Annotated in this window: 101 protein-coding genes, 10 tRNA genes and 1 pseudogene (2 of these 112 cut by a window edge); 81 read left to right on the top strand and 31 right to left on the bottom strand. The window is 57.5% G+C overall.

Annotated features, from left to right (window positions below):
* The 15 genes from F451_RS0111140 to F451_RS0111070 form a co-directional block, all read left to right on the top strand.
* Window positions 1–1502, top strand: partial view of an alpha-amylase family glycosyl hydrolase gene (locus F451_RS0111140; RefSeq protein WP_020681447.1) — the 3' portion only. 112 nt of this gene lie to the left of the window's left edge; 1502 of the gene's 1614 nt are visible here — the last part of the coding sequence; its start codon lies off the left edge, out of view; it ends in the stop codon at window positions 1500–1502.
* 119 nt (window positions 1503–1621) lie between these two features.
* Window positions 1622–2749, top strand: coding sequence for an ABC transporter ATP-binding protein (locus F451_RS0111135; protein ID WP_040879686.1), 1128 nt, complete (start codon window positions 1622–1624; stop codon window positions 2747–2749).
* Window positions 2742–3824, top strand: a complete 1083-nt coding sequence (locus F451_RS0111130) for a LacI family DNA-binding transcriptional regulator (protein ID WP_020681445.1) — start codon at window positions 2742–2744, stop codon at window positions 3822–3824. Before F451_RS0111135 ends, F451_RS0111130 begins: the two co-directional genes overlap by 8 nt.
* Before the next feature lie 659 nt (window positions 3825–4483).
* Window positions 4484–5419: a sugar ABC transporter substrate-binding protein gene (locus tag F451_RS0111125; RefSeq protein WP_020681444.1), complete on the top strand. Its 936-nt coding sequence runs from the start codon at window positions 4484–4486 to the stop codon at window positions 5417–5419.
* A gap of 39 nt (window positions 5420–5458) precedes the next feature.
* Window positions 5459–6292, top strand: a complete 834-nt coding sequence (locus tag F451_RS0111120; RefSeq protein ID WP_240476466.1) for an SDR family oxidoreductase — start codon at window positions 5459–5461, stop codon at window positions 6290–6292.
* A gap of 110 nt (window positions 6293–6402) precedes the next feature.
* Window positions 6403–7413, top strand: a complete 1011-nt coding sequence (locus tag F451_RS0111115) for an ABC transporter permease (RefSeq protein ID WP_026291689.1) — start codon at window positions 6403–6405, stop codon at window positions 7411–7413.
* Window positions 7414–7428: 15 nt separating this feature from the next.
* A complete protein-coding gene (locus F451_RS0111110) occupies window positions 7429–8391 on the top strand; it encodes an ABC transporter permease (RefSeq protein ID WP_020681441.1) in 963 nt (320 codons plus the stop codon).
* The gene (locus F451_RS0111105; RefSeq protein WP_020681440.1) at window positions 8388–9962 is read left to right on the top strand and encodes a sugar ABC transporter ATP-binding protein; all 1575 of its coding nucleotides are present in this window, start codon (window positions 8388–8390) and stop codon (window positions 9960–9962) included. Before F451_RS0111110 ends, F451_RS0111105 begins: the two co-directional genes overlap by 4 nt.
* A gap of 159 nt (window positions 9963–10121) precedes the next feature.
* Window positions 10122–11186, top strand: coding sequence for a maleylacetate reductase (locus F451_RS0111100; protein WP_020681439.1), 1065 nt, complete (start codon window positions 10122–10124; stop codon window positions 11184–11186).
* Window positions 11187–11196: 10 nt separating this feature from the next.
* Window positions 11197–12561, top strand: a complete 1365-nt coding sequence (locus tag F451_RS0111095) for an amidohydrolase family protein (RefSeq protein ID WP_026291687.1) — start codon at window positions 11197–11199, stop codon at window positions 12559–12561.
* Window positions 12558–13478: an NAD(P)-dependent oxidoreductase gene (locus tag F451_RS0111090; protein ID WP_020681437.1), complete on the top strand. Its 921-nt coding sequence runs from the start codon at window positions 12558–12560 to the stop codon at window positions 13476–13478. Before F451_RS0111095 ends, F451_RS0111090 begins: the two co-directional genes overlap by 4 nt.
* A gap of 1 nt (window position 13479) precedes the next feature.
* On the top strand, window positions 13480–14343 hold the full coding sequence (locus tag F451_RS0111085; protein ID WP_020681436.1) for an intradiol ring-cleavage dioxygenase: 864 nt from the start codon (window positions 13480–13482) through the stop codon (window positions 14341–14343).
* A gap of 48 nt (window positions 14344–14391) precedes the next feature.
* Entirely contained in the window at window positions 14392–14982 is a 591-nt protein-coding gene (locus F451_RS0111080) for a malonic semialdehyde reductase (protein WP_020681435.1), read from the top strand.
* A gap of 177 nt (window positions 14983–15159) precedes the next feature.
* Complete coding sequence (locus F451_RS0111075; protein ID WP_020681434.1) at window positions 15160–15906, top strand: sulfite exporter TauE/SafE family protein; 747 nt, start codon at window positions 15160–15162, stop codon at window positions 15904–15906.
* A 310-nt stretch (window positions 15907–16216) separates the two neighbouring features.
* On the top strand, window positions 16217–17020 hold the full coding sequence (locus F451_RS0111070) for an SDR family NAD(P)-dependent oxidoreductase (RefSeq protein WP_026291686.1): 804 nt from the start codon (window positions 16217–16219) through the stop codon (window positions 17018–17020).
* Window positions 17021–17200: 180 nt separating this feature from the next.
* Here F451_RS0111070 and F451_RS0111065 read toward each other — a convergent pair whose 3' ends face one another.
* On the bottom strand, window positions 17201–18976 hold the full coding sequence (locus F451_RS0111065) for an ABC transporter substrate-binding protein (protein WP_040879739.1): 1776 nt from the start codon (window positions 18974–18976) through the stop codon (window positions 17201–17203).
* Between the two features lie 525 nt (window positions 18977–19501).
* On the opposite strand from F451_RS0111065, the gene F451_RS0111060 reads away from it, so the two are divergent.
* Window positions 19502–22933, top strand: coding sequence for an adenylate/guanylate cyclase domain-containing protein (locus F451_RS0111060; protein WP_040879684.1), 3432 nt, complete (start codon window positions 19502–19504; stop codon window positions 22931–22933).
* Window positions 22934–23027: 94 nt separating this feature from the next.
* On the opposite strand, the gene F451_RS26735 is transcribed toward F451_RS0111060, so the two are convergent.
* The 5 genes from F451_RS26735 to zwf form a co-directional block, all read right to left on the bottom strand.
* Entirely contained in the window at window positions 23028–25853 is a 2826-nt protein-coding gene (locus F451_RS26735) for an EAL domain-containing protein (protein ID WP_020681430.1), read from the bottom strand.
* Between the two features lie 23 nt (window positions 25854–25876).
* Window positions 25877–26878, bottom strand: a complete 1002-nt coding sequence (locus F451_RS25395) for an ABC transporter substrate-binding protein (RefSeq protein ID WP_020681429.1) — start codon at window positions 26876–26878, stop codon at window positions 25877–25879.
* Between the two features lie 427 nt (window positions 26879–27305).
* A complete protein-coding gene (locus F451_RS0111040; protein WP_026291685.1) occupies window positions 27306–27965 on the bottom strand; it encodes a bifunctional 4-hydroxy-2-oxoglutarate aldolase/2-dehydro-3-deoxy-phosphogluconate aldolase in 660 nt (219 codons plus the stop codon).
* Window positions 27966–27993: 28 nt separating this feature from the next.
* Entirely contained in the window at window positions 27994–28710 is a 717-nt protein-coding gene (gene pgl, locus F451_RS0111035; protein WP_020681426.1) for a 6-phosphogluconolactonase, read from the bottom strand.
* Window positions 28697–30166 carry a glucose-6-phosphate dehydrogenase gene (gene zwf, locus F451_RS0111030; protein ID WP_020681425.1) on the bottom strand — a complete coding sequence of 490 codons (1470 nt, stop codon included), beginning with the start codon at window positions 30164–30166 and terminating at the stop codon, window positions 28697–28699. Before zwf ends, pgl begins: the two co-directional genes overlap by 14 nt.
* 224 nt (window positions 30167–30390) lie before the next feature.
* Between zwf and F451_RS0111025 the strand changes: the two genes are divergently transcribed.
* The 10 genes from F451_RS0111025 (at window position 30391) to mgrA (ending at window position 41829) form a co-directional block, all read left to right on the top strand.
* Window positions 30391–31251, top strand: coding sequence for a MurR/RpiR family transcriptional regulator (locus tag F451_RS0111025; RefSeq protein ID WP_020681424.1), 861 nt, complete (start codon window positions 30391–30393; stop codon window positions 31249–31251).
* 25 nt (window positions 31252–31276) lie between these two features.
* Window positions 31277–32020, top strand: coding sequence for a response regulator (locus tag F451_RS0111020; RefSeq protein ID WP_020681423.1), 744 nt, complete (start codon window positions 31277–31279; stop codon window positions 32018–32020).
* Window positions 32021–32208: 188 nt separating this feature from the next.
* Complete coding sequence (locus F451_RS0111015) at window positions 32209–33657, top strand: ATP-binding protein (protein WP_020681422.1); 1449 nt, start codon at window positions 32209–32211, stop codon at window positions 33655–33657.
* Between the two features lie 442 nt (window positions 33658–34099).
* The gene (locus tag F451_RS0111005; protein WP_156826448.1) at window positions 34100–35242 is read left to right on the top strand and encodes a mechanosensitive ion channel family protein; all 1143 of its coding nucleotides are present in this window, start codon (window positions 34100–34102) and stop codon (window positions 35240–35242) included.
* Between the two features lie 353 nt (window positions 35243–35595).
* Window positions 35596–36087, top strand: coding sequence for a type VI secretion system tube protein Hcp (locus F451_RS0111000; protein ID WP_169434495.1), 492 nt, complete (start codon window positions 35596–35598; stop codon window positions 36085–36087).
* Between the two features lie 248 nt (window positions 36088–36335).
* Window positions 36336–37583, top strand: a complete 1248-nt coding sequence (locus F451_RS0110995) for an ABC transporter substrate-binding protein (RefSeq protein WP_020681418.1) — start codon at window positions 36336–36338, stop codon at window positions 37581–37583.
* 74 nt (window positions 37584–37657) lie between these two features.
* Window positions 37658–38593 carry a carbohydrate ABC transporter permease gene (locus F451_RS0110990; protein WP_156826447.1) on the top strand — a complete coding sequence of 312 codons (936 nt, stop codon included), beginning with the start codon at window positions 37658–37660 and terminating at the stop codon, window positions 38591–38593.
* Window positions 38586–39458, top strand: a complete 873-nt coding sequence (locus tag F451_RS0110985; RefSeq protein ID WP_020681416.1) for a carbohydrate ABC transporter permease — start codon at window positions 38586–38588, stop codon at window positions 39456–39458. The genes F451_RS0110990 and F451_RS0110985 overlap by 8 nt, the downstream gene beginning before the upstream one ends.
* A 24-nt stretch (window positions 39459–39482) precedes the next feature.
* Window positions 39483–40601 (top strand): ABC transporter ATP-binding protein, encoded by a 1119-nt coding sequence (locus F451_RS0110980; protein ID WP_020681415.1) that lies wholly within the window; start codon window positions 39483–39485, stop codon window positions 40599–40601.
* Window positions 40602–40800: 199 nt separating this feature from the next.
* Window positions 40801–41829: an L-glyceraldehyde 3-phosphate reductase gene (gene mgrA / locus F451_RS0110975; RefSeq protein ID WP_026291682.1), complete on the top strand. Its 1029-nt coding sequence runs from the start codon at window positions 40801–40803 to the stop codon at window positions 41827–41829.
* A 143-nt stretch (window positions 41830–41972) separates the two neighbouring features.
* Here the strand turns inward: mgrA and F451_RS0110970 are convergent, their stop codons facing one another.
* Both F451_RS0110970 and fucP read right to left on the bottom strand, forming a co-directional pair.
* Window positions 41973–42737: a hypothetical protein gene (locus F451_RS0110970; RefSeq protein ID WP_020681413.1), complete on the bottom strand. Its 765-nt coding sequence runs from the start codon at window positions 42735–42737 to the stop codon at window positions 41973–41975.
* A 258-nt stretch (window positions 42738–42995) separates the two neighbouring features.
* Window positions 42996–44300: an L-fucose:H+ symporter permease gene (gene fucP / locus F451_RS0110965; protein ID WP_020681412.1), complete on the bottom strand. Its 1305-nt coding sequence runs from the start codon at window positions 44298–44300 to the stop codon at window positions 42996–42998.
* A gap of 143 nt (window positions 44301–44443) precedes the next feature.
* On the opposite strand from fucP, the gene F451_RS25390 reads away from it, so the two are divergent.
* Genes F451_RS25390 through F451_RS0110945 form a run of 4 tightly spaced genes read left to right on the top strand, consistent with a single transcriptional unit; the run spans window position 44444 to window position 47336 of the window.
* Window positions 44444–44791 carry a DUF4144 family protein gene (locus F451_RS25390; RefSeq protein ID WP_020681411.1) on the top strand — a complete coding sequence of 116 codons (348 nt, stop codon included), beginning with the start codon at window positions 44444–44446 and terminating at the stop codon, window positions 44789–44791.
* A gap of 57 nt (window positions 44792–44848) precedes the next feature.
* Complete coding sequence (locus F451_RS0110955) at window positions 44849–45562, top strand: metal-dependent hydrolase (protein WP_020681410.1); 714 nt, start codon at window positions 44849–44851, stop codon at window positions 45560–45562.
* 59 nt (window positions 45563–45621) lie between these two features.
* Window positions 45622–46164: an SMU1112c/YaeR family gloxylase I-like metalloprotein gene (gloA2, locus tag F451_RS25385; RefSeq protein WP_020681409.1), complete on the top strand. Its 543-nt coding sequence runs from the start codon at window positions 45622–45624 to the stop codon at window positions 46162–46164.
* The gene (locus F451_RS0110945) at window positions 46161–47336 is read left to right on the top strand and encodes an aldose 1-epimerase family protein (RefSeq protein WP_020681408.1); all 1176 of its coding nucleotides are present in this window, start codon (window positions 46161–46163) and stop codon (window positions 47334–47336) included. The genes gloA2 and F451_RS0110945 overlap by 4 nt, the downstream gene beginning before the upstream one ends.
* Before the next feature lie 55 nt (window positions 47337–47391).
* Here the strand turns inward: F451_RS0110945 and F451_RS0110940 are convergent, their stop codons facing one another.
* Window positions 47392–48351 carry a Gfo/Idh/MocA family protein gene (locus tag F451_RS0110940; RefSeq protein ID WP_026291681.1) on the bottom strand — a complete coding sequence of 320 codons (960 nt, stop codon included), beginning with the start codon at window positions 48349–48351 and terminating at the stop codon, window positions 47392–47394.
* Between the two features lie 191 nt (window positions 48352–48542).
* On the opposite strand from F451_RS0110940, the gene F451_RS0110935 reads away from it, so the two are divergent.
* The 5 genes from F451_RS0110935 (at window position 48543) to F451_RS0110915 (ending at window position 54147) form a co-directional block, all read left to right on the top strand.
* Window positions 48543–49604 carry a hypothetical protein gene (locus tag F451_RS0110935; protein WP_040879729.1) on the top strand — a complete coding sequence of 354 codons (1062 nt, stop codon included), beginning with the start codon at window positions 48543–48545 and terminating at the stop codon, window positions 49602–49604.
* Between the two features lie 238 nt (window positions 49605–49842).
* Window positions 49843–50484 (top strand): DUF502 domain-containing protein, encoded by a 642-nt coding sequence (locus tag F451_RS25380; protein WP_020681405.1) that lies wholly within the window; start codon window positions 49843–49845, stop codon window positions 50482–50484.
* A gap of 113 nt (window positions 50485–50597) precedes the next feature.
* A complete protein-coding gene (locus F451_RS0110925) occupies window positions 50598–50873 on the top strand; it encodes a DUF211 domain-containing protein (RefSeq protein ID WP_020681404.1) in 276 nt (91 codons plus the stop codon).
* 6 nt (window positions 50874–50879) lie between these two features.
* The gene (locus tag F451_RS0110920; RefSeq protein WP_020681403.1) at window positions 50880–51461 is read left to right on the top strand and encodes a VIT1/CCC1 transporter family protein; all 582 of its coding nucleotides are present in this window, start codon (window positions 50880–50882) and stop codon (window positions 51459–51461) included.
* Between the two features lies 1 nt (window position 51462).
* A complete protein-coding gene (locus F451_RS0110915; protein WP_020681402.1) occupies window positions 51463–54147 on the top strand; it encodes a cation-translocating P-type ATPase in 2685 nt (894 codons plus the stop codon).
* Between the two features lie 161 nt (window positions 54148–54308).
* Here the strand turns inward: F451_RS0110915 and F451_RS0110910 are convergent, their stop codons facing one another.
* Entirely contained in the window at window positions 54309–54815 is a 507-nt protein-coding gene (locus tag F451_RS0110910; RefSeq protein WP_020681401.1) for a CHRD domain-containing protein, read from the bottom strand.
* A 258-nt stretch (window positions 54816–55073) separates the two neighbouring features.
* On the opposite strand from F451_RS0110910, the gene arfB reads away from it, so the two are divergent.
* Complete coding sequence (gene arfB / locus F451_RS0110905; RefSeq protein ID WP_020681400.1) at window positions 55074–55490, top strand: alternative ribosome rescue aminoacyl-tRNA hydrolase ArfB; 417 nt, start codon at window positions 55074–55076, stop codon at window positions 55488–55490.
* Between the two features lie 92 nt (window positions 55491–55582).
* Here arfB and F451_RS0110900 read toward each other — a convergent pair whose 3' ends face one another.
* The 4 genes from F451_RS0110900 to thiB all read right to left on the bottom strand — a co-directional run bounded on the left by F451_RS0110900 (window position 55583) and on the right by thiB (window position 61340).
* Window positions 55583–58003 carry a fibronectin type III domain-containing protein gene (locus F451_RS0110900; protein ID WP_020681399.1) on the bottom strand — a complete coding sequence of 807 codons (2421 nt, stop codon included), beginning with the start codon at window positions 58001–58003 and terminating at the stop codon, window positions 55583–55585.
* Between the two features lie 184 nt (window positions 58004–58187).
* Window positions 58188–58799, bottom strand: a complete 612-nt coding sequence (locus F451_RS0110895) for an ATP-binding cassette domain-containing protein (protein ID WP_020681398.1) — start codon at window positions 58797–58799, stop codon at window positions 58188–58190.
* Window positions 58792–60381 carry an ABC transporter permease subunit gene (locus tag F451_RS0110890; RefSeq protein ID WP_020681397.1) on the bottom strand — a complete coding sequence of 530 codons (1590 nt, stop codon included), beginning with the start codon at window positions 60379–60381 and terminating at the stop codon, window positions 58792–58794. Before F451_RS0110890 ends, F451_RS0110895 begins: the two co-directional genes overlap by 8 nt.
* The gene (gene thiB / locus F451_RS0110885; protein ID WP_020681396.1) at window positions 60357–61340 is read right to left on the bottom strand and encodes a thiamine ABC transporter substrate binding subunit; all 984 of its coding nucleotides are present in this window, start codon (window positions 61338–61340) and stop codon (window positions 60357–60359) included. The genes F451_RS0110890 and thiB overlap by 25 nt, the downstream gene beginning before the upstream one ends.
* Before the next feature lie 262 nt (window positions 61341–61602).
* Here thiB and F451_RS0110880 point away from each other — a divergent pair, with 262 nt between their 5' ends.
* On the top strand, window positions 61603–62526 hold the full coding sequence (locus F451_RS0110880) for a phosphotransferase family protein (RefSeq protein WP_020681395.1): 924 nt from the start codon (window positions 61603–61605) through the stop codon (window positions 62524–62526).
* Window positions 62527–62596: 70 nt separating this feature from the next.
* On the opposite strand, the gene F451_RS25375 is transcribed toward F451_RS0110880, so the two are convergent.
* Together F451_RS25375 and F451_RS25370 are read right to left on the bottom strand one after the other, a co-directional pair.
* Window positions 62597–63334: a hypothetical protein gene (locus tag F451_RS25375; RefSeq protein ID WP_020681394.1), complete on the bottom strand. Its 738-nt coding sequence runs from the start codon at window positions 63332–63334 to the stop codon at window positions 62597–62599.
* 176 nt (window positions 63335–63510) lie between these two features.
* Complete coding sequence (locus tag F451_RS25370) at window positions 63511–64188, bottom strand: SOS response-associated peptidase (RefSeq protein WP_020681393.1); 678 nt, start codon at window positions 64186–64188, stop codon at window positions 63511–63513.
* Window positions 64189–64317: 129 nt separating this feature from the next.
* Here F451_RS25370 and F451_RS28825 point away from each other — a divergent pair, with 129 nt between their 5' ends.
* The 6 genes from F451_RS28825 to F451_RS0110840 all read left to right on the top strand — a co-directional run bounded on the left by F451_RS28825 (window position 64318) and on the right by F451_RS0110840 (window position 67467).
* On the top strand, window positions 64318–64431 hold the full coding sequence (locus F451_RS28825) for a Mor transcription activator family protein (RefSeq protein WP_083928413.1): 114 nt from the start codon (window positions 64318–64320) through the stop codon (window positions 64429–64431).
* Between the two features lie 57 nt (window positions 64432–64488).
* Complete coding sequence (locus F451_RS0110860) at window positions 64489–65040, top strand: hypothetical protein (protein ID WP_020681391.1); 552 nt, start codon at window positions 64489–64491, stop codon at window positions 65038–65040.
* 177 nt (window positions 65041–65217) lie between these two features.
* On the top strand, window positions 65218–65613 hold the full coding sequence (locus tag F451_RS27210; protein WP_083928407.1) for a DUF4124 domain-containing protein: 396 nt from the start codon (window positions 65218–65220) through the stop codon (window positions 65611–65613).
* Window positions 65614–65830: 217 nt separating this feature from the next.
* On the top strand, window positions 65831–66496 hold the full coding sequence (locus F451_RS0110850) for a hypothetical protein (protein WP_020681389.1): 666 nt from the start codon (window positions 65831–65833) through the stop codon (window positions 66494–66496).
* Window positions 66497–66583: 87 nt separating this feature from the next.
* The gene (locus tag F451_RS0110845) at window positions 66584–66808 is read left to right on the top strand and encodes a lysozyme family protein (protein ID WP_020681388.1); all 225 of its coding nucleotides are present in this window, start codon (window positions 66584–66586) and stop codon (window positions 66806–66808) included.
* Window positions 66809–66837: 29 nt separating this feature from the next.
* Window positions 66838–67467, top strand: coding sequence for a MiaE family protein (locus F451_RS0110840; protein WP_083928412.1), 630 nt, complete (start codon window positions 66838–66840; stop codon window positions 67465–67467).
* Between the two features lie 89 nt (window positions 67468–67556).
* Here the strand turns inward: F451_RS0110840 and F451_RS0110835 are convergent, their stop codons facing one another.
* Window positions 67557–68309, bottom strand: coding sequence for a UDP-2,3-diacylglucosamine diphosphatase (locus F451_RS0110835; protein WP_020681386.1), 753 nt, complete (start codon window positions 68307–68309; stop codon window positions 67557–67559).
* Between the two features lie 9 nt (window positions 68310–68318).
* The gene (locus F451_RS0110830) at window positions 68319–68813 is read right to left on the bottom strand and encodes a peptidylprolyl isomerase (protein WP_020681385.1); all 495 of its coding nucleotides are present in this window, start codon (window positions 68811–68813) and stop codon (window positions 68319–68321) included.
* 211 nt (window positions 68814–69024) lie between these two features.
* On the opposite strand from F451_RS0110830, the gene F451_RS0110825 reads away from it, so the two are divergent.
* Window positions 69025–70707: a glutamine--tRNA ligase/YqeY domain fusion protein gene (locus F451_RS0110825; RefSeq protein ID WP_020681384.1), complete on the top strand. Its 1683-nt coding sequence runs from the start codon at window positions 69025–69027 to the stop codon at window positions 70705–70707.
* A 370-nt stretch (window positions 70708–71077) separates the two neighbouring features.
* On the opposite strand, the gene F451_RS0110820 is transcribed toward F451_RS0110825, so the two are convergent.
* The gene (locus tag F451_RS0110820) at window positions 71078–71899 is read right to left on the bottom strand and encodes an alpha/beta fold hydrolase (protein ID WP_020681383.1); all 822 of its coding nucleotides are present in this window, start codon (window positions 71897–71899) and stop codon (window positions 71078–71080) included.
* On the bottom strand, window positions 71900–73033 hold the full coding sequence (locus F451_RS0110815; protein ID WP_020681382.1) for a M14 family zinc carboxypeptidase: 1134 nt from the start codon (window positions 73031–73033) through the stop codon (window positions 71900–71902).
* 215 nt (window positions 73034–73248) lie between these two features.
* On the opposite strand from F451_RS0110815, the gene F451_RS25360 reads away from it, so the two are divergent.
* The 7 genes from F451_RS25360 (at window position 73249) to F451_RS0110780 (ending at window position 79118) form a co-directional block, all read left to right on the top strand.
* Window positions 73249–74334, top strand: coding sequence for a hypothetical protein (locus F451_RS25360; protein WP_020681381.1), 1086 nt, complete (start codon window positions 73249–73251; stop codon window positions 74332–74334).
* Window positions 74335–74456: 122 nt separating this feature from the next.
* On the top strand, window positions 74457–75842 hold the full coding sequence (gene cysS / locus F451_RS0110805; protein WP_020681380.1) for a cysteine--tRNA ligase: 1386 nt from the start codon (window positions 74457–74459) through the stop codon (window positions 75840–75842).
* Between the two features lie 162 nt (window positions 75843–76004).
* A complete protein-coding gene (locus F451_RS0110800; protein ID WP_020681379.1) occupies window positions 76005–76652 on the top strand; it encodes a TIGR04282 family arsenosugar biosynthesis glycosyltransferase in 648 nt (215 codons plus the stop codon).
* Entirely contained in the window at window positions 76652–77563 is a 912-nt protein-coding gene (locus F451_RS25355; protein WP_020681378.1) for a radical SAM protein, read from the top strand. Before F451_RS0110800 ends, F451_RS25355 begins: the two co-directional genes overlap by 1 nt.
* A 24-nt stretch (window positions 77564–77587) precedes the next feature.
* The gene (locus F451_RS25350) at window positions 77588–78313 is read left to right on the top strand and encodes a hypothetical protein (RefSeq protein WP_205624005.1); all 726 of its coding nucleotides are present in this window, start codon (window positions 77588–77590) and stop codon (window positions 78311–78313) included.
* A 43-nt stretch (window positions 78314–78356) separates the two neighbouring features.
* On the top strand, window positions 78357–78644 hold the full coding sequence (locus F451_RS0110785) for an Rdx family protein (protein WP_020681376.1): 288 nt from the start codon (window positions 78357–78359) through the stop codon (window positions 78642–78644).
* 48 nt (window positions 78645–78692) lie between these two features.
* On the top strand, window positions 78693–79118 hold the full coding sequence (locus tag F451_RS0110780) for a potassium channel family protein (protein WP_020681375.1): 426 nt from the start codon (window positions 78693–78695) through the stop codon (window positions 79116–79118).
* Window positions 79119–79303: 185 nt separating this feature from the next.
* On the opposite strand, the gene folD is transcribed toward F451_RS0110780, so the two are convergent.
* On the bottom strand, window positions 79304–80164 hold the full coding sequence (gene folD / locus F451_RS0110775) for a bifunctional methylenetetrahydrofolate dehydrogenase/methenyltetrahydrofolate cyclohydrolase FolD (protein ID WP_020681374.1): 861 nt from the start codon (window positions 80162–80164) through the stop codon (window positions 79304–79306).
* Between the two features lie 337 nt (window positions 80165–80501).
* Here folD and F451_RS0110770 point away from each other — a divergent pair.
* The 9 genes from F451_RS0110770 to clpX all read left to right on the top strand — a co-directional run bounded on the left by F451_RS0110770 (window position 80502) and on the right by clpX (window position 85044).
* A tRNA-Arg gene (locus F451_RS0110770) sits at window positions 80502–80578 on the top strand.
* A 51-nt stretch (window positions 80579–80629) separates the two neighbouring features.
* Window positions 80630–80705, top strand: a tRNA-His gene (locus F451_RS0110765).
* 15 nt (window positions 80706–80720) lie between these two features.
* Window positions 80721–80805: transfer RNA gene (locus F451_RS0110760), tRNA-Leu, on the top strand.
* A gap of 20 nt (window positions 80806–80825) precedes the next feature.
* A tRNA-His gene (locus F451_RS0110755) sits at window positions 80826–80901 on the top strand.
* A gap of 119 nt (window positions 80902–81020) precedes the next feature.
* Window positions 81021–81096: transfer RNA gene (locus F451_RS0110750), tRNA-His, on the top strand.
* A gap of 129 nt (window positions 81097–81225) precedes the next feature.
* Window positions 81226–81301, top strand: a tRNA-His gene (locus F451_RS0110745).
* Between the two features lie 277 nt (window positions 81302–81578).
* Window positions 81579–82925, top strand: coding sequence for a trigger factor (gene tig / locus F451_RS0110740; protein ID WP_020681373.1), 1347 nt, complete (start codon window positions 81579–81581; stop codon window positions 82923–82925).
* A gap of 100 nt (window positions 82926–83025) precedes the next feature.
* Window positions 83026–83661, top strand: a complete 636-nt coding sequence (clpP, locus tag F451_RS0110735; protein ID WP_020681372.1) for an ATP-dependent Clp endopeptidase proteolytic subunit ClpP — start codon at window positions 83026–83028, stop codon at window positions 83659–83661.
* Window positions 83662–83760: 99 nt separating this feature from the next.
* Window positions 83761–85044: an ATP-dependent Clp protease ATP-binding subunit ClpX gene (clpX, locus tag F451_RS0110730; protein WP_020681371.1), complete on the top strand. Its 1284-nt coding sequence runs from the start codon at window positions 83761–83763 to the stop codon at window positions 85042–85044.
* A 152-nt stretch (window positions 85045–85196) separates the two neighbouring features.
* Here the strand turns inward: clpX and F451_RS25345 are convergent, their stop codons facing one another.
* Window positions 85197–86150, bottom strand: a complete 954-nt coding sequence (locus F451_RS25345; protein ID WP_276202597.1) for a DUF1853 family protein — start codon at window positions 86148–86150, stop codon at window positions 85197–85199.
* 54 nt (window positions 86151–86204) lie between these two features.
* Between F451_RS25345 and F451_RS0110720 the strand changes: the two genes are divergently transcribed.
* The 8 genes from F451_RS0110720 to F451_RS0110685 all read left to right on the top strand — a co-directional run bounded on the left by F451_RS0110720 (window position 86205) and on the right by F451_RS0110685 (window position 92477).
* Window positions 86205–86522 carry a hypothetical protein gene (locus F451_RS0110720; RefSeq protein WP_020681369.1) on the top strand — a complete coding sequence of 106 codons (318 nt, stop codon included), beginning with the start codon at window positions 86205–86207 and terminating at the stop codon, window positions 86520–86522.
* Window positions 86503–88428, top strand: coding sequence for an excinuclease ABC subunit UvrC (gene uvrC / locus F451_RS0110715; RefSeq protein ID WP_020681368.1), 1926 nt, complete (start codon window positions 86503–86505; stop codon window positions 88426–88428). Before F451_RS0110720 ends, uvrC begins: the two co-directional genes overlap by 20 nt.
* 36 nt (window positions 88429–88464) lie before the next feature.
* Window positions 88465–89013, top strand: a complete 549-nt coding sequence (gene pgsA / locus F451_RS0110710; protein WP_026291677.1) for a CDP-diacylglycerol--glycerol-3-phosphate 3-phosphatidyltransferase — start codon at window positions 88465–88467, stop codon at window positions 89011–89013.
* An 86-nt stretch (window positions 89014–89099) separates the two neighbouring features.
* Window positions 89100–89175: transfer RNA gene (locus F451_RS0110705), tRNA-Gly, on the top strand.
* Window positions 89176–89229: 54 nt separating this feature from the next.
* Window positions 89230–89303, top strand: a tRNA-Cys gene (locus F451_RS0110700).
* A gap of 6 nt (window positions 89304–89309) precedes the next feature.
* Window positions 89310–89396, top strand: a tRNA-Leu gene (locus F451_RS0110695).
* A 45-nt stretch (window positions 89397–89441) separates the two neighbouring features.
* Window positions 89442–90368 carry a LysR substrate-binding domain-containing protein gene (locus F451_RS0110690; protein WP_276202598.1) on the top strand — a complete coding sequence of 309 codons (927 nt, stop codon included), beginning with the start codon at window positions 89442–89444 and terminating at the stop codon, window positions 90366–90368.
* Window positions 90369–90653: 285 nt separating this feature from the next.
* Window positions 90654–92477 carry a protein adenylyltransferase SelO gene (locus F451_RS0110685; protein WP_240476465.1) on the top strand — a complete coding sequence of 608 codons (1824 nt, stop codon included), beginning with the start codon at window positions 90654–90656 and terminating at the stop codon, window positions 92475–92477.
* 338 nt (window positions 92478–92815) lie between these two features.
* Here F451_RS0110685 and F451_RS0110680 read toward each other — a convergent pair whose 3' ends face one another.
* Window positions 92816–93496 carry a type 1 glutamine amidotransferase domain-containing protein gene (locus F451_RS0110680; RefSeq protein WP_020681364.1) on the bottom strand — a complete coding sequence of 227 codons (681 nt, stop codon included), beginning with the start codon at window positions 93494–93496 and terminating at the stop codon, window positions 92816–92818.
* A gap of 88 nt (window positions 93497–93584) precedes the next feature.
* Window positions 93585–94592: an NADP-dependent oxidoreductase gene (locus F451_RS0110675; RefSeq protein WP_020681363.1), complete on the bottom strand. Its 1008-nt coding sequence runs from the start codon at window positions 94590–94592 to the stop codon at window positions 93585–93587.
* Between the two features lie 142 nt (window positions 94593–94734).
* Here F451_RS0110675 and F451_RS28605 point away from each other — a divergent pair.
* Window positions 94735–94917, top strand: a pseudogene (locus tag F451_RS28605) (LysR family transcriptional regulator); the annotation flags it as partial.
* A gap of 48 nt (window positions 94918–94965) precedes the next feature.
* Here the strand turns inward: F451_RS28605 and F451_RS0110670 are convergent.
* Together F451_RS0110670 and ada are read right to left on the bottom strand one after the other, a co-directional pair.
* A complete protein-coding gene (locus tag F451_RS0110670; protein WP_020681362.1) occupies window positions 94966–95808 on the bottom strand; it encodes a DNA-3-methyladenine glycosylase family protein in 843 nt (280 codons plus the stop codon).
* Window positions 95809–95909: 101 nt separating this feature from the next.
* Complete coding sequence (ada, locus tag F451_RS0110665) at window positions 95910–97025, bottom strand: bifunctional DNA-binding transcriptional regulator/O6-methylguanine-DNA methyltransferase Ada (RefSeq protein ID WP_020681361.1); 1116 nt, start codon at window positions 97023–97025, stop codon at window positions 95910–95912.
* 213 nt (window positions 97026–97238) lie between these two features.
* On the opposite strand from ada, the gene F451_RS0110660 reads away from it, so the two are divergent.
* The 8 genes from F451_RS0110660 (at window position 97239) to F451_RS0110625 (ending at window position 104267) form a co-directional block, all read left to right on the top strand.
* Window positions 97239–97312: transfer RNA gene (locus tag F451_RS0110660), tRNA-Cys, on the top strand.
* Between the two features lie 154 nt (window positions 97313–97466).
* Window positions 97467–98219, top strand: a complete 753-nt coding sequence (locus F451_RS0110655; RefSeq protein WP_020681360.1) for a DNA-binding protein — start codon at window positions 97467–97469, stop codon at window positions 98217–98219.
* An 83-nt stretch (window positions 98220–98302) separates the two neighbouring features.
* The gene (locus tag F451_RS0110650) at window positions 98303–98776 is read left to right on the top strand and encodes a hypothetical protein (protein WP_020681359.1); all 474 of its coding nucleotides are present in this window, start codon (window positions 98303–98305) and stop codon (window positions 98774–98776) included.
* Window positions 98777–98812: 36 nt separating this feature from the next.
* A complete protein-coding gene (locus tag F451_RS0110645) occupies window positions 98813–99475 on the top strand; it encodes a response regulator (RefSeq protein WP_020681358.1) in 663 nt (220 codons plus the stop codon).
* A gap of 117 nt (window positions 99476–99592) precedes the next feature.
* Window positions 99593–99874 carry a hypothetical protein gene (locus F451_RS0110640; RefSeq protein ID WP_156826446.1) on the top strand — a complete coding sequence of 94 codons (282 nt, stop codon included), beginning with the start codon at window positions 99593–99595 and terminating at the stop codon, window positions 99872–99874.
* A 152-nt stretch (window positions 99875–100026) separates the two neighbouring features.
* The gene (locus F451_RS0110635; RefSeq protein WP_020681356.1) at window positions 100027–100440 is read left to right on the top strand and encodes a ketosteroid isomerase-related protein; all 414 of its coding nucleotides are present in this window, start codon (window positions 100027–100029) and stop codon (window positions 100438–100440) included.
* Window positions 100441–100553: 113 nt separating this feature from the next.
* Window positions 100554–103136 (top strand): UvrD-helicase domain-containing protein, encoded by a 2583-nt coding sequence (locus F451_RS25340; protein ID WP_020681355.1) that lies wholly within the window; start codon window positions 100554–100556, stop codon window positions 103134–103136.
* A gap of 204 nt (window positions 103137–103340) precedes the next feature.
* Window positions 103341–104267 carry a hypothetical protein gene (locus F451_RS0110625; protein ID WP_020681354.1) on the top strand — a complete coding sequence of 309 codons (927 nt, stop codon included), beginning with the start codon at window positions 103341–103343 and terminating at the stop codon, window positions 104265–104267.
* A 25-nt stretch (window positions 104268–104292) separates the two neighbouring features.
* Here F451_RS0110625 and F451_RS0110620 read toward each other — a convergent pair whose 3' ends face one another.
* The 3 genes from F451_RS0110620 to F451_RS0110610 all read right to left on the bottom strand — a co-directional run bounded on the left by F451_RS0110620 (window position 104293) and on the right by F451_RS0110610 (window position 108553).
* Window positions 104293–105576 carry an NAD(P)/FAD-dependent oxidoreductase gene (locus F451_RS0110620; RefSeq protein WP_020681353.1) on the bottom strand — a complete coding sequence of 428 codons (1284 nt, stop codon included), beginning with the start codon at window positions 105574–105576 and terminating at the stop codon, window positions 104293–104295.
* A gap of 101 nt (window positions 105577–105677) precedes the next feature.
* Window positions 105678–107099, bottom strand: a complete 1422-nt coding sequence (locus tag F451_RS0110615; protein WP_020681352.1) for an aldehyde dehydrogenase family protein — start codon at window positions 107097–107099, stop codon at window positions 105678–105680.
* A gap of 95 nt (window positions 107100–107194) precedes the next feature.
* Window positions 107195–108553: a glutamine synthetase family protein gene (locus F451_RS0110610; protein WP_020681351.1), complete on the bottom strand. Its 1359-nt coding sequence runs from the start codon at window positions 108551–108553 to the stop codon at window positions 107195–107197.
* A gap of 287 nt (window positions 108554–108840) precedes the next feature.
* Here F451_RS0110610 and F451_RS0110605 point away from each other — a divergent pair, with 287 nt between their 5' ends.
* Together F451_RS0110605 and F451_RS0110600 are read left to right on the top strand one after the other, a co-directional pair.
* On the top strand, window positions 108841–109620 hold the full coding sequence (locus F451_RS0110605; protein ID WP_020681350.1) for a gamma-glutamyl-gamma-aminobutyrate hydrolase family protein: 780 nt from the start codon (window positions 108841–108843) through the stop codon (window positions 109618–109620).
* Window positions 109621–109684: 64 nt separating this feature from the next.
* Complete coding sequence (locus tag F451_RS0110600; RefSeq protein WP_020681349.1) at window positions 109685–110227, top strand: cupin domain-containing protein; 543 nt, start codon at window positions 109685–109687, stop codon at window positions 110225–110227.
* 13 nt (window positions 110228–110240) lie between these two features.
* Here the strand turns inward: F451_RS0110600 and F451_RS0110595 are convergent, their stop codons facing one another.
* Window positions 110241–111590, bottom strand: a complete 1350-nt coding sequence (locus F451_RS0110595) for an ABC transporter substrate-binding protein (protein ID WP_020681348.1) — start codon at window positions 111588–111590, stop codon at window positions 110241–110243.
* Between the two features lie 283 nt (window positions 111591–111873).
* On the opposite strand from F451_RS0110595, the gene F451_RS0110590 reads away from it, so the two are divergent.
* Window positions 111874–113640, top strand: coding sequence for an adenylate/guanylate cyclase domain-containing protein (locus tag F451_RS0110590; RefSeq protein WP_156826445.1), 1767 nt, complete (start codon window positions 111874–111876; stop codon window positions 113638–113640).
* Window positions 113641–113704: 64 nt separating this feature from the next.
* Window positions 113705–114631, top strand: a complete 927-nt coding sequence (locus F451_RS0110585; protein ID WP_020681346.1) for a histone deacetylase family protein — start codon at window positions 113705–113707, stop codon at window positions 114629–114631.
* A 26-nt stretch (window positions 114632–114657) separates the two neighbouring features.
* Here F451_RS0110585 and F451_RS0110580 read toward each other — a convergent pair whose 3' ends face one another.
* Window positions 114658–115343, bottom strand: the 3' portion of a protein-coding gene (locus F451_RS0110580) for a dehydrogenase E1 component subunit alpha/beta (RefSeq protein WP_026291675.1). The gene runs 1528 nt beyond the window's last position; only the last 686 of its 2214 coding nucleotides appear in the window; its start codon lies off the right edge, out of view — the gene reads right to left on this strand; the stop codon is at window positions 114658–114660.

The raw sequence follows: 115343 nt of genomic DNA, 5'->3' as shown, positions 1-115343 counted from the left end.
GGCTGGCGTATGTAGCATCGCTCGGGGTGGACGGCATCTGGCTGTCGCCGTTCTTCACGTCGCCGATGAAGGACTTTGGCTATGACATTTCGAACTACCGGGATGTGGATCCGCTGTTTGGCAACCTGGACGACTTCCGGGCGCTGGTGGCTGAAGCGCGGCGCCTGGGTTTGAAAGTGATGATCGACCAGGTCATCAGCCATACCTCGGATCAGCACCCCTGGTTCAAGGAAAGCCGCCGGGATTCAACCAATGCGAAGGCTGACTGGTACGTGTGGGCTGACCCCAAGCCGGACGGTACGCCGCCGAACAACTGGCTGTCGATTTTTGGCGGCAGCGCGTGGCAGTTCGACAGCGGACGGCGGCAGTACTACCTGCATAACTTCCTGACCAGCCAGCCGGACCTGAATTTTCACAATCCGGATGTTCGCCAGGCCAATCTGGATAACATGCGCTTCTGGCTGGATCTGGGCGTCGACGGCTTTCGCCTCGATACGGTGAATTTCTATTACCATGATGCGCAGTTGCGGGATAACCCGCCGGTGCCGCAAGGCGCCGCCATCACCCTGGGGGCTCCTGCGGCCAACCCTTATACCTGGCAGCGTCACGTGTACGACCTCAGTCAGCCGGAAAACCTCGGCTTCCTGCAGGAGCTGCGGGCGCTGATGGACGAGTATCCGGGGTCGACCACCGTTGGCGAGATTGGCGACGATAACCCGTTGCAGCTGATGGCGCAGTACACGGCCGGCGGTGACAAGTTGCACATGGCCTACACTTTCGACCTGCTGAACACGCCCCACAGTGCGGATTATATCCGCGAAGTTGTGGCGCGTTTTCGGGATAACGCCGGCGATGCCTGGCCGTGCTGGGCACTGTCCAATCATGACGTGGTGCGCAGCGCCACCCGCTGGGGCGCCGATGAAGATGCCGCGGCCTATCCGCGAATCGCCCTGGCCATGCTCATGAGCCTGCGTGGCAGTGTATGCCTGTATCAGGGGGAAGAACTGGGCCTGCCGGAAGCGGAGGTTCCTTTTGAACGCATTCAGGACCCCTACGGCATTCCGTTCTGGCCCGAATTCAAGGGACGGGACGGTTGTCGTACACCGATGGTCTGGGATCACTCCGAACAGGGCGGGTTCTCCACGGTCGAGCCCTGGCTGCCGGTCGATGAGCGTCATCTTGCATTGTCGGTTGATGAACAGGAACGGCAGTCCGATTCGATGCTGCATGCCATGCGAGTGTTTATCAAATGGCGCCAACAGCAGCCAGCGCTGGTGAAGGGGGAGCTTGAACTGGTGGAGGGGACCGGCGATATCCTGTGCTGGATACGTCGTGACCCCGCACAGACGCTGCTGGTGGCATTGAACCTGACCGGCCAGACGCAGCGCATGCCCTGGAGCGGGCCGGCATTGTCTGTGCAAACGGGGCATGGGTTCAACGGCGAAGTTGACGGCGACGAGATCGTGCTGCCGGCTTACCAGGCGCTTTTCGCGCACGTTTAATGACGGGTTGTACAACAAAAACAACAGCAGGGGAGTCTGTCCGGTTTAAATGATCCTGAGACGGGATTTTATCGGGCACGCTTCCAGGCACCCCAGGGTGCCAGCCGGGAGAGACACGCATGGCAAGTGTAACGTTAAAGAAAATAAACAAGGTGTTCGGTCATACCCATATTTTGCATGATATCGACCTGAGCATTCATGATGGTGAGTTCGTGGTCTTTGTCGGCCCATCCGGCTGCGGCAAGTCGACACTGTTGCGGCTGATCGCCGGCCTCGAGGAGATCAGTTCCGGCGACCTGGACATCGGCGGTCAGCTGGTCAATGAGCTGACACCCAAGGAGCGCGGCGTCGGCATGGTGTTCCAGTCCTACGCGCTTTATCCGCATCTGAGCGTCTACGATAACATCGCCTTTGGGCTCAAGCTGGCGAAGGAGTCCGGTGAAACGGTCACCGCGCGGGTCGAGAATACCGCGCGCATACTGCATCTGGAGCCGCTGCTGCATCGCAAGCCCAAGGAGCTTTCCGGCGGTCAGCGCCAGCGCGTTGCCATTGGCCGGGCGATGGCGCGAGAGCCCAGGATTCTGTTGTTTGACGAGCCGCTGTCCAACCTCGATGCCTCGCTGCGGGTCAAGATGCGTACCGAAATCGCCAAGCTGCATCAGCGCGTCAAGTCGACCATGGTGTACGTCACCCATGACCAGGTTGAAGCCATGACACTGGCCGACAAGATTGTCGTGCTCAATGCCGGTCGCATCGAACAGGTAGGGTCGCCGTTCGAACTCTATGAATCGCCCGCCAGCCTGTTCGTGGCATCGTTCATCGGTTCACCCAAGATGAACCTGCTGCCGGCCTCCCTGGCTGCACCCGACCCGTACACCAGCCAGGTTGCCGTGCCGGGTGTCGGGCAGGTCGACGTGGCGGTCGACAGCCAGCACCTGGACGCTGGCTGTACCCTGACGCTGGGTATTCGGCCCGAGCATCTGGAACTGGAACCGGCATCCGGGGGCGAAAACTGCCTTGAGGTCGTCAACGTGGAGTATCTGGGGAACGAGTCTTACGTGTACATACAGCACCCCGACGAAGACGAGCTGCTGGTTGCCCGTGTTCCGGTGCCGGTGCGGGTTCGGCCGGGACAATTGGTGCGGCTGCTGATCAAGCCGGAGCTTGCCTATGTCTTTGACGCCGATGGCCGAGCCGTAAAACGCACGGTACCCGCGCCCGAGGTGTCGACTGTCTCCCATGCCTGAGACGGACGGTAAAGATCTGGCCGCGCCGGGCCCAAAGCTGACGATCAAGGATGTGGCTCGCCAGCTTGGTGTCTCGACGGCGACCGTGTCCAATGCCTTCAACCGGCCTGACCAACTGTCCGAACGCCTGCGGCAACGGATCCTGGGCGAGTGTCAGCGTATTGGTTATGCGGGACCCAGTGCGGCGGCGCGCAATCTGCGCACCGGGCGCAGCGGCATCGTGGGCGTGGTACTCGCCGAGAGCTTGCGCTACAGCTTTATTGATCCGGTCGCCAGCCAGTTTCTGGCCGGGGTATCGGAGGTGCTGGATCAGCGCCACTGCAACATGCTGCTGTTCTCGGCGCTGGAAATGGATGCCAGCAGCAAGCACCGGCTGCAGGAGTCGATGGTGGACGGCTATATCGTCTACGGCTTCAGCGGCAAGGGGCGCACCTATCAGCGGCTGCTACAACAACCCAAGCGGGTGGTGGTGGTCGATTTGAAAATGGGCGACTACACCTCGGTGAACGTCGATAACTACAGTGGTGCCAGGCGCAGTGCTGAACACGCCCTGGCCCATAATCCGGAGCATGTCTCCATTTTGGGCCTGAAGCTGTTGGCGACCGATCGCGTCTGTCGAGTACGCGACAACGAGCTTTACGATGAAGCAAGCTCCGTCGCCGTGAGCCGTCTGCGGGGCTATCTTGATGCGGTCCAGGCAAGTGGTCGAATGTTGTCGGCCGAGCGGATCTGGAACGTGCCCGAGAACAGCCACACACTGGCGTATCAGGCGGCGCGGGAAGCCCTGCTCAGTGCGCCTCGTCCAACCCTGCTGCTTTGTGCCAGCGATACAATTGCCATCGCGGCATTGCGTGCTGCACTGCAGCTGGGAATCCAGGTGCCGCAGATGCTACACATCGTCGGGTTTGACGGCATACCAGAAGCCAGCATACTGCATCCGACGCTGACAACGGTGTCGCAGCAAAGCGAAGAAAAGGGCCGCCTCGCGGCGCGAATTCTGCTGGGGGAAATCGAAGACAAGGACATCCTGCTGCCCACCGAGCTGGTGATCGGCGAGAGTTGTCCCACCCTCTAAAAACCGCCGTCCGGCGGACTGGCTAGCAGCCTGTCGGGTTTGGCCGATCAGCTCCCGGCGGTCATCCATCCATATCGCATCCGGTGCCTGTTTTCCTGCAGTGCTGCTGATTCTTCGGCTGGCCTTACGCGTCGGGTGAACTGCCTCTCTTTTTTCTTTGGCTTCTTCGTCCTCATTCCCAGTCTCTACTTTCATCTCGTCTTGTTGCCTTATCTATCCTGCACCGGTTTGGCTTGCGGTTACGCAGGCTCCCGGGTGTCTGCGATAGCCAGTCCCCGCTCCGGGTGGCTGGCATTGGGCTGCGGTCGCCTGTTACGGATAGCGGGAAACCGCCCGTGGGCGTGGCCTCCATACTTTCATTAAGTGAAATGTCCAATCTGGATCATAATTTATTGGCCCGTCGCCATGAACAGGCGGCGGGCGAGGGCATATAACGCGTATCGGCCCTTTTCGCGTACTTTTATCAAGGGGTCTTGATTTAAAATTCTTTTATTAACAATTGCTTAGGGTGGATGGTTTTCTTCAATGCGAAAAATATCCAAACTGGTTTTTTCGATGTCTGTGCTCCGTTGCGCGTTGTCCGAGATTGCTACTATGATTGATCCATGGGTTCCAAGCTCATAAGCAAATTTCTTGCTACAACAATAAAGGTGAAGTCTATGTTCTCTAAAATCGCACTGAGTGTGGGTATCGCGTCCGTAATGGCGTTCAATGTTGCTGCGGCTGAAACCGTCAGAATCGGTATCACTCAGAATAATGTGGGTGTGGACAGCTACCAGACAACCTATGAAAAGGCCTTCATTGAAGCGGCAAACGCCGATGAGAATGTCGAAGTTGTTGTATTGGATGCCGGCGGTGATGTGGCTCGTCAGATTGGTCAAATGCAGGATCTGATACAGCAACGTGTTGATGCCATCATTATCTGGCCGACGAATGGTCAGGCAGTCATTCCCGCAGTCCGGCAGGCTAAGAGTGCAGGCATTCCAGTCATTGTCACCAACTCCAAGATTGCAGATGCCGGCATGGACTTTATTGCAGCATTCTCCGGGCCGGACAATATTCGCCAGGGTGCCTATTCCGCAGAGATGATGTGTGATGCGCTGGATAATAAGGGACAGATTGTTCAGATTGCCGGTCAGCCCGGTTATACCACCGCCATTGAACGTGCCAAAGGGTTTGAAGATCGTCTGGCTGAAGCCTGCCCCGAGGTGAAAATCCTGGAAACCCAGCCGGGTGACTGGAACCGTGAAAAAGCCCAGCGAACCATGGAAAACTTCCTCACCAAATATGACCACATTGATGGTGTTTACGCGGGCGATGACAACATGGGTGTCGGTGCGCTTAATGCGGCCAAAGCAGCGAATCGTGACGGTATTATCTTCATCGGCGCCACCAATTTCGCGGTTGGGTATGAAGCGATGGAACGTGGGGAATACTACGGCTCCGTGTACCAGTCGCCGGTTGACGATGCCCGTGCAGCGCTGCAGACCGCTCTAGACGTTCTGGCCGGGAAAGATGTTCCGAAACTGAACTACTTTGATACACCGAAAATCACCCGTGACACTCTGAGCCAGTTTGACAAGCCTGTCTTCTAATCGTTGAGTCTCCCGTTGGCGGCGTAGGCGTGTATGTTTATGCGGCCAACCTTAATATTACGCATTAATTTATTAAAAGAGGCTGTAATGTCTTCACTCGACGGTAAAAACTGTATCGTAACCGGATCAGCCAAGGGTATCGGTCGCACGATTGGTGAAGCTCTTATGCAAGAAGGCGCCAATGTGCTGTTTGCTGACCTTGACCCGGCTGTGCAGGTAACGGCCGAAGAATCCAATGCCAAATTTGGCGGTCGTGCCATCGGCTTTAAAATGGATGTGACCAACCGGGCTCAGGTTAAGGAGATGATTGAGAAGGCCGTTGCAGAATTCGGCAGTCTGGATGTGATGTTCAATAATGCGGGCGTTAACAAGCCCATGAATTTTCTCGATGTTACCGAGGAAAACTGGGACTTTATAATGAAAATTAACGGCCTGGGTGTTCTTATCGGCACTCAGGAAGCTGCCAGGCAGATGATTGCTCAGGGCAGTGGCGGGAAAATAATAAACACGGCCTCCATTGCCAGCCGACAGGGCTATGACAATATTGCGCCCTACTGTGCGTCGAAATTTGCCGTATTGTCTTTAACCCAGTCTGCCGCGCGTGATCTGGCCAAGCACAAGATTACCGTTAATGGCTTCGCACCCGGTGTTGTCGCGACCGAGATGTGGAGTCAGCTGGACAAGGATTTGATAGAAATCGGTGCCAGCAAGCAACCGGGGCAGGCGATAGAAGAATTTTCGTCCGGTATTTTGTTGGGGCGTCCTGCTGCACCTGAAGATCTGGTGGGTACGACAAACTTTCTGGCCTCATCGGCATCCGATTATATGACCGGTCAGACGCTCATGATTGATGGTGGAATGATTCTGGTGTGATCGATGTATAACTCAGGATCAAAGGAGTGATCCTGAGTCATCTGTAACATATGAAGTGAAACGGATAGATCTATAATAATACATCCATGCTAGATGGACGAGGTGAGGTAATGACCCCTATAGAACAAGCAGAATCTATCAGTTCAAAGTTAAAACTTAACCGGGTCAGTTTGAAAAACTTTCTGACCACTCAGGGCATTCTTATAGTATTTATTATTTGCCTTGCTGGTTTTTCAATGTTCTCCGATCGCTTCCTGTCGGAAGAAAATATTATGACCGTGATCCGGCAAGCGTCGATGATTGGTATCATAGCGATCGGAGTTACTGTTGTTATCATCGGTGGTAATCTGGACCTTTCCGTCGGTTCCATGCTGTCATTCGCTACTGTTCTCGTGGTTGACCTTCACGATAAAATTGGTCCGACGAATGCCATTATTGTCATGTTTGCGATGACCCTGCTGATCGGTGCCATTAACGGCTTGCTGATTGGTTACATGAAGCTGAATTCCCTGATCGTGACGCTGGCCATGCTCTCTGCAATACAGGGCATTACGCTGATTTATACCGGTGGCCAGAATGTCGATATTGCCAATCAGGACGCTACCTGGTTCGCTGTATTTGGTCGCGGTTTTGTCGGCGGGATTGCTGTTCCCATTCTGATGTTTGCGGTGCTGGCACTCTGTGTTCACTTTGTCATGCGCTATACCAGTTATGGTCGCCGTATCTTTGCCATCGGTGGTAACCCGACAGCAGCGGTTTATTCCGGTATTCGAAAAAGCCGGTGCGTATTCACTACCTATATGATTTCAGCCTTTTCCGTTGGCTGTGCAGCGCTGGTGTTGGGGTCACGTGTCATGGGCTCGCAAAACAATGTCGGCCAGGGGTATGAGTTGCTTGTCCTCGCCGGAATCATTCTTGGCGGTACCAGTCTGATGGGCGGTGCGGGAAGTGTCTGGAAAACCGTGATCGGTGTGCTGATTCTTGGGTTTATCCAAAATGGTCTGCTTTTGTTGGGGTATCCGTATTACACCCAATGGCTTGTAACCTGGGTGATTATAATCGTGGCAGTTTGGCTCGATCTGGCTAATCAGCGCAAACGACTGTTTACCTCCCACTCATAAAAAAAGCAGGTGAATATGATGGTAAATGTTAAGAATATATCAAAGGTATTCGGCGGTATTCAGCCAATCTGGCTCTTTGTTATCGCGATAACGGTTTTTTTCAGTTTCATGTCTGAGTACTTCCTCACGACTGGGAACTTCATGAACATTCTGGTGCAAACGTCAACGATTGGTTTGATTGCACTGGGCATGACCTACGTCATGATTAACGGTAATATCGATCTTTCAGTCGGGGCCATCCTGGCACTGTCCGCTGCGCTGGCCGTTGATCTGCAAAGCTATGGTCTGCCCGTCGCACTGTTTGCCGCCATCAGCGCGGGTATTCTTCTGGGTGCCCTGAATGGCCTGATCGTATGGAAGACCGGGGTTAACTCTTTCATCGTGACGCTGGGCGCCATGATTGGTATTCGCGGACTGGTATTTATATATACAAAGGAACAGTCATTTTACGCCAGTGACTTTGCGTTCTCTGATTTCGGTATCAGCACTATCGCATCAATTCCTACTCTGGGTGTTATTTTTCTCGTCTGCTGTCTGATCATGCATCTGGTATTGACCAAAACAGGTCATGGCCGCAATACCTTTGCCGTGGGCGGTAACCGCGAGGCGGCAGCCGATGCGGGGATTCGTGTCGGGCGCCACATGTTAATCAACTTTATGATTGTCGGTTTCTTTGCCGCCCTGGCCGGAATCACACTGGCGACCCAGATGGGCGCGGCCACCCCCAATCTGGGGCGCGATTACGAATTATGGACAATTACCGCTGTCGTGCTGGGCGGTACCAAGCTCGCCGGTGGGTTCGGCAGCATTACCGGTACCCTCGGGGGGGTCCTGGCCATCGGCATCCTGCGCAACGGCATGAATCTCATGCAGGTCCCCGCGTTTTATGTGCTGGTTATTCTGGGAGCGATCCTGATTGCAGTGCTGATTATTGATCAGAAAGTCAACCGTAAATCGGGTCAGGAGGTGAATGTATGACTGCGCCGGCAACTAATAATAATCAGCGTTCGGTTGATGCATCGATAAAGCCTGTACTGCGTCTTGAGGGTATTACCAAGCGCTTTCCGGGTGTCGTGGCGCTGAATAATGTCAGTTTTGATGTGCGTGCGGGTGAAGTGCATGCCTTGCTGGGCGAGAACGGCGCCGGAAAATCAACCCTGATGAAGTGCCTTGCCGGGAAGCACCAGGCGGAAGAGGGCAGCATTGTCCTGGAAGGTCAGAAAGTGTCGTTCAGTGATCCCATGGAAGCCAAGCAACATGGCATCGTGCTGATTCACCAAGAGCTATCGTTGGTATCGGACCTGACGGTTGCAGAGAATATTTTTCTGGGAAGCCTGCCGCTGAAATGGCCGAATCGTGTCGACTGGAAAAAACTGCGCAGCGATACCGATAAAATCCTGAGCCGGCTGCAATGTACCTTCAGAGCGGATGATCTGGTCGGCGATCTGTCGATTGCCAAGAAACAGATGGTCGAAATCGCCCGTGCTCTGGTGTTTACCCCCAAAATTGTTGTGTTCGACGAGCCGACGGCATCCCTGACCGATCACGAAAAGCCAGTGCTATTCAATGTGATCAATTCCCTGCGTGAACATGGGGTCGGCATCGTCTACATCTCCCACCGCATGGACGAGATATTTGCCCTGTCTCAGCGTATTACCGTGCTGAGGGATGGTGAATATAACGGCACGGTTGATACCGCGCAAACGAATGAGGACGAGGTGACCAAACTGATGATTGGCCGCAGCCTTGAACTCGATCACAGCAGCAAGCCGACGGAGTTCAAGGAAAACGTACTCGAAGTCCGCAATCTCAGCGTAGAGGGCGTGTTCAAGGACATCAGTTTTAATGTTCGAAATGGCGAAATCGTCGGCATGTATGGCCTGGTCGGCGCAGGCCGCTCGGAGATTGCCGAGACCATTTTTGGTCTCAGACGTCCGAGTGCAGGAGAGATCCTGCTGGAAGGTGAAAGCGTCACCGTTAAATCCCCGCATGATGCAGTGGCCAGGGGCATTGCCCTGGTGCCTGAAAGCCGCAAGGAACAGGGGCTCGTGCTGGGCTTGAACTGCCGGGACAACATCACGCTGTCTACCCTGGGCTCAGTTTCGTCCCTGGGCGTTATGAGTCCGAAAAAAGAGCTGGAAATTTACGAGAAATACCAGCGCGAACTGAAAATAAAGACGCCGGGCTGGGCGCAGAAAGTCGGCAATCTCAGTGGGGGTAATCAGCAGAAGATCGTCATCGGCAAGTGGCTTACGACCCACCCCAAACTGCTGATCCTGGATGAGCCGACCCGCGGTATCGATGTCGGTTCCAAGGCGGAAATTCATGCGCTGATCAAGGATCTCGCCAAGTCCGGTTATGCGGTGCTTGTCATCTCATCCGAAATGCCCGAGGTGCTGGGTGTCAGCAACCGTGTGATCGCGATGTATTCGGGCCAGATTACAGCCGAATTCAACGCCGATACCGTGACCGAGGACGAACTGGTTCAGGCCATTACCGGCCAGCACAAGCCGGCGTCAGGCACACCTCTGCACGCCGCGGGGGTGTGACAGGAAAGCCGCGCTATTCGCGGGTGGCCGGGAAGGTCACTCATTGCCAGAGAATGGCGGCAGTCACTGTGGCTGTCTGGCAGTAGCCATTGAATTCGAAGCTAGAACCCTGTGGACGCGCTATCGGCGTGCCGCAGCGATCCAGGGAGAAATTGCAGCATGAACCCATTTGTCTATAACGGTTTGCCAGCACGAGTGGTATTCGGGAACGGAACACTGGAGCAACTGGTGGACGAACTAAGACTGCTCAACTGCAGCCGGGCGCTGGTGCTGGCTACGCCGCACCAGCGCGACCAGGCGCAGTCGATTCTTGATCGCCTGGGTGACCTGGGCGTCGGCATGTTCTGCGAAGCGGCCATGCATACACCGGTTGAGGTGACGGAGCAGGCGATGAAGGTCGTCGCAGAGCTGGATGTCGATTGCACGGTTGCCCTGGGCGGCGGATCAACCATCGGCCTTGGCAAGGCGATCGCGCTGCGTACCGACCTGCCGCAGATTGCCATACCTACCACCTATGCCGGATCCGAAATGACGCCGATTATCGGCGAAACGGAGAACGGTCTGAAGACAACCCAGCGCACCCTCAAGGTGCTGCCGGAAGTGGTGATTTACGATGTTGATCTGACCCTGACGCTGCCCGCGGCGATGTCGGGTACCAGCGGTCTTAATGCGATTGCCCATGCGGTCGAAGCACTCTATGCCAGGGATCAGAATCCGGTGGTGTCGCTGATGGCTGAAGCGGGAATTGAGGCCCTGGCCCGTAGCCTGCCGGTTATCGCGCGCAATCCCGCTGATGCGCAGGCCCGTTCAGATGCGCTTTATGGCGCCTGGTTGTGCGGTGCCTGCCTCGGGTCGGTCGGCATGTCGTTGCATCACAAGCTCTGCCACACGCTGGGGGGCTCCTTTGATCTGCCCCATGCCGAAACGCACACCATCGTACTGCCCCATGCGGTCGCCTATAACGAACTGGCCGCACCCGAGGCCATGGCGCGTATCGCACGCGCACTGGGGACCGAGAGTGCATCGCAGGGGTTGTTCGACCTGGCCCGTGCAGTTGGTGCGCCGCAAGGCCTGCGTGATCTGGGGATGAAAGAGGCGGATGTAAACCGGGCTGTCGAGATCGCGCTCGCTAACCCGTACTGGAATCCGCGCACGATTGAAGGCCCGGCGATTCGTGACCTGATCACGCGTGCCTGGAAAGGCGAACGGCCCAGGCTTGGGTGAGGACAATAAAATGAAAACACTCTTTATCAATGCCACTGTGCTGACCATGGATCCGCTTATTGGTGATCTGGCGTCGGGGCAGGTACTGGTCGAAGACAGCCGTATCCTTGCAGTTGGCACGGATCTGCCGGCAAAAGATGCCCATGTCATCGATTGCCAGGGCGGCATTCTGATACCCGGACTGGTCAATGCGCATATGCATACCTGGCAGACTGCGCTGCGTGGCGTCGCGGCCAACTGGACCTTGCTGGAATACTTTCGCCATGTGCATCGTGGCCTGGCCACGCTGTTCACCCCACAGGACATTCATATTGCGTCGCTGATGGGCGCGCTGAACCAGATCAACTGCGGTACCACGACTCTTGGCGACTGGTGCCACAACAATCCGACACCGGCACACACTGATGCGGCGATACGGGGGTTGCAGGAATCCGGTATCCGGGCGCTATTCTTCCACGGTTCACCCAAGCCGGATCCGAAGCCCGGCCAGCCGCATTTTAGCGAGATTCCCCATCCGCGGGCTGAGGTCGAGCGGCTGTTGCAGGGATCGCTGAAGGATGCGAATGGCAAGGTCACCCTGGGGATGGCGATACTGGGTCCGCATTACTCGACACTCGAGGTGTCGTTGCACGATTTTGAACTGGCGAGGGAGTTTGGGCTTGTCGCCTCGATGCACCAGGGGGGTGGCCCCGCGGTCAGCCCGGGTGCCTGGGATGTGCTGGAGGAAAAGGGGCTGGTGGGTCCTGGTATCAACATCGTGCACGGTCATGGCCTCAACGAGGAACAGGTCGGGCGTTTCTGTAACAAGGGTGTCAGCTTCTCGATTGCGCCCGAAAATGAAATGACCCAGGGGCACGGATTTCCGGTGACCGGACTGGTGCGCCGCCACGGCGGCATTGTCTCGCTGGGCGTGGATCTTGAATCGGTTATTTCCGGCGATATGTTCGCGGTGGCCCGCATGGCGCTGGGTATGCAGCGGGCGCTGGATAACGATGCTTCACGACGACAGACCGGTGCCATCCCGGATACCTCGAGCATTCGCACACGCGAGGCGTTGAGCTGGATTACGCTGGACGGCGCACGCGCACTGGGACTGGATGACCGGATCGGCAGCCTCACGCCAGGCAAGCAAGCCGATATCGTGCTGCTGAACACCCGTCTGCTGAACATGCAGCCGGTACATGATGCTGTATCCACTGTGGTGATGCAGACCAGTCTGGCAAATGTCGACAGCGTCATGATTGGCGGCGAGTTCCTTAAACGGGAAGGGCATCTGCTCGCTGACACCACCGCAGGAACAGAATTGCTGCGCGATTCCGGGCAACGGATCTATAGCGAACTTCTTTCACGGGAACAAAAGGATACGGTCAAATGAATACAGTTAACGAAGTGGCCTGGGTCGGTCTTGGAAAACTTGGTCTTCCCATGGCTAAGCGTGTTGTCGAAGGTGGCTTTCAGGTGCGGGGTTTTGACCTCAGTGCCGAGCGCCTGAGCCTGGCTGAAACGGTGAATATTGTTGCCTTTCGGGATCTGGCCAAGGCGGTCGAATCGTGCCCAATCGTGTTCGTATCCATACCGGATGACAAGGCATTGCTGGGCCTGACGCTGGGGGCCGGTGAGCTGATCCGTCACATGGCGCCGGCTAGCGTACTGGTGGAAACCAGCACGGTGAGTATCGAAGCCTCATCCAAAGTGGCCGAAGCGGCTGCGACGCGCGGGATTCACTATTTGCGCTGCCCCGTGTCTGGCAATCCGGTGGCAGCTCAGAACGGCACCCTGTCGGCCATGGTGTCCGGTCCGGCGCAGGCGTTCGAGTCGGTGCGACCTGTTCTGGAAACATTCACCGGTATGCAGTCCTGGCTGGGTGAGGCTGAGCAGGCGCGTTATGCCAAGCTGGCGATCAACCTGATGATTGCCGTCAGCGCCGGCATGCTGGCCGAAGCACTGGCCATGTCGCGCAAAGGCGGAATTGCCTGGGAAGATATGCTGCACCTGATTTCCAACAGCGCAGTGGGTTCACCCATGGTCAAGTACAAGACCCAGCCTTTGGCGCAGCGCAATTTCGACTCAACCTTTGACTGTACCCAGATGGCCAAGGACCTGGATCTGATTCTGGGCTGCACACGGACCGCCGGCGTATCGGCGCCGCTGGCTGCCCAGATGCGCGAGACCTACTCATCACTGATCGCCATGGGGCACGGTGGCGATGACTACATCGCTACGGTGCATCACACCGAGACGCTTTCCGGGCTGCCAGCCATTGAAGCCGCTCACGATCGCGGAGATAAATAATATGCGCAATCTCAACGAAGAGAACATTACAGCCGAAGTCATTCAGCGCTTTGCAGGTTGCTCCGACGCGCGGCTAAAGACCCTTATCAACAGCCTGGTGACGCATCTGCACGGGTTCATCCGCGAGGTGGAGCCAACCGAAAAGGAGTGGGGTCAGGCTATCGACTTTCTCACCCGCACCGGACAGATGTGTGACGACAAGCGACAGGAGTTCATTTTGCTGTCGGATACATTGGGCGTCACCATGCTGGTGGATGCGATCAACCACCGGGTCAGCAGCCAAGCGGTGACGGAAAGCACCGTACTGGGACCCTTTTATGTGGCTGACCCGCCGGAGGCCGAAATCGGCGCCGGTATCGACGAGGGCGTGGACGGAGAGCCGCTGTTTGTCGAGGGCCAGGTCCGTGACGCAGCGGGCCAGCCGTTGGCCAATGTGGTCATCGACGTGTGGCAGTCCGATGGCGAAGGTGTCTACGATGTGCAGAAACCGGAGCTTGATGGCGCCTCTCTGCGGGCCCGCTTTAGAACCGACGCCCAGGGACACTATGCCTTCTGGACGGTGACGCCGTCTCCCTATCCGATTCCAACCGATGGCCCGGTGGGGCAGATGCTGGAAGTAACAGGTCGTCATCCGTTCCGCCCGGCTCATGTGCATTTCATGCTGATGGCTCCAGGGTATGAAACCCTGGTGACACAGGTTTTCGCGAACGGTGACCCCTACCTGGACTCGGATGCCGTGTTTGGTGTCAAGGACTCACTCGTAAAGGACTTTGCGCTAAAGCCGGCAGGTGAGGCTCCGGATGGCCGTCGGCTGGATAAACCGTACCGTTATTTTCGATATGACTTTGGTCTGAAGGCCGCCTGAGCAGAGAGTCTCTGCGTCATATATCCCATTAGAAAAAAGGACAAAAAGATGACTAGCATCGATCAGAACGCACTCGCACAAGTATTTATCAACGCACGTACCCACAATGCTTGGACAGACAAGAATGTGAGTGATGAAAAACTGCGTGAACTCTACGAGTTGATGCACTACGCGCCAACGTCCATGAACTGCCAGCCGCTGCGCATCCTTTTTCTGCGCTCCAGCGAGGCGAAGGAACGTCTGCGTGCGGCGCTGATGCCGGGCAACCAGGAGAAAACCATGAATTCACCCGTTGTCGCTGTGCTGGGCTATGACACCAAGTTTTACGAGCACCTGCCGCGCATGTTTGCCCACAACAAGGACGCCAAGTCACTGTTCGAAGGCAAACCGGAACATATTCAGACGACCGCTTTTCGTAACAGCGCCATTCAGGGCGGCTACTTCATTCTGGCTGCCCGCGCACTTGGCCTGGATGTAGGCCCGATGTCCGGCTTTAATAATGCGGTTGTGGATGCGGAATTCTGGCCAGAAGGCAATATTAAAAGCAACTTCCTCTGTAACCTCGGTTACGGTGATGCTTCTGTGCTGTTTCCGCGCAGTGAGCGTTTCAAGTTCGATGAAGTATGTGAAATATTATAATACGCCGTCACGGGAACAACCAAAGGACCAGGTCCTCTGGTTGTTCCCGTGAGTATCTAACCTGGCATAAATAATAATAATTTAAATTCGTGCTTTCTTGAGTGCATTGGCCGTGCCGTGCGTGGCTCTTTTTACTTCCTCAGTCATGGACTGTCCGGTTAATTTGAGGTTCATTGTATGCTGTATGATTGGCAGTTTTTAGTACTCTTGGCCGTAGGGGTTTTGATTACCGGAATTTCAAAGTCCGGTTTCGCCGGTGGCGTTGGTGTCGTGGCTGTTCCCCTGTTGTCACTGAAAACAAGTCCGGTCAATGCAGCGGCTATCATGTTGCCTCTTTTGATCGTTATGGATGCTTTTAGTTTGAAAGCCTGGTGGGGAAAAAGAATAAACAGGTTGCTGCTGATCGTATTTCCGCCGGCGATCCTGGGTGTCTTGGTCGGTTATTTGACGTTCGGTTCTCTGAATGAACAGATGATCAAACTATCACTGGGCGTTTTTTCAATATTGTTTGGCATTTGGGGGCTGTTACCTGCTTCCATAAAAAAGGTATCCATGCCGCCGCTTGTGGGCGGGATCTGCGGGGGCATCGCGGGCCTTACCAGCTTTATAGCCCACGCCGGAGGTCCACCGTTAAACTTTTATTTACTGAATCAAAAACTTTCCAAACCTGAATTTCTGTCAACCGCGGTGGTTTTTCTGGCAGGAATTAACCTGGTGAAAATCATACCTTATTTTAGTCTCGGGATGATAAGTACGCAGAACATGCTGCCGGCCCTGTTGTTTATGCCGCTGGCCTGGCTGGGGGTTCGACTTGGGCTGGCAATCCAGAAAAAAATAGATGGGAAATATTTCTTTAACGTTATATTGATCATGTTGATTATTCTCGGTATCAAGCTGGTAGTCGACGGTTCTGGTTTAGTATGAATGTTGATCTTTCATTATTTTGAAGGGGTTTTTAGTTTTCAGGAGGGCAAAGTATTGAGTCGACGGGTTAGTACATGAAGAGAGAATGCTTCATCATTGGCCGCTGGCCGATGCGAACCCGACAAAAAAAACGGCGTCCACGCACTTGCGCCTGTTTTTGTGGAGTGATGGACACCTAGGTAGGGAGCCTATTTGTCTGCCAGGTCAATAAAATAAATAGACCAAATGGCTAAAACCATAAAAACCAATTAAGTGCACAGTTAGCAATACTGAAAATATTTCACATACTTGAAAACCTGAGGTGAAAACGATGGACACTAATAGACTTAAAGGCAAAAACTGCGTTATAACCGGTGCTGCCCGGGGGATGGGCGCCGCGGTGGCAGAGCATTATGCCGCACAGGGCGCCAAGGTATGCGTGGCGGATATCAATATAGATGGCTGCAATGAAGTCGTCGCGCGCATCAAGAGCAAGGGAGGCGAGGCGATTGCCGCTAAAGTCGACGTCACTAAGCGTGAAGACATCAAGGCCGCGATAGATGCCACCGTCGAGGCCTTTGGTAGCCTCAATATCATGTTGAACAATGCCGGTATCAACAAGCCACTGATGTTTCTGGATGTAACAGAAGAGAACTGGCACCAAATCATGACGGTTAATGCTCTTGGCTGTCTTCTGGGCATGCAGGAAGCTGCCAAACAGATGATTAAACAGGGCAAACAGGACTATCCCTACAAGATCATCAATGTGGGCTCGATCCTGTCCCGGCAGGCCTTTGATGACGTCATCCCTTATAGCTGCAGCAAGCACGCCGTTCTGGCGATGATCAATGGCGGTGCGAAAGCCCTGGCCAAGGAAAATATTACGGTTAACGGCTATGGCCCGGGAGTCGTGCGCACCGAACTGTGGGAGCAGCTGGACAAGGATCTGGTCGCCATTGGCAAGTTCGACAAGGCGGGTGAGTCCATGGACCGTCTGGCCGAGGAGATGATCCTGCTCAAACGCTACTCCTATCCGGAAGACGTGGTCGGGACCGCAAGCTTCCTGGCCAGCAGCGAGTCGGATTATATGACCGGTCAGCTATTGATGATTGATGGCGGCATGGTCGTTCAGTAAAGCTGCCAAAAGGTTGTTATTCTTTAGAAGACAGAGCAGCTTGGTCATTGTTAGTCCGGTGAGCAAGCTGCACTTTCACTCACTTTCACTTTCACTGGCGCCCGATGCGGTGACTCAGGCTGCGAGCCTGCCGCTCAACCGGGGCAGCCAGAGGCTCATGGCGACTTATTCGCAGGTTCCTTAGTAGTGTCCTCTGCTTTGCATCAGCGCATCGGCCCTTTTTTGGGCGGCTGTGAGCGCCTGTTTGATCGATTTCTTCTCAATCAGGATGTCGTGAATCTCTTCGCCGGCAATCGCAATGACTTCGGTTATTTCGGGCACCGGGGGGCGAGGCCAAGTCTGCAATATATCTTCTCTTGCCATTTTGTCCACTGTGGCGATTAGCGGTGAGATCGCTGAAACTTCGGGATCATTGCTCACGCTGAATCTTGGGCTGACAAGGCTGCCGTTCAGAATATAAAGCTTGGTCAGGCTCGCTGACGTCAGATAGCGCAATGCTGTCCATGCCGCATCTATTCTGTCTTTGGCCAGGTTTGCCGGAATGGCCAGCGCATACCCACCAACCGGGGCTATTGGGTATCCGTGGGGTCCGGTAGGATGAGGCAGGTATCCGGTATTGTTCCAGGCAGCAGACTCCTTGTTCAGCTCAAACAGCGGCGCAAGAAGAGTGGCGCAGTACGCCATGGATGTCTCTCCTGAGGCGTATGAATTGGCGCGATCATACCAAGACATTTTGAGAATGTTCGGTGGTGAATATTTTAATAGCTCAAGCATATATTCTGCCGTCTGGAAAGCTGCCTCAGACAGGAACATGGGCCGAAATTCGTCTCCCGTAACATGCTGAAAGCTGAAGCCGGTCGCAAGCTTGCGCAGATTGATAATAGGCTGGCCGAAAGCGGCCATCATAAACGCAAACGAGTGACCCAGTGGTGTACCTCTGGCGGCATTCCATGCGATGCCATAGCGGCCGGTTGAGGGGTTATGCAACCGTTTCGCGGCTTCGAGTGTTGCTTCAGTTGTCGTTGGGGGAGCCAGGCCAGCCTCTGCAAAAAGGTCCTTGCGATAGCAGAGCAGCTCGGGTGTTGTTTGAACCGGTATACCAAACTGTTGACCCTCATACCGTGCACTTGCGAGAGCTTCCGGATGAAAGTCCGAGAGGTCATGCCGGTCTTGCGCCAACAGGGTATCCAGCGGTAACAGCATACCTTCTGAGGCGAGCTCGCCAAACCATGGAAGATCACAGGCGATTATATCGTAGCGGGATGTCTCCAGTTTTGCATTGCGCATGATTTCCATACGTAACCCGTCTATGGATTTTGCTTTGTTCTTAATATCAAGACCAAATATCAACTCCAGCTGACGTTTAAGGTTATGCATCGCCATAAAAGTGGGGTCGGCATGTATTAGGACTTTCAGGCCGCCTTTTAATAAAAGCCTGTCCGGTAAAACGGTCGGAGGTGGAATAATTCTGGCGGACAAATAGGCGGCACCGAAAAAATACTGGCCTGCGGAATCCGAGTTGACATCCATGCCAAATAGCAGGCCCAGAGTAGACTTGATTTTGTTGGCGTAGTTTTCCCACTCTTTAATGAGTTTTGGCGATGGGTGGAGTGAGACGCTCTTGCCGGTTTTTGTTCTCGGTCTGGTAATGATAAGGCCGCGTTCGATGATGCTGTCGATACCTCTCATGGCCGTTCCATACGACAGACCGGATGCAGCAGCGAGTGAGGTAGGCGTCGTTGTGCGGCCAACGAGATGGTTGCGCATGAGGTGTACCATCATGCGCATCTCCCGGTATCCGGGGCGCATCGACAGAGATTTTTCCGTTTCATCCTCAAATTGCTCGATGAAATCAATGAAGCGTGAAAACTCGGTATTTGATATCTTCGAAAAGGGTCTTTGACTCAGCTTGTCATACGGCCCCTCCGGGTGTTGTTCGTCTTCTTCGTTCTTCATTATTTTTCTGTCATCATGTGGATGATCTATTTTTATCATAAGTTTAAAAGTATTGAAAGATGAATTTTGGCTGTAGTTTTTAATGATCATTCAATGATGATTGGTTTTTCCTTGTAGTTATGTTCACGGATTTTTATATTTATATTGATTGGATCTCTGTGTGCTAAAATTAATTTAAATTCTATTTCAATTACTCCTGGATATTAATGTTGTCTGAGTATCTTGTTGGGTTGCAGTCGCATTATCATAACAGTGACACCGGAGGCGGGTGGATAATAGAACCTGTCGGTGAGTGAAGATCAGGAATAGTTTTCTATACTGCTATTATTAGAGTACCTGCTATACATGCAGGTTCATCACGCAGAGCGTCATCGGCTGTCAGCCGTATCTGGCAGGCGATCGAACTCCAGTGGTTAATCTCGGCCTGGATTGCGTAAGGCTGCATCCTGGCCCTGGCCCTGGCCCTGGCCCTGTGCGTGGCGTCCAAGGCTGGCAATTTTTCAACAGGTCCCCTCAAGAGGATATATGCGCTGCTCAAGCTGTGGATACGAGAATCCGGTGTCGGCCAAGTGCTGTACTGAATGCGGCACCAGGCTGGAATCGCACTGTCCTCATTGCGGCTACGAATCCAGGTTCGGCGCCAAGTATTGCAGTGAATGCGGGGCGTCCCTCGCTGGAGCACCGGCACTGCCTGTCAGGTCGCCCATTCAGTACACTCCGCCACACCTCGTCGAGCGCATTCGGGCCGAGCAAGAGGCTCTGACTGCCCGGGCTGGAGTGGCTGAGGGCGAGCGCAAGACCATAACCATGCTCTTTGCGGACCTTGCAGATTCAACCGCACTGATTCATGACATTGATGCAGAAGACGCCCGCAGTCTCATCGACTCGGTGCTTGATCTTATGATGGAGGCCGTACATCACTACGAAGGTTACGTGGCCAAGTCGCTGGGCGATGGCATACTTGCCTTGTTTGGCGCGCCCATTGCCTGTGAGGATCATGCTCAACGGGCGCTTTACGCGGCGCTGCGGATGCAGGAGGCCATGCGCGAATACGCCGAGAGTATGCGCCAGAAAAAGGGTGTACTTCTGCAGATTAGAATTGGTGTTCACACCGGTGAGGTGGTTGTGCGTTCAATTCACACGCAGGACCTGCACACCGATTATGACCCCGTAGGGGCGTCGATCCATATAGCATCCCGCATGGAGACGGTAGCGCCGGCCGGCGCCATCATTATCAGTGAACATACTCATAAATTGACTGAGGGCTATTTTGAGCTGAAAGCACTGGGCACCACCAGGGTCAAGGGTGTGCCTGAACCTTTGGCTATTTATGAAGTGCTGGGTGTGGGGTCCCTGCAGACCAAGTTTCAAATGTCTGCCAGGCGAGGCTTGGTCGGATTTGTGGGCCGTCAGCATGAACTAGAGGTCATGCAGCAGGCACTGGCGCGAGCAAGCGCCGGGCACGGGCAGATAATTGGCGTGGTGGGCGAGCCTGGTGTCGGAAAGTCGCGGCTCTTCCATGAGTTTAAACGCCAGATAAAAGGTGATTGTCGAGTGTCTGAGACGTTTTCGGTGTCGCATCACAAGGCTTTTGCCTACCTGCCGCTGATTGGGTTTATCAAGCACTACTGCCAGATTATTCCGCTGGATGATGAGAACAGGCAGCAAGAGAAAGTCAGGGCCAGGGTCGTTGCGCTGGGTCTCGAGCAGGAAAGTATCGTGCCGTATCTGTGCTATCTGCTGGGGATCGTCGCCGCGACGTCGCCCCTGCTGTATATGGACCCGCAAACGCGGCGTTTGCGGATCTTTGAAGCCCTCAAGAATGTACTGGTAAGAGAAAGCCATGAGCAACCACTGGTGCTGCTGTTCGAGGATCTGCAATGGCTGGACAGTGAAACCCAGTGCTTCCTCGATTTTCTCGGCGATTTCATCGCCGCCAATGCCATCCTGCTGCTTACAAATTACCGACCTGAATATCAGCATGACTGGGGGCGTCGAAGCTATTATTCGGAGCTTCATCTGGAGCCTCTGGCACAGCTGGAGGCCGGCGAGTTTCTTGCGACACTGCTGGGTAATGGCCCTCAACTCGAGGCCTTGGCGCGTCTCATTCTGGATCGGACCGAGGGCAATCCATTTTTCATTGAGGAAGTGGTTCAGACCCTGGTGGAGGAGCAGGTGCTGCGAGGCAGGCGGGGTCATTACCGACTGGACACGCCGCCAGCCAGCCTTGATCTGCCCATGACGGTGCAGGGCGTATTGGCGGCGCGCATGGACAGGCTGGATCCAGAACAAAAGGAACTGTTGCAAATTCTGGCCGTAATCGGCCGGGGGTTCGTGTTGAGCCTTGTGAAAATGGTAACCGATCTGCCCGGGGATGAGCTGCGGAGTCTGTTGTCCCGGCTTCAGTCTGGTGAGTTCATTGATCAGCAACTGGCGTTCCCAGAGCTTGAGTACTGCTTCAAGCACGGGCTGACACAGGAAGTGGCCTACAACTCGCTGCTAAACGAACGACGCAGGATGTTTCATGAACGCACGGCACGTGCCATTGAGGCCTTGTTCGAAGGGCGGCTGGAGGAGCGCTACGCTGAACTCGCATACCACTATGGCCGTAGCGGCAATACAGACAAAGCCATCGAGTATCTGCAGCTTGCGGGCCAGCAGGCCGTGCAAAGATATGCCAATGCCGAGGCGATTGATCATATCAACAAGGCGCTGGCGATGCTTGATCGCTTGCCCGCAAATGAAGCACGCGACCATCTGGAGATGAGTCTGTTGCTTACCCTCGGGCCGGCATTGATGGCCACCCGGGGATACGCTGCACCCGAGGTGGAAAGTACCTATAACAGAGCTCTGGCGCTGTGCCCAGAGCTGGGGAACGCGCCACAGCTGTTTCCCGCTCTGCTGGGGTTGCGAACGTTTTATCACGTTCGGGGCCGGCTGCAGACTGCCAGAGAACTCGGCGAGCAGCTGCTGACGCTGGCCCGAGAAGTGCGGGAACCTGCGCTGCTGCTGGAGGCTCATCGGGCATTGGGGACCAATTTATTCAACCTGGGAGAACTAACAGCCGCACGCGGGCATCTGGAAGATGCGCTGGCACTTTACGCTGCGCATCCTCAGCGACCTCATGTGTATTTTTATGGCGTGGATTCCGGCGTTTTTAGCACGTTCTACATGGCCTGGGTTCTTTGGTATCAGGGTTATCCGGATCAGGCCCTGAAACGATGTGACACCGGGCTCGCCCTGGCGCGCGAGCTCACCCATCCCATCGTTCTGGTGGTGGCTGAGGTTTTTGCGGCCGAGTGTCATTTTTTGCGCCGGGAGGCGTGGCTAACCCAGCAGCATGCGGAGGCTGCCATCGCGTTGTCGGCGGAGCACGGATTTCCACTCTGGAACATGTGGGGAACGTTGTTACGGGGGTGGGCGCTGGTCGAGCAAGGAGCCTGCGAGGAGGGTATTGCACAAATGCGCCTGGGCCTGATCGCTGATCAGGAGACCGGGGCGATGCTCTGGCGGCCATACTTTCTATCTTTGCTGGTGGAAGCTCTGGGCAAAGCCGGACAGGTGGAGGAAGCTCTCGATTTGTCGCTCGAGGCTTTGGATGCGATTGATGCCACCGGAGCACGGATCTATGAGGCCGAATTGCATCGATTGCGTGGGGAATTACTTCTGGCACGTTCCGGCGCGGATGCACTGAGTGAAGCCCAGGCCTGTTTTCGCCGGGCGATCAGGGTAGCCCGGGGGCAGGGCGCAAAGTCTCTGGAGCTGCGTGCCACAATCAGCCTGTGCCGGGCATGGCAATGTCAGGGGGAGCAGGAAGCCGCGATAAAGAAGCTCAGCAGGGTCCACGGCTGGTTTCACGAAGGGCTGGATACCGAGGATCTGCAAGCCTCCGGGGTATTGCTGGCAGAACTGGCAGCAGGAGCCGGCTACCGGCATGGCGGTAAAGATACAAGCTAACGGTCGACTTGACGCCAACCTCGGGACCCCAATATCGGTGGGCGGGCGTGACAGTGTGATGAGTCAGGAGCCTGTGCACTGCAGTTGCGACTGCCTAAGTCAGCAGTGCCGGTATGTAGCAGGACTTATGTTGTCTCAGCAGTTCGGTGATGCTTTCGACGGGTTGCGGCCGGCAGTACAGGTAGCCCTGCACTTCGGTGCAACCGGCCTGAAGCAGAAGGCGGGCCTGTTCCGGCGTTTCGATGCCCTGGGCGCAGACCTTCAGGTCCAGACTTTTAGCCAGCGCAATGGCCGCACTGCAAACCCCCGGACCCTGCTCGGAGCCGGGCCGTCCAGGGGTAAAGGCATGGTCGATGATGAGTCGGGTAAGCGGCATGCGTTGCAGGCTTGGCAGGGAGGAAAATGCACTGCCAAAATTGTCGATGGCCAGCTCAAAACCCAGTTTGTGCAGTTTTTCAAACAGCGCGTTCGCCTGCTCAGGGTTGGCCATCAATGCGCCTTCGCTGACCTCCAGCTCAAACCAGCTCGGATCGCAGTTATGGTTGTCGAGGGTTTGGCACAGCCAGTCGATCAGGCCCTGCTTGTGAAGCTGGCGTTCTGACAGGTTGATGGCAATGACCCCGGGGTCAATTCCCTGATCGCGCCACTGGCGCGCCTGACGTGCCACCCGCTCGATGACCCTGTCACCCACCAGCTGAATGAGATTGCCGCCCTCGGCGACCGGCAGGAATCGATCCGCGGGTATCAGGCCCTGCGTCGAGTGATTCCAGCGCGCCAATGCTTCAAGACCGATGGGGGCGAGGGTCGCCAGATCAAACCGGGCCTGGTAATGGACGCATATCTGGTCATCGACGAGTGCCTTGCGCAGGTCGGCCGCCTGAGCCAGGTGTTCCTTGGCGCGCTCGGTGAGCTGGGCAGAATAAAGTCGGAAGATATTCTTGCCATCTTCCTTGGCGTTGTACATGGCGGCATCGGCGTTCTTGATCAGGGTGTCCGCGCTGTTTCCATCCTGGGGATAGATGCTGATGCCGATACTGGTGGTCATGAAAAGCTGTTGTTCGCCGAGCAGGTAGGGTGGCGCGATACAGTCGATCAGCTTCTGTGCCAGCACTGCGGCGTCGTCGCTATCGGGCAGTGGTGACATGATAATGGTGAATTCGTCGCCACCCATGCGGGCCAGGGTGTCGCTGGCGCGGATGCCGCAGCTCAGGCGCCGGCTGACTTCGCGCAGCACGGCATCACCGACGTGGTGCCCCAGAGTGTCGTTGATTTCCTTGAAACGATCCAGATCGATAAACAGCAGGGCAAACGAAGCCCGGTTGCGTTGTGCCTGCAGGCGCGCCTGTTCCAGGCGATCAAGAAAGAGGGTGCGATTGGGCAGCCCGGTGAGCTGGTCATGGTGCGCCAGTTGATGCAGTCGGGCCTGTTCTTCGTGCAGTTGTTCCAGTAGCCGGGTATTTTCGCTGATATCGCGGTAGATTTCGATTACACCATTGAGCGTACCGTCCGGCAGGTTCAGCGCAGTGGCGTCCAGCTGGATGTGGCGGGTATTACCGTTGCTATCGGTAAACGTGAATATTTCGGTCTCGCGCGCGCTGCCGCGCAACAGTCGCCGGGCGGCGCCGTCGTGCTGTGCTGCGCAGGTGTCTGGGTACTGCAACTGGTTGCAGGGGTGTCGGGCCTCGCTGTCTCGTGCGGCGCGGTTAAGCAGTCGAATATTGAAATTGATGTCCCGTACCACCATGGCATCATGGACGCTGTCGACCACGTTCTGCAAAAATTCCCGTGCCTCGCGCAGGTGCTGTTCTTCCTGTACCCGGCCGGTGATGTCGTGGGACACCGTGATAATGCTGATGATCGTGCCATGCTGATCGATGAAGGGCACGGCATACGTTTGCAGCCAGATATCCTTGTCCCCCGTCTCCTGTTGCAGACGATATTGCAGATTTTTGCTGTGGCCGGCAAAAGCGGACTGCACCAGGTTGGCAAACGCGCTGCGATCTTCCAAGGCGACAAAGTGCTCGCAAAATGACTGTCCCTGCGCCTGCTGTACCGGGGTGTGCAGAATCCTGGCGCCGGCATTGTTGATACTCAGAATCCTGGAATCTGCATCCAGGGTGATGACACCGGCGGGCTCGGCCTCAATCAGCGTACGCAGGTATTCCTGCTGATTCTTGAGAGTGGCGGTATGGCGGTGGACTTCGTCGTTGAGCTGGTCGACCGAAAATGTGGTGGTGCGCAGGCGTTTTAGCATGCTGTCGAAGCCGCGCGCCAGCTCGCCCAGCTCATCATTACGCTGATCGTTGATCGACAGAAACAGGTTGCCGGCGACGACCTGTTGCAACTGGGTGCGGATGCGTTCAAGCCGGCTTTGAAGGTTGTGGGCGATCTGAAAGGCAATCAGAGTCAGTACGAGAGAGAGTGTAATCATCAGACCCTGGGACATCATGCGCCCTTGTTCAGTCGTGTCTGCAATGCGTTGCTGAGCCTGGGTTGCCAGTGGTATGGCGTCTTCTGTCATTTCCTGCAGGCTGGCATAGATGCGGTAGGTCAGCTGAATTTGCCCGGGGCTTTGATGATTGTGTTCACCCAGGAGTGGCGTCAGGGCCTGCAGGGTTGTGTTCTGACGGCTGATACTCTGGATATAGCGGTCGGATATCGAAGCATTCTGCGACAATGTCCGGGTGAGCCGTTCGTGGGCTTCTTTCCAGTCTTTCAGTGCATCCTGATCATGAAATGACTGGTAGAGACCGAAGCGGGTCGTGAGGCTCGTTACGGCACGTTGCACCTTGTTGGCATAGTCGAGCTGCGTCATCGCCTCGTCAAGCCTGGCTGCGCTCCAGTGGTTTACAAACCAGCCGGATAGCGCGACGGCTGCGGAAAACGTCGACAGCAGAAGTAAACGGGTCCCGACCTTCATGACTTAGTCCCTATTGGATAAGCTCACAGACCCTGCGCATCAGGGATTACCTGACGCAGGAAACGGTTATCAAGCAATGAGCGGTAGTCCGGCAGCGGCTGTGGTTCGACTGCACCGCTTGTCTGCGCCCAGCGTGCTGCGCTGTCCAGTGCGATGAGCAGTGACTGGCCAAGCCCGAGGCGAAAGTTGTAATCGTCCCATACCCATTCCACGAAATCAGCCTCCAGTGAAAGCTGGTGCCGAATAATGTCTTTGGCATTGCCGGGTTCCCGCTGAATGAAGTCAGCCGCCTGGTCCAATGCCCGCAGTGTTGCCAGTATAGCCTCGGGTTTTGCTTCAATAGTCTGATTCAGTGCCAACAGATTAAAGCTTGTCGTGTGCAGTCCTTTGGTGGGTATCAGTACGGCTTTTTCACCCAGTGCCTTCATGACTTGATAGCCGTAAGGCTCCCAGAGTGACAGGGCCTGAATGTCGGTGTTTTCCAGCAGCGCCTGGGACATCTGTTCGGGCTGGGTTTCGCGCATTTGCAGCGTGTCAGTATCGATGCCGTGCATCAATGCCACGCTATGTAAAAAATACTCACTGGATGAGCGGGCCGTAACGGCGATACGGGCATTGGTCAGGTCAAAGGCGGAGCGCAGCGTGCTGTCTGCCGAGGTGATGAGCTTTATATCGTTGTCGGATGAGACAAAGGACGCAACGACCGAAAAGTTGCTGTTATCAAAACTGTGAAACATCACCACGGATTCGGAGCTGGTGGCCAGATCTGCACCGCCCTCGGCCATCAGGTCGTAGCTGCGATTGCCACCAATGACTTCGTGCAAATCAATATCCACGCCCTGATCGCGAAAGTAACCCCGTGCGGCAGCGATATATATCGGCGCCGAAAGTGGCGTACGGGACACGGCGATGGATAACTGGGGCAATTCAACCGGACGGGACAGAAAACCCACGGCAATTACAAGGCAGAGCAGACTCAAAGCGAGCAGACTTGTGGCGACCAGGGCGTCACTGTTTATCTTCATTGCGTGGTTACATCCTGTTGCCACGGTTTGGGGAGATTCGTTCTAGTTCTGTTTCTTCGGACGATAGCGAAAGACCCCATCGCTGCATCGTGCTGCGCTCCGTGAGCATCGCAAAAGCATAGTTGATCCCGCGTGGCTTGAATAGTGCGCTTCGCCGCGACATTAACAGTGGGAGCAGTTATATGCTGCGAATGCAGAATAGAAAAAGGCGCCGGGCAGCTAAAATGCGCACGGCGCCTTATTAATGACGTGGTTGCGTGATTAATCCGATCGCAATTTACGTTGTCAGCACCGGTTTAATCCAGTGGCGCAGGACACTCCACCATTGCGCAACGGCCAATTCATACAATAGCGCCTGATTTTCAAGGGCGACGATGGAGCGGGCCAGGACGGCCTGCTTCATCGCCTGCTTAATATGTCGGTCGTTTTAGCCACGCAGGCGGGAAACGGTATCCCTGGCAATATCGCGAATGCCTTTCCAGTCGCCTTTGGCGACGAGGTCAGCCGGGGTCAGCCAGGAGCCGCCCACGCACATGACGTTAGCCAGTGAAAGGAATTCCGGCGCCGTCTCCAGGCGAATACCCCCCGTCGGGCAAAAGCGCACATCGGGGAAGGGGCCTGAGTAAGCCTTGAGTGCCGGAGTGCCGCCGGCCACGGTGGCGGGGAAAAACTTGAAGCGCTTGTAGCCGCGCTGCAGGCCTTCCATCATCTCGGACACAGTCTGAATACCGGGCAGCAGCGGGATGTTACTGCTAACACCCTTGTCGAGGATCTCGCAGGTGGAGCCTGGCGTCACTATGAAGGTGGCACCGGCATCGCAGGCCGCCTGGTATTGGGCTGGCGTTGCAATGGTGCCGGCACCGATCTTGGCCTCGGGCAGACGCTGAGCCAGGACCCGGATTGATTCCAGCGCGGCTTCTGTGCGCAGCGTAATTTCCAGTACCGGCAGGCCGCCTTCAATCAGGGCTTCGGCAATGGGCAGCGCTTCTTCAACGGAGTTGAAGGTCAGCACTGGAATAACGGGTGCCAGCGCGCAAATGGCATCAATCTGTTCGGTAATCGAGGGAGAAAGCATCGTGTGAGTCATCTTTGATCCTGTAATTCGGCGACTGGCCTCAAGGGCTCCAGTAGATGGTCAGGGGCTGGCGCAGGAATAACCGTATCGGCATGATGCGGATGTCGTCGTCCAGTAACGCGTTGTGCAAGGTTTCGAGCTTGTCGGCACCTTTGAGGTGGAGAATGCGTTCGCGGCTTGCCAGCAATCGCCTGGCGCTCAGCGTCATGCGTGCATGGGGAGCGCTGGTTGGCGTCACGGCAGCGCAGGGCATCTCGGTTTCAAGCGCGTGCTGCAGTTCGCTGGCACAGGGGAACAGTGAGGCCGTGTGGCCATCGTTGCCCATGCCAAGCACGACCATGTCCAGCAGTGCGGGCAGTGCGGCCAGGCGTTCGGCGCAGTCGGACTCCGCTTCCAGTGCCGTTTTGCCTGGCTGCCAGAGGCTTATAAAGCGCGCCTGCTGCGCTTCGTGCTGCAGCAGGTGGCGCTCTATCAGGCCTGCATTGCTGTCGGCCTGATCGGTCGGCAGCCAGCGATCATCTGCCAGCGTAATGCTGACTGAGGACCAGGGCAGGGGTGTCTCGCTCAGGCGCTGAAACAGCGGTAGCGGCGTACGTCCGCCCGACAAGGCAATGGCGGCTTCTCCACGCTCTTCGACAGCCTGGGTCAGGCTCTGGCTGATATGCTCGGCCAGGGTCTGCGTCAGTTGCTCGGGCGTATCGAAGCGCAGCAGCTTTACATGCTCTGGCAACAGCGTGGCGATATCACTTTTGTTCATGCCACTTCCTGCCGTCGTTGTTCATCAAGGCGTTGGCCGCTTCCGGCCCCCAGCTGCCCGCGGGGTAGGGCAGCGGGTTGCCACTCTCACTCCAGTTGGCCAGAATCTGGTCGCACCAGGTCCAGGCGTGTTCAATTTCATCGCGCCGCACGAACAGGTACTGGTTGCCCTGGATGACTTCCAGCAACAGGCGCTCGTAGGCATCGGGTACGCGATCCATGTCGAACGCCTTGGCGAAGCTTACCTGCAACGGTGCCTGGCGCAGCTGCATGCCCTTGCCCAGCCCCTGGTCCTTGGTGGCGATGTGCAGTGAGATGCCCTCGTCGGGCTGCAGTTTGATGGTCAGCATATTTTCGGCCAGGGCGTGTTGCTCCGGGTCGAAAATATAATGCGGCTGCTGTTTGAAATGTATGGTGATCTGCGAGAGTTTTTCCGGCAGACGCTTGCCGGTGCGCAGGTAGAACGGAACACCGGCCCAGCGCCAATTGCGTACTTCAGCCTTGATGGCTACGAAGGATTCGGTATTGCTGCTGACGTTGGCATCAGGTTCTTCAAGGTAACCGGGTACGGCTTTGCCGTCGACTTCGCCTGCGGTGTACTGACCACGGATGACATGGCTGTCCTTGATGTCGTCGGTGATGGGGCGCAGGTTGCGCAGCACCTTTACCTTTTCATCACGAATAGCGTCCGCCGTCAGGTCCGACGGAGGATCCATCGCTACGAGGCAAAGCAATTGCAGCAGGTGGTTCTGCACCATGTCGCGCAGCTGGCCGTATTTGTCAAAATATCCCCAGCGTCCCTCAATCCCGACCTTCTCGGCCACGGTGATTTCAACATGGGAAATGTGATTCTGATTCCACTGGGTGCCGAACAGGTTGTTGGCAAACCGCAATGCAATCAGGTTCTGTACCGTTTCTTTACCCAGATAATGGTCGATACGGTAGATCTGCGATTCGGCGAAAAACTCGGCGACGTCCGCGTTAACCTGGTGAGATGATTCAAGACTGTGGCCGATGGGCTTTTCCAGCACGACGCGGCATTCGCTATCAAGGCATCCGCTTTCATGCAGGTTCTTGCTGATCATGCCGTATATGGATGCGGCCGTAGAATAGTAGAACACCCGGGCGCGGCCGGATTTTTCATCAAGCAGGCTTTTCAGGCTGGTATAGCCTTCAGCGGCGCCGAAATCGAAATTGAGAAACTGCAATTTGCCGAGGAAGGCAGACAGCGTAGCAGCGTCCAGGTCCTTTTCGGACACGAAGCGGCGCAGGTTTTCCTCGCTGGTCGCTTTGCTTGCCGCAGGCTCGGAACCGCGCGCCAGGCCGATGATACGGGTATCTGCGTGCAGCAGGCCTGCGCGGTCCAGCTGATAGAGCGCAGGGAGGAGCTTGCGCTGGGTTAAATCTCCCAGCGCACCAAAGAACAGAATGTCGCAGGGAGTGTCGGGAATAGACATGTGTCTCGACCTGTTTGTAGTTATTCAACGAATATGTGGTGATCCTATCGAGGCTAAAATGGTGAGTCAATAAGTTATTTTGTAAAACTTACCAAAATTGCGCCCATTCGATAGCTTCACAACACCTCTGATACCCGTTTTGCAAGGTTGGCAGGCTACGCAGGTGACGTTATAGTGGGGGTCTGAACAAAATGTAGATAATTTACCAACTTATAGAGTCTGTCATGAACACGAACAGTGTTAATCTTCTCGAGCAGATTCGCCAGCGCCTCGACAGCCTTAACAAGTCTGAACACAAGGTGGCGACGGTGATTCTGCGCGACCCTCAAACGGCGACCCGGCTAAGCATCACCGCCCTGGCCCAGGCATCGGGCGTCAGTGAGCCGACGGTCAATCGCTTCTGCCGTGGTTTTGATAATCGTGGCTACCCGGATTTCAAGATCCAGCTCGCCCAGAGTCTGGCCGTCGGGATGCCATATGTATCTCGCAGTGTAGAGCAGGACGACTCAACCGAAGACTATACCGACAAAATTTTTTCCTCGACCATCGCCGCGCTCGACAATGCCCGGCAGGGTTTTGATTCGGCCCTGGTCACTCGGGCGGTGGACTATTTAAGCCAGGCCAAACAGGTATCTTTCTTTGGCCTTGGCGCATCGGGCCCCGTTGCGATGGATGCACAGCACAAGTTCTTCCGGCTCAATATCCCGGTGATGGCCTACGATGATGTACTGATGCAGCGTATGGTTGCGGCAGGCGCCAATACGGGCGATGTGGTAGTGGTTATCTCCTATACGGGGCGCACCCGCGAGCTGGTTGATATTGCCCGGCTCGCACGGGAAAGCGGCGCCACCGTAATCGGCATTACCAGCGAGCATTCACAGCTGGCGGCGGAGTGCACACTGTTGCTCTCAGTGCGCAGCTATGAAGACACCGACATCTATATGCCCATGACGTCGCGCATCATCCAGCTGACCTTGCTGGATGTGCTGGCTACGGGCGTGACCTTGCGCCGTGGTGTGGATTTCCAGCGCTATCTGAAAAAGATCAAGGATAGCCTGTTACCCACACGGTATCCGCAGGACTAAAAGAAACCGGTTTACCTAATAAAAAATGTCCCATAACAAACCGATATATGTTGTTGACGACGATGCCGAGATCCGTTCCCTGCTGCAAAGTTACCTGGAGCGCAACCAGTTCGAGGTAAGAACAGCAGCCGATGGCGAAAGCCTGTTGCACGAGTTGCAGGCGGGTGCATCTGCTGCGTTGGTGGTGCTGGATATCATGTTGCCAGGGGATGACGGTTTCGAAATCTGTCGCAAGCTGCGCACCTTCTCAAAGGTGCCGGTCATCATGCTGACGGCAAATTCCGATGAAATGGACCGTATCGTAGGATTGGAAATCGGCGCGGATGATTATCTGGCCAAGCCTTTCAATCCGCGGGAACTGCTGGCGCGCATCAAGGCCATACTGCGGCGCAGCAGTGTACAGGAGCCGGCGCCAGAGCCCCCGCTGGCGGCGCGCTATCTTCACTTTGCAGGGTTTGAGCTGGATTCTGCTGCGCGTGCGCTCTGTACCTCCAGTGGCGAGTCTTTGACGCTGTCGGGGGCTGAGTATGATCTGTTGCGTTTGCTGGTTGAGCATGCCGGCGAGGTGCTGAGTCGAGATCTTATCGCCGAACAGACCCGTGGCCGTGATAACCTGCCGATGGATCGGTTTATCGACGTACAGATCAGCCGGTTGCGGCAGCGGCTGCAGGATGATGCGCGCTCACCCCAACTGATCAAGACCGTGCGCGGCCAGGGTTATGTGCTGGCGGCGACTGTCGAAGCCAGTCATACATCGATATGTCGATAGCCGCTTGGAGCTGTGGCGGCGATGTTAAAGCCCTCGCAGGCCAGATTCGTGCACTGTGTATCAGTGCAAGGCACAGCATGACACCACTGCCGGTGATATGCCGTAGTCGATTGCGTTCGCTGTTATGTCGAGTCGAAGAGTATGGCTGCTTTACCTATTAATGGTCTGTCCGATCAGGGCGTCGCAGCATGATTTCGCTGGTTGGTGCTCTGCGTCGCTGGCCGCGTTCGGCGTCGAGTCGAATCCTGCTGGTGCTGGGTTTGGGGGTGCTTCTGGCGCAGGTTGTGTCCAGTGCGATCTGGTTGACTCAGTGGCGGGCTGATACCGAGCGCAATGTTCAGGAAATGTCGCGCCACATGGCCTTTCGAGTGGCGGCCACCGTGCAGTTTTTTACTGAGCTGCCGATCTCATACCGTCACGTGGTTCTCGATCAGTTGCGTGACATGGGTGGAACGCGATTTTTCGTGACCCTCAACCACGAAGAAATTGAGATTAACGACCTGCCCGAGTCACCACTCAAAGACAAGGTTGTACAGCAGTTTCGTGATGTGCTGGCCGCTCAGCTAGGCATTAACGACGGGCTTAAAGTTGCTTTTTCACGCCCCTCCGACCTGCATGTCATCAAGAATGATATTTTGCTGCTTGACCTGCCTGATCGCTGGGGCAGTCAAAGCCTGTTGCTCGGTAAAAGCGAAGCACCCATTCTGGTGATCCAGGTGCCTATTGCCCCCGAGCAGTGGTTGTACCTGGCGACACTGATGCCTGATCCCGATTTCCTGGAATCAAACACGCCGCTGTCCAGAGAGCGTTTGCTCTCACTGCTGATTTCCCTTGCCGTCATGCTGCTCTTTGGGGTCTGGATCGTGCGATCGCTTACCCGGCCGCTACGGCGTCTGGCAGAAGCTGCGGAAAGCTTTGGGCGGGGAGAGGCCCGTGCCCTGCCAGAAACGGGGAGTCGTGAACTTGAAACGACGGCCCGGGCCTTCAATGCCATGCAGCTGCGAATCCAGCGTTACCTGGATGACCGCGAAAGGCTGTTCGCGTCCATTTCCCATGACCTTAAAACACCCATTACGCGTCTGCGTCTTCGCGCCGAACTGCTGGATGACGATGCCGAACGCGATGCCTTTTGCCGCGACCTCGAGGATCTCGACATGCTCGTCAAAGGCGCCCTGCAAAGCGTGAAGGAAACCGATATCCATGAGAACCGGGTGGAAGTGGACCTGCAGCGAATGCTCTGTTACATGCGTGATGGCGCAGCGCTTGCCGGGAAAGTGGTCACTGTCACGGGCGAGCAGCGGGAACCTTTTCTCGGCAAGCCGCTGGCGCTGCGCCGCTGTCTGGGTAACCTGGTGGATAATGCGCTCTATTATGGCGGACGCGCTGAGATCAATATTCAGGATGACAGCAAGGGGCTGGAGATAACGGTCAGCGACCGCGGGCCGGGGATTCCGGCGGCTCAGCTGGAGCGGGTGTTCGCGCCATACACACGCTTGGCTGGCAGCCAGTCGGCTCACCCTGGAATGGGGCTTGGCCTGTCGATCGCGCGCAATATTGCCCGTGCCCATGGCGGTGATATCACGCTTGCCAATCGAGAGGGCGCAGGGCTCGTGGTACGTCTGACCTTGCCGCGCTAACGTCGGTCTGATCAATGCCGCTGTGCATATCGGCCGGCATTTTTTTGCTGGCCGGTCCAGCGAGCGCGTCCTGCTTCGGTCGCCTTCGTTTTGCGTTCAGTACTGCGGTAGAATCCGTTCGAGATGTTCGACAGAGCGCCGACCGGCAGGCCCGACATCGGTTTAAGACCCATTTTTAAACACAACCTAACAGGTTATTGGAAAGCGTTAGCGAGGCAGCTAGCGCAAGCGGTGCGCCGCCCGGGCAAAAATCGGCGAAATGAGGGAGTTTATGAAGTATAAATGACCGAATTATTCGCTTCGCTCACCCCTTCGGGGCCGCACTAAAGTGCGTTCAAGCAAAGCCTGTGAGCCGATTTTTAACGCCGCAATAGCAACGCAGGTAGTTTTTCAACAGCCTGCTAAAACACACAAGCACCCTCACCATTTAAGAGATCGCAGCATGGCGAATGAGGCTACGGCACAAACGCAAACGGAAGTGCCCGACATGGCGCTGAGCGACCTGCTACTGGAGCTAAACAAATTTTTGCCTGATTCAGTGCTCCCGGCCTGGCAGCTGGTATCGCAACATCCCTTTCTGGGCTCCTTGCTCATTGCCCTGGCTTTTTATGTGCTGGGGGTTTGTTTTCGCTCTCTGCTCACCAAGATCATCGGACAGGTCATTGGCTTGTCCCGGTCACCCGTTGACGACAGAGCGCTGCAATACCTGCACAGACCTGTATTTATAACGGTGTTTTTCTTTGGCTTGTCGCTCGCGGTTACGGTGCTGAATATTCGTTTGGGCAATGTTCTGGTCAACGTGCTTTTTTCGCTTATCACCACCAGCTGGATGACCGCTGCGATCAAGATTTCAACATTGCTGCTGGAGGCGCTGAGCAGAGAAAGCCGATTCAAGCTTGTCGACAGCAAAACGGTTCCGTTGTTTGATCTGACCAGCAAGCTGGTCATCATCATGATTGGCAGTTACATTCTGCTGCTGATATGGGGCATCAATCCGGTCGGATGGCTTGCGTCCGCCGGTATCGCCGGCCTTGCTGTGGGCTTTGCGGCCAAGGATACACTGGCAAATCTGTTTTCCGGCTTTTTTATTGTCGCCGATGCGCCCTACAAGATAGGTGATTACATCAATCTTGATACGGGAGAGCGGGGCAAGGTGTGCGCCATCGGCTTGCGCAGTACCCGGTTACTGACTCGCGATGATGTGGAAATCACCATACCCAATGGGGTGATCGCCAACGCAAAGATAATCAATGAGAGTGGCGGGCCACAGAATGTCAGGATTCGGATTGTGGTCGGGGTTGCTTATGGTTCCGATGTCGATCAGGTGGGTGAACTGCTGTTGAAAGCAGGTATGGAGCACCCTGAAGTCTGCGAGTCGCCTGAACCGAGGGTCCGGTTGCGCGGCTTTGGCGCATCGAGCCTGGATTTTAATCTGATGTGCTGGATAAGGCATCCACAGGACCGGGGTCGTATTTCTCACGACCTGAATGTTTCGATTTACAAGTTGTTTGCAGAGCACAATATTGAAATTCCTTACGCCAAACAAGATGTTTATATAAAACAATGGCCTGCAAGTAGTACTTGATCCTGTTTTACTGATATTTCCATTGCCGGCATGACGTAAATCGGCAGGGCACCGTGCGCTGTACACCAAGCCTTTCGCTGTGCTCGGGCGTGGCTGTCAGGGTGCGGCAATGTTCTGGCTATACTGCTATCAGCATGTAAGGATGCAGCTATTCGGGGCTGAGCATCGCGCGGTGATCTGGCGCGATGGTCTATCGCGGAGCCGAGCGACTGGCCCCTCAACCGTGGTTGCACACAATGAATCCTTATCACGACCTGGAGTGTCGGCAGTATGATCCCCGCTCGGTTGGATGTGAGCGGGCGGCCGAGTTGAGTGTGAACCTTTAATGTTCAGCATGAAGGTGAAACATGAAAATGAGCACATTCACAAGCGCAGGCCTAACCCTGGCGCTTTCGGCGGCCTTGGCCATGAGCCCCGCCACTCAGGCAATGCAACTCATGTTTATCAAGAACATTCCCGGAGACTCTCAGGTCGAAGGTTATACCGACTGGATCGTTATCGAAAGTGTGCAGGCGGTGGTCAACGAAGGCGACTGCGAAGAGGTTGCGATATCGAAACTGCAGGACTCCGCCAGTTTGCTGCTGATCGCTGCAGCGAGCTCCGGCACGCTGTTCAATGAAATCGAGATCGTTAATTTACAAGCAGGCAATCCGGATGAACCGGATGAACTGGTTGAAACCTTCAATGTTAAGCTGTCGCCTGCAAAGATTTCGTCCATATCGCTGGACGCCGCGAGCGATGACGGTCGTGTGTCTGAAAGTATTTCGCTGGATACCGGTGCACTTATTTTCAGCCCGGATACACCGGATGAGTTCGCTGTACCCTGCGGCAAACTGAAAAAATGACATTCTTGCGCGGATGAACGTGCGTAAATTGTTTTCGGGCCGCGGTGCGCCGGTCCCGATTCGCAGTGCTGCGCTTCGGGTAGGCGAGATCACGCGCGGCTCGCAATCCCCTGTATCGGCCATTGTTACACTTTGTTGCAATTCCTTGCGTAAGGTTACCCCTTTCCTGTCAGCGCTTTGTTAATTTACATACATCCGGTTCAGGGCTGCAACAGCCCCCGGGGATAACAATAATACAGGATGAAAATATGAAGACTCTGAAGACCTGTCTTACCGGTATCGCGCTGTCCGTCGCCTGTGCCACTGCCTCTGCAGGTGAGGTGGAAGTGCTGCACTATTGGACATCCGGTGGTGAAGCAGCCGCTGTCAATGTACTGAAGCAGGAAATGGAAGCTGCCGGTCATACCTGGACGGACTTTGCCGTTGCCGGCGGGGGTGGCGAGTCGGCCATGACCGTGTTGAAATCCCGTGCCATCTCCGGCAATCCGCCTTCCGCAGCCCAGATCAAGGGTCTGGATATCCAGGAGTGGGGTGAACTGGGTTTTCTGACCTCGCTGGATGATGTTGCTACCGAAGGGAAATGGGACTCATTGCTGCCCACGGTGGTCAGTGATGTCATGAAGTATGACGGTCACTATGTGGCAGTGCCGGTCAACGTGCACCGGGTCAACTGGCTCTGGGCCAATCCCGAGGCGTTCAAGAAAGCCGGTGCTGAAATCCCCACGACCTGGGAGCAGATGATCGAGGTTGGCCCCAAACTCAAGGCTGCGGGCATTATTCCGCTGGCACATGGCGGCCAGGCCTGGCAGGACGCTACTACCTTTGAAGCGATTGCCCTGGCAGAGGGTGCCGATTTCTACCGCAAGGCCTTTGTTGAGCATGACGATGCCACCCTCAAGGGTGAAACCATGGTCAAGGTGCTGACTACCTTCAAAAATTTGCGTGAACTGATCGATGCTGATTCCAGTGGCCGTGACTGGAACGTTGCGACCTCGATGGTGATTAACGGTCAGGCGGCCATGCAGATCATGGGTGACTGGGCCAAGGGTGAATTCACCGCCGCAGGCAAGACACCGGGCACCGACTATGTGTGCATGCCGGCGCCGGGAACGGCGGACATGTTCACGTTCAACATCGACAGCCTGGCGATGTTTACCCAGTCTGAAGACGACCGTCAGCAGGCACAGAAAGATCTCGCCAAAATGGTCATGGAACCCAAGTTCCAGGAAACCTTTAACCTGAACAAGGGCTCAATTCCGGCCCGTCAGGAAATGGACCGTACGCCGTTTGACAGCTGTGCCCATGACTCCATGGATGCCTTTACCGTCAGTGCCGAGAAGGGCACCCTGGTGCCGAGCATGGCCCACGGCATGTCCACCAGCTCCCGCGTGCAGGGCGCTATCTATGATGTCGTGACCAACTACTTCAACTCCAGTGATATGGGCGCTGAAGAAGCCGCTGACAAACTGGCTCGCGCGGTAAAAGCGACGCTGTGACAGGTGGCGAGCCCTGATCCATGCAACCTGTGGATCTGGGCTCGCATTCAGCCACCCTCTATTGGTACCCCCTTATGAACGAGAAAGCCCTGCCACTGCCCGAAACCGGGTTGGTGCGACCGGTTGCGCTCAGCTTCCAGGATCGTCTTGCGGCCCAGCTGCCCAAGCTGGTACTGGCACCGACCGTCATCATTACGCTGGTGGCCGTTTACGGCTACATGATCTGGACCGGGCTGCTGTCCTTCACCAGCTCCCGCATCCTGCCGTCGTGGAAATTCATTGGCACCGCACAATACAGCAAGCTGATGGAGAACGATCGCTGGGGTGTTTCAGTTGAAAACCTGATTATCTTCGGCGGTTTGTTTATTCTGGTGTGTCTGGTGCTGGGTGTGCTGATGGCCATCCTGCTGGACCAGAAGATCCGCGCCGAAGGCGCATTACGAACCATCTACCTGTACCCCATGGCGATCTCCTTTATTGTCACCGGTACCGCCTGGAAATGGCTGCTAAACCCGGGCCTGGGTCTGCAGAAAACCATTCGAGACTGGGGTTTCGAAAGCTTCACCTTTGACTGGCTCGTCAATCCCGACATGGTGGTGTATTGCCTGGTGATTGCGGCTGTCTGGCAATCTTCCGGCTTCGTTATGGCGCTCTTTCTGGCGGGCCTTCGCGGCGTGGACCAGGAGATGATCAAGGCAGCTCAACTCGATGGCGCAAGTATGCCCATGATCTACCGCCGCATCATTCTGCCGAGTCTGAAGCCGGTGTTTTTCAGTGCCTTTGTGATTCTCTCGCACATTGCCATCAAGAGTTTCGACCTGGTGGCCGCGCTTACCGGCGGCGGTCCAGGCTATTCATCCGACCTGCCGGCAATCTTCATGTACCAGCACGCCTTCACCCGCGGCCAGATGGGGCTCGGCGCTGCCAGTGCCATGCTCATGCTCGGCGGTGTACTGGCCATTCTCGTGCCTTACCTGTATTCCGAACTGAGGAGCAAGAAAAATGGTTAAGCCTCAGAAAACCCTGAATCAGCAACTGCTGCGCTATGGTCTCTATGTCCTGCTGGGTGTGGCCGCACTGGTCTACCTGTTGCCACTGTGGGTCATGTTGCTCACGTCGCTCAAGGATGTGGAAGAAATTCGCAGCGGCACCCTGCTGTCGCTGCCGGGCGGTATCAATTTCGATGCCTGGAGCAAGGCCTGGAGCGGCGCCTGTACCGGCAGCACCTGCGACGGGATAGCGCCATTTTTCGCCAACTCATTCAGAATCGTTATTCCGGCGGTGCTGATCTCAACTCTGGTGGGTGCGCTCAATGGCTATGTGCTGTCGCTGTGGAAGTTTCGCGGTAGCGAAATCCTCTTCGGTGCCATGCTGGTGGGCTGCTTTATTCCGTTCCAGGTTATCCTGCTGCCCATGGCGCGGATGCTGGCCCTGCTGGGCCTGGCGAATACCGTGACGGGCCTTGTATTGGTACACATTACTTACGGTATTGCGTTTACTACCTTGTTTTTCCGTAACTTTTATGTCGGTTTGCCGAAAGAGCTGATTGCGGCGGCGCGTCTTGATGGCGCCGGGTTCTTCTTCATCTTCCGTCGCGTGGTGCTGCCGCTGTCGACGCCGATCATTGTGGTCTGCGTCATCTGGCAGTTTACCCAGATCTGGAACGACTTCCTGTTCGGTGTGGTGTTCTCCGGCGCCCAGACCCAGCCGGTGACCGTGGCACTGAACAACCTGGTCAACACGAGTTTTGGCGGCAAGGAATACAACGTGGATATGGCCGCGGCCCTGATCGCTGCCTTGCCGACCCTGCTGGTCTATGTGCTGGCCGGAAAATATTTTGTACGCGGTCTGACCGCCGGTGCCGTCAAAGGCTGATAGAACAATAAGAGGCTTATTCTCATGGCTAGTTTAACCATCGACAACGTTACCAAGTCCTACGGTCAGACTCAGGTTCTCAAGGGCATCAACATTGCCATTGAAAAAGGTGAGTTCCTGATCCTGGTGGGGCCTTCGGGCTGCGGCAAGTCAACCCTCATGAACAGCATTGCCGGGCTCGAGGACGTGACCGGCGGACGCATCCTGATCGGCGATGCCGACATCACCCAGGCGGCACCCAAGGATCGTGATATCGCCATGGTGTTCCAGTCCTATGCGCTGTACCCCAACATGTCGGTACGCGAAAACATCGCCTTTGGTCTGGAGATCCGCAAGGTACCCAAGGCCGAACGCGAGCAGGAAGTGCAGCGTGTCTCCAGTCTGTTGCAGATCGAGCCGCTGCTGGACCGCAAACCCGGCCAGCTGTCCGGTGGGCAGCGTCAGCGTGTCGCCATGGGGCGTGCACTGGCGCGGCGTCCCAAGCTGTATCTGTTTGATGAGCCGCTGTCCAACCTTGATGCCAAGTTGCGTGTCGAGATGCGTACCGAAATCAAGAAGCTGCACCAGCGTCTGGGTACCACCATCGTCTATGTAACCCACGACCAGATCGAAGCCATGACCCTGGCGGATCGCATTGCCGTGATGCGCGGTGGTGAATTGCTGCAACTGGGAACGCCCCAGGAGATCTACGACAATCCGGTGAACAAGTTTGTAGCCGGCTTCATGGGCTCGCCCGCCATGAACTTCGTACCCTGTACGCTGGTGGCCGGCGACAACGGTATCGGCGTCGAGGTCACCGACGGCAATGGCAACCCGTCCTGGCTGCCGGTGCCCAACGCCGGTCGCCTTGGCGGCTATGTTGGCAAGCAGGTGATCCTGGGCGTGCGCCCGGAGATGATCACCGATCCGGTACCGCACAAGGCCGACGAGGTCATGGTGCGACACGTGCCTATGCAGGTACTGGTGACCGAGCCCACCGGGGCTGACACCATGCTGGTGACGGAGTTGAATGGCGTCGAAATCAACTGCCGCATCAATCCGGGCTACAGTACGCCGGTCGGTGAAGTCGTGTCGCTGATGTTTGATATGGCCAAGGTGGTCTTTTTCGATCCGCAGACCGAGGAGCGCATTGACCGCGGTTGAAGCGCCAGGTAGTCCTTGATGGCGAGCAGGTAAAAGTCTTAAACCATGGACCCTGTCTTTGATCGATCAGCGCAGCCTTCGGGGCTGCGCTCTTGTTTCAGGCAAGCAGAGCCTGTTTATTTCGTAGATACCGCTAATATTTAGTCTGACCTGTATTCCGTGAACAGCGATCCAAACAAGTCGAGGAGGTCGATACTGTATGAGATATCAGCCGTCTAGCGAGCGATATGCGCAGATGCAATACAACCGGACTGGCCGCAGCGGTCTCAAGCTGCCCGCGCTCTCCCTCGGTCTGTGGCAGAATTTCGGTGAAGATGCGCGCGCCGACACTGCCCGTGAAATCTGCCGCACAGCGTTTGATCGGGGCATTACCCATTTCGATCTGGCGAACAACTACGGTCCGCCACCCGGCTCTGCAGAGGCGTTCTTTGGGCGGATGCTCAAATCGGACTTTGCCGGTTACCGCGATGAGATGATCATTTCGAGCAAAGCGGGCTATCGCATGTGGCCGGGGCCCTATGGCGAGTTCGGTAGCCGCAAGTACCTGCTCGCGAGCCTGGACCAGAGTCTGAAACGCCTGGGTACCGACTATGTCGACATCTTCTATTCGCACCGTTTCGATCCCGAAACGCCGCTGGAAGAAACCATGGGCGCTCTGGACAGTGCTGTGCGACAGGGCAAGGCGTTGTATGTGGGGATATCCTCCTACAGTGCGGCCCGCACGCGGGAGGCCGCGGCGATTCTTCGCGAGCTGGGTACACCGTGCCTGATTCACCAGCCGAGCTATTCAATGCTGAACCGCTGGATCGAGGACGACAATCTGCTCGATACGCTGGATGAGCTGGGAGCAGGATCCATCGTGTTTTCGCCGCTGGCGCAGGGCATGCTGACCGACAAGTACCTCAAGGGAGTGCCGGCCAACAGCCGCGCCAACCAGAACGGCTCGCTTAGCACTGGATTTTTGTCCGACGACAACCTGGCCCGCATTCGCGCCCTGCATGCCATCGCCGAGCGCCGTGGCCAGACACTGGCGCAGATGGCCATTGCCTGGGTATTGCGCAATGGACGTGTCACCTCCGCGCTCATAGGTGCAAGCCGTCCCGAGCAGGTTATCGACAGTGTGTCGGCGCTGGACAAGCCGGATTTCAGTCTGGATGAGCTGGCGGAGATCGATCGCTTCGCCACCGATGCTGGCATCAACCTTTGGGCTCAGTCGTCAAACGACTGAGCGCCATCGGCTCGATGAAAATGCCCGGACGCAGCGGAGTCTAGCGACGGGCTGACGTAACGGTTAATCGATTCACAGGCGAATACCGGCGGGGCTCTTTCGAGCCCCGCCTTTTTCAGTGCAGATGGTGCATGCGGTGCATGCTACTGCTTGCTCAACTCTATCTGTTTGCCCAGGACGGGTCTGCCGGCAAGCGGTTTTACATCGCCTTGCTTGGGCAGCAGGGCAATGAGATTCTGTGCCGACGCTTCAACCACTGAAGTGAAGGTAATGGTCTTTTCCTTGCTGGTTTCCTGCGCCAGGTTCAGCTCTTCCACACCTTCCCAGACAATACTGCCATTCGTGCTGTCCCAGATCTGAATGAACAGCCGGATGTTGGCGTGGCTGGTCTGATAAACGCGAAATCCCAGCATGCTGAAACGCCCGCGCGACTCCTGGCGAAAATTGGCCAGGTTGAGCTGGATCAGGTAACGCGCCCGGGTAGCCTTGCCCACCCGGTTGAGGCTGGCGCGGTTAAATATCCCTGTTTCGCGGTAATCCTGGAACATGCGGTTATATTCCGTGGCCAGTCCTGCCTTGTTTATCGCTCCCAGAGTCTCGGGCAGGGTGGTGACTTTAATATCCGGTCGTTCCCGCGCCAGTGTATTGGCGAACACAAAGGCCAGCACCTGCTTGTCTTCTTCCTGGCCGGTAATAGTCGAGGGGCTGATAAAGGCGACGCCCTGGTTATGCAGGTCATCCGCAGAAAGATCGATGGCATTATGCTGCGCGGACGAATAGTTCTGGTTGATACCGCAGGCACTGAGCAGACCCGCAATACATAGCATGATCAGCAGCACACTCAGGCGATCTCTTGGCTGATACCGGTTGACGCAGTGGGCAGAAGCGGTCTTTCCCTGGATATTCATCAGCGACACCTCCAACGTATAGGAACGCAAGGCACCTGATTCGAAACAAACGCAGCGCCGGGCGCCGCAGCACACGTCTGTTAGATCTAGTGTAGTCGGTGTGCTGGCCAAGATGGGTAAACCCCGAGTCGGCGGGGTGTCCGCATTACCACAGCATCGTTCGCCAAAGCCGCTGCGAATGGCTCTACGGGCCCTGAAACAAAAACACCCGGCACAGGGCCGGGTGTTGGCGGTATTGCCTTAAACTGGGTCGGGCGATTAGACCGCCGCCGGCAACCGGGTACCGCTCAAGCGGCAGGTGGACTTGATATCGAACAGGCCGTAGCGACCCACGATGAGGAAGCACAGTGCCGGTACGATAAACGACACGGCGCTGCCGTAGCTATCGATGATGGCACCCTGGGCCAGCGGCAATATGGCACCGCCGAGGATGGCCATGACCAGGCCGGCGGCACCGAATTTGGTGTCTTCGCCCAGTCCCTGCAGGGCCACGCCGTAGATGGTCGGGAACATCAGTGACAGGCAGCCGGAAATGGCGACCAGCGCCCATACACCAGCGATATTGGGGCTCATGATCATAAAGACGCAAAGCGCGCAGGCCAGTACAGACAGACCCGTGAGAAGGACGCTGGCGCGTATGTAACCCATGAGCCAAGTCATGGCGAAGCGCGCCAGCAGGAACAGGATCAGGCTGTACTGCAGGAAGTCGCCGCCACGTACTTCATCGACGGACAGTGCGTCCATGACGTACTGGATGGTAAAGGTCCAGATGCAGGTCTGGGCGCCAACATTGAAAAACTGCGCGATCACGCCAAAACGGTAATGCGGGTTACGCAGCAGGCGTCCCAGTGTTGCGCGAAAATGGACTTCGCTGCTGTGTGCGACCACTTTTTCACGGGCCGGGCGGATACGCAGCATGGCGACTGCGAACCAGATCAGCACCAGTACGCAGGCCATGCCGACATAGGGCACCATCACGGCATCCAGTTCGGCGGTTTGAATGGCGTGCAGCTGGGTCGCGCCCATGGTGGCGCGCTCCTGCGCCGTGGCGGGATTGAGCTGGGTAAGGATCAGGGCGGCGCCGAGAAAAACACCGATGTTACAGCCGACCGGGTTGAATGCCTGGGCAAAGTTCAGTCGACGGGTGGCATTCTCCACCGGCCCCATGGCGATGACAAAGGGATTGGCCGAGGTTTCAAGAATCGACAGGCCGGCCGCCAGAATAAACAGGGCCGCAAGAAAATAGCCGTATGCCATTGACTGGCTGGCAGGGTAGAACATGAAGGCGCCGAGGGCTGCAAACCCAAGGCCCGTCAACACGCCGGTCTTGTAGGAAAAGCGACGGTTGATAAAGGCCGCCGGCAGCGCCAGGCAGAAGTAGGCGCCGTAGTAGGCGAACTGCACCAGGGCGGACTGCAGCGAACTCATGGTGAATATTTTGCTGAATACCTTCACCAGCGGATCGGTCATGTTGGCGGCGACGCCCCATGCAGCGAAGCAGGTGGTCAGCAGGATAAAGGGCAGAATCATGTCCCGAAAGACGAGGGGTGTTTTATTCTTCATATGCACCTTGCACTCAATCGGCCGCACAGCGGCTGTTGGATTTTCAGGCGCCATTGGGCCACGGGTATGTCAACGTAAAATGAACGGCCGGCGGATGATGTGTAACATTTGTAATTCTTTCTTTTGGGCGTGGGAGTGGTGCAATGACGACAGGTGGTACTCGGTTTCCGGCGCTGGTGCAGTATCAGCATGATGATGAGCTCGGTTTTGTGGCTTCCAAGGCAGACTGGGCCCGGATGTGTGCGGCCGATGAATTTAACGCCAGTCTTCAGCCTGGCGACCGGCTGATCGACAGTGCCGGTCAGGTCTACCGGTTGTTGCCTGGCAAGGGCGGTCCGAGGATGGATGCATGCGCGCAGGCGCTGACGCTGAATGAGGTTCTGGTCCTGGTTCGCAACCATGCCAGCGTGCAGGGCAATTGTTGCGTGGCCAAACTGGGGGCGCGCAGCATAGATGAGGCAATACATCTCGTAGCGTACTTAACTGATTGATAATAAATTATATTTGTAACACACTTCGGCTAACTCGACGCCCCAGGAAAGGACATCATGGCTGATTTTAAAACCCATACGCTTGTCGCCACCGTTATCAGCGGAGGCCTCAGTGTGGCGGCCCTGGCGACGGGACTTGCGACGCCGGCGGATGCATTCTGCTACTGGCTGGCGGGTACCCTGGGGGGGCTGCTACCGGATATCGATTCGGACGAATCCCTGGCGCTGCGCATTGTTTTCCGGCTCTTCGGTGCTCTGGTGGCGGCCTCGCTGGCCATTTACTGGGTAACGACACTGCCGGTCTGGCAGGTGATGGCGCTCGCCGGCGCAGGTTACCTGCTGGTACGGTTCGTGCTGCTGTGGCTGTTTGCCAAAATTACCGTGCACCGCGGCATGCTGCACAGCCTGCTGGCCAATGTGCTGTTTGGCGCGATCGGTGTTTTGCTCGCTTATCACCTGTTTGCGCTCGATGTGCGCCAGGCCTGGGGCATCGGCGGCTTCGTGTTCATGGGCGCGACGGTGCACCTGCTGCTGGACGAAATCTACAGCGTGGATTTGTCAGGTATGCGCATCAAGCGCTCTTTTGGTTCGGCACTCAAGATAACGGACTGGCAACAGCCGGGTCTCTCGGCTCTAATGCTGATGCTCTGTGTCGGCTGTCTGTGGCTCAGTCCCCAGGCGCCGTTTCTTGAACCGCGTCTGGGGCTTGATCTGCCGCAATGGCTCACGCTGAACACCGTGGTGGACTGGCTGCGTCAGGTGTTAGCCTGATCGCTGAATAAAAACTGCGGTTCGTGAAACGAACAGGTCAGAGGAAAGGAGCAACAACCATGAAGGAAAACAACGGACCTGGTCGTCCCCCGGTCAAGGGTGCCGATGGCCTTGCACCCTCGACAGAGAATGGGCCCAGGCCCCTGAGCGAGGAGGTAAGGCCGACTACGGCGTTGTTGCGGGGTATTCATCACGTCGCCATTATCTGTGCCGATTACCCCCGCTCGCGAGCCTTCTACGTGGATGTGCTGGGGCTGGAGGTGATTGCGGAAAACTACCGCGCGCAGCGCGCGTCCTACAAGCTCGATCTGCGCCTGCCCTCGGGCGCCCAGATCGAACTGTTTTCGTTTCCTGAACCACCTGCGCGGCCCAGTACCCCGGAGGCACAGGGACTGCGGCACTTGGCCTTTGCCGTCGACGATATGGTCAGCGCCGTGGCTTATCTCGAATCCTGTGGCGTGGCGGTGGAGCCCGTGCGGGTAGACGAGTTCACTGGCCAGCGTTTCACCTTTTTCAACGACCCGGACGGGCTGCCACTGGAACTGTACGAAGTTCGTCAAGAGCCCGATCTGGTCGACACTCAAAGGAACAACCAAGCATGACGACCTCATCCCGTGTCCTTGAATGGCCCATTCTGGATAGCGAAACCGCATTCGATGCCGGTGATTTCTGCATCACATCAGAATCGCTGGGCATCGACAGCACGGTGCCCATTCGCATCGAGCAAACCACCCTGGCGGGGGGCAAGCAGCAGGGTGTCAGGCTGCTCACCCTGTCGGTGGGTGACATGACGGTACGCGTGGTGCCGTGTCGCGGTATGGCGGTGCTGGATGTCGTGCAGGATGACACCCGTTTTGGCTGGGACTCTCCGGTCCGCGAGGTCGTGAATCCGGCGTTTATCAATCAGGAAGCCTCGGGCGGCCTGGGCTGGCTCGACGGCTTTAACGAAATGCTGGTGCGCTGCGGCTACCAGTGGGCCGGGCATCCTGGCCAGGACGGTGACGAGTTCCTGACCCTGCACGGACGCATCCAGAATACTCCGGCGTCGCACGTCTTACTGCGCATTGAACGCGAAGCCCCGTATCGCGTGACGCTGTCCGGCCGGGTTGACGAGAAACGCTTCAAGTTCACCAATTTTGAAGTCTGGATGCACCTGTCCATCGTGCCCGGCGAACCCTATCTCCAAGTGCAGGACAGCCTCACCAACAAGGGCGTCTATGCACGCGAATACCAGGTGATCTACCACAACAACTTCGGTGCGCCGGTGCTCGAAGCCGGTGGCCAGCTGCACGTGCCTGTCGCAGAGCTGTCGCCCTTCAATGACTACGCCGCAAAAGGGCTGAACGACTGGAATCAGATTCCTGCGCCGACCCGTGATTTCGATGAAATGGTGTTCAATGTGCGCCCGCTCAGTGATGAACAGGGCGAGACCCGGTCACTGCTGCACAACGCCGATGCGAGCCTGGGTATCGAAGTGGCGTACCAGGCCGATACCCTGCCGGTACTGACCCTCTGGAAAAATACCGATCTGCCGGGGCAGGGCTACGTCATGGGTATCGAACCGGGCACGAGTTTCGCGTACAACCGGCGTTACCAGCGTCCGCTGGGGCTGGTGCCCAGCATCGAACCCGGTGAAACCGTTCAGTTCGCGCTGCGCTTTGGCTTTCTGACCACCCCGCAAAGGGTGGCAACTTCGCTGCAACAGATTCAGGCCCTGCAGGGCGACACAGTGCCGGTGGTCAAACCGCAGCCGCTGGTTACGCCTGAAGGCTGACTGAAGGAGGTGGTGTGATGGGGCGCTGCCGTCAAAAGCAGGGCCCGGTTTAGCTTCATTTTGCAGCAGCGCGGATGCGGTCCAGCACTCGAATAACGGCGCTGGACTGCTCCAGGTTGTTCCAGGCCTTGCCGGATTCCACATGTGCCGCGAAGGCACTGACCATCGTTGCATACTGGTTCTGCGGCGGTAATTCGATCAGTTCCCCCGCACCGATACCGCCCTCGGGCGCCAGGCGGATGCGTACGCCTTCGCTGGGTGCATTGAAGGGGATTTCCAGTTCCGCCCAACCCTTGCTGCCCAGCATCAGCAGGCGCTGATAACGGGCCGCCTGGGTGCACACTGTCAGGCTGAGGGTACGACCCTGGCCGTAATCGAGCAGGGCACTGGTCTGGCGGTCGATGCCGAACTGCGGGTCCAGGTCGAGGGTGCTCTGCACGCTGACCGGTTCCGCCTGAAAGCACCAGCGTCCGGCCAGCACCGCATAGCAGCCGATGTCCATCAGGCCACCACCGCCCCATTCGGGTACATTGCGCACGTTCTTTTCGTCCGTCAGGCCGTAGCTGAAGATGGCATGCAGCGCCCGCAGCTCGCCGATGGCCGGCAGCAGGCGCTGGTGGATGGCCTGCCACTGGGCGTGATGGCATACCATGAAGGCTTCCATCAGGGTGCCGTTGAAGTTCGCCGCGGCCGCCAGCAGGGGTTGCAGATCGTCGGTGTTCAGCGCGATGGGCTTTTCGCACAGGACATGCTTGCCGGCTGCCATGGCCTTGATCGCCCAGGGCACGTGCAGGTGATTGGGCAGCGGAATATAGACCGCATCCACCTGCTCGTCGGCCAGCAGCGCCTCGTAGCTGTCGCAATAGCTGGGGGCACCGACACTATGCGCAAAGGCCTGAGCCTGTTCCAGTGAGCGCGATGAAACCGCCTGAATAAGGTGCCCGGCTTCCAGTATGGCTGGCGCTACCTGGGTGCGGGCGATCTTGGCACTGCCCATAATTCCGAATCGAATCACTGCTTTTCACTCCCGGTATTTTTCAGTGCTGTCATGCGCTTTCAAGCGCTTGAAACTTTCCTCCAGACATTGGGGCAAGTCAAGGCAGGCTTTCCTGCTGGTCTGCGCGGTGATTTCCACGGTGGGTAATGCTCGTTGACGTTAACGTAAAGATTGCTATGCTGGGGGCTGGTTTTTTGAGGATGTACAGCATGACCCGAGCCCTGATCATCGCGGCCGCCAAAACCCTGGATAGCGTCGGCACCCTGCACCACTGCCTTGCCCTGGAAGCGCGTATCCAGGCGCTGGAGGTCGATCTACGCGAACTGGTTATCGAGCCGCTGAGCACCGACTGGCACAGCCCCGAACCCGAGGATCACTTTCGCAGCGGCTGTGCGCCCATCGAGGCGCTGGCGCGGGCAAAAAGTCTGATAGCACAGGGCGTGCCGGCGGTCGTGATCAGCGGAGTGGATCACATCAAGACGGGGTATACGCGTGAAGAGCGACTCAGGCTGATGCAGGTCTATGGTCCCGAGTATCCGCTGACCGATGCCTACAATGATCTGGCCGGTCATTTCCTGCAGCAGTACCGGGGGGACGAGGCACAGTTCAGGCGCCTGGCGCATTGCCTGTTCGAGAACTACAAGCTCAGTTACCGCAACGCCCTGGCGGATGACTATCTGCCCGAGCAACTGCCCGGTGAGCACTGGCATCAGCCGGTCACCTCGCTGTTTCGCGGTGTCGACTGCGCCAACCCCGTGGTGGATTTCACCGGACGCCTGCTGGTCTGCAGCGAGGCGCTGGCCGGGAAGCTGGATGTGCCCGAACAGGACAGGATCGAGGTCCGGTCGGTGGGGCTCGGCAGGCTGGAGGGGGACGGACCGGACCATATAAAACAGATTGCCGGCTACGCCCATCTGCGCCGCGCCTATCAGGATTGCTGCGCGCAGGCCAGCATCGACTTTGCGGCCCGCTTCAGGGCGGGGGACGCGCTGCTGGAAACCTATACCTGTTTCCCGGTCGTGCCCATGGCGTTTCTGCTGGCCAGTGGCCTGGTTGACCTGCTCGACGAGATGCCGGCGTTTCTGGCCCGGCACAGTGTCACTATAACCGGCGGCATGAACCTGGCCCGCGGCCCCTGGAACAACCCGGCGCTCAATGCACTGATCAGCATGTACGATTGCCTGCGCGACGGCACCGAGCAGATAGGGATGGTGCACGGCAATGGCGGCCTGGGCTATCGCCAGGGCGTGGCACTCTTGGTAAAAACCTGACGGACTATGCTTAACTGGCATTCTAAGCGGAGTGTTATTCGCGCCCACCGGACCTGGCTAGCAGCCTGTCGGGCTTGGCCGGTCGTAGCGAGGGAAAGTCCGTTTTGAGGCAGTTTTTGAGCTCTTTTGAGACGAATAGTGGTTCTATTTAACAAAAAAGAGTACACAAAGTGACCAAAATCGGCTTTTCCGCAGTAGATCAGTGGTAAGTCCGACAGGCTGCTAGAGGTATTGACGAATGGTGAAGTTCATCGGCAGGAATGTGCTGACGGGTCTGGTGACAATCGTGCCAATCGCACTGACGCTGTACCTGGTGTATTGGCTGGTGGTGTCGGTCGAGGTCGCCCTGGGTACCCTGATGCGCCTGGTGATTCCGCACAGCCTTTATGTGCCGGGCATGGGGCTGCTGGTCGGGTTGCTGCTGATGTTTGCCGTCGGGTTGCTCATGCATGCCTACCTGGTACAGCGGCTGTTTTCCATGGCCGAAGATCTGCTGTTTCACATGCCGCTGGTGAAGTCGATCTACCGGGCTATTCGTGATTTTTTCAACTACTTTTCCCCGGACAATCACAAGGATTTCGAACAGGTGGTGTCGGTTTCCATCGGTGAAACCGGCATGCAGGTGATCGGCTTCGTCACCCAGGCGCAGCCCGAGCGGTTGCCGCCGGGCTTTCGCGACGACGACAGTGTTCTCGTCTACCTGCCGCTGAGTTACATGATCGGCGGCTACGCGGTGCTGATGCCGCGCACGGCGGTTCGCCCGCTCGACATGAGCATGGAGGAGGCGATGCGCTTTACGCTGACCGCCGGCGTCACGGGCGTCACGGGTGTCGCGGTGGCCGGGAAACCGGCCAGGGCTGCCCGGTCCCGCACGCGCTAGCAGCCTGTGTTCTCGGGTGTCGGCTTGCCGACGGATGCGAATGGGTCAAATGGCTCTATGCTTGAATGTAATCCCGCCCAAGCTCTGGGTATCGGACGACAGGGGGAGACGATATGGCGGTCGTAACGCGAATTTTGCTGGATGTTCTCAAACCCCACGATCCCAGCGTGCTTGATCTTGCCCGCGCACTGGGGGACCTGGGTGATTACCGTGTCTGTGTGCGTGTACTGGAAATGGATAAAAAGACAGAAACGCTGGAGATAGAAGTGGCCGGCGCGGATGTCGATTTCGAGGCCATCCATACGGTGATCCGCGATCTTGGTGCGGCCCTGCACAGTGTGGATGAGGTCGATGTCAGCGGTAGCAGTGTCGATCAGCAGACGGAGTAAGCGCGCTTGAACCTGTTACGCGACCTGGGTTTCTTGCTGCGCATCAGCCACTCCCGAGGCATTATGCGGCGCTACTTCGTCGTTAACGGCTTCGACGGCGCCCTGACCATGCTGGGTGTTATTCTGGGCTTTATTACCACGGACAGGGTACCGCTATCGGTGGTGATAGCTACCTGCCTGGGGGCGGCCATTGCACTGGGCGTCAGCGGTGTCAGCAGCGCCTATCTCAGCGAAACGGCTGAGCGCCAGCGGGCATTGTCTGACCTTGAAGAGGCCATGGCGAAGAGTTTGCAGGGCAGCGCCCACGCACAGGCCGCCCGCTGGGTACCGCTGTTGATCGCACTGGTCAATGGATCCGCTCCACTGCTGATTTCCCTCCTGATCATTACACCGCTCTGGCTGGCCAGGGCCGGTATTCCGTTACCGATGCAGGCCCTGCACGGGGCGTTGCTGGTCGCACTTCTGATTATCTTTTTCCTGGGCGTGTTTCTCGGCCGCGTCGCCGGCAATTCGATCTGGCGCAGTGGCCTGCAGACACTGCTGGTGGCGCTGGTGACCGTGGGTCTTATCCTTTTGCTGAGTGCCTGATATGCCATTTGAGACCTTCCGTGCCTGGCACAACCTGAGCTGTGATGAAACGCAGCATCGGCTGACCACCTCGGACCATGGGTTAACGCAAGACGAGGCGCAACGGCGCCTCGCGTCCCAGGGCCCCAACCGTCTGGCGCAGGGGCAGCAGCGTTCGGCACTGGCCGTGTTTGCCAGCCAGTTTGCCGATCTTATGATCCTGGTGTTACTGGCGGCCGCGGTTATTTCCGGTATCGTCGGCGAGCCCCAGGACACCATCGCCATCCTTGTGATTGTACTGCTGAACGGCCTGATCGGTGCTGTGCAGGAATTTCGCGCCGAACGGGCCCTGGCGGCGCTGCGCAAGCAGGCGGCGCCCCAGGCACAGGTCATGCGTGATGGCAGGGTTCGCACCCTTGATGCGACCGAGCTGGTACAGGGTGACCTGGTGTTGATCGAGGCCGGCAACCTGGTGCCGGCGGACCTGCGCCTGATCGACGCGCAGGCGCTGCAGGCGGACGAGTCGGCCCTGACTGGCGAGTCCCTGGGTGTGGTCAAGACCACTGAAACGCTGGCGGATCAGGGGCTTACGCTCGGGGACCGGCATAACCTGCTGTTCAAGAGCAGTACCGTCAGTCGTGGCCGGGGGCGCGGGCTGGTCATCGCCACGGGCATGGATACCGAGATAGGCCAGATTGCGCGCCTGCTGGAGACAGAGCAGCGCGTCAAAACGCCGCTGCAGCAGCGCATGAGCCGTTTCGGCCGTTACCTGGCGCTGGTGGTGCTGGCGATATGCAGCCTTATTTTTGTCACGGGCCTGTTGCGGGGTGAACCTGTTCTGCTGATGTTTCTGACGGCGGTGAGCCTGGCCGTTGCGGCCATTCCGGAGGCACTGCCGGCCGTGGTGACACTGTCACTGACCTTTGGTGCTCGCAAGCTCAGTCGGCGCCAGGCGCTGGTGCGCAAACTCCCGGCCGTGGAAACCCTGGGGGCGGTTACCTATATCTGCACCGACAAGACGGGCACCCTGACCCAGAACCGCATGACGGTGGAACATTTCATGGCGGGGGGCGAGTTGCGGGATAGCTTGCCGGTTTTCGCGCCAAGCGAAGCCGGGCAGGACGCCGCGCGCGAATCAGAAAAAGGGTGGGAGAGCGATGTCTGGTGTGCGCTGGGGCAGGCCCTCGCGCTCAACAATGATGTCACCCGCGAAGGCGAGAAGCTGCAGGGTGAGCCCACGGAGTTGGCCCTGCGAGCGGCGGCGGAGCTGTATGGTTTCGACAAGGCCCGGCTGGAAGCGGCAATGCCCCGCATCAACGAGATTCCCTTTACCAGCGAACGCCAGGAAATGACCACTGTGCACCGTGGGAAGAATGGCGTTGTGGCCTTTATCAAGGGCTCGCCCGAACGGGTGATCGGGCAATGCCAAACCGAGCTGGGGCCGGGCGAGATGCCCTTTTGCGCCAGTACCCGGCTGGCCGAAGCGCAGGGGCTGGCCGAGCAGGGCTATCGAGTGCTGGCACTGGCGATGCGTCGTTTCGATGGCGTGGCGAATGATGTGGATCTCGGCCAGCTGGAACAGGAGCTGTGTTTTCTGGGGCTGGTAGCGCTGATTGATCCGCCCAGACCCGAGGTGCCACAGGCAGTGACCGACTGCCTTCGTGCCGGCATTACGCCTGTCATGATCACCGGCGACCACCCGGCTACTGCGCGCGCCATTGCACAGCGACTGGGGATTTGCGATGCGGACAGTCCAGTGATCACCGGAGTCCAGCTGGCCGAACTCTCAGACGCTGCCCTTGCAAGGCAGGTGTCCGGATTACGGGTGTATGCGCGTGTCAGCCCGCAACAGAAGATACGCATCGTCAAGGCGCTGCAGGCGCAGGGCGAGTTTGTGGCGATGACCGGCGATGGCATCAATGATGCGCCGGCACTGAAACGGGCCGGCATTGGTATCGCCATGGGGCTCAAAGGGACCGATGTGGCGCGTGAAGCCGCCGATATGGTCTTGCTGGATGACAACTTTGCCACCATTGTCAGCGCCGTACGCGAGGGACGCCGGATTTTCGACAATATCCGCAAGTTCATTCAGTACACCATGACCTCCAATGCCGGTGAAGTGCTGACCCTGTTCCTGGCGCCCTTCATGGGCCTGCCGATTCCTTTGCTGCCCATACACATTTTATGGATCAACCTGGTCACAGACGGTCTGCCGGGGCTTGCCTATGCGGTTGAGCCGGCGGAACCCGGTGGCATGCAAAGGCCGCCGCGCCCGCCGCAGGAGAATATCTTCGCCCATGGCATGTGGCAGCACATACTCTGGGTGGGGCTGCTGATCGCGGGTCTGTCGCTTGCCAGCCAGGCGTGGGCGTACAGCCGGGGGGCCGAGCACTGGCAGACGCTGGTGTTCACCGTGCTGACACTGGCGCAGCTGTTCAACGCGCTGGCGGTGCGCAGTGAGAAGGCCTCACTATGGACGGTGGGGTTGTTCAGTAACCTGGCCATGCTGGCGGCGGTGGTACTGACCTTTGGCCTGCAGCTGCTGGTTATCTACCTGCCGCTGTGCAATGAGATTTTCCGCACCCAGCCCTTGCCGCTGCTGGATCTGCTGGTGGGGGTACTGCTGGCCGCGCTGGTCTTGCCGGCGACAGAAGCCGAAAAGTGGCTGATACGGCGGGGGTATATTTACCAGGCCCGCACCGATTGAGCGAGCCCGTTATGCCGTGCTGTTTAGAAGAGACGAACCGTGCCTGCGATTCGATGCCGCGGGCACAGTTCAAGCCTTGGTCGAGTGTCTATACAGTGCGTGGATGTAGCGTGTTGTGATAGCGGTGGCGGCAGCACTTCGCGTGCAATGGCCGCCAGTGGCTATTTACTGGCGTGCTCCAGCTGGCCACGAATGGCGCCGCCCGGGTAGTCGGGGTTGTGTACGTTGATATAGAAGTCGCCAGGGTTGGCGAGAATGCGCTCCACCATGCCGGCTTCATGGCTCGGGAACTTGCCTTTTTCGTACTCGCTGACACAGTCCGCCGCATCGCCGTCTTCGGGCCCTGCCAGGCTCGCCACGACCGGGCCATTAGTGCCTTTCTTGCCGTGATGAATATGAGCGGCCATGCCTGACTTGACGGGCACCATCTGAATGCCGGAAACCTCCAGCGTGTAGCATAGGGTCATGCTGTCGCCATCCACGCCAAACACTTTCGCATGTCCCTTGCCGCCACTTGCCCCCATGGCGCCAATTTCCTGGTCGCCCGAGAGATTTGCCGTCAGCAGGGTATTGGTGTGACCGGCGAAGCTCAGTGGTGCGCTGGAAAGCAGCAGCGCGCAAAGGGTGCTGCGAAGTCCGACAGCGATGTAATTTTTGTTCAGCTTCATGCTTAATTCCTTGTAAGTGCTGTAAAGGGTAAGGCTGGCCAACGTTCGGCGCTGGCCTCCCTGACTCTCATTACGCAGGGTCGCGTTGTTTGGACTTGTCGCGACTGCGCCAGCTGGCAAATATATTTTTTGCAGCGCGCAAGGGGCGGGTTTTACAGGCTAAGGATTATCCCGCCGCGATACGCCAAAGCTGACAGTCCGGCGACACGACGGTATGGTGGTAGGGATTATTGCCAATGCCGGATTTAAGCGACAGCCATGCTAAAACTCACCAACCATGTATCCATTCCCGATGACGAAATAGAGCTTACTGCCATACGCGCGCAGGGGGCGGGCGGGCAGAATGTGAACAAGGTCTCCAGCGCCATGCATCTGCGCTTTGATATACGGGCGTCATCCTTGCCCGAGGCTTACAAGGAACGGTTGCTTGAACTGAAGGACTCACGCATCACCAAGGAGGGCGTGGTGGTACTCAAGGCCCAGCAGCACCGAACCCAGGAGCGCAATCGCGAGGATGCGCTCAACCGGTTGCGGGACCTGATACTCGGGGCCATGGTGGTACAGAAGACGCGCCGTGCCACCAAACCGACCAAGGGCTCCAAGGTGCGCCGGCTGGACAGTAAAACCAAGCAGGGCAAAACCAAGGCGCTGCGCGGCAAGGTGGACTACAACTGACTCGAACGGCGGGTTGAAAATGGCAGTCGGTCTTTTCTGCCGCTTACCCGCACTATCCGCATTAACGCCCGTGTCCTGCGGGTTCCGGCTGCTTAATTGCGCGTCGGTACGGCGCAGGCCGAATTACTCGCAGCGCTTTCTTCCCCGTCCGACAGGTCGATGACGCCATCGCCGTCGCAATCGTTCCAGGCGGTCACGACGTAACAGACTTCCGAATTTGGCTTCAGGCCGGTATCAGTGTACTGGGGCATTAAACTGATATCGGCGAACTGGGTTTTGCCGGCCAGGTAATAGTAAACGCCGTAGCCGTCTGAGGGCGCCGGTGATACCGCATCCCAGGTCAGGTCCACCTTGCGTTTCGCGCCGGTGGCCACGAGGTTAGCGGGAGCCGTGGGCGTTTCACAGACACCGGACGGTGGTGGCGGTGGCTCACCCACAGTGACGGAGGCCTCAGCCATGGCGAAGGGGACGATACCGGCAACCTGCAGGCCGCTGCCATCGAGGCCATGATTGTGCGTCCACAGGCTCCATATAGTGTTACCCCAGGCCTTTAATCCCGAAAAAAACGGGTCGGTCTGCAGAACATAGGCGCTGGGCTCCCCGGACGGCGTCGGGCTGGTGAGGGTCGTCGCCGTACCATTGATCTCGTCCCTCAGGAAGGCCACGTATTCGCGTGAGGTCCCCTGGTAATAAAGCGATACCTCGACCAGGGCGGCACCGGGCAGGAGGGTTCGGTTGATATCATCGTATCCGCCGGCATATTCGTCCGGCGTGAACCTGTCCTCTGGAATCGCTTGCGCCAGCCTTGCCGTTGCTGCAGCACTGTTGAAGCCCCGGGGCGGGATACGGTTGTCCTTGGAGCGCCCATCCGCCAGTGCGAAGTGAAAGGTATGCTCCTCGCCGGTCAGGCTGCTGCTCGAATGCACCTCGTACACCAGGTCGTCATCATATTGCTCGGTACCCGACAGCGGCACACCGGGCAGCCCCTTGAGCGTGCCGACCGCAGCGTCGTACGGGTTGATCTCCTGCATCAGTTCACCGCCGGCATCGTAGGCGCGGATATTCGCGAACATCCGCCGGCCCTCGGGATAGCCGGTGAGCAGCTTGTGTCCGGTATTGTTCTGGATGCGGAATGAGAGCGCCCCCGTGTCCGGGTTGTAGCTCAGCTGCTTGATTGTGGCCGCGAGCAGCAACTGCTGCTTGGCCCGGTCGGAGCCTGCTTTCAGGGCGGCGCCATTGACCTTGGGTGACTGGCCGGCATCCAGGTCCAGTGTCAGTATCGCCGGGCCCTGTCCCAGCAGATCGGCATTGGTCTGATCAAACACCGGACCGTTGGGGTCCAGACTCGCCAGAATGTAGGTAATCCAGGAGTTGCCCCCGGTCATGTCGTGCAATGGCACGCCAGAATTGGGGTGCTCGATGCTGCCATCGGGGCGCAGGATCGCGCCTCTCTTGTTGGCGGCCGTGCCCCGAATGTCCCGCATGTGGCAGTCCTGGCACTTGCTGGCATGCGTGATGCCGGGCGCGCCCTGGGCCTGGAATTCGGCATTGGTTTGCGCGCCACCGGGTTGACCATAGTCAGATAGCATGAACTCCGAGAAGGTGCGTTCGACATGGTAGTAGGAGGATGCGGATTTTAATTCGGTCGGGAGGGCACCGTCTGCCGGAAGGTTAAGATTGGCCAGCGCCGGGTTGGAAACATCGTGACAGGTGCCGCAAAAAAACTTCGACTTGTGATAGCGGCTGTAGAGCATTTGGTGCCGGGCGTCGGCATCGGCAAAACTGGCCCTTTTCTGGGCATTAGGACTGATAAAATACTGGCCGGATGCATTTTCGGTGTAGTCCGGGTTGACCGGCTTTTTGTCGCCATTCCAGTTAAAGAAGTTCATGCCGTCAAACAGCGTAATCGTCTGGGAAAGCTGCCAGTCTTCGTTGTAGGTGCGATCCGCCTCCGTCTGGGACAGGGTGCCGCTACCCGGCCCTGTATTGCCGGCTTCATCCCAGTAAGTCGCCCAGTCGCTGCTCTCGCGCAGCCCGGAATGCGCCTCTTCAAAAAACGGATCCCACATGCGGTGACAGACATCGCAGTGCACCCCGTCGAAGTCGCTCTGCTGCATCAGCGACGCGTTCGGCGGGTCGGAACGCCCGGCCAGCCAGCCTTCGGGCAGGTGGCAGCGTTCACAGAGGTCCACGGCATTGGGGTTGCCCAGTGCCCAGATGGAGTCCTGCCCGGCCACCGTCATTGAGGCCCAGAATATCGGGTCTCTCGCCGCCTGGGCCATCATCGAGCCTTGCCACTGGAAGCCGGGCTCGCCCGCCGGGTTGAAGCCGGCGTGACAGTTGAGGCAGCGGTTGGGGTTTTCCAGGTTCACACCCTGGTCGGGTTGGGTACCCGGCATGCGCAACAGGGGATCCTGTGCAATCGGCAGTGCTGTCCATGCATATACAGCCTGCGTCCCTGCCATGATCAGGACCAGTGCCGCCAGCACCAGTGCCCGTGAGAGAATCATCATGGCAATTGACCCGCATGTCGTTATTCAGACGAGCTCGAGTTATAAAACTGACCAAACACCTACCGTTAGTATGGTCTATTGAATTCGCTTAATTAGAAAGATCTGATATAACGAGCTGCGTTTTTATGATGCTCGCAGGAACCCGGTGGCAGGGTTGCATGATGGGCTAGCCGTAGCGATCCGATTAAGACGCGTTCCAGGACAGGTTGAGCGCTCGATCCGCCACCCGGTGGACATCTTCGTCCTGGTGGGTGACCAGCAGCAGGGTCTTGTGGCCTGCGCGTGCGGTTTTTCGAGTCCAGAGGGCGGCTATTTCACGGGTATGCGGATCGAGCTCCGCAAAGGGCTCGTCCAGCAGCACAATCGGTTCGGGGCGCAACAGGGTACGGATCAGGGCGATACGCTGGCGCTGTCCGCCCGACAGCTGAGTGGGTTTGCGCGTCAGCAGTTCGGCCACGCCGAGGGTGTCGATGGCGGCCTGCAGGATTTCTCCCGGCAGCAGGGGGCTCAGGCCCAGCTGCAGGTTGTCGCCAACGCTCAGGTGCTCGAACAGGTTGTGATCCTGAAACAGCATGCTCACCGGGCGCCGTTCGGCGCTCAGTTTAAGCAGTGATCGGCCCTGCCAGTCGAGCCGGCCGCTGAGGGGGGATTCAAAGCCCGCAATGGTGTCGAGCAGGGTGGTTTTACCCACGCCGCTGCGCCCCTGTATCGCCAGAATCTCGCCCGCATCCACACTGAAGGCGTAATGCAGCAGGTGCTGGCCGCGCTGTACTCGCAGGTCCTGTATATCAAGCATCCCGTGCTCCTTTTTCAACGTGCTCAAACAGCCATACCACCAGGGCACAGATCAGCAGCAACAGCAGTGAGGCCACCGATGACTCGCCCATGCGGTAGGTGCTGGCGTAGCTGTAAATCAGCCAGGGCAGGGTGGTCCAGTCACTGCTGCCAAAGATGGAAAAGATCGCGACATCCCCCATGGCCAGCAGCAGAATCAGTGCAAAGCTGGTCACGCAGGCGCGGCGCATATAGGGCCACTCGATGCGCAGCCGAGCGCGCAGGCCAAGCTTGAGGGAGCGCACCAGCCGGTCGTACTGGTGGTCGAACTGCAGCAACCGGGGCCTGAGCTGCTGCACCGCATAGGGCACGATCAGCACCAGGTTGAGCAGTATGACAAACAGAATGCCCCAGTGATCCAGATCCAGCCGTGGCAGCAGCAGAATATACAGCCCGACCGAAACGACCATGGCGGGTGCGACCAGCGCGTGGGTACTGAGCCAGTCGAGCAGCAATGCGAGGGCGCTTCGGCCGCGGATATGTGCGAAGCGCAGCGGCAGCAGCATCGCGTAGGCCAACACCAGCGCCCCGCTGCCGGCCAGCGTGGCGATAATCAGGGTGATGAGGGCCGGCCGGGCGATGGCGAACCAGTCAAAGCGCGCCAGGTCCACCTGCAGTACACCCGGCAGCAGCGCCAGCAGGGGTAACAGCAGTGTCAGCGCGGCCATGCCATACACGATCCGGTGCACCTGTTGCATGACGGCGCCGGGCCGGGGTGTCCAGCGCTGCCGGGTACTGTCGACCCCAAGCCACTGGTTGCCGCCCATGCGGTTGAGCAGCACAAAGAGGCCGCCTGCAATCAGCAACTGGGTCCAGGCCAGGGTCAGGGCTTCGGGAATATTGAAGTCGTATTTCAGCGCCTGATAGATGGCGACTTCCAGCGTGGTGGCGCGCGGCCCGCCCCCCAGAGCCAGTACCACGGCAAAGCTGTTGAAGCAGAGCACGAACACAAAACCGAACAGTTGCAGCATGCCGGCGCGCAACGCCGGCCATTCGATCAGGCGCAGGCGCTGCCAGTGGCCGAGCTTGAGCTGCGCTGCGAGCTTCCAGCTGCTGTCGGGGATGTGCTGCATTTGCAGCAGCTGTACCCGTACGGCAAAAGGCAGGTTCAGATACACATGGGCAATGAGAATGCCGGGAAGGCCATACAGGTTCCAGTCGGGCCCGAGCCACGGGCTGATCATGCCCTGGCGGCCCAGTAGCGCCACGAGTCCGGTAATCAGGATCAGCGTTGGCATCACGAAGCTGAGTACGCACAGGCTCAGGAAGCCCTGGCGACCCCAGAGCCTGGGGCTGTAATAGAGTGCCCGGGCCACGGGCCAGGCCAGCAGCAGCGCCAGCCCGGCACTGAGCGCCGCCTGCTTGATCGAAAACCAGACCACGGCGTGGAAATAGCCATCGGACAACAGGCTCGTATCCAGACCTGCGCTTTCAAAGCCGATCAGGCCATAGAATGCCAGCACCGTAACGGACAGGCTCAGCGCCAGCGCGAGCAGCCCTGCAAACAGCATCGGTGCGTTTACTGCGCGGCGCTGCTGCGCCATTCACGCAGCCATTGCTGGCGCGAAGTACCGGCTTCTTCGGCGCTGAAGCCGATACGCGCGGGCTGGATCAGGTCGTCAAACACCGGCGGCAGCGCCACGCCGTCGATCACCGGCAGCATCCAGTTGGTGACCGGAATAATCGCCTGGGCCTGGGGAGATACGAGAAACTGCAGGAAGTCCCGGCCCAGTGCCTTGTTCTGGCTGGTGCGGGTGATTGCGGCCAGCTCGATCTGCGCCACATGACCTTCGCTGAACAGCGCGGCCCGGTACTGCGTCTTGTCTTCGGCCACCACATGGTAGGCCGGCGAGGTGTTATAGCTCAGCACGTAGTCGGCATCACCGGACAGGAACAGGCTATAGGCTTCCCACCAGCCTTTGGTCACGGTGACGGTATGGCTGGACAGTTGCTTCCAGGCGGCGGGCGCGTCATCGCCATAGACCGCCTTGACCCACATCATCAGGCCCTGGCCCGGCGTGCTGGTACGCGGATCCTGGTATATCACGCTGGCATCGGAGTCGATCAGCTGTCGCAGCGATGTGGCCGGCTGCTGGATCTTGCTGCTGTCGTAGATGAAGGCAAAATAGCCGAAATCGAACGGCACGAAGCTGTCGTCCTGCCAGTCGAGCTCCTGGCGCAGCGGGCCTGTTTCGAGCCCGTGGGGCTCGATCAGCCCGGTGGCGCGGGTATCGACGCTGAGGCCATCGTCGATGCCGAGAATCACGTCGGCTTTATTGTTGTCGCCTTCGATACGCAGCCGGTTGAGAATGCTGACACCGTCCTCGACCGCCACGTATTCCAGGTCACAGCCGCAGCGGGCTTCAAAGGCCTGCTCGAGCTGCGGCCCGGGGCCCCATTCGGAAACGAAAGAATCATAGGTATAGACGCGCAGATCGGCCGCCTGGCTGGCGTGGCTGATAACTAGCGCCAGTGTCGAGCACAGGGCGAGAACGGTTTTCATGGCGATCCTTCAATGCGGGTGGCAGGCACGGGCGGGTGCGACTGTGGCCTGTAACAGCTGGTTTGCAACACGCATGACACGGCTTGCAATCCAGCTATACGGGTCTGTAAAGGAGGCGGATTTTACCCCAGCCGCCGGGCTTTGCCCAACCGGATGCATTTGGCGCTGTTTGAGTGTCCACTTTCGGCGCGCCGGCAGGTACACTGCGCCCCTTCTCGGGTCTGTTCAGGGCCTGCCCGCAACATAACCGGACATTTTCGCCATGCACGCAGCGCCTTTTTCCGCCGTTCAGGCCTTTATGCAACAGCATCCCGAGCTTTCCGCCGTTTCGCCGCAGTGGCAGTCCCTGGCGGGAGGCAGCAGTAATCAGCTGTATCGAAGCGAGGCGACGGTCCGCGGGACGCCTGCCGCCGTGGTGCTGCGGGTCAACGCCGCGCCCGAGCAGGTGCCGGGTGTTGATCGCGCCCGCGAAGCAGAAGTGCTGGCACAGTTGCAGGGGCAGCACTGGGCGCCCTGGGTATTGCACTGCGCCCTGTCGGCTGATGAACAAACTGACGACAAGGAAGGCCACGGCTGGCTGCTGACCCACTGGCATGGCGACAGCCTGACCGATCCGCTGACGGCAGCGCAGCGCGCCCAGCTGCGTACGGCCGTGGCCGCCTGGCAGGCACTGGAACTGGACCCGAAAACGGTACCGGCAAACAGCCTGCGCATGGACTACACGGCACTGCTGGCCGGATATGCAGCTCAACTCGTCGGGCTGCCGATGGAGCGGGCATTGCAGCAAATGGTTGAGCGGGCTTCACGCGAGCTTGCCCGCTTGCCCGGGGTGCCTGCGGTACTTACCCACCATGACCTGCATCCCGGCAATCTGTGCGCGCACCAGGACACGCTGGTGGTGCTGGACTGGGAGTACGCCGCACTGGGCAATGCCTGGTTCGATGCTGCCGCACTGGTGCAGCGTTGCGGCATGAAGGCGGAGGATATTGCCGTGCTGCCGGCCTTTGTCGGTCTGGAGGATACCGCACTGGCAGAAGGGCTGATGCGCGCACGCTGGCTCGGCGATGCGCTGGAGTGCCTCTGGTACTGGGCCCGGGGGCTGGGCGGTACCGACCGCAAGATGGCGGACCTGATGCGTGAGACCCTGCGTCTGCTCAAGCAGCCGGAAGAAACGGCCGCTGACTGAGCCTGAGAGCCTGTCGGTTACCCCTCGCGGAGAGCCTTTCAGACGAGGGGTGAGTTTGAGGGCACACGAGTCAGTCGTACAATCCCGCTGTTGTCTTCAGGTGCGCAGCGAACTGAAAAATATCGTCGAGGCGTTTTATCGGGTGTCGGGTCTCTTTCTTGTCTGCATCAAAGAGACCCAGGTATTTCTGCGTTCTGTTGAAGTGAAGCCTGCACAGAGGTTTTCGCTTATTATCGTCGAGCAGCACGCCGAAGTAGCTCTGGGTGTCTCGTGACACGATACGATCGACATCGACTACCTCTCGCAGGATCGCTCGCACTCTGTGGTAGCCTTCCAGCTCTTCAATCGTCGTCACTACCTTGTGTTCGTCTTCATCCTCAATGTCTGCATCTCGCGTTTTCTGTGCGGCCCGTACCTGGGGAGAATCAGAGCCACTTGCCAGGACTGTTTTCAAACGGTCATTGATCTTGTCATTTAGAAACTGCCTGAGTGCCTTTACCGTCAGCTCTGCAAACTGATCCCGTACTCTTTGTGTAATAACGCCGTCGTAGACCCGCGAGGCAAAGAATCGCACAAAATCCTCTTCAGGCTGCGCCACTTGCTGGCCGATGACCTTCTTGATCTGGTTGAGATATTTGAGCTCGCCCGCTGCGCTGATGACGGAGTCAACATCGAAGTCTGCCTTGGTGAGCTTGGCTACCTCTGGAATAGCATGCTCATCGATATCGGACAGATCCAGCTCGAGGAATGGCTTCTCGTCCATCTTGTTCCGGGCTTCGAGGCCTGCCAAAGCCTTATCAATTTCCATGTTGCACTCCCTGTGCCCAAGGTATCTGAATCATCCCGATGAGGTATTGGCACTGTGATGGAAACGCAATAGCACGCAGGCCAAACCACTGCAGCTTGGTGGACCGTGCCAGTTTACGCAAGCTATGGGCGCCTTTGTGGCTGTGGTCGCTTGAACTTAATGCTTTGGCGAGGTGCTTAATTGCCATCCAGTCGAAACAGGGGCGGCCCAATCGTGGCCGCCTTTTGTTTATGCCGACTGTTATTGATGATGGTATCGACGGGTACGACTTCCAGTGCGCAGGGGAGGCTTGGCATCAGCAGCGGCATCAGGTGGTGCCCATCAATCGAGGGATCCAGCCACCGGGCCCGCATATCGTCCGCCAGCATTACCGGCTGGCGGTTGTGTATTTGTTCCATGCCGGGCGCCGCGGCTGTCGTGATAATGGTGCAGCTGTGAATGGTTTCAGCGCCATGCCCCCATTCCTCCCACAGGCCCGCGAAGGCAAATACGCCGGCAATCGGCTGTATGGCATAGGGCTGCTTGTGGCCTTCTTCTGTGCGCCATTCAAAAAAGCATGACGCCGGGATAATGCAACGCTGGTGCTTGAGCGGGCCGCTAAATGCCTTGCTGGTGGCCAGCGTTTCGGCCTTGGCATTAAACATCGAATAGCGTGTATCGGGTATCTGGGCCCAGTGCGGAATCAGCCACCAGCGCATCTCGACAAGCTCGTTGTGTCCGTCCACCTGGCGGATGACTGGCACCTCCTCGGTGGGCGCCAGGTTATAGCGCGTGTGTATCCGCTTGCTGATTCCGAGCTCTTCGAGCAGCCCCTGGGTGAAGGGATCGTCTATCACGTTGTAGCGCCCGCACATGTTTCAATACCCCGGTAAATTTTCTAACTATCACAAGATAACGAATCGAGATTGAAGTCACTAGTGTCAGGGCTACACAAGCAGGTTGTGCGTGATGTGGGATTGTTTCGCGACTGACACGATCGCGGCATCGTACCGGACGATCTGGCAGCCCGCTACAAAATCAGCACTCAGCATGTGTACCGCATCATCACGGAACAGCGCAGCCTGTACATGAGGAAGGCGCAGCCAGAGTTGCTCTAGCCTAAGCTTAATTACTTTGGGAAACATACCGACAGTTAATGCAAAGAGTGCATGAAAATGAAAGAGAGCAAAAGTTTTCAGTTAAAATTCGAAAATATACCTTTGCTAAACCTGAGAAGGGACTTTCAAGTTTTCAAAACAATAGTCGGTGAACTGTTGGAAGAGGGCGACCATGAACGGGTGCTGCACTCAACACGATACCATCGTGACGCTATTGATTTAGAGGCCGATTTTAACCATTGGATGCGGTTGTCAATAATGGGGTTGGAGAGCTACATCAAGGGAGCGGTAGCGTTGAGCCCTAGGGAACATGGGCAGTCTGAAGCAGTGCGGGCAGCACTGAAAAACCCTGTTAAAGCAAGTGCTCAAGGAAATGTGTGTAAGGCGTTTTACAATTATTTGCCTTCATTAATAAATGAGAATTATTCGCTCTTAGAGAGAAATAATTCGCTTTATGACCGAAACCTCACATTTTATAGTGAAGTAAGGCACCCACTTTTTCACGGATACGATGCTGCAAAAATACAGCCGGCAGGCCTGAAAACTTTTTGTGACCATTTGGAGGCGATGTACCAGTGGATCGACTCTTGGTACACCCTAGATTCGTAGAGTTTCAATCAGGTCTAGGCCGCGGTATCGTGCCGGACGATCTGGCCGCCAGCTACAATATCAGCACCCAGCATTTGTACAGGATCATCAAGGAATAGCTCAGCCTGCACATTGAGGAAGGTGCAGCCGGAGCTGTTTTAGGTCTAAACTGGCCGCCGCTGCCAGGGAGGATCGAGCATGTTCAAGGAAAGTATGGCTGTGGCAATTCTTGTCGCAGCGTTACCGGTGCAGGCCGGTGTCTATAAATGCGAAGCGGCGAATGGCCGGCTGAGTTTTTCCGATAAGCCCTGCCCTGAAGACAGGGCCCAGCTCGATTATCGTCTCACCACGATGACAAGGAACGCATCCGTCGTGAAGAAGAGCAGCGGCAGTGGGAAGAGAACCGGCGCCTCAATGCCGCCTTGGCAGCGGAAGATGAGAAGCAACGCCAGCGAGAGTTGCTCGATAAATCCATTCGGCTATCTGAAGAACTCAAGCGCTGGACGAAAAGCGGATACCAGTCACATTCGGTATATAACAGCGGGTGGGACAGTTCTGTTCTGGAGGTCGAACAGTACTTACAGCGAACGCTGAAAGACCCGGACTCATATGAGGCCATAGTCTGGGGGCCAGTATGGACCAAGGGCGGAGATGAGTATCGGGTGCGATGTCGGTATCGGGCGAAGAACTCCTTCGGTGGCTACGTGACTGAACATCAGGTGTTCATTCTTAATGCGGATGGGCAGGTGATGCGGGTCGCAGAGTACAACGGTAAATCGGCCATTTTTCATTAATAGCGGAGCAGTAGATAGTGGAAACGTGGCAGAACCTATTGGGTTTTAGTGGATATGTATTGGGATTGACCAGAGATGAGTTGGCCTCGGTGCAGTGGGCAGACAGTATACCGACATTGATGGGTGCGTTGGTTGGTGGACTATTAACGCTACATGCTGCGAATAAGACTTTTAAAGGGCAACAAACCATGCAGCGCCAGCAGTTGCTGGATATGGAGAAGGCTTTCCTCCAGTCCATCAATTCTGAGCTGGCGATGGTACGTCAGCACTATCAGACAGTTATTGGAAATGAAATTGACCAGTTGCCGGATGGAAAACCGTTTGAAAGCAATTACTCGGTGACAGGGGATTACTTTACCGTATACAACAAATCCGATCAGATCGGTCACGTTAGAGACGAGAAGCTGAGGCGAGATATTATATGGGCATACTCTATGATGAAGGGGTTGCTCGATAGTTACCAGACCAATAACGACATGCTCGCAAAGCGAGAGCAGGACATGAAAGACTTTCGTTATTCATCAAAAATGGTCGGTCTTTTGGATGCGAACACCCGGTCTGCAGAACTCACGCAGTATGCTGAGACGCTAAAGACATACCACTTAGAGGCGAGGGCTGCAGTTGATAGCGCCCTTGAGTCAATTGATGAGACACTAAAACACGAGAAAAACTGGAAAGTGTGACATCTCCAAACCAGGTTAAACCACGCTCACCGCAATCCCCGGCACACTGAAGTTAAACGCTACGAACTTCAGCCCGGGGATTTCTTTATGTCTGAAACCTGCTTCAACTGCGCCGTGCACTGGCTGCTGGGGGCCGACATTGAGGGCGAGCATAGCAATGATGCCGCCGATAAGGGCGGCGATAGCTGGTACGGCCTGGCACGTCGCTGGAATCAGGGCATGCCCTGGCCGCCGACCCGCGAACAGGCCATCGCACTCTACAAAACCGCGTTCGCGCTCCACCTTGGGCTTTCCCGCCACTGCGCTGTATAATGCCGGCCGTTTTTAGTGGCGGTGAAGTTATGGAAATCCTCGACGAAATCAAAACCTTTCTGGGCTGCGAGACACCCGATGCGTGGATCGAGCTGGCGTTGCAGAACCAGGCGCTGCTGCTCATCGATCATGCGCACTGTGAGAAGAAAGCGGCCTCTACGGCCATGACGCTGATGTTCCGGTACGTGGATCGCATGGAACTGCTCAACAAGATGTCGCGCCTGGCGCGTGAGGAGCTGATTCACTTCGAGCAGGTGCTGGCGATTATCGAGTCACGCGGCATTGAGTATCAGCATCTGCAGTCGGCGCGTTATGCGGGTGGCATGCGGGCGGCGGTACGCAACCATGAGCCGCAGCGGCTGATCGATGTGCTGATCGTGGGGGCCTTTATCGAGGCGCGTTCCTGCGAGCGCTTTGCCAAGCTCGGGCCCTTGCTGGATGCAGAGCTGGCGAAGTTTTACCGCTCGCTGCTCAAGTCCGAAGGGCGCCACTACCAGGATTACCTGAAGCTGGCCGAGGATGCAGCCGGCGAGCCCATCGATGAGCGCATCGCCTTTTTCCGCAAAATCGAAAACGAGCTGATCCTGTCGCCGGACGATGAATTCCGCTTTCACAGCGGCGTACCGTCCGAGAACTGCAATACCACGATCGGCATTTAACGCAGCGGGTCACCGCTACAGCCGACGGCCTGCGTTTGCTTTAAAAGAGAGTAAGAAGAGTGCTGGTGGATTGAACCGGGCTGTGCAACCTACGGTTGTTCAGCTTCAGCTTCAGCTTGGGCTATCGGGAAGTCGATCAGCTGATAGCCGTCATTATCGATCTGCAGGTACCAGCCGTTCTCATCCCAGTCCCCCAGTACGATGCGGGTACCTGATCCTGCACGGATCTGATCATCGTGAATGGCGGGGCGGTGGGTGTGGCCATGTATCAGCAGGTCGACGCCGGCGTGCTGCAGGGCGTCCGATACGGCCTGCGGATTCACATCCATGATATCGGCGGATTTTTCCGCGCCACGGGCCTTGCTGGCCGCGCGCAGCTGGCGTGCGATGGCCAGGCGTTCCTCTACCGTTTGGGACAGGAACTGCTGCTGCCAGACGGGGTTTCGCACCTGGGCCCGAAAGGCCTGGTACTCGGTATCGTCTGTGCACAGCTGATCGCCGTGCATCAGCAGCGCCTGGCCGCCGGGCACGCTGATGAGTTGCTGATCGGGCAGGGCGCGGGCACCCAGGGTGTCCAGAAACGCCTGCCCGACGAGAAAGTCGCGGTTACCGTGCTGGAAATAGAGCGCGGTGCCGCGCGCCGATAACGCTGCCAGTTCGTCGTAGATCGTCTCAAGCCCCGGCATGGGGGCATCATCACCGATCCAGGCTTCAAAGATGTCGCCCAGCAGGTAGAGTGCATCGGCGCCCGGCACATCCTGTTGCAGAAACTCGAGGAAGGCCCGGCTCAGGTCCGGGCGTTCGGGGCGCAGGTGCAGATCGGCGACAAACAGCAGCGTCATGGGCAGCTCTTACTCGGTGATGCGGGCGGATTCGATGATAACGTCTTCGGCCGGTACGTCCTGGTGGCCAGCACGGGACGTGGTTTTAACGCCCTTGATCTTGTTTACCACGTCCATGCCGTCAACAACCTTGCCGAATACCGCGTAACCCCAGCCCTGGGTGGTCTTGGCGGTGTGATCCAGGAAGCTGTTGTCCTTGACGTTGATGAAGAACTGGGCGGACGCGGAGTGCGGGTCCATGGTGCGGGCCATGGCCAGGGTGCCGGTGAGGTTCTTCAGGCCGTTGTCGGCTTCGTTCTCGATGGTGGCGCGGGTTTCTTTCTGTTTCATGCCCGGGGTGAAACCGCCGCCCTGCAGCATGAAGCCGTCGATTACGCGGTGGAAGATCACGCCGTCGTAAAAGCCTTCACGGACGTACTGCTCGAAGTTGGCGGCGGTCTTGGGCGCCTTTTCGTAATCGAGTTCGATGGAGATGTCGCCGTGGTTGGTCGAGAGAATAATCATTGAATCAATTCCTGTGCCGATTTGCCGTAATCTGGGGGTAAACCCGAGTAATCGCGCATTATACCCAAGTAGGGCGGATTCGCATCACCCGCGGGACCCTTGCTGCAATACACCGGCTGGGATCACGCTGGTTAGTGTGATCATGCGCCCGATGCGTTTATAATGCTGCGACTTTTCATGCCGTCAGGACAGACTGGACACCAAGCCGACTATGAGCAAGCAAGATAACGTCAAGCCGACGAATTTTATCCATCAGATCATCGAGAGCGACATCGCGGACGAAAAGGTTGCCGGTGGTCAAGTTGTGACCCGCTTTCCGCCAGAGCCCAATGGTTATCTGCATATCGGTCACGCCAAGTCGATCTGTCTGAATTTTGGCACGGCCGCCAAGTACCAGGGCCAGTGCAACCTGCGTTTTGACGATACCAACCCGGAAAAGGAAAGCCAGGAGTACATCGACGCCATCGCCGAGGACGTACGCTGGCTGGGCTTCAAGTGGAACGGTGATATCCGTTACACCTCCGACTACTTTGAACAGCTGTACCAGTGGGCGCTGTACCTGATCGCCAATGGCAAGGCCTATGTCGATAGCCTGAGCGCCCACGAAATGCGCGAGTTCCGTGGCAACCTCACCGAGCCCGGCAAGAACAGCCCGTACCGTGAGCGCAGCGTGGCCGAGAACCTGGAACTGTTCGAGCGCATGCGCAATGGCGAGTTCGAGGAAGGCGACTGCGCCCTGCGCGTCAAGATCGACATGGCGGCGCCGAACATGAACCTGCGTGATCCGGTGATTTACCGTATCCGCAAGGCGCACCATCACCAGACCGGCGACAAGTGGTGCATCTACCCGTCCTACGACTATGCCCACGGCCAGTCCGATGCGCTGGAAGGGGTGACCCATTCCATCTGCACGCTTGAATTTGAAGATCACCGTCCGTTGTACGACTGGTTCATCGCCAATCTGCCGGTGCCGGCCCAGCCGCGCCAGTACGAATTCGCCCGTCTGAACCTGAACTACACCATTACCAGCAAGCGCAAGCTCAAGTTGCTGGTCGATGAGAAGCACGTGGTGGGCTGGGATGACCCGCGCATGCCGACTATTTCCGGCCTGCGTCGTCGCGGCTATACGCCGGCATCCATTCGTAACTTCTGCGAAATGATCGGTGTGACCCGCTCCAACGGCGTGGTCGACATGGGCATGCTGGAATCGGCCGTACGCGATGACCTGGATGCCAATGCACCGCGCGCCATGTGTGTCACGCGCCCGCTCAAGGTCACCATCAGCAACTTCGCCGAAGGCAAGGAAGAGTGGTTCGAGCTGCCGGCGCATCCCAAGGACGAGTCCATGGGGCTGCGCAAGGTGTCTTTCGGTCGCAACCTGCTGATCGAACAGGAAGACTTTGAAGAAGAGAAACCGCGCAAGTGGAAGCGCCTGGCGCCGGGTGATGCCGTGCGTCTGCGCGGTGCCTACGTGATTACCTGTAACGAGGTGATCAAGGACGATGCCGGCAATATCGTTGAGCTGATCTGCAGCTACGATCCGGCCACCAAGGGTGAAAACCCGACGGGGTACAAGCCCAATGGTGTCATTCACTGGGTCAATGCCGATCACTCGGTGCCCTGTGAAGTGCGTCTGTACGACCGCCTGTTCACCGAAGCCAACCCTGAAGCCGACAAGGCAGTGGATTTCCAGAACTACCTCAATTCCGGTTCGCTGGAAGTGCTGACCGATAGCCGGGTTGAAATAGGCCTCAAGCACGCGGTGGCAGAAGCGCATTACCAGTTCGAGCGCCTGGGGTATTTCTCCGTCGATAAGGATTCCGACGAGAACCGCCTGGTGTTCAACCGTACCGTTACGCTACGTGACTCCTGGATGAAAATTCAGGGCAAGTAAGCGGTACGGTATTGATCATCGGTGCTGTACCGTACCGTCACACTGCGCCTCTTTACATGAGACGCTGGGTTAAAATTCAGGGCAAGTAAGCTGCCCCGATAGCCTGCTAAAACGCCCGGCCCTGGAGACAGCGCCGGGCGTTTTTGCGTTCTAAACCTGGCAGGAATTTGAGCACTCCGGGGTCGTTATTTGGCAGCTCAGATAAGGATTCCGAAGAGAGCCGCCTAATGCTCAACCGTACCGTCACACTGCGCCTCTTTAAGTGAGACGCTGGGTGAAAATTCAGGGCAAGTAAGCTGCCCTGATAGCCTGCTAAAACGCCCGGCCCTGGAGACAGCGCCGGGCGTTTTTGCGTTCAGGGTTTGTCTATTTAAGCTGAAGACTGCCAGCGGGCGATCTGCTCAAGTACCCAGCCGGGGTCGTCGTGGGGCAGGTCATGGCCAGCAGAAGGGTGCACAGCGTGCTGTGCATGCCAGTGCTCGGCGATGGCGATGCTGCAGGCCGGGTTTACCATCGCATCAATGTGGGAGCTCAAGACAAGGGCCGGAACCGTCGGCACGCGATGGCCACTGCGGTAGAGCGCCGCCGCATAAAGCTGGCGCAGAAAGTTGGCCCGGCTCACCGGGCAGTCTCTCGCATAGCTGACCCACTGCTGCAAGGTGTTATCGACTCTGTGCCGGCAGGTTAGGCGGTAAATCAGCGCTTCGCGTCGAGGCGTGTCCAGCAGCAGGCCGCCCGTTAGAGGCAGCAGCGCCGACGGGCGCAGGCGCTGCCACGGCGGGCTCAGATCACCAAGGCTGCTATTGATGAGCATGAGGCGGCCAACCTCCCGGGGATACTGCAGTGCCCATTCGGTGGCCACCATGCCGCCCATCGACAGCCCAAGCAGCTGCACGGGCGCGCTGGGTGAATGAAGGTTATTACCGTAGGCGAGCACTGTGCGGCGCAGGTACTCAACCTGGTCGGCCAGCCGAACCGGGCTTTTCTCGCGGTAGAGCTGACCATTGCCGGGCAGGTCCGGGCACAGAACCCGTGCCTGCAATGCATCGGCTAGCCGCTGTGGGAAGTCGCCCCAGTGGCGTGCTTCACGCACCAGACCACGCAACAGCACCCAGCAGGGCTGCGGCGCGCGCTTGTCCGTGGGTGTCTGGCTGGCAGAGCGCGGGGTGAATTCAGCGACAGGTGACGTCATTCAGTGACCGGATTCCTGGTACCAGCGTTGTATCGCGCGCTGCTGCTGTGCGTCGCGATCCGAACCCTGGGGATGCCAGTGTTGCCAGGAGCGGGTTGCCCGGATCAGGAAGTCGAACAGCGTATTGTGGTGGCGAAGGATGCGCCGTTGCCGGTGCGGCACCAAGGGGTTGAACAGCCCCGTGAAGCTGGTGATCTGGCGCAGGTTCTTGCGCACCCAGAGCCATGAGCCCAGCTCCAGCGTGAGTGGCAGGAATACCGCCGGCCCGTTGCTTGCGCCGCGCTGGCGCTGCAGATGCTGATGGTACAGGTAGTCCCACAGGTCGCCGTGCGTGCGGTACTGGTGGCACTGGGGTTCAAACAGGTAGCGGTGGTAAGGATTGGCGGCCTCGTACAGCTCGACCAGGGCATGGACTTCGGCGGCCTGTTCCAGCGGTTGTGTGCTGCCGGCATATGGAAACCAGACCCGGTCACGCATGCCAAAGCCGGAATGGCAGTCCAGTGAAAGGCAGAAAGGCGCGGTTGCGCACTCGGCGTTAACCAGATCGCAGAGCGCGGCGGATTCCGTTTCCATGGGTTGATCGAGTGCGCCCCGATACCAGGGCAGCCAGGTGCCGATACGGTGCCCCGACAGCAACCAGGAGGTCGGGCGGTCGGCGTTGTGTGGCGCATTGCGCATCAGATCAACGCCATTGGCGTTGGCGCGGGATCCACGCGCCATTCCTGCGGGATTCACGAGCGGACAGAACACCAGCCGAATGTGTTCAAGGTCCGCTTGAAGCCCCTGGTCCCAGGGCAGCCGTGCCAGCAACAACTCGAGCTGGGTGAGCACCAGTTGAGTGCCGATACGCTCCACGCCATGAATACCGCCCGTAAGCAGCAGTACCGGGGCGTACGGGTCCGGATTGCCCAGTCTGAGTGCATACAAAGGGTAACGATCAGCGCCATCGGTAACCTCTGCCAGCACGCGTGCATCAAGCGCACTGCCGCCCAGCGCGATCAGGCGTTGCAGGTCGTGCAGTTCCGGCAGGCGCCGCGAATTGTGGGTTGCATCAGCGTCATGGCTGTCTGGGCCGGGCGCCTTGCGAGAGTCAGGGTGAGGAACGGGGGGGAAAGATGACTGCGGTGGCTTCATTGACATCCGGTGATGAATAAAAGCGCCTTGGCCCCGTGCACAAGAGGCAAAGTGCAGATGAGCGCCTGGCGCGAGCTGTTAGCGGCACAGTGTTTATAGAACAGTAGTTTAGCTGTTATGCTCGCGGGCGTTAGCGGGTTCACAAAGGATTCACACAAGTGGCATTGAACAGTGCGTTCCCTGCGAGCAAGGCAAAAAGGATATCTTCAAACAGATTGAAACGCCGCGCCCTGGTGGCGGGCAGTGTGCTGAGTACGCTGCTGCTGTTGGCTGGGTGCAGTACCCTGAAAAGCCCCTCGGGATCAGCAGTCCCCGAGCCGGATTCCCTCGCCGGTGCCGAGACGGGTGTCGATACAGCCGCACCTGAACAGCCCCGGACTGAGCCCGCGCCCAAGCTAGATCAAAAACAGCACACGACGGCCCGCACGTCGGGTGTGGCGCAGGTTCAGCGTCTGGCGCTGATGCCCACAGAGGTGCGCGAGACCTCGGGGCTGGCGCAGATTAATGGCCATCTCTGGACCATCAACGACAGTGGCGATGATGCGGTGATCTATCAGCTGTCAGGCGATGGGCGGCGTGTGCACAAGCAGCTCTACCTGGCGGGTGCCCGCAATATCGACTGGGAATCCCTGGCGGTGGACGATGCCTATTTGTATATCGCGGATTGCGGCAATAACCGCGCGAGGCGTGCAATATTGACACTCTACAAGGTCGCACTGGATGCACTCAGTGCACCGGATGGCAGCCGGGTAGGCTATGAAACCGGTACCTTTCGCTATGGTCAGCGGCTGGAAGTAAGGGCATCGGACAGCCACAACTTTGACTGCGAGGCCGTGACAGCGGTCGAGAACGAACTCTGGCTGTTCAGCAAGAACCGAGCGGACGGGCACACGGATCTGTATCGCCTCGACAAGCAGGCCCGTGAGCAGGCGGTGTTTCCGTCGCGCAGCTATCCGGTGAACGGTCTGGTCACGGCCGCTGACTATGACCCGGTATCCGGGCGGCTGGTGCTGCTGGGATACAGCCGTCAGCGTTTGTTTGGTCATAGCTTTATCTGGATTATACCGTTATCTAAAAAGGGCGATGGCAGTAATCCCAGCCCGCAGTGGAGTGGTGCTCAGCGCTATCGGCTGAACACCTATGCCCAGTGGGAGGCGATCAGCTGGGATGGTCCAGGCCGGCTGGTATTGAGCGCCGAACGCAGTCCGTTATCGGACACGCAGCTTGCAGAGATACGCCTTGATGCAAAGGGCGAACCGGTTGCGAACGATGCGGATGCAGACGACCCGTCGCTCTGGTGATAAATCGGGTGCGCCATTGCGCAATCAATTGATTTATAATGGCGCCCATACGTGCTGCGGGCTGAGCTTTTTGGCTTTGATACCGGCGGCGGAATTCCAAAATTGACTCAAAAGCTGGTTTGATGCTGCAAATCTATAACACTCTGAGCAAGGATAAAGTGCCCTTCGAGCCGATCGAAGCGGGCAAAATTCGCATGTATGTCTGCGGCATCACGGTGTATGACTACTGTCATATCGGGCACGCCCGCGTCATGGTCGCCTTTGATGTGATTACACGTTACCTGCGCTCGCGTGGCTGGGATGTGACCTATGTGCGCAACATCACCGATGTGGACGACAAGATCATCAAGCGTGCGGCCGAAAACGGTGAAACTCCCGACTCGCTGACCAATCGCATGATCGAGGCGATGCACGAGGATGAAACCCGCTTGTCTGTGTTGCGCCCGGACATGGAACCACGTGCCACAGCCCACATGGACGATATCCTGGCCCTGGTACAGACGCTGATCGACAAGGGTTTCGCCTATGCCGCGAGCAATGGCGATGTGTATTACCGGGTCGAGAAGTTCGAAGGCTACGGCAAGCTGACGCGACAGAATATCGATGAACTGCGTTCTGGCAGCCGGGTTGATGTCGAAGAGGCCAAGGAAAGTCCGCTGGACTTCGTGCTCTGGAAAGCCGCCAAGCCTGGCGAAGTCAGCTGGGAATCGCCCTGGGGACCTGGGCGCCCGGGCTGGCATATCGAATGCTCGGCCATGTCTAAATGCTGCCTGGGAGACACCTTCGATATCCATGGCGGCGGTCCGGATCTGCCGTTCCCGCACCATGAAAATGAGATTGCCCAGTCAGAGGCAGCCAACGGCGTGCAGTACGTCAATACCTGGATGCATGCGGGCCCTGTGCGGGTAAACAGCGAGAAAATGTCCAAATCGCTGGGCAACTTCTTCACCATTCGCGATGTGCTTGAAAAGTACGACGCCGAAGTGGTGCGCTACTTTTTGGCCAGCGTGCACTATCGCAGCTACATCGATTACAGCGAAGACAGCCTGAAGGAAGCCCGCAGTGCACTGGAGCGTTTCTACCAGGCGCTGGCGTCGGTGGAATGCGCTGGCACAGAGCCCGTGAATGATTTCGAAGCCCGCTTCGTTGAAGCCATGGACGATGATTTCAACACACCCAAGGCACTGGCGGTGCTGTTTGAACTGGTCAGTGAGCTGAACCGTGCCGTGCGTGAAGGCAGCGAGGAGGCCGGCAAGCTTGCAGCTCAGCTCAAGCGCCTGGGCGGTGTTATTGGCCTGCTGCAGCAAAATCCTGATGCCTTCCTCAAGGGGGAAGATCGGGCCGGTGAACTGGGCGCCGCTGAGATCGAAGCCCTCATCGTGCAGCGCAAGGACGCCCGTGCCAACCGTGACTTTGCACTGTCCGACAAGATCCGCGATGAGCTGGCCGCTCAGGGCGTCATCCTGAAAGACGACCGCTCCGGCACCAGCTGGTACCGCGAAGGTTAAACGTTGCTGTGTACGCATAGCCCCGCATTGAGCGGTTACATACAAAGGCGGCCTTATTAGCCGCCTTTTTTGCAGCCGTCTTTCCGGTACCTTTGCATCAGGCATACGCTGCCGGCGTCGAGATTCAGTTTTAATTCACCCTGACTTTTTAATCTCGATAACATGACTCTCATACTGTTCTGTAAACGTCCTCGTATTGGGGTCGGCAAACAACGACTGGCGCGGCTGATTGGCCAGCAAAATGCGCTGCGAATTGCGCAACTGTTGCACCAGTGCGCGCTGGCACAGCTTGGCAGCTGGCCGGGCCGCACTGTTGTCGCCTGCGCCGATTCTGCGGACTGTGATGGCTATCGCACCGAGTATCCCTGGATTGATGCTGTTATGGCCCAGCAGGGCGCAAACCTGGGGCTACGCATAAATCATACGGACGCTCTGCTGCGCGCAGCAGGGCATGAGCGAACGATCATCATCGGTTCGGACATGCCGGAACAGACCCCGCAGCAGCTGCTGGATGCCGGCGAACAGCTTAATGATTACGACATTGTGTTGTCTGGCGCTGCGGATGGAGGCGTAACCCTGATGGGCGCCCGGGTGCCCTGGCCGGATCTTGGTACCTTGCCCTGGAGCACACCGCAGCTCGGTAAGGCGCTGGCTGATTGCTGCGAGATGGCAGGGCTTTCGGTGGGCTGGACTCAGCCCTGCGACGATGTCGACGGGGTCGAGGACCTGCGCAGGCTTCGTACGTCCCTTGCACGCGACTCCCGCGCGCCACAGCAAGCCTTACACAAACTGTTACAGGAGCTTGCCTGATGGAACTTATTCGCAGTCGAGACTGGTACAGCGCGCCCACTGGTGAGCCCAGAGGTTACATCAGGCCGCATGCGCTGCGTGAACTCTGGTTTCACACGGGGACAGCCTGCAACCTGAGTTGTCCATTCTGCCTGGAGGGCTCAAAGCCCGGCGATGACCGCCTTCAGATGCTGCGTCTGGCCGATGTAGAGCCCTTTATTGATGAGGCACAGGAGATGCGGGTTGAGCAGTTTTCCTTTACCGGCGGAGAGCCGTTCGTCGCCAGGGACCTGATCCGCATACTGAAACGGGCCAGCGAAGTGGCACCTTGCCTCGTACTCACCAACGGAACCGACGCGTTGCAGCGCCGCATTCATCAGCTGGATGAACTGCGCAACGCTCCACACCCGGTGAGTTTCCGCGTTAGCATCGATTCCATTGATCGTGCCGAGCATGACGCGGGCAGGGGCGAGGGCAATTTCGAGCGTGCTTTTGAAGGCCTGCGCCTGCTGCACGCCAGGGGCTTTCACGTATCCATTGCGCGGCACATGAAAGCAGATGAAGATACTCCGGTGGTTGCGGCGCAGTATGCTGCCTTGCTCAAGGAACAGGGCTTGCCGGAAGACCTCAAGCAGGTGGCGTTTCCTGATTTTCTGCCCCCCGGCAGCCACGCCGATGTACCCGCTGTGACAACTCAGTGCATGACCCGGTACCAGAGCGAAGAGAGCCGGCGTAACTTCATGTGTGCGTTCAGCAAGATGGTGCTGAAGCAAAACAACCGTATGCGGGTTTACGCCTGTACGCTTGTGGACGATGACCCCGAATATGACCTGGGCGCTACCTTGCGCCAGGCGATGGAGCAGCAGGTCAGCATGAAGCACCACCGCTGCTTTTCCTGCTTTCGGTACGGATCGTCCTGCAGTGAGATCTAGCAGGGGCAGCTCATGCAGCTAAGCGTGATTATTCCCATCGGGCCCGGAGAAGCCGGCCCGTTTGCGCTATTTGATGCACTCTCGCTGTTGCCGCCGGAGTGGGAAGTGATCTTCGCGCTTTGCGAACCCCGTGATGATCTGCCCTTACGCTGTCATAAAAGAGTTTATACCGTTATCTCACCTAAAGGCCGGTCGATTCAAATGAACACCGCGGCACAGGTCACCAGAGGGGAGGTCCTGTGGTTTTTGCACCTGGACTCCGTTCTGACTGCATCAATGATACAAGCACTTCAGCAGGGGCTGAGACGTAAGCCCCATGCTCTGCATTACTTTAAACTCGCTTTCGCCGATGACGGTGCCGGCCCTACGGCATTGAATGCGTGGGCAGCCAATCTGCGCTCACGCTGGCTGGGTATTCCGTTTGGCGATCAGGGACTTTGTCTTGGCGCCCGTGAATTTCACGCGCTGGGGGGCTATTCCCAGGATGTACCCTACGGTGAAGACCATCTGCTGGTATGGAAGGCAAGGCGATTCGGAGTGCGCCTCAATTGTCTTGATGCAACGCTCCGTACCAGCGCGCGCAAATACCGCGCGCGTGGCTGGCTGTCGCTCAGCGTGCTCTATCAGTGGCGCTGGATTCGCCAGGCACTGCCACAGAGTCTGCTTTGGCTTGGGGAACGTACCAAAGCGCGCCTTAAAGCTGATCCCAAGACACAAACGTCTGATAAAACGTGCTACAAAAACCGATAATGGTTTAGAGTTAAGCAGTGTTCGTGCGCAAACAGGTCGCCTCATGCTTTCAGAAAGAAACCCCCGCATTGAAATTGAATACTGCACCGGTTGTCGCTGGATGCTGCGTGCCAGCTGGGTGGCGCAGGAACTGCTGAGTACTTTCGAGGGGCAGCTGGGCGAGGTGGCTTTGCAGCCAAGTGCAGTTCCCGGCACGTTCCAGGTGCGCTATGGCAGCGAGCTGATATGGTGTCGCAAGCGGGATCAGGGGTTTGCCGAAATCAAGGAGATAAAGCGGCGAGTGCGCGACAAACTGGATCCGCAGATAGATCTCGGGCACCTGGATCGCTGATGTGCGCGTGACTGTTCGAATCGACTCTAACTGGCCACCGGAGGGCTCGTGTTACTCGTAACGCTTTTCAATAGTCTGGTCGTGGTGCTGGCAATCAGCATCCACTATGAGTTTCTGTTCCGCATGACGCTGCTTGTGCCGAAACTCAAGATGAAGCACCGATACAGGATAGTGCTGGGCGTATGCGGCGCACTGCTGGCACATTCGGTAGAGGTGTGGATCTTTGCAATTGCCTACTACGTCATGCACCACATACCAGGCTGGGGGGAGCTGCAAGGTGCCTTCAACGGTAACTTGCTGGATTGCGTTTATTTTTCATTTACGACGTTTACCACCCTGGGGTTTGGTGATATCCAGCCAAGCGGTCATCTGAGGTATTTAACCGGAATCGAGTCGCTTACCGGCCTGGTGTTAATTACCTGGACGGCGTCTTTTCTATTTGTTGAAATGCAGCGCTATTGGGTTTCCCGTTAAGGCATGCATCCGCGTTGCCTGGGTGCCGAACTGCAATGTAGCCAAAACGAGTAGATAGCCAAAACGAGTAGAACACGGGGGAGGGGGGCAATAGCGGCTCGGCTCTCTGTCTTGCCTCCCTGTCTCGCCGTTATTGAATCACTGCTGCCCGTGGGTGAGGACGGGCAGGCAGGTGAGACACAGAGTTACTGAACTTGATCGAGGTTGTTCGCCGCTTCCAGGGTGTTTTCCATCAGGCAGGCCACCGTCATGGGGCCCACGCCGCCAGGTACCGGAGTGATCCAGGCCGCACGCTGGGCTGCAGTATCGAATTCGATATCGCCTACCAGGCTTCCATCGTCCAGGCGGTTGATGCCAACATCAATAACAACTGCGCCAGGCTTGATCCAGTCGCCTTTGACCAGCCCAGGTTTGCCCACGCCGACAATAACGATCTCTGCACGACCCACATGCTCGGCAAGGTTCTCGGTAAAGCGATGGGTTGTCGTCACAGTGCAGCCGGCCAGCAGCAGTTCAAGGCCCATGGGGCGGCCAACAATGTTGGATGCACCGACAACCACGACTTCCTTGCCATGAAAGGCGATACCGGTAGATTCCAGCAGGTGCATGACGCCTTTGGGCGTGCAGGGGCGCAGGGCAGGCAGGCGCTGAGCCAGTCGTCCCAGGTTGAATGGGTGGAAACCATCTACATCCTTGTCCGGGCGGATGCGCTCAAGAATGGCATTGGCATCCAGTTCCCGCGGCAATGGCAGCTGCACCAAAATGCCGTCAACCTCGCTATTGGCGTTGAGGTCATCGACCAGCGCCAGCAGTTCTTCCTGCTTTGCAGTGGCAGGCATGTCATACGACAGGGACTGAATGCCAACCTCCTCGCAGGCGTTTTTCTTGTTGCGCACATACACATGAGAGGCGGGATCAACACCAACCAGAACTACGGCGAGGCAGGGCGCCCGTTTGCCCGCTGCCAGGCGCTGTTGCACGCCCACGGCCACTTCTTCACGTATTTGGGCTGCAATCCGCTTACCGTCAATTATGTTTGCAGTCATCGTTGAGCTGTATTCCTCGAGGCCGGTAGTAGTTAACTGGCGCGGATTTTCTCATGGTTACAGGTGCGCGGCCAAGCAGGTATTTCGTTAAATAGACTCAGACTGTTACCTTTATACGGTTTTGGCCGCTGGCAGGCCGCCTAAACTGCGAGACAACAACTCACCCAGCAGTGATTAACAGAAATTCGTGGCTATTATGTAACCAGTATGATTTTACTGAAAAAAATCCATATTTTTAGTTGACGTCCAAAAATCTCGGCCGTAGTATATGCCGCTCCTTTGGACAGGTCCTAAAGCAACGCAGGTTGCAGAGGGTAAGTTCAAAGGCGGGAGCAATGCGCCCGTAGCTCAATCGGATAGAGCAACGGCCTTCTAAGCCGTAGGTTGCGGGTTCGATTCCTGCCGGGCGTGCCATGTGGCAAGTTGCTTATCCGGAAAAGTTGTAGAAGTAAAAGTCAGGCAGTGGTGGGCGTAGCTCAGTTGGTAGAGCCCCGGATTGTGATTCCGGTGGTCGTGGGTTCAAGCCCCATCGTCCACCCCATTCCTGATGTGTAGTGCGGACGTGGTGAAATTGGTAGACACGCCAGATTTAGGTTCTGGTGCCGAAAGGTGTGGGAGTTCGAGTCTCCCCGTCCGCACCATGTTTGTCTTATACGCTGTGGTGGGCGTAGCTCAGTTGGTAGAGCCCCGGATTGTGATTCCGGTGGTCGTGGGTTCAAGCCCCATCGTCCACCCCATTCCTTGCACGTTGCATGGAAGTCGGCGTCAGAACGACAAACTGCTCCAAGGCGTGGAGTTCGGGTGAATGCTGTTAAGCAGAAATCCTGAAAATCAGGCTGGTTTTTGTATCGCCGTGGTGGGCGTAGCTCAGTTGGTAGAGCCCCGGATTGTGATTCCGGTGGTCGTGGGTTCAAGCCCCATCGTCCACCCCATTCCCCAGGTGTCATGCTGCCGGGAAGGTGATATTTTTTCGCGTAAGGCTATCTGTTGTTAGAAAACTGACCAGTGTAACGGGCAGGCTCCTGCTTTGCCTTCATGTTGCATTTGCGTCATGCGCTGTGGTGGGCGTAGCTCAGTTGGTAGAGCCCCGGATTGTGATTCCGGTGGTCGTGGGTTCAAGCCCCATCGTCCACCCCATTTCCTCTTTTTCGATGTATCCTCCTGTTTTTATTCGTTTTTCTTGATTGAAATCCAAATTCCTTTATGATTATTTCCCAGGGCGAACTCTGCTGCTTCCAATGGTATTCCGCTTGACTATTCGGGGTAACTGGCACAGAATTTCGCGCTTTAGAATTTAGGTTCTGTGGCGTCCGTGCTTGGTCGGGAACAAGTTTGCCCTCGAGCGGGTCTTAACGAAGACGGATTGGTCCGCAGATCGCGATTAAAAAATGCTGCAAGTTTTGTGAGGAATTCCATGCAAGTTTCTGTTGAAGCGACTTCGGGCCTCGAGCGTCAGATGACGATCACAGTTCCGGCCGAGCGTATCGATAATGATGTAGCAACCCGCGTGCAGGATACTGCCCGTCGTGTGCGTATCGATGGCTTTCGCCCGGGCAAGGTGCCGGTCAAAATAGTTCAGAAGCGCTACGGTGCTGGAATTCGCCAGGAAGTGCTGGGTGAAGTGGTCCAGCAGAGCTTCTACGAAGCGGCGCAGCAGGAAAAACTGCAGCCCGCCGGCGGACCGAACATCGAGTTCAAGAACGACAAGGCCGGTGAAGATTTCGAATTCACCGCTACCTTTGAAGTCTATCCGGAAATCACCCTGGCTGACTTCTCCGCGGCAGAAATCAAGAAGCTAAACGCCAGCGTTACCGATGCTGATCTGGAAAAAATGATCGACACCCTGCGCAAGCAGCAGGCTGAGTGGTCTGTTGTTGAGCGTGCAGCTGAAGACGGTGATCAGGTCAAGATCGACTTTGAAGGCTTTATCGATGGCGAAGCCTTCGAGGGCGGCAAAGGCGAAGGCATGGACCTGGTGCTGGGCTCCAACACCATGATCCCCGGTTTCGAAACTGGCCTGATTGGCGCAGTAGCCGGTGACGAAAAAGAGCTGAACGTGACTTTCCCGGCGGATTACCAGGCTGAAAACCTGCAGGGCAAAGAAGCGCTGTTCAAGGTCAAGGTTCAGAGCGTGTCCGCTTCTGAGCTGCCGGAACTGAACGAAGAGTTCTTCGTCAAGTTTGGCCTGGAAGGCAAGACACTGGAAGAGTTCCAGGTTGAGGTTCGCAACAACATGGAACGCGAACTCAAGCAGGCGCTGAAAATGAAGCTCAAAGAGCAGCTTTTCGGCAAACTGATTGAGCTCAATGCCATTGACGTACCGAGCCCGTTGGTTGACAGCGAAATCGACAACCTGCGCAAGCAGGCGGTGCAGCAGTTCGGCGGCGGCAACGCCAACCTTGACCCCAACATGCTGCCCAAAGAGCTGTTCGAAGAGCAGGCCAAGCGCCGCGTAGCGATCGGCCTGCTGGTGCAGGAAGTTATCAAGGCCAACGAACTGAAGGTTGACGAAGACCGCGTTCGCGCCATGGTTGAAGAACAGGCCCAGACTTACCAGGAGCCGCAGCAGGTTATCGACTGGTACTACAGCAACAAGGAAATGCTGAACCAGATCCAGAGCTTGGCAATGGAAGATCAAGTAGTTGATCAGCTGCTCGCATCTGCTACAGTCGTGGAAGTTGAAGCCAGCTACGAAGACGCGATCAAGCCAGCTCAGCCAGAAGCTGAAACTGAGGCGGCGGAAGAAGCCGCAGCCGAATAAGGCTGTTGCAGCGACCGACGCTCTAACGAGTCATGGAAAAACGACAGTTGGCTCATGCTGACTGTCGTTTTTTCGCTTATAAGGCTAAGGAGAGATTTGCATGTCAGATATCTTTACAGGGCAGGCGGGAGCGGGAATCAGCTCCAGTTTGGTACCGATGGTGGTCGAGCAGACTGCGCGCGGAGAAAGGGCCTACGATATCTACTCGCGGCTGCTGAAGGAGCGCGTGATTTTCATGGTAGGCCAGGTCGAAGACCACATGGCCAACCTGATCGTTGCGCAGTTGTTGTTCCTTGAAGCTGAAAACCCGGAAAAGGATATCCATCTTTATATCAATTCGCCGGGTGGCTCTGTCACCGCGGGTCTGGCGATCTATGACACCATGCGTTTCATCAAGCCCGATGTCAGCACCATGTGCATCGGTCAGGCGGCAAGTATGGGTGCATTCCTGCTGGCCGGTGGGGCCGAAGGCAAGCGTTTTGCGCTGCCGAACTCCCGCGTGATGATTCACCAGCCGCTGGGCGGTTACCAGGGGCAGGCGACCGACATTGAGATTCACACCCGTGAAATTCTGTCGATCCGCCAGAAACTGAACGAAATTCTGGCTTTCCACACCGGTCAGGATCTCGAAACTCTTGCACGTGATACCGATCGAGACAACTTCATGGACCCTCATGCGGCCAAGGCATACGGCCTCATTGATGAAGTGCTGGATCGTCGCGTAATCGAAGGCTGATCACGTAAACGCCACATTATAATTGGCATCCCGGGTTGAAATTGTACCGAGATGCCATTATCAATTAAGTTTACGCGATCGCACTGTTGAGGTAGTCGAATGTCCGACGAAATTAAAGGTAAAGGCGGAGAAGGCAGCAAGCTGTTCTGTTCGTTCTGCGGCAAAAGCCAGGACGAAGTGCGCAAGCTGATTGCCGGTCCATCCGTTTTTATCTGCGATGAATGTGTCGATCTGTGCAACGACATCATTCGAGAAGAGATCCAGGAAATCGAGAGTCAGGAGCAGAGCGATCGCCTGCCGATTCCCGCTGAGATCAAGAAAACGCTTGATGAGTATGTGATCGGTCAGGAGCAGGCCAAAAAGGTTCTGTCTGTCGCCGTCTATAACCATTACAAGCGTTTGCGCTTCAAAGAGCGTCGCGAGCAGGGGGTCGAGCTTGGCAAGAGCAACATTCTTCTGATCGGCCCCACTGGTAGCGGTAAAACGCTGCTGGCCCAGACGCTCGCGCGCATGCTCAACGTCCCCTTCACCATCGCCGATGCCACCACGCTGACAGAAGCGGGCTACGTGGGTGAAGACGTCGAAAACATCATCCAGAAACTGCTGCAGAAGTGCGACTACGATGTCGAAAAAGCGCAGTTGGGTATTGTTTATATCGACGAGATCGACAAGATTTCACGCAAGTCTGACAACCCGTCGATTACCCGCGATGTCTCGGGTGAAGGCGTGCAGCAGGCACTGCTGAAATTGATCGAGGGTACGGTCGCTTCTGTTCCGCCCCAGGGTGGTCGCAAGCATCCGCAGCAGGAATTCCTGCAGGTCGATACATCCAATATCCTGTTTATCTGTGGCGGCGCCTTTGCCGGCATGGAGCAGATCATCCGCGCCCGCTCTGAGAAGAGCTCTATTGGCTTTAGCGCCAGTGTGAAGGGCAAGGACGACGGCAAGTCCATGAGCAAGATTCTGGCCGGTATCGAGGCTGAAGACCTGGTGAAATTTGGTCTGATTCCCGAATTTGTCGGCCGTCTGCCCATGATTGCCGTACTGGCTGAACTGGATGAAGAAGCGCTGATCACCATTCTTACCGAACCGAAGAACAGCCTGACCAAGCAATATGCGGCGCTGTTCGAAATGGAAGGTGCAGAGGTTGATTTCCGCAAGGATGCGCTGCGCGCGGTTGCACGCAAGGCGCTGGATCGCCGTACCGGTGCCCGTGGCCTGCGCTCGATTCTGGAAGCGGTCTTGCTGGAAACCATGTATCAGCTGCCGTCGATGGAAAATGTCACCAAGGTCGTGATCGACGAGGGTGTCATTGAGGGCGAATCCGAACCGCTGCTGATCTATGAAACTCCCGAGAAGGCCAAGGCCGCCTCGGAAGACTGATCTGTGGTGTGCAAAGCACGCTGTATGTAAAGAGCCCGTGTCTCTAATGACATAAGGGTTTAAAAAAAGGGACGCTACGGCGTCCCTTTTTCATTCCGGGTGTTTGACTCACCCGGCACTCATTTCAGCGAACGGTTCCGCATGTTTGAGCTTTACGCCTTTGATCTTTGCGCCGCTGGACCCCGGCCCCAGTCATCGGGCACCACGAAACCGCGTCCCGTTTCGCCCCAGCAGGGCGTGCCGTCGATCGACAGCTGGGATAGCTGCGCTACCAGAACGGGCCCTGGGCGCTGCTGCAGCGCCTCACGCAGGCCGTTCCAGTCCAGGGCCTGATCATCTGTGAGCCGTGCAGGGGACAGCCAGCGCAGTTTCGGAAGGATGGCATAGCGCTGCTCGAAGCTGTCCTGCAGCCGTGCAAGCTCGCTCAGCGGCAGCCACCAGCCGCGCAGATGCCCGGGGCTGATATCGCCGTGCTGTGCGGTGCTGTGAATATCCACCCCGGCGCGGTAAAACAGATAACCAGGCATCAGCAGGCGCGCTTGCGGGGCGGCAATGCCAAGACGGTCGAGGCATTCCCGACCGGCCGGATGCGCAGCAAGCACAAGCTGATGCTGCTGCAGGCGCTGCCACTTGATATCCAGGCGATCCCGCCGCCCGGGGCCGACATAGTGATGCAGAGCGCTGCCATCCCCGCAGCAGAGGTAAAACTTAACCGCGGTTTCTAGATGGAACCACCGGCCCGCGCAGCGATACAGAAAGTCGAATTCCCCGGCCGTAATGTTGTCGAGTACGCACTGTATGTTGCGATGCACCGGTTCGGGTGCCAGAGCCGCCTCAAGCAAGGCAGCAACCAGGTCTTCGTAGTAAAGCCCAAGGCGGCGTCGTTCAGGAGCCTCAGCGGGCACTATATCGGCTACGGGATGCGCTAGCAGCGTGGCGAAAAAGGGGACTGCCGCGCGCATCAGCGACGGTGCCGCAAGTGCCCACAATAGATCGCGCCGCAGGTCACAGGGTTCGCTTAATAGCTGTATTTGAAGCCTTTGTTGCGCATGGCTTATGGCTGGCAGGTTCACAAGAACAATAAACTCACTTAAAGTAGCTTCCATCCATGCTTCGTAATTCTCATTTTGCGCAACGATGCGCAGCAAAAGGTCCGCCCAATGACGTTTGTACAGAGACGCTCCGACAATACCAAGCCGATCAGCGAGCGGGATCGCCATCCCATGGTGTCCGATACCGACATCAACTACATCCTGGTCAGTGGCGCCCACCTGTCACTTACCAAGCTCAAGCGCGCCAAGAGTTTTGATACAAGACTGTACCATTTTGCAGAGATCGGCGTGTTCCTCGAAGTTTCCCTGTCGCGCGGCGCTGGCATCACCGACGATACTCGAGAGCAGCTGCAGCAGATTCACAAGGAAGCGGTTCATCTGCACATGGCTGCCAACAAGGCTGATCATGTCCGTACCACTGACTGAGACCGAACCGCTGCAGCAGGACGCTGTCACAGACGCGGCGCCCACATCCCAGGAGCAGCCGGCTGAGACAGGTCAGGATGAGGTGTCCGCATTCGATGCCAAGGCCTTTCTTGCGCGTTTGACGTCAAGGCCTGGCGTCTATCAGATGTACGCGCTCAATGGCGACATTCTTTATGTCGGCAAGGCCAAGAATCTGAAGAAAAGGGTGGGCAGCTACTTTCGCGCTAAAGGCCTTGCGCCCAAGACGGCGGCGCTTGTGACGCGTATTGCGCATATTGAAGTGACGGTTACCAACAGCGAAACCGAAGCACTGTTGCTGGAACAGAACCTGATCAAGGAGCAGCGACCGCCCTACAATATCCTGCTGCGGGACGACAAGTCCTACCCCTATATCTTTATTTCAGACCGGGATGCCTACCCGGCAGTCCGCTTTCATCGCGGCGCACGTCGGGCCAAGGGCAGCTACTTCGGGCCTTTCCCCAGCGGCACGGCGGTACGCGAAAGCCTGAATCTGTTGCAGAAGCTGTTCCGTATCCGCCCCTGTGAAGACAGCTTCTTTCGCAATCGCAGCCGCCCGTGCCTGCAGTACCAGATTCAGCGCTGTAGCGGCCCCTGCGTGGGGCTGATCTCGGAACAGGCCTACGCCGATGACTTGCGCCATGCCAGCATGTTCCTTGAGGGCAAGAGCAATGCCGTCATGCAGGAGCTCGCTGCACAGATGGAAACGGCCGCGGCACAGCTCGATTTTGAGCAGGCGGCACAGCTGCGCGACCAGCTCAGCAACCTGCAGCAAGTCCAGGAGCAGCAGTATGTTAGCGGTTTTGAGGGTAATGCCGATGTCATTGGCTGTGCACTGAAGCACGGCGGCGTTGGTATTCACATGCTGTATGTCCGCGGCGGCCGCATTATTGGCAGCAAGGTCTTCCACCCGAAGGTTTCTGTGGAGGACTCGGAGGCGGACGTACTGTCTGCCTTTGTGGCGCAATGGTATCTGGGCGCCAGCCGTGAAATTCCCGACCAGGTCATCTTGCCCCAGGCATTAAACGACCAGGATGCGCTGGAGCAAGCGCTGAGCCAGCGCCGTGGCCGCAAGGTCGTTCTGCAGCATAGTGTGCGCGGCGACAAGGCCGGCTGGCAGCGCCTCGCCCAAACCAATGCCGAGCAGCAGCTGAGCAGCCATATGGCGAGCAAGCAGAATGTCTATAACCGTTTTCTCGCGTTGCAGGAGGCGCTGGGACTGGACGGCATACCGCACCGCCTGGAGTGCTTTGACATCAGTCACAGCTCCGGCGAGGCGACGGTGGCGTCCTGCGTGGTATTTGATCGCAACGGCCCACTGAAAACGGACTATCGCCATTTCAATATCGACGACATTACCGCCGGAGACGATTATGCCGCCATGCGCCAGGCCTTGCAGCGGCGCTATACACGCCTGAAAAAAGGCGAGGGCAAGCTACCGGACATATTGCTGATCGACGGCGGCAAGGGACAGGTCAGCCAGGCACGCGACGTACTGGAAGAATTGCAGATCACCGACGTTCTTATCGTCGGGGTCGCCAAGGGGCCAAGCCGGCGGGCAGGTCTCGAAACCCTGGTGCTGGCGCAAAGTGGTGAGGAAATCACCCTGTCCGGCGATGCACCGGCGCTGCATCTTATTCAGCACATACGCGATGAGGCGCACCGCTTTGCTATCACCGGGCACCGGGCCCGCCGCGGCAAGGCACGCAAAACATCACGGCTTGAAAGTATTGATGGCATTGGGCCCAAGCGGCGACGTGAACTGCTGCGCCATTTTGGCGGATTGCAGGAGATAGAGCGGGCGAGTGTTGAAGAAATTGCAAAAGTCTCTACCATAAGCCGCAAAATCGCGGAAGATATCTATTTCGCACTTCATCCGGATCCATGACTCTTTGGAGAGCCTCTGGCAGGTATGCTGTTTTCCATGAAAATTCCTAATATCTTGACCCTGCTACGGATCCTGCTGATACCGGTATTCGTATTTTTCTATTATCTGCCCGAAACGTGGGCACCGATGACGGCCGCGGTTATTTTTGGTGTCGCGGCCTTGACCGACTGGTTTGACGGCTATCTGGCGCGCAAACTGAACCAGTCATCTCCCTTTGGTGCCTTTCTCGACCCGGTGGCCGACAAGTTGATGGTTGCAGTCGCCCTGGTGGTGCTGGTCGAAACGTTCAGTGAAGTCTGGGTGACCATACCGGCGGCCGTGATTATCGGACGCGAAATCGTGATATCCGCGCTGCGCGAATGGATGGCTGAACTGGGCGAGCGGGCCAGCGTGTCGGTTTCGGGCCTGGGCAAGATCAAAACCACGTTACAGATGGTATCCATTCTGCTGCTGGTTGCCTTTGCGCCTTACTCCACCTTATCCTGGATCGGTATAGCCGCCCTTTATGGCGCGGGTCTGCTCACTTTCTGGTCAATGGTGCTCTACCTCAAGGCCGCTTGGCCACTGCTGGGAGAGGATCTGTAAGTGTTTAATCTTTAAGAAAAATATTTTGTGTTTCAGTGTTGACACAAAAGCGCAGGTCTCTATAATACGCACCACTTACAGAGCAGGCGGGAATAGCTCAGTTGGTAGAGCACGACCTTGCCAAGGTCGGGGTCGCGAGTTCGAGTCTCGTTTCCCGCTCCAATCTTTACATCCTGATGCATTCAGATGTTAAGAGCCCTGTAAGACGCTATCCGAGGCTGGATGGCAGAGTGGTCATGCAGCGGACTGCAACTCCGTGTACGCCGGTTCGATTCCGACTCCAGCCTCCATTTTTCGCCCGGGTGGTGAAATTGGTAGACACAAGGGACTTAAAATCCCTCGCTGGCAACAGCGTACCGGTTCGATTCCGGTCCCGGGCACCAGTTTAAAAGCACTCAGCAGCGTTCGCATAAAGCACAGTTAAGCTCATCTCTTCTCGCTACACTTTCTTACTCTTCTCCCGCAGTTCGCAGGCTAAACTTTCCTTAAACAACCTCAACACCTTCGCCACTGCAGCTGAAATGTTGAGCTTTCAAGACGCTGCCGCGAGTTTGCACGTCACCCCTTCGGCAGTCAGCCATCAGATTCGCAATCTAGAGTCGTTGCTTGGTTATCCCTTGTTTGAACGCCTGGACAAGAGCATTCGATTGACAAAAAGAGGGAGTCAGCTCTATTCGGAAATTCGTGACCCGTTGAAGCAGATTCACCAAGCCAGCCATAACGCGTTGCGAGGATCACAAGACAACTCTCTGGCGTTATCGGTGCCACCGGTGCTCGCCACCCGATGGCTGCTGCCACGGTTGAAGAACTTTCATGCTCAACACCCGGAGATAAACCTATCGGTGATTGCTACTCCGGACTTGGTGGATTTTCGCAGCGACCGTTTTGACGCAGCTATCAGGATGGGAAACGGACGTTGGCCCGATACGGTATCGAAGCGGTTATTTGCAAAGCGAATAGTGGCTGTTTGCCACCCAGAGTTGCTGACAAGGAACGGGGGAACCTTTACTGTCGAAGAACTGTTATCCCAACCCCTCATACATAACGCCTCGATGAGTGGCCTGTGGCAGGAGTGGTTCAACTCAGCTGGTGTTGCGCTTACCGGAGCTTTGTCCGGCATTGAAGTTCCAAGTTCCGCGCAGGTGTTGGAAGCAATTGATGTGGGGGAAGCGATCGGTCTGCTCGATCTGAGCTTTATCCGCAATGACCTTGAAATAGGGCGGTTGGCTCGAAACAGCGACCATCTGCTATTTGCAGACGACGGCTACTTTCTAACTTACCCCGAAGTTATAAGCGGACGGGCTGCGCTGCAGCAATTCGAGCAGTGGGTTTTTTCAGAAGTTGAAATCGATTAGGATTCAATTTCAGACACCTCCTGAAAAGTTCGCCATGCCAGCATAGACGCAGGCTCCTTCATTGGCTTTCAGCGGGCTCTATGGGGCGCACAAGCGGTCGGTCAATGTTCTTCTGAGAGTCCCCTATGGGGCGGAAGCTGCCACTGGCGAACTTCACATTAGAAAGCGCTAGCAGTCCGCAATGGGGGCCAAACGCAATCGATCAGGCCCGGCGTGGCGCACCAGCTATGTTCTTTTGCCAAAGCTTAGGCACCGTAGATTACGGTCAACCAAGGCTTAGGAGAGTTGTTCGATAGCCTCATTACCAGAACTCGCTTTGCTTCTACTGGTCATATTTTTTTTGAGGAATTGCAAAACATGTTACTGGATCCAACTTATCCGACGAAAAATAGCCAGGCCGAGCAAACCTTCTCAACGGTCTCGACGTTAGACGAGCTCGCAAAAACAGCCAGCTACTCGCTGATGGATACACTAACCTGTGATCCCGAAGCGACAGCAGATGGAGTAGATCACGCGCCACGACAAGTCTTTCGGGGACACTATGTTCCGGTTCAACCCACACCCATCGGCGATCCCGAGTACGTCGCGCACAGTAAAGGTCTGTTTGACGAACTGGGCCTTGCCGACAGCATGGCGGAATCAGCGGGTTTTGTACGGATGTTCAGCGGAGACCTTTCGCAGGTCCCGGCGCCACTGCGCAAAGTGGGTTGGGCCACTGGCTATGCGCTCTCCATCTTCGGCACCGAATACTCTCAGCAGTGCCCGTTTAAGACGGGTAACGGTTATGGCGATGGTCGTGCTATTTCCGTTCTTGAGGCGATCATCAATGGTAGACGCTGGGAAATGCAGCTCAAAGGCGGCGGTCGCACACCCTATTGCCGCGGCGCTGATGGTCGCGCTGTTTTGCGTTCAAGTGCCCGGGAGTTCCTGGCTCAGGAGTACATGCACGCACTGGGCGTACCGACTTCACGATCATTGAGTTTATACGTATCGAAAACAGAGCGGGTCCGGCGGCCTTGGTACTCCGAGGGTTCAACCTCACAAGATCCCGACCTCCTGGTGGAGGAACCCGTTGCGATCTCGACACGTGTTGCTTCGTCGTTCCTTCGGGTTGGCCAGATCGAGCTCTTCGCTCGCCGTGCCCGCAAGAGGGAACACCCCTCAGCTCTGGAGGAACTCGAACAGATCGTCCTGCATTTAATCGATCGTGAGTACGCCGAAGCCATCGACGGCCAACTCAGCACTACCGAGAAAGTCGTTTTGCTTGCCCATGAATTCCGTACCCGCTTAGCTTTGCTGGTCGCGAACTGGATCCGTGTCGGCTACTGTCAGGGCAATTTCAACAGTGACAATTGCGCTGCTGGCGGCTTCACGCTGGATTTTGGTCCGTTCGGCTTCTGTGAAGCCTTCGACCCGTTCTTCCAGCCATGGACCGGCGGGGGGCAACACTTCGCATTTTTGAATCAGCCTGCGGCAGCGGAGCGTAATTTCGCCATGTTTTGTGCGGCATTGCAGCCGCTTTTGGCCTCAAACAGGGAGGCATCGCAACAGCTCGACACCATTCGCAATGGCTTTGTGGCAGTCATGCAAAAGGAACTGGAAAACATGTGGGCAGCAAAACTTGGACTTGAGAGGTTTGCCCCATCGCTGTTCAGTGAACTAGTAAACCTGATGGTGCAAACGCCCGTTGACTACACGATCTTCTTCCGCGAGCTCTCGTCGGTTCCCGATGACATAAAACCACTTAAAAAAAGTTTCTACAGACATACAGATGAAGAAACGGACCAGCGTTGGTTCGAGTGGCTGGTTAAATGGAAATCACTCATAACGAACCGAAACGATGCAAATAACGAGCAGAGCCGGTTGATCGCCGGTGTTTCCAAGCAAATGAAATGTGTTAATCCTAAATACAGTTTACGAGAGTGGTTACTTGCACCTGCTTATAAACGTGCAGCCAGGGGAGATTACGATTCAATCAGAGAGCTACAGGCAGTGATGACCCAGCCTTACGCTGAGCAGTCGAAGGCGGTGGAAGATAACTACTATCGATTGAAACCGCCGGAGTACTGCGATCTCGGTGGAGTGTCGCACATGAGCTGTTCCTCATAATTCTTCGCGATTAAGTTTAATCCAACTCCTTATTTTCAAGCGATTCCGCTTGCCCGGTCGGCACCCAAGCGTCTATTGAGAAAAGCAGGGGCAGAGAACAAATTTCTTGGTGAGTTCATGACTCCACTAGCTCAAGCGACAAGCGACAAGCGACAAGCGCCTGAAGCATACCGCGGGAAAAATCCGTCATAAACTGGCATTCAACCTAGGAGGTATCGTCTTAACGTGTGGACATATATCCCTACCGCTCAAGTCTTTAAGCAGGAATGGTAATAGATCCAGAATGGGGAGCGAAGTAAGGGATTCGGCCCTTCCCCGTTCTCACTCCTTGAGTCGGGTCAGCCCTTAAGTCGGATCAACACGGCCTCTGCGACGGCAGTCGACGAGGCGGGGTTTTGGCCGGTGATCAGCACACCATCCTGGACACAGTGAGGTGTCCAGTCAGGACCCTGGCTGTAAAGCCCGCCCCGGTTCTTCAGTTCATCTTCCAGCAAGAAAGGCACCACCTCGGTCAGTCCAACAGCGGCTTCTTCGGTATTAGTAAAACCGGTGACCTGCTTGCCGTTAAACAGCGACTCTCCCTGTGCGTCTTTAGCATTCAGCAGTACGCTGGGGGCGTGACAGACGGCGGAGATCGGTTTGTTCTGCCGAGCGAAGGCTTCGATCAATCGAATCGAATCGGCGTCAGTGGTTAAATCCCATAGGGGACCATGGCCTCCAGGGTAGAAAATGACCTCGTAATCATCCGCGGAGACCTCTGCTAGCCGTAGCGTTGCAGCCAGTTTTTTCTGAAGCTCGCTATCCGCATCAAAGCGACGTGTGGCATCGGTCTGGAAATCCTCCAGAGTGCTTTTAGGGTCAACCGGAGGTTGTCCGCCCGCCGGTGACGCCAGGGTGATATGGCTCCCGGCATCAGCAAAGGTGTAATAGGGGGCCGCAAACTCTTCAACCCAGAAGCCGGTCTTTTCGCCGGTATTACCGAGCGCGTCGTGCGAGCTCAAAACGAATAGGATGTTCATGGTATTTTTCCTTGTAAAAAACCGCCTGCCTTGAGTCAGAGTGTAGATCGACCGGAGTCAGACACGTCGGCCGTTATTGAGGGTGCGTTTATAACCTGACCAGCATCTTGCCGGTATTCTTACCTTCAAGCAGGCCAATAAACGCTGCTGGAGCCTGCTCTATGCCGTTAAAAACGGTCTCCTTCCAGCTGACTTTTCCTTGCTGAATCCACTGCACCATTTGCTCGACAAACGCGGGGTAGCCATTCCAGTGGTCAAACACAATAAAGCCCTGCATCTTCAGTTTTTTGATGACAATCTGTGACAGGTTTGCAGGCCCCGGTTGGGGTGTTGTCGCATTGTACTGATCGATCATGCCGCAGACGGCTATGCGGCCATTGACGTTCATCAGATTGAGGACCGTTTCCAGATGCGCGCCACCCACATTTTCAAAATAGACGTCGATGCCTTCGGGGCACGCGGTAGCAATATCCTGTTGCAGGTCGTCGCTGGTTTTGTAATTGACCACGGCATCAGCGCCCAGCTCCTCCATGAGGTAGCGGGCTTTGGCTTCAGAGCCGACACTGCCAGCAACATAGCAGCCTTTCAGTTTGGCGATTTGACAAACAATGGCCCCCACCGCTCCCGATGCCGCCGAGACAAACACGCGATCGCTGGGTTTAAGCTCTGCAATTTTCGTCAGCCCGGTAAAGGCCGTCACCCCCGGCATCCCCAGCACCCCTAAAAACGCTTGTTCAGCAATTCCGGTCTCTGGCAGCACCTGCAGATCTTCACCGGTTGTGGTGAAATACTGGCGCCAGCCATTCATGCTGGAGACTTTGCTGCCGACGGCAAACACGGGGTTGTTGGATTCGACCACTTCGCCAATGGCGCCACCCTCGAGGACGTTATTGAGGGCAAAGGGCGGGATGTAGCTGTCGCGCTCAATCATGCGACCACGCATATAAGGATCGACCGACATCCACCGGTTTTTAACCAGTACTTCGCCATCTTTCAACATGGCAATAGGGGTCGAAACGAGACTGAAATCTTCGGCGACAGGTAGGCCCACGGGACGGTGTTTAAGGTGGATCTGTTGGTTTTCTTCGATGTACATAGCGAGGCCTGTGGTAAAGCGTTGTCAGTTATCAGGCCAGTAGTTTATTCTGCTATTTACAATGCATCTAATGCATTTCGAGTATGGTTGTTATGATTATTAGTCATTCAACAAGAGCGTTACAACCTAGAATCTAACTAGCCTGTCTTCTGCTGATCTGAATCTACTGCCGGTTTTTCAGGTGCTGTTGGAAGAGCGAAATGTCACCCGTGCTGCCGGGCGTTTGAATTTAAACCAGCCTGCCATTAGCCGTAACTTGGCTCGGTTGCGTCAGCTGTTTAACGATCCCCTGTTTACACGTACGCCTAAGGGCTTGGCCCCGACTCCACGGGCGCAAGCTCTGGCGCTTCACTTGCAGCAGTCAGTTGCTCGGCTAATTGCGCGGTGCAACATCGATCGCCCACAGATGGGCGGCCACCAGGCCCCGCCAAGGGCTAAAATCTGCCAGCCAACTTTTTGTATGCGCCTCACTCGGCTTGTGGGGCATTGCCAGCAATTGCGCGAGGCCACGCTGTACTGCAACGTCGCCGTGCAGAGACGCATCCAGCCAGCCGTAGCCGCGCATCAGTGCGTAATTCACCGTCCAGGGACCGATACCATGCAACTGCAAGAGCTCAGCGCCAAGCGCCTCGACATTGCAGCTTTCATTCTCCAGCTGCAACCCGTCCGAACCAAGCGCGTCACAGAGCACTCGAAAAGTGCGCGTTTTGCTCATCGAAAGCCCTGCCGCACGCAGACTACTGTCGTCAAGCTGGCTGATTTGATGTGCATTCGGGTAGCACCAGAGGCCACTGGAGTGCCGTGCGCCGGCCGCCCGTATCAGGCGCCGACGAATGCTGATCGCTGCATGCACACTGATCTGCTGCCCAATTATCGCCCAGCTGAGCGCCTCGAATGGAGTCGCCACCAGCGGTATGCGCAGCCCTGGCAGGCGCTGTATCAAAACGCCAAGCTGCGGGTGCTGCCGGTATTGCCGCTCAAATTCCTCTATTGGCTGAGTCAGGCCAAGCATGCTGCGCACCCTGCGCTCAAGCAAGGCTGCAACAGGCGCCGGATGGTTACAGTCGCCGTCAATGTCGAGTCGAACCTCGGCTTGATACTCATCAAACACAATCGTCAGGCAGGCCGGGTAACCGTCCCAGCTCAGGCCCTTGGTGAGGCTGCAGGGCGTCACGCGCTCGGCCACTTCCTCATGATCGCGCCGATGAAATGCCATGAAGTCAGACCGGCAATACTGGGCTGGCAGCGGGATGCTAGCGCGCACAACCCCGGTGGGGGCTTGATCAGCATTTGATATTCCGCTGCCTGAGTGGGCGTTCATTTTACGGCCGGGGGCTCGGGCAGGCTCTCATGTTCGCTGTGCAGCAATGCCTGCTTGCGTTCAATACCCCAGCGATAGCCGGACAACCCGCCATCGCTGCGAACCACGCGATGGCAGGGAATGGCAACGGCGAGGGCATTAGCGGCGCAGGCGCCGGCAACCGCGCGGACCGCCTTGGGTGAGCCGATACGCTCGGCGAGCTCGGCGTAACTTAGCGTTTGCCCCGGTGGTATATCCCGCAGCGCAAGCCATACCCGTTGCTGAAAGGCCGTGCCTCGAATATCCAGTGGCAGATCCAGACCGCTGGCCGGATGATCCACGAAGCCGGCCACCAGCGCGACACGCTGCATGTAGGCCGCATCGCCCGGCACCAGCCGAGCCCTGGAAAAACGTTGTTGCAGATCCTGCAGCAGCGCATTCGGGTCGTCCCCGAGCAAAATGGCGCAGATGCCCAGCTCACTTTGTGCCACGAGGACAGCACCGAGGGAGCAGTCCCCAACGGCAAACTGAATCTGCATGTTGGCGCCTGCCGCGCGGTAAAGTCCGGGAGTCATGCCAAGTACCTGGGTCGATTCTGCATAAAAGCGGCCACTGGAGCCGTAACCGGCATCGTTAAACGCATCGGTGATCGTATCCGCCTGGTCCAGTGCATCACGAAGACGCCGGGCCTGCCGGGCTTTGGCGTACTGGTGGGGTGTAAGCCCGGTGAATTGCTTGAACACGCGGTGCAGGTGATATCGACTGAGTCCTGCGCTCGCGGCGAGTTCGGCCAGCGTCGGAAGCTGTGGCGCCGCGTCGATCATTCGACACAGCGCGGCAATCTTTGCGCGCTGCTGCGTGCCTGCCGAGGCTTGATCGGGCCGGCAGCGCTTGCAGGGCCGGAACCCGGCCCGCTGCGCCTCCTGCGCGGTATTAAAAAAGTCGACATTTTCTGGCCGGGCGGCTCGCGACGGGCAGCTGGGCCGGCAATAGACACCGGTGGTCTTTACGCCATAGACAAACTCACCGTCCGCGTCAGGATCGCGCCGCAGCACGGCGCTCCAGCGCGCATCTGCGCAGGAGGCCTGACTTTGCTGCTCTGGTTGCTGAGCTTGTTTGCCTGCTGCAGTCATGGATCTGCTGCTCCGGATTCATCACGCTGTTGTGTTCGGTCTCCACTGTAGCGGGGCGGGGCCCACAGGTCACTCCGACTCTTGCTGTTGAATTCCACGAGTTAAAAAACGATCACATTTTACGCAGGGTCATCCGCGATCGTGCCGGCCGGCGGGATTTTTCGCTTTCGCTGTTGACCCCTGAAGGCATTGCTGTATTATGCAGCGCCTTGAGGCTGGATGGCAGAGTGGTCATGCAGCGGACTGCAACTCCGTGTACGCCGGTTCGATTCCGACTCCAGCCTCCATTATTTCCCCTTTCTGCTCCTCTATTTGTCATCTTCCGGCGACGGTGTCGCTGCTTTAGGTTATCCTGCTGTTTTCATTGGCTCTATTGCACGATTACACGCGTCGGTCGCAATTGATACTCATGAATTACAATACGTATTATGTATCATTAATATGAAACCAGGTTCCGATACACGCCAAAAAGTGTTTGTGGCGGCTGATCAGCTGCTTGAGCAGGGTCTGCGCCCGACGCAACAGAATGTGCGCGAACTGATCGGCAGCGGCAGTCTGACGACGATCAACAAGGCTCTGGGTGACTGGTGGAAGTCGCTGGGCGAGCGCATTACGCGGCGCAACCAGCACCCCGAAGTACCGGAGGCGGTTCTGCTTAGCGCCGGCAAGCTGTGGGATCAGGCACTGGGCTATGCTGAGCAACGCTTTCTCGAACAGCGCACCCAGCTGGAACAACAGCATCGCGAAAACCTGGAGAAAATCCGCCAGGATGACCTTGCCGTGAGTTCCGACCTGCGCCAGCTGCAGGAACAGAATGCCAGGTTGCTGGAGCGCAACGAGCAGCTATCCGTGCAATTGGAGACCAGCCAGGCGGAGCGTCTGCGCCAGGAAGAGCGCTTGATTCGCCTGGGATCCGAGAATGAAGATCAGGCCCGTCAGCTCAAGCAGCAGGCGCTGCTGCAAGCGCGAGACTCGGGCAGCGCCGATACAGAACAGCTACTTGACCTGCGTGTGCGCCTGAAGATTCAGGAAGAGGACGGCAAGCGCCTGCAGCGCAGCAATGATACGCTGGCGCAGGAAAATGCCAGACTGCGCCAACAGCTACAGGAGCAGGAACGCAGCCTGATGGCGCGCGTCCACCAGCTTGAACTTGAGCTTGCACGTCGTGAAAGCAAGACGCTGTCACGCGGTTAAATGCTTTGTACAATGCAGGGTATTGACGCTTTGGTGCCTTGCCTTGCCTGATTCATTTCTGATGCTGCTGTACGGGTATAAAAATGGATATAACACTCGAAGATGATGCCGATTACGCCACGATTGTGGATGCCTTGCGACGCTGTGGCGCCGAGGATGCCGTATGCTGCGGCACGGAACTATTGTTTAATAGCGCCAAGCAGGCACTGGTACAGGAAAAGCTGTCTGGTGTGACACTGCAGTTACTTGATTCCGACGGCTATGCGATACGCCAGGTAACGAGCCGCCGGCGCGCCAATCAGCCAGCCGTGCCGGACCGGCTCAATGACCGGCAGATCACGGTCATACGGGCGCTGGAAAAAGTACTGCGCCACTGCCAGAAAGAGGGCATTCAGCTGATCGGTTACAGTGATGAACTGGTCGCGTTGCCGGCCCAGATCAGGCCCGAAGCCATGGCTTCTTCCTGTGCGCTGGATGTAGAGACCTATGGAGCTTATCGGGGGGCTGAGGCAGTGACGCCAGATGCGGGCCCCCTTATTAACGATGTATTACCTTAGGTATACGTAGTTAAATACTGATTTATAAGGAATAATATGGGCCCTATACGTGTACTGCTTGCTGACGACCACCCCGTTGTCCGCGACGGTTTCCAGCGCATCCTGGAGTCCGACGAGCGTATCCAGATTATCGCCAGTGCGAGCAGCGGTCACGAGGCCTTTGAGCAGTTTCGCGCCGTTAAGCCGGATATCGTGGTTCTGGATCTCACCATGCCAAGCCAGGAGGGCGCACCCGACAACTCCTCCATCAGTGGCGGCATGGAGGCCATCAGGCGGATTCTTGCCCATGACTCCCGTGCCAAGGTACTGGTATTGTCCAGTTGCGAAACCAAACCCTACCCAAGTCAGGTCATTGGTGCCGGCGTTAAGGGCTACCTGACCAAGCGCTGCGCACCGGCAGAACTGATCGATGCAGTGGTTCGAGTGAACCTGGGGGAGCGCTATTTTTCGCCGTCGATCCAGGACCAGCTGGATGATTCAGCAGGGGACAGCTCGCCGGTAAATCAGCTCAGTTCCCGCGAGCTGCAGATTTTTGTCATGCTCGCCAGCGGGCATTCGGTGTCCCAGATTGCCGAAGAAGTTTTCCTCAGCCCCAAGACGGTGCATGCCCACCGCTCCAATATCAAGCGCAAACTCAACCTCAAGGCCAATGCCGAAATTGTGCACATGGCAATGCGACACGGCCTGATCGACCCTTAACAGGGTATTGAACGGCCTCATCGAGGCAGGCGAGGGTGCCGGCACCTTGATGCCAGTCGCGCAGCTCGCGACGACCGGGTCCATACTGTGACTGTAACCTTTGGCTAAGGAGTTGCCATGCGACAAATGGAAACCTCCAGTGAGCTTCTGCTCGAAACCAGTTTTATCTGGCACGAAATTAACGTCGGAGACCTGATCCGGCTTGAAGCCGATCTGGAGGTCGATGGTGTACCGCAGCTCAGGTCCGCCTCGCAATATGAGGTATTGGCCAAGCTTTCCCCGGCGCCCAGCCACCAGGTTTTTGTAGTGCAGTCCGATATCACCGCAGAGCTGGTACAGGTGTACCCCTTTCTGATCAGCAGCTACGACAACCGCACATCGCCAACCTGCCTCATGTAAAGTTACGTTATCGCTCTGTAACCGCCGCCCTGCTGCGCTGGCGCATATGAAAGCGTCGCACGGGCGCAGCAGTGCATCCTGCCGTGCATGCTAATGTGTCGTCTGTTTATTTCCCCGTTTTAAATTCGTCATATTAATACCGGATGGAGCCCATGACAGACGCAGCCTTCAGCCTTGTTAAGCAGTATTACCAGGCCTTTAACGCCGGCGACATGCCCGCCTTTCTGGACTTGCTGACCGAAGACGTTGTACACGACATCAATCAGGGCGGCAGAGAGATTGGCAAAGAGGCCTTTGCTGCGTTCATGTCCCGCATGAACGAATGTTACGAAGAGAAGCTGGTTGATATCGAGGTTATGGTCAGTGCCGATGGCCAGCGCGCGGCGGCCGAATTTGTCGTACTGGGGCGTTACCTCAAGAGCGATGAGGGCCTGCCGCCCGCCACCGGGCAACAGTACCGCCTGCCCGCCGGCGCCTTCTTTGAATTGCGCGAGGGAAAAGTGGCGCGCATCACTAATTATTACAACCTCAATGACTGGCTGGAGCAGGTTGGCGCGGCGGTTTAACTTTCTGTCAGGCACTGCATCCTTGCGTTCGTCGTCCTGAGGCCCTATAAACTGTGCCTCAGTACGGGCGACGCACCTCGCGAGCGCTCTAATACAGGGAGCGTTGCATCCGCTTGACCCCCACGATCTCTCCGCCGTTGCTTGTTCGGCTGTTTGCACGACAGCTGGGCTGTCATTGGACACGCCTGACAGTGGATTCCGACGGGCTGCATGTCTGCCTCGCGGATGCCCCTGCACAGTTAATTCCCTGGTCAGATCTGGCCGTGGACCCGCGCCTGCACACCGGCACACTGTTCCACCGTCTTGCAATGCCTGACGCTGAAGCCGAAGACGGCGCGCCTGGGCCCGCGATGCCCATGCTGGGCTGGATCGGACGCTGGCACCGCCACTTCTGGCGTGCGTTCGGCCAGCAGTTGCACCAGCAGCACACTCCCGACTTCGCACAGCAGCTGCAACGCATCGAAGCCAATGTCAGGCGCGCCTATGTGCGCAGCTCAACCTGGTCACAACTGCAGGCCCAGGCCGCCGCCGTTCTGTCACGCAGCGAAGCCGGCCTGCTGCACGCACCGGCCCGGCCGAATATCCACTACCAGCGCCTTAAACGCATTGCCAGTGGCGATGCGTGCCTTTTGCAACGCTACCGGGAACATTACCTCGACACCCAGCAGGCGCGTCACAGCGCACTGTTTGAACGTATCGAACGTCTTCCTCTGACCTCCAGTCAGCAACGCGCCTGCATGACCCTGGATGACGGCAACCTGGTACTGGCCGGTGCAGGCAGCGGCAAGACCAGCACCCTGATCGGGCGCGCAGCCTACCTGATTGCCAGTGGCCAGGCGCAACCCCAGGACATACTGCTATTGGCGTTTGGGCGCCAGGCGGCCAGCGAAATGCAACAGCGCCTGCAACAGCGTCTTGGTATCGCGCTGGATGCAACGACCTTTCATGCGCTGGGGCAACGTATTATGAGTGCAGTGGAAGGCCGCAGGCCGCGAATCAGTCCGCTCGCCCAGGATGACGCCAGGCTCGGGCGCTGGATGTCCCAACAGCTCGAAGCCCTGCTGGAGACACCAGAGTATCGGCGCCAGTTGCTGGATTACATGGTGCTTTTTGCACACCCATCGGACACACCCTTCGACTTTGCCAGTGCAGAGGAACACCAGCGCTTTTTGCATGCCAGCGCCGTGCGCTCCCTGGCCGATGAGCCGGTGCACAGCACCGCAGCCTGCATGATAGCCGACTGGCTCTGGAGTCAGGACATAGACTATCGCTACCAGCCGGCCGGGATCTACGCCGTACCGGAAGGCGCAGGGGGTCACACGGCGCCCGTCCCCGATTTCTACCTGCCGGCGCAGGACATCTGCATTGATCTCGTATTGCTCGACGAAAACGAGGCCACACCGGCCTATCTAGAGCCTGTCGCCTATCGGCAGCAACTCGATGCCCTGCGCCATACGGCACGAGCAAAAAGTCAGCGCCGTATCGAGTTATTCCATTACCAGCAGGCGGACGGCAGCCTGATCGACACCCTGGCCCGGCAGCTCGCGAAGCAGGGTGTCGCGCCGCAACCCAAACCGGACCCGTCGCGACTGGAGCGGCTGCAGGCGCGGGGGCTGCTGCAACCCTTTTGCGAGTTGCTTACCCAGTTGCTGCGCGTTAGCAGGAGCGTACCGCACGATACTGATCAGCTGCAGGCACGCATTGATACGCGCCACGAATCGCAGCGACTGGAACAGGGGTTGGCACTGCTACAGCCCTTGCAGGCGCGTTACCGGGCACAGCTGCAGGCGGATGGCGAGATCGATTTCGACGACATGATTGCACGGGCACTGGAGTACGTGGAGCAGGGGCGTTTTGCTTCGCCGTGGCAGCACATTCTGGTGGATGAATGCCAGGACATATCACTTCTGCGCGCCCGCCTGATTCGAGCATTGCGCAATACCGTGCCGGGCGCTGCACTCTTCGCCGTGGGCGATGACTGGCAATCGATCTACCGCTTTGCCGGCAGTGATGTGGGACTGACGACCGGCTTTGCCGACTTCTTTGGTCCGGCCTCAATAACCGCGCTGGACCAGACCTTTCGCTTTAACAGCAGCATCGGCGCCCTGGCGTCCCGTTTTGTGCTAAAAAACCCTGCCCAGCTGCCCAAGCAGCTGCGCAGCGGGGCCGAGGTCGACGCGCCTGCGGTCTCGATGCTGAAGCACCACAGTCGTGCCCCCGCGGCGGATCCTGCGGTGCTGGAACGCGTACTGCAGGCCGTGTGCCAGCGCAGTGGCGATCAACACAGCAGCGTGCTGATCATGGCGCGCAACCGCTTCAGCTTGCCCGACAGCGCTCGCCTGGCGCAGCTGCAGCAGCGATTTGGGCAGGTTCAACTGGACGCCTGCACGCTGCATGCAGCCAAGGGACGCGAGGCTGATTTCGCCATTATTCTCGGGCTCGAGAGCGGCAAATATGGTTTTCCAGCCGACCGCAGTGTGCATCCGTTGCTAGATGCCTTGCTGCCGGGCGGCGAAACCTTCCCCCATGCCGAAGAGCGGCGCCTGTTCTACGTGGCGCTGACCCGTGCACGCCACAGGGTGTATCTGCTCTACAACGGCAATCGCCCGTCATGTTTCATCACAGAATTGCTCACCGACCCTCAGTACCTGCTCGAGCGCAATGAATTCGAGCCGCTTAACGCAGCCGCTCACTGAGACCGGCTGCGACCTTTAGGGTTGCCGGCGCGTGCCCTGTGCAACAGGGTGGCGTTGTACATGACTAGAAAGATGGCACAAATATTGGCCAGAGTCGGTCTTACCTACAACACTAAAGAAAAGCTCTATCCAGAGGGATAGTGGGGATTCTGTAAAACTGGCCGATCGGTGAAGAGGATACGCAGGGGTCAGGGGAGGTGAGCGATGCGACGCTTTTTCGCAGGGCTCGCGCTGTTGGGCCTGTTGTCGATATCGCCCCTGAGCGCGGATGACCGGGTATTCCCGCCCGGCGCGGCAATTCACCCGCTGTGTTTTGACCAGCTCCTGAACGGACTCACCGGCGACAGCCCGTTCGGCCCGGTCATTTGCGATAGCATGCCCGGCAAATACCCGGTGTTTATCTTTCCCGGTCACGATGCCGCAGACCTGACCTACACCGCACAACGTGTGAGCGACGAGGGCTATAATCAGGGCTTTATTGCCTATGCGGTCGCAGGGCACTGGCCGAGCAAGACCGGTAATGACAAATGGACGTTGTTTGAAGTCACAGCGGGCAACGGCCTGGGAAACCTGAGCAGCTCCATCTGGCTACTGCTGCAGCCCGATGGCACGCAGGTGGTAAAACCGCTGCTCTATGTGCCAGGCGGAGACCGCTGTAACGATGGCGCACTGCGCGTGTCAGAAGTGGGGTCTGAACGGCTGATTTTTCTGTCGGCAGCCACACCCTTTCGTCTGCTGAACCCGACCCGGCTCAACGAATGGCGCCTGTTTATGCAGCAGCATGAAAGACAGCAGGAACAGGACTCGACCAGCGCGCAGCCACAGCCCCCCTTTATGGACTGGAAACCCTACGTAGACGTCGCCAATGATGCCGGCGCCTGTGCCGGCGGTGTTATCAAGTCGTACAACTTCCAAACCGATACGCTTGATGTACTGGGCGTGCGGATTGACCCCCGTGCCTTCCTCGGTGTCCATCAAGGCTCCAAGCAGGCCTGTATCAATGACTGGCTCAAGTCACAGGACCGTTTCAGATCAAGGGGCGTGCAGGACCTGGACCTGGATGAATGGGATGCCATGCTCAGTACCCTGGAACCCGCCTGCGCCCAGACGACAGCCGGAAACCATCACTGAAAGGCCGCAGACTGAAGCCGTATCCTCAGACGCCCAGCCGGTCACGCAGGCTGTAATACCAGGCCCCCATGGCTGTCAGCGGCACCCGCAACAGGCGCCCACCCGGGAAGCTGTGTTGCGGCAGTCCGGCAAACACATCAAAGCGCTCGGATTCACCCCGAATTGCATCGCAGATCAGGCGCCCCGCCAGGTGTGAGCTGGCGATGCCGTGGCCGCTGTACCCCTGCGCATAATAGATATTGTTGCCAATGCGGCCAAACTGCGGCAGTCGCATCAGGGTCAGCAGGAAATTGCCCGTCCAGGCGAACTCAATCTTGACGTTGGCCAGTTGCGCAAAGGTCTTGAGCATATTGGGCCGAATCAGCTGCTCGATCCTGCCGGGCTCGCGGGCACCGTAGGTAACGCCGCCTCCGTAGATAAGCCGGCCATCACCACTGAGGCGGTAATAATCCAGCAGATAGTTGCAGTCTTCGACACACTGCCCCTGGGGCAGCAACGTCTGCTGCATTGCTGCACTGAGCGGCTCGGTGGCCAGCACCTGGCTACCGCAGGGCATGGATTTTTGTGCCAGCTGCGGAATGAGGCCGCCGAGATAGGCGTTACCGGCAACAACAACATGCTCAGCGCTGACCGAGCCCTGCTCAGTATAGAGCCGCACGCGCGAGCCCTGCTCGACGCGCACGACCTGCGAGTCTTCGTAGATCACGCCGCCAAGTGACTCCAGCGCGGCGGCTTCTCCCAGCACCAGGTTAAGCGGATGGAAGTGCCCGCCGCTTTTGTCCAGCAGACCTCCGGTGTAGCGACTCGAGCCGATATAGTGACGAATGCTGTGCGCATCCAGCATTTCCAGTTGCTGATGGCCGTATTTCTCCCACAGGCGTTTCTTGCTGGCCATCTCATCCAGCTGGGCGTTGGTGCAGGCCGCAAAGATACCGCCATCCTTCAGGTCGCACTGGATAGCGTAGCGCTTAACAAAGTCACGAATAATGCGGCCGCCTTCAAATGCCATGGCCCCCATGGCATTGGCGGTATCCGCGCCATAGTTGCGTTCGATAAAATCCATGTCACGGCTGTAACTGTGCACAATCTGGCCGCCGTTGCGACCCGACGCGCCAAACCCAATGCGGTTCGCTTCCAGTACGATCACACTGAAGCCCTGTTCAGCCAGATGCAGTGCACTGGACAGGCCAGTAAAACCGGCGCCAATAACGCAGACATCCGCCGTCGCGTCGCCCGCCAGCAATGGCCGCTGCCGAGTATCATTGGCGGAAGCGGCATAGTAGGACGCAGTATGCTGTTTTTGTGTCATTTTGATTCTCATTGCCCGCGCAGGTCGCTGGACGAGAGCAGGCCGTTCTGTGTACGAATAGAGGGGGCTGACAAACATATTGCTGACAACGATAACGCACGCTATTCCGGTAGCTGAATTGACTTGATCTCGACAAACTCATCCAGACCTTCATCGCCCCATTCGCGGCCGTTACCCGAGTGTTTATAACCCCCAAATGGGGCGCTGTAGTTCCAGCCCGCGCCGTTCAGGCTTACCTGGCCTGCACGCAGTCGGCCTGCAATGTGTTGTGCCTGTTCGGTATCTGCAGCCCATACCGCAGCGGCCAGTCCGTAGGGCGTATCATTGGCCTGGCGAATGGCGTCCTCGAGATCATCAAAACTCAGCAAGCACAGTACCGGGCCAAAGATCTCCTCCCGGGCAACACGCATGTCGTTGGTTACGTCGGCAAGTAGCGTGGGGCGAACATAGCAACCCTGTTCCAGCCCGGGGAGCGGTTCGGTACCGCCGCATACCAGTCGGGCGCCTTCTTGCAGACCGCCGCGTATGGCATCCAGTACGCGCGCCTGGTGTGCGGCCGAGCTCACAGGCCCCATAAAACTGTCGCTCAGCTGCGGGTCGCCCACCTGGATGGCGTCGACTTCGCGACGGGCCAGCGCAACAGCCGCACTGTAACGGCTGCGCGGCACCAGCATGCGGGTGAGGGCGCAGCAGATCTGGCCGGAGTTGACCATGACGTCGCGCACGCCAAAATGGATTGCCGCCGCAAGATCGGCATCCTCGGTGATGATCAGCGGCGACTTGCCGCCGAGTTCCTGGCAGACCCGCTTCACATCCGGTGCCGCCATCTGCGCAATCCGTACACCCGCCCGGGTTGAGCCGGTAAAAGACACCATATCAACCTCAGGGTGGGTGCACAGTGCTTCACCGATGCTCGGTCCATCTCCGGTGACAAGGTTGAATACACCGGCTGGCAGGCCTGCATCGTGCGCGACCTGGGCAAAAATGAGCGCATGCAGCGGTGTGGTTTCAGCCGGCTTGAGCACCATGGTGCAGCCCGCGGCCAGTGCTGGCGCGACCTTGCCCACCAGCTGATGCAGTGGCACGTTCCAGGGGGTGATAAAGGCGCACACGCCAATGGCTTCACGCAGGATCAGCGAATGTCCTTCGCGGCGCACCTCATCCATTTTAGCCGCCCGGGCCACAAAAGAGCGCATGCCGGTGATGGGGCCCGCTACCTGCCAGCCACGGCTCAATTGCAGTGGCATGCCCATTTCCCGGCTGATGGTACTGGCCAGTTCTTCGCTGCGCGCTTTCAGCCCGACACAGATGCGCTCGATGCAGGCGGCGCGCTCGGCAGAGGAGGTCACAGACCAGGCAGGGAAGGCCCGCCGGGCTGCCTGCACCGCCAGATCGACGTCTGCGCTACTGGCATCAGTGACCCGGGCATGCACGCTGCCCGTGGCAGGGTTCACCAGCTCCCGCGCAGCGCCACCGGCTGGGACCCAGCCGCCGTCAATGTATATTTCGGTTAAGATTTCCATGCCAACACCTTGATATTCAATAAATTAGAATTCTGGTCGTGCGCCTGTCGATCTGTGCTGTACAGCGTAGCGCTAAAGAACTGCACTCGGCCCTGTCAAAGCGTCGACAGGTACCACTGGGTTTCAAGTTCGCTGACATGGCGCTCAAACTGGCTCAATTCATCAGATTTGCAGCAGTCATACAGATCAATGAAGTCGCTCCCCAGGTAGTGACGCAGCACCTCACTCTCGCGCAACTTTTGCAGTGCATCCGGCATGCGGATCGGCAAACCAATGGACTCATCAGCAAAAGCATTGCCCTCGGTTTCGGGACCCGGCTTGCATTCCTGCTGCAAACCGTAGTGCACACCGGCCAAAAGCGCGCTCATCACCAGGTAGGGATTGGCGTCGGCACCCGATACGCGGTGCTCAATGCGGGTGGCGGACTCCGGCCCCGCCGGAATGCGAACGGCGACAGTGCGGTTGTCATAGCCCCAGTTGGGCGCAATTGGCACGTAATAGCCGGGCTGCAGGCGACGGTACGAGTTGACGTTGGGGCAGAACAGCGCCATGGATGCCGGCATTATTTCCAGTACGCCGCCCACCGCGTGCTCCAATAGTTTTTGATGCTCGGCAAACATATTATTGCCGTTCGCATCCAGCAGGCTGATGTGAATATGCATGCCATTGCCGGCTTCGTCGCTATAGGGCTTGGCCATAAAGGACGCCTCCATGCCGTGCTGTTCGGCAACGGACTTGATGACCCGCTTAAGCAGCAGCGCGTTATCGCAGGCCACCAGCGCATCGTCCTGGTGTTTTAGATTGATTTCGAACTGACCCGGCGCGTTTTCCGCCACGGCGGTATCGGCCGGAATATCCTGGTCTGCCGTGTACTGAGCGATTTCCTCCAGCAGGTTGGCATAGTCATCCAGGTTGGTGATCGAGTACACCTGGGTGTGTTCATCGCGCTTGCCGCTGCGCGGCGAGACCGGCGGTTGCGGCCGGCCTTCCTCATCCCGTTCCTGGTCAATGAGGTAGAACTCAAGTTCGACCGCCACCACCGGTGTGAGACCGAGGGCGTCAAATTTCTTCAACACTTTCGCCAGCACGTGACGCGGGTCGCCAAAGAAGGGGGAGCCGTCTTCCTCGTACATGTGCATCATCAGCTGGGCCATCGGACGACGCTGCCAGGACGCCAGCTTGAGTGTGCCGGGTTCGGGTTTGCAAATGCGGTCGGGCTCGCCAATCTCCAATCCCAAGCCGCAGCTTTCAACCGTATTACCGGTGATATCGAGGGAAAACAGCGAGGCAGGCAGGTTCACGCCATCCTCATACACCTTTTCCAGCCCTTCGCGTTCGATGCGCTTGCCTCGAATCACGCCGTTAAGGTCGGGAATCAGCAGATCAATGGCCTCCATGTCAGGGTTCTGTTTCAAAAAGGTAGCGGCTTCGATGTGCTGACTGTGGGAAGACATGGTCTTGTCCTTGCTTACTTTGATCACGCCAGGGCGTGGGCGGGCCGAAGGCGGCCATAACAAACCCATTCATGTGTTTGTTATACCGATCAGTTTAGCGATTACGAATTCTGCCGGTCAAGATCGCATGATCAGTTTATTGATCATAAGATCCTATCCGGGTGGCATTTTTGGCTATATGTGTTCCCTTATATTCTTCAATGTAGCAAAATCGAGTCATGCACCGAGACCGGAAGCGCGACAGGATATTCTCAGGCGATGAATATATAGATCAATCGAGAGGCAGCATGAAAACCCAGTCAGACCCATTAACGCCGCGCCCACTGGTGGGCATTTCGTCCTGCACCAGTGTGGTGGGTCTGCATCGCTTTCACATGGTGGGCGACAAGTACATTCAGGCCGCCCGCCACGGTGCTGAGGTTTCAGTGCTGTTAATGCCTGCGCTGGGCGAAGAAAGTGTCTGTCTACTGCCGCGACTGGACGGTATTCTGCTCACCGGCAGCTATTCCAACGTTGAGCCAAGACACTACGGTGCGCCACTGCAACGGGAAGACATGCAGACCGACCCGCTACGGGACTCGACGACGCTGGCACTGATTCGCGCAGCCGCGGCGCAAAAGATCCCGGTACTGGGAATCTGCCGCGGCTTTCAGGAAATCAATGTGGCACTCGGTGGCACCCTGCACCAGGCGGTGCATGAAGTGACGGGGCTGCAGGACCACCGCGAATGCAAGGCTGAATCCTTGCAGCAGCAGTACGCCACCCGCCATCCGGTTGAGCTTCAGCCCGGTGGCCTGCTGGCACAAATGATGAACAATGTTCTGACCCAGCAGGTAAATTCACTGCACGGGCAGGGGGTAGAGCGTCTGGCTCCTGGCCTGCGGGCCGAAGCACGGGCACCCGATGGGCTGATCGAGGCCTTTAGCCTGGCGGATACCGCAGCAGGCTTTTTGCTGGGCGTACAATGGCACCCGGAATGGCAGCTGGAGCAGCATCCTTTCTATCAGGCGATTTTTGCGGCTTTTGGCAATGCCTGCCGAGCCCGGACCCAGACACGCAACGGCTGAGGGCGCATGCCATGCCAAGAAGCCGCCAGCGATCAATATCAACACCAGAACAGGAGTCCCCAGCGTGGATGTAGGTGACCGACTCAAGAAAATTCGCCAGATCTATGGCTTCTCGCAACGGGAACTGGCCAAGCGGGTTGGCCTGACCAACAGCACGATTTCAATGATTGAACAGAATCGGGTCAGCCCGTCGGTCAGCTCACTCAAAAAAATTCTTGATGGCATTCCCATGTCGGTCACCGAGTTTTTTACCGTGGATCTGAATGCCCACGAGAAGGTGGTGTACCGCCCGGATGAACTGATTGATATCGGCAGCGACGGCATTGAACTGCGCCTGGTGGGCAGCGTTGAAAACAAATCGAGCCTGGCCCTGCTGATCGAAAGCTACGAACCCGGCGCCGACACGGGCACCGAGATGATGGCCCACGAGGGCGAAGAGGCCGGCACCGTCATTGAAGGCTCCATCGAGGTGACCATTGGCGGGGAAGTGCATCGCCTGGATGCCGGTGACAGCTATTCGTTTTCAACCCAGATTCCGCACCGCTTCCGCAATCGCAGCAAGAAAACCTGCCGTATTGTCAGCGCCCATACACCACCGACCTTTTGAACGGGGCACGCTGTCACTGCATCTTTAAGAGATCCTGGCTGCGCGTTTTAGGCGGCAGCATAAAGCGCTGATCGGCGTAGCGGGGCGGCCAGACAATGTGCGCCTCACCGTTGTATAACTGCGCCAGCGGAAAGAAAAAGCCTTCCATAAAGCTGCCGGTCATGACTTCGTTGGGCGAAAGGGCGCGGGGATGTGGCTTGCTGGAAAACTGGTAGCGATTCCACACACCGCGATAAGGACTGCGATAAAGCGTCCGCACCAGGTCATCCAGCGCCAGGCTCGCGGTAGCATTGAGCATACGGATCGCCATGCGCGTGTAATCGTAATGCAACCCGGCTGCCGCGATACTGGGCATGTCACTAAACAGCGTACGGTAGCGACGCACCCACCACTGCTGCCAGAGCGCAATTGGCATCGCCGAATCCATCGTGATGATGTAGTCCGAGCTGCTGCCGGTATAGGCATACCAGTCGCGGGTCCAGCGTATCCCGTGCCCCAGCAACAGCGCATCCACCTGCTGCTCGCGGAACTGGCGCACAAAGCGCGCCGCCGCCTGGATGCCCGTGGTGGTCATGGCCACCAGGGAGATGTGCTGCTCGCGGTAACGGGTTAGCAGCGGCGTGAAATCGTCCTGTTCAATCGAGGTAAGGTCTGGTACATCGACACTGAACCCCGTCGACTGCAGACTGGCGCGCAGCGCCTCACCCCAGCCTCGTCCATAAGCACTGTTCTCTACCATGATGGCCGCACGGTTTGTTGCCGGCCGCCAGAGGCCCTGGTTTCTCAGATACTGCAGTGGCTCGCCATAACGGGCCGCCAGCATTGTGGGCGAAGGCCAGCCCTTGAACCAGCCACGGTATCGGGTGTAATCCTGGTTCAGCCGATCCGCGATCGCCTGGGCTTCACCGAGGTGTCCAAGGTGCAGAATCCCGTAAGGCGCTTCAGTGTCCATGAGTGCCAGGGCGACATCGGAATGCCACCCGCCCACCATCAGGCTGACATGATCCTCGTCGATGGCGCGCTTCACCGCATCAACCGCTACAGCCGGATTCGAAGCAGTATCAATCCAGACCGGCCGGATATCATGGCGTTGCCCTGCCAGTAGCAGCGGAATTTCGCCGTCTGCCCGGGCATCCATCAGGGCCATCAGCACACCGCGGCGCATATCGAGCCCGGTATCCTGGGCCGGCCCAGTAAAAGGCCCGCAGAACCCGACTTTCAGGACACCAAGATCTGCATTCTCCTTGGCGTCGGCTGGCCACCCCAGCAGTGCGCCGGCGCCAAGCGCGGCGCCCTGCAGCAGCTGCCGGCGCGTGACGGAACCCGCCTCGGCTGGATGGTTGTGCTGGCTCGGCTGCGGCATGGGCGTCCCCCGGAGGTCCTGAATGAGCAAATCAACTATCCATTAGCCTAGCTCAGTCTTGACTTCGAGCGACGCTCAACGCGAGCTGACGCCGTCGCCATACATCATCGCCAAAAAGCCGCTAACCTTCACACAGGGTAATCGGAATGCAGCACCCGCTCTCAAACGGCTGAGGCTGCCCGAATGCCACGGATACTCGAAGTTTGCCGACGTTTCACTAACCGGATCGAAGCCGATGCGTTTTCCTGGCACTGCCATGCTGCGGCGAAATCTCAAAGCCCGCATGACTGCTTACATATTGCTGGTGTCATTGCCCGTGGTCATCACCCTGGCCGTGGTGTCCTATATGCTGTCGGCCAGCATTTTGCAACGCATGGCCATCGACCGGTTCGACGTGATTGCCGAGCAGCGAGAGCGGGAGATCTATGCGTTTATGACCGATCAGGCCGACATCGTGCGTAAAATCGCCGCTGTCGACGAGCTGCGGGATGCCATCAGTGGACTGCTGAGACTGTCGCCGGGCAATCAGCAGTATCAGGCGACCTATATGGCCATGGCCGACACGCTATTCCGTTCTACCTTCCTCGACTATGGCTCGGCCGCGGCCACCGACCTGACCGGACTGATGCTGCTGAACCAGGAGGAAGGCAGGGTTTTCTTTTCTACCGACCCGGACCAGGAAGGCGAGGTTTACAACACTGACCCGTTCTTTATCGAAGGCCGCGAACATACCTATATCCAGCCGGTGTACCTGGCGCCCGATACCGGCCTGCCGACACTCATCGTCTCCACGCCGCTGACCGGTCGCGATGGCGAGCCACTGGGTGTGCTTGCCGCCCGAATCCGGGTGCCGGTGCTGGTTGATATCGTCAGCCAGCGCAGCGGATTGGGACGTACCGGTGAGTCCTACCTCGTGGATACCGGCCATCATTTTCTATCGATGGCACGTTTCGGCGCCGAGGCCTATCCCAGCGGCGCTCACAGCCAGGGGATCGACACCGCGGTACAGGGGCAAAATGGATCCGGGCTCTATACGAACTACGCCGGCCAGGCCGTCATCGGCAGCTATCGCTGGTTGCCGGATCTGGAACTGGCCCTGTTGACTGAAATTCGTGTCAGCGAAGCGCTGCAGCCGGCAACCCGACTGGGCTGGCTCATGCTGTTGCTCGGTCTGGCCGCCGTGGCGCTTCTGGCACTTGGCACCTACCTGATCGCCCGGCAGATCGCTCGGCCGATCCTGGCGGTGACCGCCACGACACGGCAGATTGCCACAGGCGATCTCAGCATTCGGGCAAAGGTTATGACCGAGGATGAAACCGGCGTCCTGGCGCACAACTTCAATCGCATGATCGACAGACTGCAGGTCACCCTGGCGGACCTTGCCCTTGAACAGAAAAAATCCGAACAGCTACTGCTCAACATACTGCCGGGCCCCATCGCCGAGCGGCTGAAGGAGGGTGAGGACACCATTGCCGACAGTTTCGCGGAGGTGACCATTCTGTTCGCTGATATCGTCAACTTCACCCCGATGTCATCCAACCTGCCAGCGGTGGAGCTGGTCAGTCTGCTGAACGAAATATTTTCCGAGTTTGACCGCCTGAGCGAACTGCACGGACTGGAGAAAATCAAAACCATTGGCGATGCCTATATGGTGGGTGCAGGCCTGCCGATTGAGCGCAAAGACCATGCCCGGGTCATTGCCGAAATGGCGCTGGACATGCTGGAAGCCATCAACAGCTTCAATCAGCGTCATCAAAGTGACCTGCACATGCGCATCGGCATTAACAGCGGGCCCGTTGTGGCAGGGGTTATCGGCACCCACAAGTTTATCTATGACATCTGGGGCGATGCGGTCAATATCGCCGCACGCATGGAATCCCAAGGCGTTGAAGGCTGCATCCAGGTAACTGAAAACACCTGGAAGCACCTGCGCAACGATTACCTGTTCGATGATCGCGGCCTGATCAGCATCAAGGGCAAAGGCAAAATGCACACCTATATGCTGCGCGGGCGAAAGCACCACGCGCCCACCGTGGCCAGCGTTGAGTGACATTAAAAAAGCTATGTATTTGATGCACATTACGATCTAACATTTTGTAATTAAGGGGATTTTCATGATCACAGCCTACATCAGCCATGTCGACTGCGAGCTGCATGAAATGGGCGCCAGCCATCCCGAAAGCCCGCAGCGCCTGCAGGCCATCACGGCACAACTTGGCGCCAGCGGCCTGCTAGAACAGCTCGACTGTCTGACGCCCACCGCGGCCATCCGCGATCAGCTCGCACTGGCCCATCCGGGCAGCTACATTCACGAGATTGAAGCGCTCTGCCCGCGGCAGGGATACAACTACGCGGATCCGGATACCGCGCTGAACCCGCACAGTTTTCACGCTGCGCGCCTGGCCGCAGGTGCTGTGCTGCTTGGTACCCAAAGGGTCGTTAGCGGCAGCTGCCACAATGCCTTTTGTGCCGTGCGCCCGCCGGGGCATCACGCTGAGCATGCAAGCGCCATGGGCTTTTGCCTGTTCAACAATATCGCCCTCGGGGTGGAGTGGGCGCTGCAGCAAACTGCTGTCGAACGGGTTGCCGTGCTGGATTTCGATGTGCACCACGGCAACGGCACCGTCGATATATTCAAGGACCGACCCGAAGTCCTGGTGTGTTCGAGCTTTCAGTACCCCTTTTATCCGTTTCGCTACCAGGACATCCAGCGTCCCAATATCGTCCATACACCGCTGCCGGCGGGAACCGCGAGCAGTGCCTTTCGCCAGGCGATCGAGCGCGACTGGCTGCCGGCACTGGCTCGGCATCGCCCGGACATGATTTTCATCTCGGCGGGCTTTGATGCACACCGCGACGATCCCCTCGGGCAATTGCAGCTGGACACTGAAGACTTCCACTGGATTACGGGCCTGATCGGGGAGGCCGCCAGTCGGTATGCTGGCGGGCGCATTCTGTCGGTGCTTGAAGGGGGTTATAACCTGCCGGCACTCGGCCGCAGTGCCGAGGCACACCTGCGGGCATTGCTGGAAGCGCATTAGAGAGCACGAGGCTGGGCACCTGTTTACTAACCCCCGTCACGCACCAGTGCCAATGCGGCCTGGCCGATAGTTGCGCGACTCGGCAGGGTCGCCGTCGCCGCCGGACCCAGCGCAATAAAGCTGTCTTCGGCACAGAGGCGTTTTAGCCGTGGTGGCACGTCGATCTGCTCGATCAGCAATGTCATCAGGGCTTCGCTGATGGAACCACTGCGCCGGCATTCATCCACGATCAGCACGGCCTCGCAGTCCCACACCGCCTCCACAATGGCGGCATCTGGCAGGGGCTTTAGCCAGCGCAGATCAATCAGGCGCAATGCGATGCCCTGTTCGGCGAGATCACTGGCCGCCTGCCGACTCAGGTAATAGCCATTGCCATAACTGATGATGGCCAATTGCCGACCATCACCCTCCACACCAATTTCGCCCAGCGCTATCGGTGTGCTGTCACGTGCGGGCACATAGTCGAAACTCCAGAGCCCATCGCCGGCTACGAGGAGGTCCCGCACCATGTAAAGCCCAATGGGCTCGATGAACACGACAACGCGCTGCTCTTCGCGCGCCAGGCGAATACATTCGCGCAACAGCCCGGTGGCATCACGCCCGCTGCTCGGGCACGCCATAATTAACCCCGGGATATCACGAAACACGGTAAGGCTGTTGTCGTTGTGGAAGTGACCACCAAAGCCCTTTTGATACCCGAGCCCGGCAATGC

This window comes from Marinobacterium rhizophilum DSM 18822, from assembly GCF_000378045.1.
GTDB lineage: Bacteria > Pseudomonadota > Gammaproteobacteria > Pseudomonadales > Balneatricaceae > Marinobacterium_A > Marinobacterium_A rhizophilum.
The sequence above is the reverse complement of the archived record's forward strand: the minus strand, read 5'-3'. Positions and strand labels throughout refer to the sequence as shown.

Bases quoted from the DNA above. Each gene is read 5' to 3' on its own strand.
- F451_RS0111135 (WP_040879686.1), top strand. From the start codon at position 1,622: ATGGCAAGTGTAACGTTAAAGAAAATAAACAAGGTGTTCGGTCATACC.
- F451_RS0111130 (WP_020681445.1), top strand. From the start codon at position 2,742: ATGCCTGAGACGGACGGTAAAGATCTGGCCGCGCCGGGCCCAAAGCTG.
- F451_RS0111125 (WP_020681444.1), top strand. From the start codon at position 4,484: ATGTTCTCTAAAATCGCACTGAGTGTGGGTATCGCGTCCGTAATGGCG.
- F451_RS0111120 (WP_240476466.1), top strand. From the start codon at position 5,459: ATGCGGCCAACCTTAATATTACGCATTAATTTATTAAAAGAGGCTGTA.
- F451_RS0111115 (WP_026291689.1), top strand. From the start codon at position 6,403: ATGACCCCTATAGAACAAGCAGAATCTATCAGTTCAAAGTTAAAACTT.
- F451_RS0111110 (WP_020681441.1), top strand. From the start codon at position 7,429: ATGATGGTAAATGTTAAGAATATATCAAAGGTATTCGGCGGTATTCAG.
- F451_RS0111105 (WP_020681440.1), top strand. From the start codon at position 8,388: ATGACTGCGCCGGCAACTAATAATAATCAGCGTTCGGTTGATGCATCG.
- F451_RS0111100 (WP_020681439.1), top strand. From the start codon at position 10,122: ATGAACCCATTTGTCTATAACGGTTTGCCAGCACGAGTGGTATTCGGG.
- F451_RS0111095 (WP_026291687.1), top strand. From the start codon at position 11,197: ATGAAAACACTCTTTATCAATGCCACTGTGCTGACCATGGATCCGCTT.
- F451_RS0111090 (WP_020681437.1), top strand. From the start codon at position 12,558: ATGAATACAGTTAACGAAGTGGCCTGGGTCGGTCTTGGAAAACTTGGT.
- F451_RS0111085 (WP_020681436.1), top strand. From the start codon at position 13,480: ATGCGCAATCTCAACGAAGAGAACATTACAGCCGAAGTCATTCAGCGC.
- F451_RS0111080 (WP_020681435.1), top strand. From the start codon at position 14,392: ATGACTAGCATCGATCAGAACGCACTCGCACAAGTATTTATCAACGCA.
- F451_RS0111075 (WP_020681434.1), top strand. From the start codon at position 15,160: ATGCTGTATGATTGGCAGTTTTTAGTACTCTTGGCCGTAGGGGTTTTG.
- F451_RS0111070 (WP_026291686.1), top strand. From the start codon at position 16,217: ATGGACACTAATAGACTTAAAGGCAAAAACTGCGTTATAACCGGTGCT.
- F451_RS0111065 (WP_040879739.1), bottom strand. From the start codon at position 18,976: ATGAAGAACGAAGAAGACGAACAACACCCGGAGGGGCCGTATGACAAG.
- F451_RS0111060 (WP_040879684.1), top strand. From the start codon at position 19,502: ATGCGCTGCTCAAGCTGTGGATACGAGAATCCGGTGTCGGCCAAGTGC.
- F451_RS26735 (WP_020681430.1), bottom strand. From the start codon at position 25,853: ATGAAGGTCGGGACCCGTTTACTTCTGCTGTCGACGTTTTCCGCAGCC.
- F451_RS25395 (WP_020681429.1), bottom strand. From the start codon at position 26,878: ATGAAGATAAACAGTGACGCCCTGGTCGCCACAAGTCTGCTCGCTTTG.
- F451_RS0111040 (WP_026291685.1), bottom strand. From the start codon at position 27,965: ATGACTCACACGATGCTTTCTCCCTCGATTACCGAACAGATTGATGCC.
- pgl (WP_020681426.1), bottom strand. From the start codon at position 28,710: ATGAACAAAAGTGATATCGCCACGCTGTTGCCAGAGCATGTAAAGCTG.
- zwf (WP_020681425.1), bottom strand. From the start codon at position 30,166: ATGTCTATTCCCGACACTCCCTGCGACATTCTGTTCTTTGGTGCGCTG.
- F451_RS0111025 (WP_020681424.1), top strand. From the start codon at position 30,391: ATGAACACGAACAGTGTTAATCTTCTCGAGCAGATTCGCCAGCGCCTC.
- F451_RS0111020 (WP_020681423.1), top strand. From the start codon at position 31,277: ATGTCCCATAACAAACCGATATATGTTGTTGACGACGATGCCGAGATC.
- F451_RS0111015 (WP_020681422.1), top strand. From the start codon at position 32,209: ATGATTTCGCTGGTTGGTGCTCTGCGTCGCTGGCCGCGTTCGGCGTCG.
- F451_RS0111005 (WP_156826448.1), top strand. From the start codon at position 34,100: ATGGCGAATGAGGCTACGGCACAAACGCAAACGGAAGTGCCCGACATG.
- F451_RS0111000 (WP_169434495.1), top strand. From the start codon at position 35,596: ATGAGCACATTCACAAGCGCAGGCCTAACCCTGGCGCTTTCGGCGGCC.
- F451_RS0110995 (WP_020681418.1), top strand. From the start codon at position 36,336: ATGAAGACTCTGAAGACCTGTCTTACCGGTATCGCGCTGTCCGTCGCC.
- F451_RS0110990 (WP_156826447.1), top strand. From the start codon at position 37,658: ATGAACGAGAAAGCCCTGCCACTGCCCGAAACCGGGTTGGTGCGACCG.
- F451_RS0110985 (WP_020681416.1), top strand. From the start codon at position 38,586: ATGGTTAAGCCTCAGAAAACCCTGAATCAGCAACTGCTGCGCTATGGT.
- F451_RS0110980 (WP_020681415.1), top strand. From the start codon at position 39,483: ATGGCTAGTTTAACCATCGACAACGTTACCAAGTCCTACGGTCAGACT.
- mgrA (WP_026291682.1), top strand. From the start codon at position 40,801: ATGAGATATCAGCCGTCTAGCGAGCGATATGCGCAGATGCAATACAAC.
- F451_RS0110970 (WP_020681413.1), bottom strand. From the start codon at position 42,737: ATGAATATCCAGGGAAAGACCGCTTCTGCCCACTGCGTCAACCGGTAT.
- fucP (WP_020681412.1), bottom strand. From the start codon at position 44,300: ATGAAGAATAAAACACCCCTCGTCTTTCGGGACATGATTCTGCCCTTT.
- F451_RS25390 (WP_020681411.1), top strand. From the start codon at position 44,444: ATGACGACAGGTGGTACTCGGTTTCCGGCGCTGGTGCAGTATCAGCAT.
- F451_RS0110955 (WP_020681410.1), top strand. From the start codon at position 44,849: ATGGCTGATTTTAAAACCCATACGCTTGTCGCCACCGTTATCAGCGGA.
- gloA2 (WP_020681409.1), top strand. From the start codon at position 45,622: ATGAAGGAAAACAACGGACCTGGTCGTCCCCCGGTCAAGGGTGCCGAT.
- F451_RS0110945 (WP_020681408.1), top strand. From the start codon at position 46,161: ATGACGACCTCATCCCGTGTCCTTGAATGGCCCATTCTGGATAGCGAA.
- F451_RS0110935 (WP_040879729.1), top strand. From the start codon at position 48,543: ATGACCCGAGCCCTGATCATCGCGGCCGCCAAAACCCTGGATAGCGTC.
- F451_RS25380 (WP_020681405.1), top strand. From the start codon at position 49,843: ATGGTGAAGTTCATCGGCAGGAATGTGCTGACGGGTCTGGTGACAATC.
- F451_RS0110925 (WP_020681404.1), top strand. From the start codon at position 50,598: ATGGCGGTCGTAACGCGAATTTTGCTGGATGTTCTCAAACCCCACGAT.
- F451_RS0110915 (WP_020681402.1), top strand. From the start codon at position 51,463: ATGCCATTTGAGACCTTCCGTGCCTGGCACAACCTGAGCTGTGATGAA.
- F451_RS0110910 (WP_020681401.1), bottom strand. From the start codon at position 54,815: ATGAAGCTGAACAAAAATTACATCGCTGTCGGACTTCGCAGCACCCTT.
- arfB (WP_020681400.1), top strand. From the start codon at position 55,074: ATGCTAAAACTCACCAACCATGTATCCATTCCCGATGACGAAATAGAG.
- F451_RS0110900 (WP_020681399.1), bottom strand. From the start codon at position 58,003: ATGATGATTCTCTCACGGGCACTGGTGCTGGCGGCACTGGTCCTGATC.
- F451_RS0110895 (WP_020681398.1), bottom strand. From the start codon at position 58,799: ATGCTTGATATACAGGACCTGCGAGTACAGCGCGGCCAGCACCTGCTG.
- F451_RS0110890 (WP_020681397.1), bottom strand. From the start codon at position 60,381: ATGGCGCAGCAGCGCCGCGCAGTAAACGCACCGATGCTGTTTGCAGGG.
- thiB (WP_020681396.1), bottom strand. From the start codon at position 61,340: ATGAAAACCGTTCTCGCCCTGTGCTCGACACTGGCGCTAGTTATCAGC.
- F451_RS0110880 (WP_020681395.1), top strand. From the start codon at position 61,603: ATGCACGCAGCGCCTTTTTCCGCCGTTCAGGCCTTTATGCAACAGCAT.
- F451_RS25375 (WP_020681394.1), bottom strand. From the start codon at position 63,334: ATGGAAATTGATAAGGCTTTGGCAGGCCTCGAAGCCCGGAACAAGATG.
- F451_RS25370 (WP_020681393.1), bottom strand. From the start codon at position 64,188: ATGTGCGGGCGCTACAACGTGATAGACGATCCCTTCACCCAGGGGCTG.
- F451_RS0110860 (WP_020681391.1), top strand. From the start codon at position 64,489: ATGAAAGAGAGCAAAAGTTTTCAGTTAAAATTCGAAAATATACCTTTG.
- F451_RS27210 (WP_083928407.1), top strand. From the start codon at position 65,218: ATGTTCAAGGAAAGTATGGCTGTGGCAATTCTTGTCGCAGCGTTACCG.
- F451_RS0110845 (WP_020681388.1), top strand. From the start codon at position 66,584: ATGTCTGAAACCTGCTTCAACTGCGCCGTGCACTGGCTGCTGGGGGCC.
- F451_RS0110840 (WP_083928412.1), top strand. From the start codon at position 66,838: ATGGAAATCCTCGACGAAATCAAAACCTTTCTGGGCTGCGAGACACCC.
- F451_RS0110835 (WP_020681386.1), bottom strand. From the start codon at position 68,309: ATGACGCTGCTGTTTGTCGCCGATCTGCACCTGCGCCCCGAACGCCCG.
- F451_RS0110830 (WP_020681385.1), bottom strand. From the start codon at position 68,813: ATGATTATTCTCTCGACCAACCACGGCGACATCTCCATCGAACTCGAT.
- F451_RS0110825 (WP_020681384.1), top strand. From the start codon at position 69,025: ATGAGCAAGCAAGATAACGTCAAGCCGACGAATTTTATCCATCAGATC.
- F451_RS0110820 (WP_020681383.1), bottom strand. From the start codon at position 71,899: ATGACGTCACCTGTCGCTGAATTCACCCCGCGCTCTGCCAGCCAGACA.
- F451_RS0110815 (WP_020681382.1), bottom strand. From the start codon at position 73,033: ATGAAGCCACCGCAGTCATCTTTCCCCCCCGTTCCTCACCCTGACTCT.
- cysS (WP_020681380.1), top strand. From the start codon at position 74,457: ATGCTGCAAATCTATAACACTCTGAGCAAGGATAAAGTGCCCTTCGAG.
- F451_RS0110800 (WP_020681379.1), top strand. From the start codon at position 76,005: ATGACTCTCATACTGTTCTGTAAACGTCCTCGTATTGGGGTCGGCAAA.
- F451_RS25355 (WP_020681378.1), top strand. From the start codon at position 76,652: ATGGAACTTATTCGCAGTCGAGACTGGTACAGCGCGCCCACTGGTGAG.
- F451_RS0110785 (WP_020681376.1), top strand. From the start codon at position 78,357: ATGCTTTCAGAAAGAAACCCCCGCATTGAAATTGAATACTGCACCGGT.
- folD (WP_020681374.1), bottom strand. From the start codon at position 80,164: ATGACTGCAAACATAATTGACGGTAAGCGGATTGCAGCCCAAATACGT.
- tig (WP_020681373.1), top strand. From the start codon at position 81,579: ATGCAAGTTTCTGTTGAAGCGACTTCGGGCCTCGAGCGTCAGATGACG.
- clpP (WP_020681372.1), top strand. From the start codon at position 83,026: ATGTCAGATATCTTTACAGGGCAGGCGGGAGCGGGAATCAGCTCCAGT.
- clpX (WP_020681371.1), top strand. From the start codon at position 83,761: ATGTCCGACGAAATTAAAGGTAAAGGCGGAGAAGGCAGCAAGCTGTTC.
- F451_RS25345 (WP_276202597.1), bottom strand. From the start codon at position 86,150: ATGGAAGCTACTTTAAGTGAGTTTATTGTTCTTGTGAACCTGCCAGCC.
- F451_RS0110720 (WP_020681369.1), top strand. From the start codon at position 86,205: ATGACGTTTGTACAGAGACGCTCCGACAATACCAAGCCGATCAGCGAG.
- uvrC (WP_020681368.1), top strand. From the start codon at position 86,503: ATGTCCGTACCACTGACTGAGACCGAACCGCTGCAGCAGGACGCTGTC.
- pgsA (WP_026291677.1), top strand. From the start codon at position 88,465: ATGAAAATTCCTAATATCTTGACCCTGCTACGGATCCTGCTGATACCG.
- F451_RS0110680 (WP_020681364.1), bottom strand. From the start codon at position 93,496: ATGAACATCCTATTCGTTTTGAGCTCGCACGACGCGCTCGGTAATACC.
- F451_RS0110675 (WP_020681363.1), bottom strand. From the start codon at position 94,592: ATGTACATCGAAGAAAACCAACAGATCCACCTTAAACACCGTCCCGTG.
- F451_RS0110670 (WP_020681362.1), bottom strand. From the start codon at position 95,808: ATGGCATTTCATCGGCGCGATCATGAGGAAGTGGCCGAGCGCGTGACG.
- ada (WP_020681361.1), bottom strand. From the start codon at position 97,025: ATGACTGCAGCAGGCAAACAAGCTCAGCAACCAGAGCAGCAAAGTCAG.
- F451_RS0110655 (WP_020681360.1), top strand. From the start codon at position 97,467: ATGAAACCAGGTTCCGATACACGCCAAAAAGTGTTTGTGGCGGCTGAT.
- F451_RS0110650 (WP_020681359.1), top strand. From the start codon at position 98,303: ATGGATATAACACTCGAAGATGATGCCGATTACGCCACGATTGTGGAT.
- F451_RS0110645 (WP_020681358.1), top strand. From the start codon at position 98,813: ATGGGCCCTATACGTGTACTGCTTGCTGACGACCACCCCGTTGTCCGC.
- F451_RS0110640 (WP_156826446.1), top strand. From the start codon at position 99,593: ATGCGACAAATGGAAACCTCCAGTGAGCTTCTGCTCGAAACCAGTTTT.
- F451_RS0110635 (WP_020681356.1), top strand. From the start codon at position 100,027: ATGACAGACGCAGCCTTCAGCCTTGTTAAGCAGTATTACCAGGCCTTT.
- F451_RS0110625 (WP_020681354.1), top strand. From the start codon at position 103,341: ATGCGACGCTTTTTCGCAGGGCTCGCGCTGTTGGGCCTGTTGTCGATA.
- F451_RS0110620 (WP_020681353.1), bottom strand. From the start codon at position 105,576: ATGACACAAAAACAGCATACTGCGTCCTACTATGCCGCTTCCGCCAAT.
- F451_RS0110615 (WP_020681352.1), bottom strand. From the start codon at position 107,099: ATGGAAATCTTAACCGAAATATACATTGACGGCGGCTGGGTCCCAGCC.
- F451_RS0110610 (WP_020681351.1), bottom strand. From the start codon at position 108,553: ATGTCTTCCCACAGTCAGCACATCGAAGCCGCTACCTTTTTGAAACAG.
- F451_RS0110605 (WP_020681350.1), top strand. From the start codon at position 108,841: ATGAAAACCCAGTCAGACCCATTAACGCCGCGCCCACTGGTGGGCATT.
- F451_RS0110595 (WP_020681348.1), bottom strand. From the start codon at position 111,590: ATGCCGCAGCCGAGCCAGCACAACCATCCAGCCGAGGCGGGTTCCGTC.
- F451_RS0110590 (WP_156826445.1), top strand. From the start codon at position 111,874: ATGACTGCTTACATATTGCTGGTGTCATTGCCCGTGGTCATCACCCTG.
- F451_RS0110585 (WP_020681346.1), top strand. From the start codon at position 113,705: ATGATCACAGCCTACATCAGCCATGTCGACTGCGAGCTGCATGAAATG.